87 protein-coding genes and 1 pseudogene (2 of these 88 cut by a window edge) are annotated in these 115,343 nt (G+C 72.1%); 47 read left to right on the top strand and 41 right to left on the bottom strand.

Annotated features, from left to right (window positions below; genetic code table 11):
* Positions 1 to 876, bottom strand: the 5' portion of a protein-coding gene (gene pabB, locus G4G93_RS11105; RefSeq protein WP_165084110.1) for an aminodeoxychorismate synthase component I. It extends 516 nt beyond the left edge of the window; 876 of the gene's 1,392 nt are visible here — the first part of the coding sequence; it begins with the start codon at positions 874 to 876; the stop codon falls past the left edge of the window.
* 276 nt (positions 877 to 1,152) lie between these two features.
* Between pabB and rimO the strand changes: the two genes are divergently transcribed.
* Positions 1,153 to 2,469, top strand: a complete 1,317-nt coding sequence (gene rimO / locus G4G93_RS11100) for a 30S ribosomal protein S12 methylthiotransferase RimO (RefSeq protein WP_165084108.1) — start codon at positions 1,153 to 1,155, stop codon at positions 2,467 to 2,469.
* A 101-nt stretch (positions 2,470 to 2,570) separates the two neighbouring features.
* On the opposite strand, the gene pncA is transcribed toward rimO, so the two are convergent.
* Positions 2,571 to 3,227, bottom strand: a complete 657-nt coding sequence (pncA, locus tag G4G93_RS11095) for a bifunctional nicotinamidase/pyrazinamidase (RefSeq protein ID WP_165084106.1) — start codon at positions 3,225 to 3,227, stop codon at positions 2,571 to 2,573.
* 58 nt (positions 3,228 to 3,285) lie between these two features.
* Positions 3,286 to 4,260: a quinone oxidoreductase gene (locus tag G4G93_RS11090; RefSeq protein WP_165084104.1), complete on the bottom strand. Its 975-nt coding sequence runs from the start codon at positions 4,258 to 4,260 to the stop codon at positions 3,286 to 3,288.
* Between the two features lie 132 nt (positions 4,261 to 4,392).
* Between G4G93_RS11090 and G4G93_RS11085 the strand changes: the two genes are divergently transcribed.
* Complete coding sequence (locus G4G93_RS11085; protein WP_312891887.1) at positions 4,393 to 5,604, top strand: UbiH/UbiF family hydroxylase; 1,212 nt, start codon at positions 4,393 to 4,395, stop codon at positions 5,602 to 5,604.
* A 103-nt stretch (positions 5,605 to 5,707) separates the two neighbouring features.
* Here G4G93_RS11085 and G4G93_RS11080 read toward each other — a convergent pair whose 3' ends face one another.
* Complete coding sequence (locus G4G93_RS11080; protein ID WP_165084100.1) at positions 5,708 to 6,931, bottom strand: patatin-like phospholipase family protein; 1,224 nt, start codon at positions 6,929 to 6,931, stop codon at positions 5,708 to 5,710.
* 548 nt (positions 6,932 to 7,479) lie between these two features.
* On the opposite strand from G4G93_RS11080, the gene G4G93_RS11075 reads away from it, so the two are divergent.
* From G4G93_RS11075 to G4G93_RS11065, 3 genes are all read left to right on the top strand, one after another.
* Positions 7,480 to 8,535, top strand: a complete 1,056-nt coding sequence (locus tag G4G93_RS11075; protein ID WP_165084098.1) for a CoA ester lyase — start codon at positions 7,480 to 7,482, stop codon at positions 8,533 to 8,535.
* 126 nt (positions 8,536 to 8,661) lie between these two features.
* On the top strand, positions 8,662 to 9,027 hold the full coding sequence (hspQ, locus tag G4G93_RS11070; protein ID WP_165084291.1) for a heat shock protein HspQ: 366 nt from the start codon (positions 8,662 to 8,664) through the stop codon (positions 9,025 to 9,027).
* Positions 9,028 to 9,302: 275 nt separating this feature from the next.
* Positions 9,303 to 10,112, top strand: coding sequence for a class I SAM-dependent methyltransferase (locus G4G93_RS11065; protein WP_165084096.1), 810 nt, complete (start codon positions 9,303 to 9,305; stop codon positions 10,110 to 10,112).
* A gap of 244 nt (positions 10,113 to 10,356) precedes the next feature.
* Here G4G93_RS11065 and G4G93_RS11060 read toward each other — a convergent pair whose 3' ends face one another.
* Entirely contained in the window at positions 10,357 to 11,109 is a 753-nt protein-coding gene (locus G4G93_RS11060) for an invasion associated locus B family protein (protein WP_165084094.1), read from the bottom strand.
* 333 nt (positions 11,110 to 11,442) lie between these two features.
* Between G4G93_RS11060 and G4G93_RS11055 the strand changes: the two genes are divergently transcribed.
* The 3 genes from G4G93_RS11055 (at position 11,443) to G4G93_RS11045 (ending at position 14,084) form a co-directional block, all read left to right on the top strand.
* The gene (locus tag G4G93_RS11055; RefSeq protein WP_312891885.1) at positions 11,443 to 12,762 is read left to right on the top strand and encodes an AMP-binding protein; all 1,320 of its coding nucleotides are present in this window, start codon (positions 11,443 to 11,445) and stop codon (positions 12,760 to 12,762) included.
* 198 nt (positions 12,763 to 12,960) lie between these two features.
* Positions 12,961 to 13,305 (top strand): hypothetical protein, encoded by a 345-nt coding sequence (locus G4G93_RS11050; protein WP_165084289.1) that lies wholly within the window; start codon positions 12,961 to 12,963, stop codon positions 13,303 to 13,305.
* A 104-nt stretch (positions 13,306 to 13,409) separates the two neighbouring features.
* Positions 13,410 to 14,084, top strand: a complete 675-nt coding sequence (locus G4G93_RS11045) for a S9 family peptidase (protein WP_165084090.1) — start codon at positions 13,410 to 13,412, stop codon at positions 14,082 to 14,084.
* Positions 14,085 to 14,087: 3 nt separating this feature from the next.
* On the opposite strand, the gene recG is transcribed toward G4G93_RS11045, so the two are convergent.
* Complete coding sequence (gene recG, locus G4G93_RS11040) at positions 14,088 to 16,202, bottom strand: ATP-dependent DNA helicase RecG (protein ID WP_165084088.1); 2,115 nt, start codon at positions 16,200 to 16,202, stop codon at positions 14,088 to 14,090.
* 186 nt (positions 16,203 to 16,388) lie between these two features.
* Between recG and G4G93_RS11035 the strand changes: the two genes are divergently transcribed.
* From G4G93_RS11035 to G4G93_RS11020, 4 genes are all read left to right on the top strand, one after another.
* Positions 16,389 to 16,685: a succinate dehydrogenase assembly factor 2 gene (locus G4G93_RS11035; RefSeq protein ID WP_165084086.1), complete on the top strand. Its 297-nt coding sequence runs from the start codon at positions 16,389 to 16,391 to the stop codon at positions 16,683 to 16,685.
* A 164-nt stretch (positions 16,686 to 16,849) separates the two neighbouring features.
* The gene (gene mfd, locus G4G93_RS11030) at positions 16,850 to 20,464 is read left to right on the top strand and encodes a transcription-repair coupling factor (protein WP_165084084.1); all 3,615 of its coding nucleotides are present in this window, start codon (positions 16,850 to 16,852) and stop codon (positions 20,462 to 20,464) included.
* 115 nt (positions 20,465 to 20,579) lie between these two features.
* Positions 20,580 to 20,831 carry a hypothetical protein gene (locus G4G93_RS11025; RefSeq protein ID WP_165084082.1) on the top strand — a complete coding sequence of 84 codons (252 nt, stop codon included), beginning with the start codon at positions 20,580 to 20,582 and terminating at the stop codon, positions 20,829 to 20,831.
* Positions 20,832 to 21,452 carry a Shedu anti-phage system protein SduA domain-containing protein gene (locus tag G4G93_RS11020; RefSeq protein ID WP_165084080.1) on the top strand — a complete coding sequence of 207 codons (621 nt, stop codon included), beginning with the start codon at positions 20,832 to 20,834 and terminating at the stop codon, positions 21,450 to 21,452.
* A gap of 97 nt (positions 21,453 to 21,549) precedes the next feature.
* Here G4G93_RS11020 and G4G93_RS11015 read toward each other — a convergent pair whose 3' ends face one another.
* From G4G93_RS11015 to G4G93_RS11005, 3 genes are all read right to left on the bottom strand, one after another.
* Complete coding sequence (locus tag G4G93_RS11015; RefSeq protein WP_165084078.1) at positions 21,550 to 22,047, bottom strand: DUF3617 domain-containing protein; 498 nt, start codon at positions 22,045 to 22,047, stop codon at positions 21,550 to 21,552.
* A gap of 150 nt (positions 22,048 to 22,197) precedes the next feature.
* A complete protein-coding gene (locus tag G4G93_RS11010) occupies positions 22,198 to 23,280 on the bottom strand; it encodes a fatty acid desaturase (RefSeq protein ID WP_165084076.1) in 1,083 nt (360 codons plus the stop codon).
* A 292-nt stretch (positions 23,281 to 23,572) separates the two neighbouring features.
* Positions 23,573 to 24,337 (bottom strand): DUF502 domain-containing protein, encoded by a 765-nt coding sequence (locus tag G4G93_RS11005; protein WP_165084074.1) that lies wholly within the window; start codon positions 24,335 to 24,337, stop codon positions 23,573 to 23,575.
* A gap of 87 nt (positions 24,338 to 24,424) precedes the next feature.
* Between G4G93_RS11005 and G4G93_RS11000 the strand changes: the two genes are divergently transcribed.
* Positions 24,425 to 25,312: a DUF6925 family protein gene (locus tag G4G93_RS11000; protein ID WP_246736684.1), complete on the top strand. Its 888-nt coding sequence runs from the start codon at positions 24,425 to 24,427 to the stop codon at positions 25,310 to 25,312.
* Between the two features lie 570 nt (positions 25,313 to 25,882).
* Here G4G93_RS11000 and G4G93_RS10995 read toward each other — a convergent pair.
* A complete protein-coding gene (locus G4G93_RS10995) occupies positions 25,883 to 26,035 on the bottom strand; it encodes a TFIIS helical bundle-like domain containing protein (protein WP_165084072.1) in 153 nt (50 codons plus the stop codon).
* Between the two features lie 78 nt (positions 26,036 to 26,113).
* Positions 26,114 to 27,010 (bottom strand): histone deacetylase, encoded by an 897-nt coding sequence (locus tag G4G93_RS10990; RefSeq protein WP_165084070.1) that lies wholly within the window; start codon positions 27,008 to 27,010, stop codon positions 26,114 to 26,116.
* A gap of 539 nt (positions 27,011 to 27,549) precedes the next feature.
* Here G4G93_RS10990 and G4G93_RS10985 point away from each other — a divergent pair.
* Positions 27,550 to 29,460, top strand: a complete 1,911-nt coding sequence (locus G4G93_RS10985; RefSeq protein WP_165084068.1) for an autotransporter assembly complex family protein — start codon at positions 27,550 to 27,552, stop codon at positions 29,458 to 29,460.
* Between the two features lie 9 nt (positions 29,461 to 29,469).
* A complete protein-coding gene (locus tag G4G93_RS10980) occupies positions 29,470 to 33,789 on the top strand; it encodes a translocation/assembly module TamB domain-containing protein (RefSeq protein WP_312891884.1) in 4,320 nt (1,439 codons plus the stop codon).
* A gap of 31 nt (positions 33,790 to 33,820) precedes the next feature.
* On the opposite strand, the gene G4G93_RS10975 is transcribed toward G4G93_RS10980, so the two are convergent.
* On the bottom strand, positions 33,821 to 35,200 hold the full coding sequence (locus G4G93_RS10975; RefSeq protein ID WP_165084063.1) for an MFS transporter: 1,380 nt from the start codon (positions 35,198 to 35,200) through the stop codon (positions 33,821 to 33,823).
* 90 nt (positions 35,201 to 35,290) lie between these two features.
* Between G4G93_RS10975 and G4G93_RS10970 the strand changes: the two genes are divergently transcribed.
* Positions 35,291 to 36,202 carry a LysR family transcriptional regulator gene (locus tag G4G93_RS10970; protein ID WP_165084061.1) on the top strand — a complete coding sequence of 304 codons (912 nt, stop codon included), beginning with the start codon at positions 35,291 to 35,293 and terminating at the stop codon, positions 36,200 to 36,202.
* A 4-nt stretch (positions 36,203 to 36,206) separates the two neighbouring features.
* Here G4G93_RS10970 and G4G93_RS10965 read toward each other — a convergent pair whose 3' ends face one another.
* From G4G93_RS10965 to G4G93_RS10935, 7 genes are all read right to left on the bottom strand, one after another.
* Positions 36,207 to 37,814 carry an amidase gene (locus tag G4G93_RS10965; protein ID WP_165084059.1) on the bottom strand — a complete coding sequence of 536 codons (1,608 nt, stop codon included), beginning with the start codon at positions 37,812 to 37,814 and terminating at the stop codon, positions 36,207 to 36,209.
* Positions 37,811 to 38,893 carry a pyrimidine utilization protein A gene (gene rutA, locus G4G93_RS10960; RefSeq protein WP_165084057.1) on the bottom strand — a complete coding sequence of 361 codons (1,083 nt, stop codon included), beginning with the start codon at positions 38,891 to 38,893 and terminating at the stop codon, positions 37,811 to 37,813. Before rutA ends, G4G93_RS10965 begins: the two co-directional genes overlap by 4 nt.
* Positions 38,894 to 39,170: 277 nt before the next feature.
* Positions 39,171 to 39,971, bottom strand: a complete 801-nt coding sequence (locus tag G4G93_RS10955; RefSeq protein ID WP_165084055.1) for an ABC transporter permease — start codon at positions 39,969 to 39,971, stop codon at positions 39,171 to 39,173.
* Between the two features lie 16 nt (positions 39,972 to 39,987).
* Positions 39,988 to 40,911: an ABC transporter permease gene (locus G4G93_RS10950; protein WP_165084053.1), complete on the bottom strand. Its 924-nt coding sequence runs from the start codon at positions 40,909 to 40,911 to the stop codon at positions 39,988 to 39,990.
* On the bottom strand, positions 40,908 to 42,005 hold the full coding sequence (locus tag G4G93_RS10945) for an ABC transporter ATP-binding protein (protein WP_312891883.1): 1,098 nt from the start codon (positions 42,003 to 42,005) through the stop codon (positions 40,908 to 40,910). Before G4G93_RS10945 ends, G4G93_RS10950 begins: the two co-directional genes overlap by 4 nt.
* Positions 42,006 to 42,459: 454 nt before the next feature.
* The gene (locus G4G93_RS10940) at positions 42,460 to 44,022 is read right to left on the bottom strand and encodes a DHA2 family efflux MFS transporter permease subunit (protein WP_165084049.1); all 1,563 of its coding nucleotides are present in this window, start codon (positions 44,020 to 44,022) and stop codon (positions 42,460 to 42,462) included.
* A 254-nt stretch (positions 44,023 to 44,276) separates the two neighbouring features.
* Entirely contained in the window at positions 44,277 to 45,521 is a 1,245-nt protein-coding gene (locus G4G93_RS10935; protein ID WP_165084047.1) for an HlyD family secretion protein, read from the bottom strand.
* Between the two features lie 199 nt (positions 45,522 to 45,720).
* Between G4G93_RS10935 and G4G93_RS10930 the strand changes: the two genes are divergently transcribed.
* Positions 45,721 to 46,353 (top strand): TetR/AcrR family transcriptional regulator, encoded by a 633-nt coding sequence (locus G4G93_RS10930; RefSeq protein WP_165084044.1) that lies wholly within the window; start codon positions 45,721 to 45,723, stop codon positions 46,351 to 46,353.
* A 214-nt stretch (positions 46,354 to 46,567) separates the two neighbouring features.
* A pseudogene (locus tag G4G93_RS10925) lies at positions 46,568 to 46,711 on the top strand (amidohydrolase); the annotation flags it as partial.
* Positions 46,712 to 46,757: 46 nt separating this feature from the next.
* Here the strand turns inward: G4G93_RS10925 and G4G93_RS10920 are convergent.
* Positions 46,758 to 47,648: a DMT family transporter gene (locus tag G4G93_RS10920; protein ID WP_165084042.1), complete on the bottom strand. Its 891-nt coding sequence runs from the start codon at positions 47,646 to 47,648 to the stop codon at positions 46,758 to 46,760.
* Positions 47,649 to 47,740: 92 nt separating this feature from the next.
* Between G4G93_RS10920 and G4G93_RS10915 the strand changes: the two genes are divergently transcribed.
* Positions 47,741 to 49,216, top strand: coding sequence for a PLP-dependent aminotransferase family protein (locus G4G93_RS10915; RefSeq protein ID WP_165084040.1), 1,476 nt, complete (start codon positions 47,741 to 47,743; stop codon positions 49,214 to 49,216).
* Positions 49,217 to 49,259: 43 nt separating this feature from the next.
* On the opposite strand, the gene G4G93_RS10910 is transcribed toward G4G93_RS10915, so the two are convergent.
* From G4G93_RS10910 to G4G93_RS10900, 3 genes are all read right to left on the bottom strand, one after another.
* Positions 49,260 to 49,976, bottom strand: coding sequence for a 3-keto-5-aminohexanoate cleavage protein (locus tag G4G93_RS10910; protein ID WP_165084037.1), 717 nt, complete (start codon positions 49,974 to 49,976; stop codon positions 49,260 to 49,262).
* A gap of 113 nt (positions 49,977 to 50,089) precedes the next feature.
* The gene (locus G4G93_RS10905) at positions 50,090 to 50,776 is read right to left on the bottom strand and encodes a Crp/Fnr family transcriptional regulator (protein WP_165084035.1); all 687 of its coding nucleotides are present in this window, start codon (positions 50,774 to 50,776) and stop codon (positions 50,090 to 50,092) included.
* A 127-nt stretch (positions 50,777 to 50,903) separates the two neighbouring features.
* A complete protein-coding gene (locus G4G93_RS10900; protein ID WP_165084033.1) occupies positions 50,904 to 52,235 on the bottom strand; it encodes a nucleotide sugar dehydrogenase in 1,332 nt (443 codons plus the stop codon).
* Positions 52,236 to 52,357: 122 nt separating this feature from the next.
* Here G4G93_RS10900 and G4G93_RS10895 point away from each other — a divergent pair, with 122 nt between their 5' ends.
* The 3 genes from G4G93_RS10895 to purU are packed head-to-tail and all read left to right on the top strand — an operon-like array spanning position 52,358 to position 55,764.
* A complete protein-coding gene (locus G4G93_RS10895; protein WP_165084024.1) occupies positions 52,358 to 54,226 on the top strand; it encodes an ABC-F family ATP-binding cassette domain-containing protein in 1,869 nt (622 codons plus the stop codon).
* On the top strand, positions 54,223 to 54,864 hold the full coding sequence (locus tag G4G93_RS10890; RefSeq protein ID WP_165084022.1) for a bifunctional 2-polyprenyl-6-hydroxyphenol methylase/3-demethylubiquinol 3-O-methyltransferase UbiG: 642 nt from the start codon (positions 54,223 to 54,225) through the stop codon (positions 54,862 to 54,864). The genes G4G93_RS10895 and G4G93_RS10890 overlap by 4 nt, the downstream gene beginning before the upstream one ends.
* A 36-nt stretch (positions 54,865 to 54,900) precedes the next feature.
* Positions 54,901 to 55,764: a formyltetrahydrofolate deformylase gene (purU, locus tag G4G93_RS10885; protein ID WP_165084020.1), complete on the top strand. Its 864-nt coding sequence runs from the start codon at positions 54,901 to 54,903 to the stop codon at positions 55,762 to 55,764.
* 140 nt (positions 55,765 to 55,904) lie between these two features.
* Here purU and G4G93_RS10880 read toward each other — a convergent pair whose 3' ends face one another.
* The 3 genes from G4G93_RS10880 to G4G93_RS10870 all read right to left on the bottom strand — a co-directional run bounded on the left by G4G93_RS10880 (position 55,905) and on the right by G4G93_RS10870 (position 59,378).
* Positions 55,905 to 57,167 (bottom strand): endonuclease/exonuclease/phosphatase family protein, encoded by a 1,263-nt coding sequence (locus tag G4G93_RS10880; RefSeq protein WP_165084017.1) that lies wholly within the window; start codon positions 57,165 to 57,167, stop codon positions 55,905 to 55,907.
* Positions 57,168 to 57,278: 111 nt separating this feature from the next.
* A complete protein-coding gene (locus G4G93_RS10875; protein WP_165084015.1) occupies positions 57,279 to 58,763 on the bottom strand; it encodes a hypothetical protein in 1,485 nt (494 codons plus the stop codon).
* A 138-nt stretch (positions 58,764 to 58,901) separates the two neighbouring features.
* The gene (locus G4G93_RS10870; RefSeq protein WP_165084013.1) at positions 58,902 to 59,378 is read right to left on the bottom strand and encodes a phage tail protein; all 477 of its coding nucleotides are present in this window, start codon (positions 59,376 to 59,378) and stop codon (positions 58,902 to 58,904) included.
* Positions 59,379 to 59,816: 438 nt separating this feature from the next.
* Between G4G93_RS10870 and G4G93_RS10865 the strand changes: the two genes are divergently transcribed.
* From G4G93_RS10865 to G4G93_RS10835, 7 genes are all read left to right on the top strand, one after another.
* Positions 59,817 to 60,251 carry a heme-binding protein gene (locus G4G93_RS10865; protein WP_165084011.1) on the top strand — a complete coding sequence of 145 codons (435 nt, stop codon included), beginning with the start codon at positions 59,817 to 59,819 and terminating at the stop codon, positions 60,249 to 60,251.
* An 8-nt stretch (positions 60,252 to 60,259) separates the two neighbouring features.
* Entirely contained in the window at positions 60,260 to 61,861 is a 1,602-nt protein-coding gene (locus G4G93_RS10860) for a peptide ABC transporter substrate-binding protein (RefSeq protein WP_165084009.1), read from the top strand.
* 10 nt (positions 61,862 to 61,871) lie between these two features.
* Entirely contained in the window at positions 61,872 to 62,795 is a 924-nt protein-coding gene (locus G4G93_RS10855) for an ABC transporter permease (RefSeq protein ID WP_165084007.1), read from the top strand.
* Positions 62,796 to 62,797: 2 nt separating this feature from the next.
* Positions 62,798 to 63,919, top strand: coding sequence for an ABC transporter permease (locus tag G4G93_RS10850; protein ID WP_165084005.1), 1,122 nt, complete (start codon positions 62,798 to 62,800; stop codon positions 63,917 to 63,919).
* Positions 63,916 to 65,544 carry an ABC transporter ATP-binding protein gene (locus G4G93_RS10845; protein ID WP_165084003.1) on the top strand — a complete coding sequence of 543 codons (1,629 nt, stop codon included), beginning with the start codon at positions 63,916 to 63,918 and terminating at the stop codon, positions 65,542 to 65,544. Before G4G93_RS10850 ends, G4G93_RS10845 begins: the two co-directional genes overlap by 4 nt.
* Positions 65,545 to 65,646: 102 nt before the next feature.
* Positions 65,647 to 66,135 (top strand): hypothetical protein, encoded by a 489-nt coding sequence (locus tag G4G93_RS10840; RefSeq protein WP_165084001.1) that lies wholly within the window; start codon positions 65,647 to 65,649, stop codon positions 66,133 to 66,135.
* A gap of 404 nt (positions 66,136 to 66,539) precedes the next feature.
* Complete coding sequence (locus G4G93_RS10835; RefSeq protein ID WP_206289685.1) at positions 66,540 to 67,256, top strand: ribonuclease activity regulator RraA; 717 nt, start codon at positions 66,540 to 66,542, stop codon at positions 67,254 to 67,256.
* Positions 67,257 to 67,279: 23 nt separating this feature from the next.
* On the opposite strand, the gene G4G93_RS10830 is transcribed toward G4G93_RS10835, so the two are convergent.
* Both G4G93_RS10830 and ada read right to left on the bottom strand, forming a co-directional pair.
* On the bottom strand, positions 67,280 to 67,495 hold the full coding sequence (locus tag G4G93_RS10830; RefSeq protein ID WP_165083999.1) for a hypothetical protein: 216 nt from the start codon (positions 67,493 to 67,495) through the stop codon (positions 67,280 to 67,282).
* A 139-nt stretch (positions 67,496 to 67,634) separates the two neighbouring features.
* On the bottom strand, positions 67,635 to 68,750 hold the full coding sequence (ada, locus tag G4G93_RS10825) for a bifunctional DNA-binding transcriptional regulator/O6-methylguanine-DNA methyltransferase Ada (RefSeq protein WP_165083997.1): 1,116 nt from the start codon (positions 68,748 to 68,750) through the stop codon (positions 67,635 to 67,637).
* Between the two features lie 549 nt (positions 68,751 to 69,299).
* Between ada and G4G93_RS10820 the strand changes: the two genes are divergently transcribed.
* The 3 genes from G4G93_RS10820 to G4G93_RS10810 all read left to right on the top strand — a co-directional run bounded on the left by G4G93_RS10820 (position 69,300) and on the right by G4G93_RS10810 (position 72,466).
* Positions 69,300 to 70,193: a 3'-5' exonuclease gene (locus tag G4G93_RS10820; RefSeq protein WP_165083995.1), complete on the top strand. Its 894-nt coding sequence runs from the start codon at positions 69,300 to 69,302 to the stop codon at positions 70,191 to 70,193.
* Between the two features lie 330 nt (positions 70,194 to 70,523).
* A complete protein-coding gene (locus tag G4G93_RS10815; RefSeq protein WP_165083993.1) occupies positions 70,524 to 72,047 on the top strand; it encodes a UbiA family prenyltransferase in 1,524 nt (507 codons plus the stop codon).
* Positions 72,047 to 72,466, top strand: coding sequence for a GtrA family protein (locus G4G93_RS10810; protein ID WP_165083991.1), 420 nt, complete (start codon positions 72,047 to 72,049; stop codon positions 72,464 to 72,466). Before G4G93_RS10815 ends, G4G93_RS10810 begins: the two co-directional genes overlap by 1 nt.
* A 188-nt stretch (positions 72,467 to 72,654) precedes the next feature.
* Here G4G93_RS10810 and G4G93_RS10805 read toward each other — a convergent pair whose 3' ends face one another.
* Complete coding sequence (locus tag G4G93_RS10805) at positions 72,655 to 73,893, bottom strand: hypothetical protein (protein ID WP_165083989.1); 1,239 nt, start codon at positions 73,891 to 73,893, stop codon at positions 72,655 to 72,657.
* A gap of 392 nt (positions 73,894 to 74,285) precedes the next feature.
* Between G4G93_RS10805 and G4G93_RS10800 the strand changes: the two genes are divergently transcribed.
* Positions 74,286 to 75,026 carry a phosphorylase gene (locus G4G93_RS10800; RefSeq protein ID WP_165083987.1) on the top strand — a complete coding sequence of 247 codons (741 nt, stop codon included), beginning with the start codon at positions 74,286 to 74,288 and terminating at the stop codon, positions 75,024 to 75,026.
* Here G4G93_RS10800 and hpnH read toward each other — a convergent pair.
* Both hpnH and ispH read right to left on the bottom strand, forming a co-directional pair.
* Positions 74,949 to 76,103 (bottom strand): adenosyl-hopene transferase HpnH, encoded by a 1,155-nt coding sequence (hpnH, locus tag G4G93_RS10795; protein ID WP_099954682.1) that lies wholly within the window; start codon positions 76,101 to 76,103, stop codon positions 74,949 to 74,951. The genes G4G93_RS10800 and hpnH overlap by 78 nt on opposite strands.
* Before the next feature lie 122 nt (positions 76,104 to 76,225).
* A complete protein-coding gene (gene ispH, locus G4G93_RS10790; RefSeq protein WP_312891881.1) occupies positions 76,226 to 77,176 on the bottom strand; it encodes a 4-hydroxy-3-methylbut-2-enyl diphosphate reductase in 951 nt (316 codons plus the stop codon).
* A gap of 415 nt (positions 77,177 to 77,591) precedes the next feature.
* Here ispH and G4G93_RS10785 point away from each other — a divergent pair, with 415 nt between their 5' ends.
* Complete coding sequence (locus G4G93_RS10785; protein WP_165083985.1) at positions 77,592 to 80,240, top strand: MMPL family transporter; 2,649 nt, start codon at positions 77,592 to 77,594, stop codon at positions 80,238 to 80,240.
* Positions 80,241 to 80,627: 387 nt separating this feature from the next.
* On the top strand, positions 80,628 to 82,103 hold the full coding sequence (locus G4G93_RS10780; protein ID WP_165083983.1) for a SulP family inorganic anion transporter: 1,476 nt from the start codon (positions 80,628 to 80,630) through the stop codon (positions 82,101 to 82,103).
* 3 nt (positions 82,104 to 82,106) lie between these two features.
* On the opposite strand, the gene G4G93_RS10775 is transcribed toward G4G93_RS10780, so the two are convergent.
* From G4G93_RS10775 to G4G93_RS10740, 8 genes are all read right to left on the bottom strand, one after another.
* Complete coding sequence (locus G4G93_RS10775; protein ID WP_165083981.1) at positions 82,107 to 82,748, bottom strand: TetR/AcrR family transcriptional regulator; 642 nt, start codon at positions 82,746 to 82,748, stop codon at positions 82,107 to 82,109.
* Between the two features lie 79 nt (positions 82,749 to 82,827).
* On the bottom strand, positions 82,828 to 84,189 hold the full coding sequence (locus G4G93_RS10770) for a cytochrome P450 (protein ID WP_165083979.1): 1,362 nt from the start codon (positions 84,187 to 84,189) through the stop codon (positions 82,828 to 82,830).
* A gap of 54 nt (positions 84,190 to 84,243) precedes the next feature.
* Positions 84,244 to 85,488, bottom strand: coding sequence for a phosphopentomutase (locus G4G93_RS10765; protein WP_165083977.1), 1,245 nt, complete (start codon positions 85,486 to 85,488; stop codon positions 84,244 to 84,246).
* Positions 85,485 to 87,104 (bottom strand): ABC transporter ATP-binding protein, encoded by a 1,620-nt coding sequence (locus tag G4G93_RS10760; RefSeq protein ID WP_165083975.1) that lies wholly within the window; start codon positions 87,102 to 87,104, stop codon positions 85,485 to 85,487. Before G4G93_RS10760 ends, G4G93_RS10765 begins: the two co-directional genes overlap by 4 nt.
* Positions 87,105 to 87,281: 177 nt before the next feature.
* The gene (locus tag G4G93_RS10755) at positions 87,282 to 88,718 is read right to left on the bottom strand and encodes an efflux transporter outer membrane subunit (protein ID WP_165083973.1); all 1,437 of its coding nucleotides are present in this window, start codon (positions 88,716 to 88,718) and stop codon (positions 87,282 to 87,284) included.
* Positions 88,719 to 88,981: 263 nt separating this feature from the next.
* Positions 88,982 to 92,272 carry an efflux RND transporter permease subunit gene (locus tag G4G93_RS10750; protein ID WP_165083971.1) on the bottom strand — a complete coding sequence of 1,097 codons (3,291 nt, stop codon included), beginning with the start codon at positions 92,270 to 92,272 and terminating at the stop codon, positions 88,982 to 88,984.
* Positions 92,273 to 92,429: 157 nt separating this feature from the next.
* Entirely contained in the window at positions 92,430 to 95,549 is a 3,120-nt protein-coding gene (locus tag G4G93_RS10745; RefSeq protein ID WP_165083969.1) for an MdtB/MuxB family multidrug efflux RND transporter permease subunit, read from the bottom strand.
* Positions 95,550 to 95,799: 250 nt separating this feature from the next.
* Positions 95,800 to 97,179 (bottom strand): MdtA/MuxA family multidrug efflux RND transporter periplasmic adaptor subunit, encoded by a 1,380-nt coding sequence (locus G4G93_RS10740; protein ID WP_165083966.1) that lies wholly within the window; start codon positions 97,177 to 97,179, stop codon positions 95,800 to 95,802.
* Positions 97,180 to 97,471: 292 nt separating this feature from the next.
* Between G4G93_RS10740 and G4G93_RS10735 the strand changes: the two genes are divergently transcribed.
* The 4 genes from G4G93_RS10735 to G4G93_RS10720 all read left to right on the top strand — a co-directional run bounded on the left by G4G93_RS10735 (position 97,472) and on the right by G4G93_RS10720 (position 102,964).
* Complete coding sequence (locus tag G4G93_RS10735) at positions 97,472 to 98,113, top strand: DedA family protein (protein WP_165083964.1); 642 nt, start codon at positions 97,472 to 97,474, stop codon at positions 98,111 to 98,113.
* Positions 98,114 to 98,273: 160 nt separating this feature from the next.
* The gene (locus G4G93_RS10730) at positions 98,274 to 99,134 is read left to right on the top strand and encodes an FkbM family methyltransferase (RefSeq protein WP_165083962.1); all 861 of its coding nucleotides are present in this window, start codon (positions 98,274 to 98,276) and stop codon (positions 99,132 to 99,134) included.
* Between the two features lie 387 nt (positions 99,135 to 99,521).
* Entirely contained in the window at positions 99,522 to 100,322 is an 801-nt protein-coding gene (locus G4G93_RS10725; RefSeq protein ID WP_165083960.1) for a glycosyltransferase, read from the top strand.
* 389 nt (positions 100,323 to 100,711) lie between these two features.
* Complete coding sequence (locus G4G93_RS10720) at positions 100,712 to 102,964, top strand: ATP-dependent RecD-like DNA helicase (RefSeq protein WP_165083958.1); 2,253 nt, start codon at positions 100,712 to 100,714, stop codon at positions 102,962 to 102,964.
* Positions 102,965 to 103,135: 171 nt separating this feature from the next.
* Here G4G93_RS10720 and G4G93_RS10715 read toward each other — a convergent pair whose 3' ends face one another.
* Entirely contained in the window at positions 103,136 to 103,672 is a 537-nt protein-coding gene (locus G4G93_RS10715) for a DUF2244 domain-containing protein (protein ID WP_165084281.1), read from the bottom strand.
* Positions 103,673 to 103,692: 20 nt separating this feature from the next.
* Between G4G93_RS10715 and nth the strand changes: the two genes are divergently transcribed.
* The 5 genes from nth (at position 103,693) to G4G93_RS10690 (ending at position 110,352) form a co-directional block, all read left to right on the top strand.
* Positions 103,693 to 104,433 (top strand): endonuclease III, encoded by a 741-nt coding sequence (gene nth, locus G4G93_RS10710; protein WP_165083956.1) that lies wholly within the window; start codon positions 103,693 to 103,695, stop codon positions 104,431 to 104,433.
* 50 nt (positions 104,434 to 104,483) lie between these two features.
* A complete protein-coding gene (locus G4G93_RS10705) occupies positions 104,484 to 104,918 on the top strand; it encodes a hypothetical protein (RefSeq protein ID WP_165083954.1) in 435 nt (144 codons plus the stop codon).
* 87 nt (positions 104,919 to 105,005) lie between these two features.
* Positions 105,006 to 106,793: an efflux RND transporter periplasmic adaptor subunit gene (locus G4G93_RS10700; RefSeq protein WP_165083952.1), complete on the top strand. Its 1,788-nt coding sequence runs from the start codon at positions 105,006 to 105,008 to the stop codon at positions 106,791 to 106,793.
* A gap of 13 nt (positions 106,794 to 106,806) precedes the next feature.
* Complete coding sequence (locus G4G93_RS10695) at positions 106,807 to 109,947, top strand: efflux RND transporter permease subunit (RefSeq protein WP_165083950.1); 3,141 nt, start codon at positions 106,807 to 106,809, stop codon at positions 109,945 to 109,947.
* Between the two features lie 30 nt (positions 109,948 to 109,977).
* Positions 109,978 to 110,352 carry a hypothetical protein gene (locus tag G4G93_RS10690; protein WP_246736683.1) on the top strand — a complete coding sequence of 125 codons (375 nt, stop codon included), beginning with the start codon at positions 109,978 to 109,980 and terminating at the stop codon, positions 110,350 to 110,352.
* 111 nt (positions 110,353 to 110,463) lie between these two features.
* Here the strand turns inward: G4G93_RS10690 and G4G93_RS10685 are convergent, their stop codons facing one another.
* Positions 110,464 to 110,718 (bottom strand): acyl carrier protein, encoded by a 255-nt coding sequence (locus tag G4G93_RS10685; RefSeq protein WP_165083948.1) that lies wholly within the window; start codon positions 110,716 to 110,718, stop codon positions 110,464 to 110,466.
* Positions 110,719 to 110,948: 230 nt separating this feature from the next.
* On the opposite strand from G4G93_RS10685, the gene G4G93_RS10680 reads away from it, so the two are divergent.
* The 3 genes from G4G93_RS10680 to G4G93_RS10670 all read left to right on the top strand — a co-directional run.
* The gene (locus tag G4G93_RS10680; protein WP_165083946.1) at positions 110,949 to 112,142 is read left to right on the top strand and encodes an acyltransferase; all 1,194 of its coding nucleotides are present in this window, start codon (positions 110,949 to 110,951) and stop codon (positions 112,140 to 112,142) included.
* A gap of 311 nt (positions 112,143 to 112,453) precedes the next feature.
* Positions 112,454 to 114,442, top strand: coding sequence for a GumC family protein (locus G4G93_RS10675; protein ID WP_165083944.1), 1,989 nt, complete (start codon positions 112,454 to 112,456; stop codon positions 114,440 to 114,442).
* A 10-nt stretch (positions 114,443 to 114,452) separates the two neighbouring features.
* Positions 114,453 to 115,343 carry the 5' portion of a UDP-phosphate alpha N-acetylglucosaminyltransferase gene (locus G4G93_RS10670; protein ID WP_165083942.1) on the top strand. Its footprint extends 327 nt past the window's final position, so the window shows 891 of its 1,218 coding nt (coding positions 1-891); its start codon is at positions 114,453 to 114,455; its stop codon lies off the right edge, out of view.

The following is a 115,343-nucleotide window of genomic DNA, read 5'->3' as shown; positions in this document are numbered from 1 at the left end:
GTCCTCGGCCGGGTCGGCGGAGCGCGGCGCCGTCCCCTTGATCGGCCGGGTCTCGACCCGGCGGCCGTCGAGCCGCAGGAAGCGCTCGGGCGAGGACGAGGCGATCGTGAGCCCGTCGATGTCGAGATAGGCCGCGAACGGGGCCGGGTTGCGCGCCCGCAGGCGCCGGTAGAACGCGAAGGCGTCGAAGCCCGGCGGCAGCGCCGCCTCGAAGCGCTGCGAGATGTTGGCCTGGTAGATGTCGCCGGCCCGGATGTAGTCCCGCACCCGCTCGACCGCCCGGGCATAGGTCTCGGGCGTGAAGTTCGAGCGCCAGTCGAGGGGCGGAACCGGTGCGGCCTCGCTCGCCGGCTCGGGCCCGGCCAGGGCGGCCTCCAGGGCGTCGAGGTCGGCGGCCGCCTTCGCCGCGCGGGCGGCCGGGCCGGTCTCGGGGAAGCCGGTGGCGATCAGGTGGCAGGTGCCGGCCCGGTGGTCGAAGGCGACGACCGTGGCGTAGAGGTTGACAGCGATGTCGTCGGTGAGGCCGGCCCGCCGGACAGGCGGCGCCACCCGCTCCAGGCTCGCCCCGAAATCGTACGCCACGTACCCGATCGCCCCGCCCTGGAACGGCGGCAGGTCGGGATCGGGCGCGGTGCGGTACGGCGCCAGCACCGCGCGCAGCGCGTCGAGAGGGGCGCCCGGCACCGGGGCGCCGTTCCAGGACGCCTGGGCCCCGCGCACCCGGAAGGTCCCGAACGGGTCGGCGGCGAGGTAGGAGTGGCGCCCGAGGGTGTCGTGCCGCATCGCGCTGTCGAGGAGCGCGAGGCCGGGCCATCGCCCGCGCAGGCGGGACGCGGCGGCAGCGGGATCGAGGGGGGGGACGAGGCGGCTCCACATCGCGCCGTGATAGCGGAGGCCGGGGCCGCAGCGGAAGCCGGCCGTCGGGCCAAGATGCCGGCCAAAGGACCGGCCAAGATGCCGGCCAAAGGACCGGCCGGGATGCCAGCCGGGACGGCGACGCCGTGCGGGCGGGATCGCCGCCCCGTGACGCCCGCCCTGCCCCATGCTATGGGCCTGCCCCAGCACCCTTCCCTAAATCCTTGATCCCGCTCGCGCCGGCTCGGCCGTGGGCCGGTGTCCCATCCTGCCTCCGCCGTGAAACCTGCCTTCGCCATGAACGCACCTGCTCCGAAAATCTCCTTCGTGTCGCTCGGCTGTCCCAAGGCCCTGGTCGATTCCGAGCGCATCCTCACCCACCTGCGGGCCGAGGGCTACGAGCTGGCCCGCAAGCACGACGGCGCCGACGTGGTGATCGTCAACACCTGCGGCTTCCTCGATTCGGCGAAGGCCGAGTCGCTGCAGGCGATCGGCGACGCGATGGCGGAGAACGGCCGGGTGATCGTCACCGGCTGCATGGGCGCGCAGCCGGACGAGATCCGCGAGAAGTACCCGAACCTGCTCGCGGTCACCGGGCCGCAGGCCTACGAATCGGTGGTGGCGGCGGTCCACGAGGCGGTGCCCCCGGCGCACGACCCGTTCCTCGACCTGGTCCCGCCGCAGGGCGTCAAGCTGACGCCGCGGCACTATGCCTATCTGAAGATCTCCGAGGGCTGCAACAACCGCTGCACCTTCTGCATCATCCCGCAGCTGCGCGGCGACCTCGTCAGCCGCCCGGCGGCGGACGTGCTGCGCGAGGCCGAGAAGCTGGTGAAGGCCGGCGTCAAGGAACTGCTCGTCGTCTCGCAGGATACCAGCGCCTACGGCATCGACACCCGCTACGCCACGAGCCAGTGGCGCGACCGCGAGGTGCGGGCCCGGTTCTACGACCTCGCCAAGGAACTCGGCGAGCTCGGCGCCTGGGTGCGCCTGCACTACGTCTACCCCTACCCGCATGTCGACGAGGTCATCCCGCTGATGGCCGAGGGCAAGGTGCTGCCCTACCTCGACATGCCGCTCCAGCACGCGAGCCCCACCGTGCTCAAGCGCATGCGCCGCCCGGGCAACCAGGAGAAGATGCTGGAGCGCATCCGCTCCTGGCGCACCACCTGCCCGGACCTCGCCATCCGCTCGACCTTCATCGTCGGCTTCCCCGGGGAGACCGAGGAGGAGTTCGAGGAGCTGCTGACCTGGCTCAAGGAAGCCAAGCTCGAGCGCGTCGGCTGCTTCCAGTACGAGCCGGTCCGCGGCGCCCCCGCCAACGCGGTGGCCGAGGCCGTGCCGGACGCGGTCAAGGCCGAGCGCCAGCGCCGCTTCATGGAGACGCAGCAGGCGGTCTCGCTCCGCTTGCAGAAGGCCAAGGTCGGCAAGCGCCTGCCGGTCATCATCGACGCCGCCGGCCCGACGGTCGCCAAGGGCCGCTCGAAGTATGATGCCCCCGAGATCGACGGCAACGTCCACGTCGCCTTCCGCCGCCCGGTCCGGGTCGGGGATATCGTGACGGTGAAGATCGAGTCGGCGGATGCGTACGACCTGCACGGGGTGGCGGTGTAACCGTAGTCGATCGGAACAATCGCTTCCAAATGTTCGGCGGCATCCCGGGGCTGCGAAGCGGAACCCGGGATGACTCGGAGGGCTTCAGTGGGGTCGAGACATCAGAGGGGGTCTCGTCCCCCGATCGCCCCGCTCTCCGCCCGCTCCACCCCCGCCGCCGCCATGTCGCCCCAGGCTCGCTCGAGCGAGCCGTCGAGGTCGATCGCCCGGCAGGCATCCTCGACCACCACCGCCTCGAACCCCGCCTCCCGCGCGTCGATGGCGCTCCAGCCGACGCAGTAATCGGTGGCGAGTCCGCACAGGAAGACCCGGGTGAAGCCGCGCTCGCGCAGGTAGCCGGCGAGCCCCGTCGGGGTGGTGCGGTCGGCCTCGCGGAAGGCCGAGTAGCTGTCGATCCCGGGCCGGTGGCCCTTGCGGATGATCAGCTCGGCGTGCGGCAGCTCCAGCTTCGGCGACACTTCCGCCCCGGGCGTGCCCTGGATGCAGTGCTCCGGCCACAGGACCTGCGGGCCGTAAGGAAGCGTCGTGGTCTCGAACGGCGTCTTGTCCTGATGGCTGGTGGCGAAGGAGGCATGGCCGGCCGGATGCCAGTCCTGGGTCAGGACGACGTGCTTGAATTTCCTCCCCAGCGCGTTGATCGGTGCGATCACCGCGTCGCCGTCCGGCACCGCGAGTGCGCCGCCGGGCAGGAAGTCGGCCTGGACGTCGACGACGAGGAGGCAGTCGGTCTCGGTCGCCTGCAGGGCGTAGGAGGTCATCGCGTCGGGTCTCCGCCCATCCGGGGCGAATCGCCCCGGATGCCTCTGCGTCACGCTATCAGGGATGCATCACCGTCGCACCGGTCGTCTGGCGCCCGGCGAGGTCGGCATGGACCTTCGGCGCGTCGGCGAGCTTCGCCCGCGTATGGACCGGGATCTTCACCGCGCCGCTTTGCACCACCTCGAACAGGTCGGTGGCCATCTCCTCCAGGGTCGCCCGGTCGGCGGTGTGGGTGAACAGGGTCGGCCGGGTGGCGTAGAGCGAGCCCTTCTGGCCGAGGATACTGATGTCGAAGGCCGCGACCGGGCCCGAGGCGCTGCCGAAATTCACGAAGTAGCCGAACGGCCTGAGGCAGTCGAGCGAGGCCGGGAAGGTCGCCTGGCCGACGCCGTCGTAGACGACCTGGCAGCCCTTGCCGCCGGTGATCTCCTTGACCCGGGCGGCGAAATCCTCGTCCCGGTACAGGATGACGTGGTCGCAGCCATGCTCGCGGGCGAGCGCGACCTTGTCCTGCGAGCCGACGGTGCCGATCACCGTGGCGCCGAGGTGCTTGGCCCATTGCGTCGCGATCAGCCCGACGCCGCCGGCGGCGGCGTGGAACAGGATCGTGTCGCCGGGCTGGACCTTGTAGGTCCGGCGCAGCAGGTACTGGGTGGTGAGGCCCTTGAGCATCATCGCGGCGGCGGTGTCGTCGTCGATGCCGTCGGGCACGCGCACGACGGACTTGGCGTCGATCACCACCTCCTCGGCATAGGTGCCGGCGGCCGAGCCGTAGGCGACCCGCTCGCCGGGCTTGAAGCCGGTCACGCCCTCGCCCACGGCCACCACCGTGCCGGCGCCCTCGTTGCCGGGGGTGAAGGGAAGCTGGGGCGCCTTGTACAGGCCGGAGCGGAAGTAGATGTCGATGAAGTTGACGCCGACCGCGCTCTGGCGCACCCGGATCTGGCCCGGCCCGGGATCGCCGACCGCGACCTCCTCGTAGCGCATCACCTCGGGGCCGCCGTATTCGTGAATCCGGATCGCCTTGGGCATCGTCCGCTCCCACCCTGGTCTTGGTTTGCGGCCGGGATCATAGGTGCCGGGGCGGCTGCGGCAATGGCCCGGGATGGCGGACCGGCCCCGTATGACCCAGATCTCCCGCATGCTTGTTCGAGGACCCGTGCCGTGAGCCAGACAGCCGAGCCGAATCCTGGGAGCCCCCTCTACGACGTGGCGGTGGTCGGCGCCGGCGCGGTCGGCCTCGCGGCGGCCCTGGCCCTCGCCCGCGACGGGGTGCGCACCGCCCTCGTCGGCCGCCACGCCCCCATGGCCGACGGCCGCACGGTGGCACTCCTCGACGGCTCGGTGCGACTCTTGCGGGCGCTCGGCGCCTGGGAGGCCCTGGAGCCGCTGGCCGCGCCGCTCGCCGAGATGCACCTGATCGACGACACCGGCAGCCTCTTTCGCCCGCCGCCGGCCCGCTTCGTCGCCCGCGAGATCGGCCTCGACGCCTTCGGCTGGAACATCGAGAGCGCGCGCCTGGTCGAGGCCCTGCGCGCCCGTGCCCGCGAGGTCCCGGACCTGACGCTGGTCGAGCACGATGCCGCCGGCCGCACCCTCGAGGCGGACCGGGCGGTGCTGGCGCTGGAAGGTGGTGGGAGCGTCGCGGCCCGGCTCGTCGTCGCGGCCGATGGCGGCTCCTCGCCCTTGCGCGAGGCGGCGGGGCTGACGGCGCGGCGCTGGACCTACCCGCAGAAGGCGCTGACCACGATCCTGGCCCATACCCGCGACCACCGCGAGGTCTCGACCGAGTTCCATACCCGCGAGGGGCCCTTCACCCTGGTGCCGCTGCCGGGCGGGCGCCGTTCCAGCCTGGTCTGGGTCTCGGCCGAGGCGCGGGCGGAGGCCTTGAGCGCCCTCGACGACACGGCGCTTGCCCGGGCGATCGAGCGGCAGGCGCAGTCGATGCTGGGCCAGATGCGGATCGACGGGCCGCGGGGCCTCGTGCCGATGCGCGGCCTCTCGGTGCCGCGCCCGGTCGGGCCGCGCCTGGCGCTGGTCGGCGAGGCCGCCCACGTCTTCCCGCCGATCGGCGCGCAGGGGCTGAACCTGGGTCTTCGCGACGCCGCGGCGTTGCGCGATGCGGTCGTGGGCGGGCGCGATCCCGGCGGCGACGCGGTGCTGTCGCACTTCGCCCGCGACCGGGGCCTCGACGCCCGCCTGCGCACCACCGCGGTCGATACCCTCAACCGCAGCCTGCTCACCGCCTTCCTGCCGAGCGACCTCGCCCGCGGCGTCGGCCTGCTCGCCCTCACGACCATCGCGCCGCTGCGGCGGCTCGTGATGCGCGAGGGCGTGACGCCGCGGCTGGGGACGCCGACCCTGATGCGGGGGTGACCGGGGGCGGTCTCCCTGTCCCACCCGCGGGCCTCGTCCCGAGGCTCGCACCACCGGCATCTCGGGACGAGGCCGCGGGTGGGAGGGCGGAGGTCCGGCGATGCTACGGCGCGTTGCTGGCGCTCCGCCGCGTCGAGCTGGTGACCATGGTGTCGGGCGACCAGTCGAAGGCGGTGCCGTCGCGCCCCAGCTTCTCGCCATGGGCGAAGAGGGCCCGCATGTAGCCCTGCTCGAACGGCGCCTGCGAGGTCTGGCCGAAGCGCTGGTCGATGGTGGCGACGTGGAGGGGGAGGCCGGTGCGGGCCGCGAAGGCCCTGGTCACCGCGAGGGCGCCGGCGGTCTGGGCCTTGATCATCGCCGAGAGCGAGCGGCCGAGGATGCTCAGCATCGAGCGCTGGGCGACCTGGAAGTCCGGCGCCTGCGAGGTGTTCACCACGACGTAGACCGCCGGTGCCGGCAGCCGGTCGGCCTCCGGGCTCGCGCCCTCCACCTGCTCCAGCAGGCTCCGGCCGGGGGCGACGAAGAACGGCCCGGTGGCGCCGCCATCGGCATGCATCTCCTGGAAGTGCCTGCCCCCCGGGCCGACGGCGTCGATCATCACCGGCGGGAAGATGCCGGGAATCGCCGCCGAGGCCAGCATCACCTCGCGGAACAGCTTGAGCCCGGCGGGGCCGCCGGCCGCCGCGATGGCGCCCATGTCCCACAGGGTCGGGCGCAGGGAATCGAGTTCGGTGGTGACGACGAGGAGGCGCCGGCCCTTGCGGTGCTCCGCCGCCACCGCCTCGAGCAAGGCCGGCGTGACGCTGCGCTCGATGCCGCGCTTGAGCGGCCAGGTGTCGGTCAGGCTCTCCTGGCCGCCGCCGAACTCGAACACGTCCGCCGCCGAGGTCTCGGTATAGGCCTTCTCCAGCGCCGCGTCCTGCGAGGCGCCGACGAAGGCGAAGGGGGCGATCAGCGCGCCGGTCGAGACGCCGGTGACGACCCCGAAATCCGGCCGGGTGCCCGCCCGGGTCCAGCCCTTCAGGAGGCCGGCCGCGAAGGCGCCGTTCTCGCCGCCGCCGGACAAGGCGAGCCAGGGCGCGCGCGAGGCCATCGTGGCACCGTCGAGGAAGGCCCGGAACGCCGCCGGGTCGTCGCCCGCCAGCCGGACGGTCGCGGGCAGGCCCTCCGGCCGCGCAACGGCCAGATCCGCCGCCGTGAAGCTCGCCCGCACGGTCGAGCGCTGCCGGTCCGCCACCGTGCCGGCCTGGGCCGGCACCGTCGCGCCGAGGGCGAGCGCCATCATGGCGGCGCCGGCCAGCCCGCGCCGATTCCACTCTCGGGACATCGTGATTGTCCTCCGCCGCCCGCCTCGCCCGGTGAACGTCGGGTTCGCGGCCGCGTTCCATCCCGCAGGTGCGAAATGGCACAGGTCCACAGGAGTTAACCGGTTACCCGCCAGGTCACGGCGCGGCGATCCGCGGCCGGCGGTCAATCCGGCCTCCGCACCGTCCGGGATCTGCTGTCCCGGCCCGGCCATCGGGATGATGACGCTGAAATCAAGCGCCGCAAGTCGACCATGCGGTGACTTCGGAGGGAAGCGTCAAGACAAGTCGTGGCAGGTTTCGTGTACCTCCCGGCCGGGCCGGCGGCCGGGGATACCTCGAAAGCGGGAGGCCGCGACGCCCCCCGGGGCCTGTGCTCCGGGAGCGATGCCGCAGCCCCGCCCTGCGCGGGCGATCGATGCAGGGATCGACGACCGGGCGCGGGAGCACGACCATCTGCCGAGACGCCGCCCCTTTACGGCCGCGCCGCCCCTGCTCTACCCCTCCGTCACGGCCGGGCCCTTTCGCGATTGCGGAAGGCCGGCCGCGCCGGAAGGTTGGAGAATCGCCCATGAAACTGCCGCGCCGCTTCTTCCAGCCCCTGGCCACCGGGGCGCCGGCCCCGTTCCGCGACCTGCCGGTGCGGCTCGAGCGGATGATCCACTTCGTGCCGCCGCACAACGACAAGGTCCGGGCCCGGGTGCCGGAACTGGCGGCCCAGGTCGACGTGGTGCTCGGCAACCTCGAGGACGCGGTTCCCGCCGACCAGAAGCTGAACGCCCGCAAGGGCTTCATCGCCATGGCGCGGGACACCGACTTTTCCGCCCACGGCACCGGCCTGTGGACCCGCGTCAACGCCCTCAACAGCCCCTGGCTGCTCGACGACCTGATCGAGATCGTCGCCGAGGTCGGGGACAAGCTCGACGTCGTGATGGTGCCGAAGGTCGAGGGGCCGTGGGACATCCACTACGTCGACCAGCTGCTGGCCCAGCTCGAGGCCCGGGCCGGCGTGAAGAAGCCGATCCTGGTCCACGCCATCCTGGAGACCGCCGAGGGCGTGGCCAACGTCGATGCCATCGCCTGCGCCTCGCCGCGCATGCACGGGATGAGCCTCGGCCCCGCCGACCTCGCGGCGTCCCGCGGCATGAAGACCACCCGGGTCGGCGGCGGCCACCCGGATTACAAGGTCATCGCCGATCCGACGCCCGGCTCCTCGGAGCGGGTGAGCGTGCAGCAGGACCTCTGGCACTACACCATCGCCCGGATGGTCGATGCCTGCCAGGCCAACGGCATCAAGGCGTTCTACGGCCCGTTCGGCGATTTTTCCGATGCCGCCGCCTGCGAGGTGCAGTTCCGCAACGCCTTCCTGATGGGCTGCGCCGGGGCCTGGACCCTGCATCCGAGCCAGGTCGCCGTCGCCAAGAGCGTGTTCGCGCCCGATCCGGGCGAGGTCGCCTTCGCCAGGCGCATCCTCGAGGCGATGCCCGACGGCACCGGCGCGGTGATGCTCGACGGCAAGATGCAGGACGACGCCACCTGGAAGCAGGCCAGCGTGATCGTGAACCTCGCCCGGCTGGTGGCGGCCAAGGATCCCGACCTCGCCCGGGCCTACGGCCTGGAGGGATAGGCGTCCTCCCGGTATCGTGAGACCCCGGGGGCGGGACATGCGTGGCGCGAAGGCCTCGCGCCGGTGCAAACCCGCCCTCGTCATCCTATGTTGACGCCCATGCCCCTCGGACAGACCTTCTCCGCCATGCCCGCCCCGCAGCCCGATGCCGCGCCGTCCGGCGCGGTCATCCGCCTCGCCAAGTTCAACATCGGCGACGTGGTGCGCCACCGGATCTACCCGTTCCGCGGCATCATCTTCGACGTCGACCCGGTCTTCGCCAACACCGAGGAATGGTGGCAGGCGATCCCCGAGGAGGTGCGGCCGTCCAAGGACCAGCCGTTCTACCACCTGCTCGCCGAGAACCAGGAGACCGAGTACGTCGCCTACGTGTCGGAGCAGAACCTGGTGCCCGACCGCTCCGGCGAGGCGCTGCGCCACGCCCGCATCGCCGAGATGTTCGAGCGCGACGCGGACGGGGGATACCGCATGCGGAGCGACGCGACGAATTGAGGCGGCGCGCCCGATCTCGAACGACCCTGCGACGAGGGCCGGATGGCGACATCCGGCCCTCGTCGCGTCCGGCATGTCCCTGCGCCCGGCCGCTTTGCAACCTTTGTGAACGAGGACCTGTCGCTTTGTCATAGAATGCGACCGGTCTTGCAGCCGCCATCGACCGCGCAGGATCCGGGCAAGCATCCGACTGCAAGCATCCGATTGTCAGTCCGTCATCGCGGCGACCTGTCGATCGTCGGGGTGATGCTTCCCTGTGCGAACGGGAGGTGGTCATGAGCGACGGGATCCAGCCTCACAACGTCGGGCCGGCCGGCATCTGGAACTCCGGGGGTGGCCGCTACGACGCGATCAGCCGCGGCATCGCCGACAGCATCGCGCATTGCGTGCTGCGGCTGGATCCGCGGCCGGGCGAGCGGATCCTCGACCTCGCCACCGGGACCGGCTGGACCTCGCGCCTGGTCGCGCGCAGCGGGGCGGAGGTCGTGGGCGTCGATCTCGGCGCCGACCTGATCGCCTTCGCGGCCGGGCGGGCCCGGGCCGAAGGGCTCTCCATCGCCTACCGGGTCGGCGATGCCGAGAGCCTGCCCTTCGCGGACGGCGTCTTCGACGCGGTGATCTCGACCTGCGGCGTGATGTTCGCCAGCCGTCCGGATGCGGCGGCGGCGGAGCTGGCGCGGGTCTGCCGCCGGGGCGGGCGCATCGCGCTGACCACATGGACGCCCGACGGCACGGTGTTCGAGATGTTCAAGGTGATGAAGGCCTACATGCCGCCCCCGCCCGCACCGGCCCCGCCCTCGCCCTTCGAGTGGGGCCGACCCGAACGGATCGCGGAGCTGCTGGGCCGGGACTTCGAGCTCGCCTTCGAGCCGGGCGTCTCGTTCTACCGCGAGCCGAGCGCCGAGGCGGCCTGGGAGACCTTCTCCACCGGCTACGGGCCGACCAAGACCCTGGCGGACAGGCTCGACGAGGAGCGCCGCGCCGCCCTGCGCCGCGACTTCATCGCCTTCCACGCGCGCTTCCCGACGCCGCTCGGCATCTGCGTGCCCCGCGACTACTGGGTCACGCGCGGCGTGCGGCTCTGAAGCGTTTTTCCGACGAAGCGGATGCCGGTTCGCCGCAGGCAACGCGGCGCCATCGAGGACCGAGAGCGGCGCGCGACGGCAGCGCGATCGGGCGCGGCTCTCGGGCGTCGCGAAAGACGCCCCGGCATCGACGGGCGATGCCGGGGCTTCGGGATCCCGGTCCGTCGCGTCCCCGAACCGAGGGCGCGACCGTGCCGGCAATCCCGACCGAACCTTGCTTGGCCGAACTTTACTTGGCCGAGTTTTACTTGGCCGGAGCCGCCGGGGCCGCGGCGGCGCCCTTCTGCTCGAGCTGCTTGCGCATCTCCTCCGAGCGCTTCTCGAGCTCGGCCTGGAGCTTCTTCTGCTGCTCCTCGAGCACCTTCGGGTCGATCGGGGCGCCATCGAAGGCCTTGCCGAAGCCGGCCAGCGGCACCGCGAAGGTGACCTCGCGCTGCATCTGGTTCTGCACGCTGACGTTCAGGGTCGTGCCCTTCTTCATCGCGGCGACGACGTCGTCCTTCAGGCCGGGGGCCTCGGCGAAGCAGCCGTTCGGGAAGCAGACGGCGTAGCGGCCGGGGGTCGGCTGGCCGTTGTCGACCGTGAAGCGGATGCCGGGCTGCAGCAGCAGGCCGAGGGGCATCAGGAAGCGCACGACCTTGGTGCCCTGCGGGCCCTTCATGTCGTAGACCGCCACGGCCAGCACCGCCTGGCCCTGGTCGGAGACGAAGTCGCGGGTGGTGTAGCAGACCTCGTTGCCGCTGCCCTGGTCCTTGCCGCAGACCTTGGTCCAGTCGGCCTGCGACGGCTCGGCCTTCACCTGGACGACCATCGGGCCGGTCTGCTGCTGCTGGCCCTGCGCGGCGGGGGCCGCCTGCTGGGCCGGCGCCGGTGCGGGGGCGGCGGGCTTCTTGGGCTGGGCGAGCGCCGGGGCGGCCGCGAGACCGAGCCCGAGGCCGGCCAGGGCGAAGGCGATGGCGGCCTGGTTCGGGCGCGCGGGACGATTCGCGAAGAACATCAGGAGTGGACCCCTCAAACGGCAAAAACGTCGGTGGCCGGTGGCGCAGGAACCCGCGGGGGGGCGCCGACAGCTGGCGGAACGCGGCCGAAGGGCTCCGCCCGGCCTCCGGGGCGCCTGCTTTCCCCCGGATTGAGGCGAAGGCAAGGCCTTGGGCAAGGCCTCGCCGCCGCCGACCGAGGGCCCCTTAGCCGATCCCCACGCCGACCGCGAGGGGGCCGCGGAGTTAAAACGCCCTTAACCATGCGGAGGCAGGATGCCCGGTGGGGTCAGGGCGACGGGGTAACGGCGGTGGCGGCTCAGGCGACGATGAGACGAGACGACGCGTCGCCCGTGCCGCGCGATCCGGCGCCGGCCCCCCCGGCGCAGCCCGGCGCCGGGATCCCGCCGGCCGCCGCCGGGGCCGCGATGGGGCTCGGCGCGCTGCTCGCCGCCGTCGCCGACCGCCATCCCGCCCGCATCGCCCTCATCGACCAGGCGAGCAAGCCGGCCTGGTGCGGCCGGCCCGCCATCGCCTGGACCTTCGCCGCCGCCCGCGAGATCGTCGCCCGCCTGGCCGAGGGCCTGCAACAGCTGCGGCTGCCGCCGAAGAGCCCCGTCGGCCTGTGCATGGCCGGCATGGCCGAGGCGCATCTCGCCTTCCTGGCGATCGAGCAGGCCGGCCACGTCCCCTGCCTGCTGCCGGTCACCTGGGACGAGGACAGGTTGCTCCAGGCGGTCGAGGCGGCGCAGATCCTCGCGGTCCTGACCCAGGGCGTGCTCGGCGCCGAGCGGCCGGCCGAGACCCTGTGCCGGGTCGCGATGCGCTACTTCCCCCTGCGCTTCATCGCCGCCTTCGGGCCGCACGTGCCCGACGGGGTGCTGAGCCTCGACCAGGTCGTGCTCGACCACCGGGGCGATGCTGCCGCCCTCGGCACCGGCCCGGCTGCCGGCCTCGTGACCTTCGCGCTGCCCGGGGGTGGACCGGCCCGGCCCGCCGGTCCCCCGCCCGAGCCGGAGGGCGCCCCCCTGCCGATGCGGCGCGAGGCCGAGGCGCTGACGGCGGCCGCCGCCGCCTGCCTGGTGCCGCTGCGGGTCGAGGCCGGCGACCGGATCCTCAGCCTCCTGCCGCCGAGCGACCTCAAGGGCCTCGCCACCGGGCTCACCGCCGCCCTGCTCGCTGGGGCCACCCTGGAATGCCACCCGGTCTTCGACGTCGCCGCCCTCTCGGCCTCCCTCGACCAGACCGTCCCGACCCATCTGATCGCCCCGGCCTGGATGGAGGCGGGCTTCGCCCGCACCACCGTGCCGGGCCGCCTGCGCACCCTCGCCTACGTTCACCGCGCGCCCTGCCGCCTCAGCGGCCGTCTGCCCGGGCGCGTCGGCGTGGTGGACATCGTGGCCTTCGACGAGACCGCCCTGCTCTGCGGTCGGCGCGACGCGCAGGATGTCGGCCTCGTCCTCGCCGCGCCGGAGCGGGCCACCGCCGAGCGGACCGGGCTGATCCAGCCGCGCCGCGATCCCGACGGACGCCTGAGCTTCCGCGGGCCGGCCTGCGACGCCCGCATGTTGCGCCGCGGCATCACCGCGGACGAAAATCCCCAGGGATGGATGCCGTCGCGCTTCCGGGCATCGCTCTTCGCCGGCGTCGCCACCGCCATCACGGAGATCTGACACCTCGCCGGCAAATTTTTCGTCTCGTCCGCATGTTTAAAAACTGTTGATTTTCCAGTTATTTGCCGACGATCGCGCGGCTCCCGACCCGGCTGCCCGGCCGGCTCCGGCCCTGCGGCGGCGGTGAACCTTTGTCGGCTCACGGCGTTACTGCCCCGGTGCCTTCACGAGAGGCGCGCGATCGGCTAACGCTTGAGCATGGGTGCGCTGCAAAAAGTTCTCGTCGTCGACGATGGCCACCGCGCCGTCGACCGGGCCCTCTCCGCCGAGCTGGCCGAGCTGGGCTATGCCAGCGTCACGGCCTCCCTCGAGGCGGCGGACGACGTGCTGGCGATGATGCCGCGCCCGGCGGCAGTGCTGCTGCACGTCCCGCCCCGCGACACCGGCGGCGCCTTCCGGCTCCTCTCCGAGCGCCTGCGCGAGCAGATGCGCGGGGCCGGCATCCCGGTGATCGAGGTCGACGCCGTGGGACAGCAATCCGGTGCGCCGGTCGACCTGCAGAGCCGCATCGGCACCCGGGTGCTGAACGAGCCGGAATTCTGACGGGCCTGCGCTGCCGTTGCACGACCCGCCTCGTAAGGTTCTGACCTTGGGGTCAGGTGGGTCGGGGCTTTCCATACCTGGAGCGGGTCGCCGCGCTCGTTGCGTTGAGCGCCGCCATATCCGGCTGCATGCCGGCCTTCCGCACCTACGCCTCCTACACCGTGGGATCCTTCAGCCGATCTCCGACGGCGGCGCGCGTCGTCGTCCCGGGCCTCGCCGGGGACGCGGCCGTCTTCGCCCGCTGGGTCGTCGCCCGCGACGCGGCCGCGTCCCGCCGGGCTGTGATCGGTGTGTCGGAGGGCGGTGCCAGCGCCCCATCGGTCGCCGCGCAGGTGCCGGGGCTGACCCACCTCGTCGTCGGCGGTGCGGGCGCGATCCCTGGACGGGATAGCCTGCCGCTGATCACCGAGGCTCGAGGTTGGGACGGCTACGAGGTCGACATCGCCCGCATCCTGGACGCGCCCGACGATGCGGCGCAGCTCTGGCGCGGCCACGCCTTTCGCTACTGGGCGTCCTGGCTGCGCAGCGACGCGGGTCCGGCCCTCGCCTCGCTCACGATGCCGATCCTGATGGCGCACGGCACCGCCGATGGCAGCATGCCGGTGGCCGCCGCCACGCGGGGGCGCGACCTGCTCCTCGCGCGCAATCCGCGGGCGGATCTCACCCTCGACCTGATCGAGGGCGCAGACCACGCATTGCGGACGCCCGACGCCGCCGGGCGCGGACGGTTCCTGCCCCGGCTGGACGGCTGGCCGCGCGGCCGATCCGATCCGGCTTGAGCTTTACCCCGCCTGCAGCAGCTTCACCGCCGCATCCCGCTCGAACAGGTAGAGCAGCGCCCGCAACGCCTGCCCCCGCTCCGACTTGAGCCCCGGATCGCGCTCGACGATCAGCCGGGCGTCGTCCCGCGCCGCCACGATCAGGTCGCCGTCGGCCTCCGGCCGGGCGAGGCGGAAGGCCGCGAGCCCCGATTGGCGGGTCCCCAGCACCTCGCCCTCGCCGCGCAGCCGCAGGTCTTCCTCGGCGATGCGGAAGCCGTCCTCGGTCTCGCGCATCATCTCGAGCCGGGCGCGGGAGACCTGGCCGAGCGGCCCCTTGAACAGCAGGAGGCAGGTCGAGGCGCCCGTGCCGCGCCCGACCCGCCCGCGTAGCTGGTGCAACTGCGCCAGGCCGAAGCGCTCGGCATGCTCGATCACCATCACGGTGGCCTGGGGCACGTCCACGCCGACTTCGACCACCGTGGTCGAGACCAGGATCTTGGTCGTGCCTTCGGCGAAGCGCTCCATCGCCTCGTCCTTGTCCTTGCCCGGCATCTTGCCGTGGACGAGACCGACCGCGTCGCCGAAGCGCTCGCGCAGGGCCGAAAAGCGCTCCTCGGCGGCGGCGAGGTCGACGTACTCGGATTCGGCGACGAGCGGGCAGATCCAGTAGACCCGGTCGCCCTTGGCGAGCGCCCGCTCCAGGCCGAGGGTCACCTCCTCGATCCGGTCGGTCGAGACCAGCACCGTCTTGATCGGCTGGCGCCCGGCCGGCTTCTCGTCGAGGACCGAGACCTCCATGTCGCCGAAATAGGTCAGCGCCAGGGTGCGGGGGATCGGCGTCGCCGTCATCACCAGGATGTCGACCGCCTCTCCTTTGCCCCCCAGCGCCAGGCGCTGGTGCACGCCGAAGCGGTGCTGCTCGTCCACCACCGCGAGGCCGAGATCGTGGAACGCCACGTCGTCCTGGAACAGGGCATGGGTGCCGACCACGACGTGGATCGACCCGTCGGCGAGGCCGGCCAGCGTCGCCCGCCGCTCCGCCACCCGGTCGCGGCCGGTGAGCAGCGCGAGCCGCAGGCCCGCCTCCTCCACCATCGGCCGCAGGCGCTCGGCATGCTGGCGGGCGAGGATCTCGGTCGGCGCCATCATCGCCGCCTGGCGCCCCGCCTCGATCGCCGAGGCCATGGCGAGCAAGGCCACCGCGGTCTTGCCCGAGCCGACATCGCCCTGGAGCAGGCGCAGCATCCGCCGGTCCGAGCCCATGTCGCCGCGGATCTCGGCGAGCGCCCGGGTCTGCGCGCCGGTGAGCCCGAACGGCAGGGCCGCCTCGATCCGCCGCGACAGGGCGCCGTCGCCGACATTGGTGCGGCCGGGCGGGCGGTGCATCCGGCTGCGCACCAGCGCGAGCGCCAGCTGCGAGGCGAGCAGCTCGTCGTAGGCGAGGCGCCGGCGGGCCGGGGTCTTCAGGTCCTCCTCGGTCTCGGCGGCCTCCGCCGGGCGGTGCTCGGTGCGGAGCGCATCGGCGAAGGCCGGCCAGCCCTGGCGGTCGAGGAAGGTGCGGTCCTGCCATTCGGGCAGGGTCGGCAGCCGGTCGAGGGCGGCCACCGCCAGCTTGCCGATCGCCCGCGAGGTGAGCCCCTCGGTGGCGCCGTAGATCGGCTCCACCGCCGGCAGGTCGGCCAGCCCCTTCTCGTCGAGGATGCGCGAGGGATGCACCATCTGGCGGAAGCCGTCCCACAGCTCGATCCGGCCGGAGACGTAGCGGTGGCTGCCAAGCGGCAGCATCTTCTCGATGCGGGCCCGCGGCAGGTTGAAGAACACCAGGGTGATGTCGCCGGTCTGGTCCTCGACCAGCACCCGGAACGGTTTTCGGCCGCCCGTCGCCTGCGGCGGGCGGTGGGCCACCACCGTGACCCCGAGCGTCACCGGCTCGCCGGGCGGCGCCTCGGCGATCGAGCCGCGCAGCTGCCGGGCGATGCCGCGCTGCGGCAGGTGAAACAGCAGGTCCACCACCCGGGCCGGGCGCTCCGGCGTGCCGACGAGCTTGTCGATCAGCACGGCGACCTTGGGACCGGCCCCCGGCAGCACGGTCGCGGGGGCGAACAGGGGATCGAGCAGGGAGGGACGCAGCGACATCGGGACGGGAGTGGAGGGGGGAGTCGGGGGCTCTATACAGGAGAGTGGTGGGTTTGGATGTCGCGGCGGTGGGACGCTCCCTCGTCGCCTCGGGACGCCTCACGCCCCATATCGGCGAGAAGGGTTTCGCACCCGCGCCCCGGACGGTAAAGCCGCACCGGACCAGCCCGAGGATTTGTCTTAGCGATGACCGGCACCACCCGCACCAGCGCCGACCTCGATCCGCGCCGCCGCCGCACGCTCTACCGCTCCTGGCATCGGGGCACCCGGGAGATGGACCTGATCATGGGCCGCTTTGCGGACGCCGAGATCGGGACGCTCACCGAAGCAGAGCTCGACGATTTCGAGCTCCTGATCGAGGTGCCGGACCGCGACCTCTTTCGCTGGATCACCGACGAGGCCGAGGTTCCGTCGAACTACGACACCGCGGTCTATCGCCGGATGAAGGCGTTTCATCAGCATGGGGCGCCGGTGGATCTGTGAGGCGGTCCTGACGAGAGGACGTTTCATAGTGAGACGCAGGATTTCCCCTCTCCCCGCCCGCGGGGAGAGGGGGAACCGTGCTTCATCCTGAAGCGGTATGTTCGCCGTAATCCCCTGCTGTTCCTTGCCCGCCCCGCACGCCTAAAAAGACCCGCTCAGACCCGATGGCCAAGCCCACCCCCAAAGGCTCCTCACAGCCCCCCGCCCCGCCCGCGCCGGTCAAGAAGCCCGCGGCCGCCCGCTTCGCCCTGCCGAAATCCGCGGCGCTGACCAAGGCCGTGGAGGCGCTGAAGGCCGGTGACGGCGCGACGCTGGCGCGGGTGCCGGACGGGTTCGACGCCCTGGTGGTGGCCGACCTCGCCCGGGCGCTCTCGCAGGTGGCCGAGGGGCCGGCGGTGCTGGTCCACGTCGCCCGGGACGGCACCCGCTCGGCGGCCTTCGCCAGCGCCCTGTCCTTCGTGGCGCCCGAGATCGAGGTGATGAGCGTCCCGGCCTGGGACTGCCAGCCCTACGACCGGATCTCGCCCAATCCGGCCATCGCGGCGCAGCGCATGACGGCGCTGTCGCGCCTCGCCCGCACCCGCTCCTCGGCCGAGAAGCCGCGCATCCTCACCACCACGGTCAACGCCCTGGTGCAGCGCGTGCCGCCGAAGTCGCGCATCGCCGTCGAGACCTTCTCCGCCGCCCCCGGCAACGCGCTCGACACCGACCAGATCGTCGCCTGGCTGGAGGCCAACGGCTTCCTGCGCACCGGCACCGTGCGCGACACCGGCGAATACGCGGTGCGCGGCGGCATCATCGACCTGTCGCCGCCCGGTCTGCCGAATCCGGTCCGCCTCGACTTCTTCGGCGACACCCTCGAATCGATCCGCGCCTTCGATCCCGAGACCCAGCGCACCATCGGCCAGTTGCGCTCCCTCGACCTCGTGCCGATGAGCGAGGTGCAGCTCACCACCGAGACGATCCGGCGCTTCCGCCAGGGCTACGTCACGGCCTTCGGCGCCGCGACCCGCGACGACCGGCTCTACGAGACGATCAGCGAGGGCCGGCGCTATGCCGGCCTCGAGCACTGGATGCCGCTGTTCTACGACCACCTCGACACGCTGTTCGACTACGTCGCCGGCGTGCCCCTGATCCTCGACCACCAGGCCGACGACGCGGTGGCCGAGCGCCTGTCCCAGGTGCAGGAATATTACGACGCCCGCTGCGAGGCGCTGAAGGAGCGCCAGAGCGGCACCGCGCCCTACAAGCCGTTGAAGCCCGACGCGCTCTATCTCTCGCCGAACGAGTGGGCGAAGCGCATCGAGGGCGCCACCGTCGCCCGCCTCGCCCCCTTCGACGTGCCGGAGGTCTCAGGGAGACGCCTCATCGATTGCGAGGGCGTGCCCGGCCGCAGCTTCGCGCCGGAGCGCGCCCAGGAGGGCGTCAACGTCTTCGACGCCGCGGTGAGCCACGTGCGCGACTTGCAGGCGTCGGGCCACCACGTCGTCCTGGCGGCGTGGTCGGAGGGCTCGCGCGACCGGCTCTGCGGCGTGCTGACCGAGCACGGATTGCAAAAGCCCAAGACCATTACCCGGCTCTCCGACATCCTGGCAATGAAGCGCGGCCAGGATCTCGGCGTCGCGGTCTGGGGCCTGGAGGGCGGCTTCTCCGCCGGCCAGCTCGCCGTGGTGGCGGAGGGCGACATCCTCGGCGACCGGCTGGTGCGGCCCAAGCGCAAGGCCAAGCGGCCCCAGGACGTGATCCTGGAGGTGCAGGCGCTCGCGCCCGGCGACCTCGTGGTCCATGCCGATCACGGCATCGGCCGGTTCATCGGCCTCAAGACCGTGACGGCGGCCGGCGCCCCGCACGATTGCCTGGAGATCCAGTACAGCGGCGGCCTGTTGCTGCTGCCGGTCGAGAATATCGAGCTCCTGACCCGCTACGGCTCGGAGGATGCCGACGTCGCCCTCGACAAGCTCGGCGGCGGGGCCTGGCAGGCGCGCAAGGCCAAGCTCAAGCGCCGGATCATGGAGATGGCCGGCGCCCTCATCAAGGTCGCGGCCGAGCGCTTCCTGAAATCGGCGCCCAGGATGGCGCCGCCGGAAGGCACCTACGGCGAGTTCGCCGCCCGCTTCCCCTACGAGGAGACCGAGGACCAGGAGGCGGCGATCGCCGCCACCCTCGGCGACCTCACCTCCGGACGGCCGATGGACCGGCTGGTCTGCGGCGATGTCGGCTTCGGCAAGACCGAGGTGGCGCTCCGCGCCGCCTTCGTCACGGCGCTGTCCGGCAAGCAGGTGGCGGTGGTGGTGCCCACCACCCTGCTCGCGCGCCAGCACGCCCGCACCTTCGAGGCCCGGTTCAAGGGCCTGCCGGTCAACGTGGCGCAGGCCTCCCGCTTCGTCGGCAATGCCGACCTGAAGAAGGTCCGCGAGGGGCTGGCCGACGGCTCGATCGACATCGTGGTCGGCACCCACGCGCTCTTGGCCAAGAACATCGTCTTCAAGGATCTCGGCCTCATCATCATCGACGAGGAGCAGCATTTCGGCGTCGCCCACAAGGAGCGGCTGAAGGCGCTCAAGGCGGAGGTCCACGTGCTGACGCTCTCCGCGACGCCGATCCCGCGCACGCTGCAACTCGCCATGACCGGGGTGCGCGAACTCTCGATCATCGCGACGCCGCCGGTCGATCGCCTGGCGGTGCGCACCTTCGTGATGCCGTTCGATCCGCTCTCGATCCGCGAGGCGCTCTTGCGCGAGCGCTATCGCGGCGGCCAGGCCTTCTACGTCGTGCCGCGCATCGAGCACCTGGAAGAGGTCAAGCGCTTCCTCGACCGCGAGGTGCCGGAGGCCAAGGTGGCGGTGGCCCACGGCCAGATGGCGGCGGGCCAGCTCGAGGACGTGATGACGGCCTTCTACGAGGGTCAGTACGACATCCTGCTCGCCACCACGATCGTCGAATCGGGCCTCGACATCCCGACCGCCAACACGCTGATCGTCCACCGCGCCGACATGTTCGGCCTCGCCCAGCTCTACCAGCTGCGCGGCCGCGTCGGTCGCTCCAAGGCCCGGGCCTATGCCCTGTTCACCACGCCGGAGGGCAAGACCCTGACGGTGCAGGCGGAACGGCGCCTCTCCGTGCTGCAATCCCTCGACACACTCGGGGCCGGCTTCCAGCTCGCCAGCCACGACCTCGACATCCGCGGCGCCGGCAACCTGCTCGGCGACGAGCAGTCGGGCCACGTCAAGGAGGTGGGCTACGAGCTCTACCAGCAGATGCTGGAGAGCGCGGTCGCCGCGCTCAAGTCCGGCAACGCGCTCCCGACCGACGAGCAATGGTCGCCGACCATCGCGCTCGGCGCCCCCGTCACGATGCCGGAGGAGTACGTCGCCGATCTCTCGGTGCGGCTCGGCCTCTACCGCCGCCTCGCGACCCTGGAGAACGACCGGGAACTCGAGAGCTTCGGCGCCGAGCTGATCGACCGCTTCGGCCCGATGCCTCCGGAGGTGGAACAGCTCCTGAAGATCGTGACGATCAAGATCCTGTGCCGCGAGACCAACGTCGAGAAGGTCGAGGCCGGCCCGAAGGGCATCGTCATGCACTTCCGCGATCGGTCCTTCGCCAACCCGGCGAAGCTCGCCGGCTACATCGCCGACCAGCGCTCCTTCGCCAAGGTGCGGCCGGACATGAGCGTGGTGTTCATCCGTGATCTCGCGACGGTGGCGGAGCGGTTGAAGGAGACCACCGCGATCCTGCGGGATCTGGTGAAGCTGATCACGAGGAAGAAGGCGGCGTGAGGGGGCGGCCTCAAGGCCGTCTCCCGGATCCGGTCGGGGTTGTCGCGGGCGCGCGCGGCGACTCCGTAGACTGTCGTCCCACACAGCCCCATATCCGTGCCGTGAGGACGGCATGATGAGCGCGGCCAAGTTCGACATCAGCTACTCGGCCGCCGCCCAGCTCGCCTCGCTCGCCCCGGCCGAGAAATCGGCTCTGCGGCGTCTGTTCGCGAGCGGCGAGATCGAGAATCCGGTGACGACCAGGCCAACCGACGTTGGTCGGTTCGTCTCCCGCCTCGGCACCAAGCGTGTGCTGTGGCGCAAGCCCTCGGCAGACGGCAAGCCGGAAATCCTCTCGATCGTCGACAAGTCGTTCGCGCAAGCGTAGATGAGAGCTTTCGAGTCGATCAAGCTCAACCTGAAGTCCGCTGACGCCGAATTTCTTTCGTTCAAGTCGTGGCTCGCTGCCGTGACCTTCGTCGGCGAGGCTGTCATCGTGGCCGAGATCAAGAAGCGGCGGCACATGGCCTGCCTGTTGGCATCGACGCTGGGCCTGCCGGCACCGGACATGATCAAGTTCGAGCTTGCGCTGAAGGGCATGTTCCGCACCGATCTGGTGCTGGGCAATGACGGTCAGCGACGGTTCGGGCTCATTGAGTTCGAGGATGCCGAGGCAAACAGCATCTTCAAGAGAGGCGCCGTCCAGTACCGCTCCTGGTCTCCGCGGCTCGCGCACGGCTTCAGCCAGATCCTCGACTGGGCGTGGATCCGGTCCGATCACCCGAACGACTCGGTCCCGCTCGCCGGATTCGGAGGCCCGATCGCGACCAGTGCCTATGCCGTCATCTGCGGACGCGATGCGAGCCTTGCCGACGATGTGGAGCGCAAACGGTTCAAGCACCGGCGCGACCACCTCAAGGTGGAGGGGCGGCCGGCTCTGGTGCTCACCGATGACGAGATGGTGCGAAGCATGGACGATAACCTCGCCGCCGCGAAGACTTGGTCCTGAGGACGGCACTGGCGCGGACGGCGCCTGAAATTGCCGGCCGCTTTGTGGCTCATCAGCACCGCGCCTGCCGGGGGATTGGACGTTCGTCGCCCGCCCCCTACCGCCCCACCCCCTGCGGCATCTTCACGATCTTCCCGTCCGGCAGGATAATGTCGCCCGGGCTCTGTCCCGCCTCGCAGGGCCCGAGATAGGTCGCGTCGATCACCATCTTGCGCCGGACGGGCTCCTTCATGTTGGGGATGCCGGTCAGCGTCGTGTCCACGTCCATGTGGACCTTGCTGGCAAAGTCGCCGGTGATCACGCTGGTGCCGCTGGCCGAGATCGGGCCGATCTTGCACTCGGTCTCGCCCTTGTAGCCGGTGCTCGTCTTGACGAAGTCGCGCTTCGAGCACTGCCCGGCCCCGAGGGCGCCCTGGGCCATCTGGTCCGTCTTCTCGTCGATGCACTGGCGAGCGGTCGTGTTGCCTTCCGCCGAGACGGTCTTGCTCTCCCACAGGCCGGCCTTGCGTGCCGGCAAGGTGTCGGCGGCGGCCAGCGTGCTCGCCGCGACGAGGGTGATACCGACGAATCCGCCACCGATCAGACGCACGGGCATGGAGCCTCCCTGGAGTCGCGCGGCTCCCCGGCCGCCTCGGCGTGGAGGACTAACCCAAGAGGACTAGGCACTCAAGGCTCGGGCGGTCGAGGCCGGGGCGGGGCACGCCCCGCCCGCGCGGGAGCCGGCGGGATCGCCGGCCCCACCAGATCACGCCGCCTGCCCGGCCGCGACCCTAAGCCCCGAGAACCCGATCAGCTTGCGGGCCTCCTCGTCCCACAGGGCCAGCCCGAGGCAGCGCAGGCTGTCGCGCAAGGTCAGGCGGCCGACCTCGCCGAGCGTCGCGTGGCCGTCGAGGCATTCCTGGAGGCGGTAGTTCGGGATGCGGCTGTTGAGGTGATGGATGTGGTGCAGGCCGACATTGCCGGTGAACCATTGCAGCACCCGCGGCAGGACGTAGTACGAGCTGCCGCCGAGAGCCGCGCGGTGGAAGTCCCAGGCCTCGGGGCCCTCCCAGACGGTCTCCTCGTATTGGTGCTGGACGTAGAACAGCCAGCCGCCGATCCAGGCGGCGACGCTGACGACCGGCACGAGCACCCAGAGCACAGGCCCGAGGCCGCCGGCCGCCGCGGCGAGCAGCGCCGTGCCTGCGACCAGCGCGAGGTCGAGGGTGAGCACGTCCCGCCACGCCGTGCGCCAGGGCAGGCCTACGCCGAACGGAAGCCGCTGCAGGACCAGGAAGTTCAGCGGCGAACCGAGCACGATGAGGATGAACGGATTGCGGTAGAGGCGGTAGCGGAGCCGGTTCCAGCGCGACAGGGCGAGGTATTCGCGCACGGTCAGCGTGTGGATGTCGCCCGTGCCGCGGCGGCTGAGGTCGCCGGTGGAGGCGTGGTGGAGGGCATGGGCCCGCTTCCAGGTGTCGTAGGGCGTCACCGTCAGGAGGCTCAAGGCCCGGCCGAGCCGGTCGTTGGCGGCGCGGGAGGGCAGGAACGAGCCGTGCCCGCAATCGTGCTGGATGATGAACAGCCGCACCAGCAGGCCGCCGGCCGGCACGGCGAGCGGCAGCACCCAGGGTTCATGGCCGTTCGCCGCCGCCCAGAGCATGACGGCGCAGAGGGCGAGATAGGGCAGCAGAGTGTTGGCGACCTGCCGGAGCGCGAGCCGCGGGACAGGATCCCGGTAGGCCGCGCAATGGCGGGCGACCTCGCGCGCGAGGGCCGCATGGTCGGGCCGCACGGTGCCATCCTCGGCCTGGCGGATCGCCGAGGGGTTCGATGTATCGTCGGTCACGGGTGAGGGGCGATCCTGTCTGACGGGCGATCGGTCGCGGGGGACCTCGGGGGAGGCCGCGGGCGGAGATCCGCCGGCACCGCACCGCCCGATTCCCGGTCGCACTCGTCTCCCAGTAGCACTCTTCGCGCCGGCAGGGAGGAGGCGCGCCCGCGGCACGATCGTCATTGGGGAGGGGGGGCCGGCCGGTTTCCGATCGATCGCCGTCAGGCGAAAGCGGCGCGGCCCCTCCCGCGGGCCGGCGCCTCTCCGGCGATCACGGGCGGATCGCTTGGCGATGCGAGACGCCGCATCACGCGTCCAGGCGGTCCCGCTGCTGCATCTCGATCGGCCCGACCTGCGCGGCGCGCAGGCCCGCCGCCATCGCCTGCAGGCGGGTCTGCGGGTCCTCCGGCTGGATCACGCCGGCCGACATCACCAGCTTGGCGGCGTCGTCGACGCTGATCGACAATTCGATCACCTCGGCGCGCGGCAGGTAGAAGAAGAAGCCGGTGGTCGGGTTGGGCGCGCAGGGCAGGAACACGCCGACATGGTCGTGCCCGGAGCCCAGGGCCGTCTGCACGTCGGGCCCCGCCGGGGCCGACAGGAACACGATCGACCAGGTGCCCTTCACCGGGAACTCGACCAGGCCGACGGTGCGGAACGAGGTGCCGCTGGTGGAGAACAGGGTCTCGAAGACCTGGCGCAGGCCGCGATACAGCCCCGAGATCACCGGCGTGCGGGCGAGCAGCACCTCGCCGAACTCGACCACCGAGCGGCCGACCAGGTTGGCGGTGAGAGCGCCCAGCGTCGTCAGCGCCACGAAGGCGATGACGAGGCCGAGGCCCGGCACGCTGAACGGCAGGTAATGGTCGGGCAGGTAGGCCGAGGGGACCAGCGGCTTGACCCAGCCGTCGATCAGGCTGATGCACCACCAGGTGATGTAGATCGTGATCGCCAGGGGGCCGGCGACGATGACGCCGGTGAAGAAGTAGTTGCGCAGGCGACCGCGGACGCTGACCCGCTTGCGGGTCCCCGGGGTGTCCGGATCGGGGATCAACGGCGAGGGTTCCGACACGATCTGCGTTTCTCGATCCGGGCAGGCGCCCCCTGCCGGCGAAGAGGTAGCGGTTTGCTGCGCTGCGCTCAAGGCGGGGACGCCCCTTTGCTGATCCGGCAGCCGGATCCCGGTGCTCTCCGGGCGGTCATCCGTCAGTTCCTGGCCGATCCGGACACGACGTGGAGCCTCGGCGGCTACGGCGCGGGCGCCACCTTCCGGCGCGGGCCCGGCGAGCCGGCCGCGGCGCCCTGCGGCGGGCGCCCCGGCCTCGTCACCCCCCGCGGCGCCCTGGTGCTGGCGGAGGCCCACACCCTCGTGCCGGTCGCCTACGAGACGGCCCTCGGGGACGAGACCTGGAGCCACGCGCTCGCCCTGTGCCGTCCGGTCGCCGCCCTGCCGCCCTGTCCGTCCCCCGCCGTGAGCGAAGGCGGCCCCGACGCCGAGGCGGCGCGGGCGCAGGACCGGGACGGCGTGCTGTTCTGCCTCGGCTTGCCCCTGCGCCAGGCCCGTCTCCTCGCCCGGGTCCGAGGCGAGGCCGTCTCCACCTTGCGCGCCGCCTGCGGCCGCCCGGCGGATGCCGCCCTCTGGGCCGCCCTGCCGGGGCTCGGGGCGACGCTCGTGGCGGCGCAGGGCCGCGACCGCATCGAGGTCGTTCTGCCCGATGCCCATCCGGGACCCCACGCGCAGTGGTTCGACAAGCTCCTGCGCCAGGGCCGCCTGCACGCCGCCACGGCGCCGATCCCGGTGGGCCTCGCCCCGGTCCTCCACCTGCACCCGCCGCATCCGCTGACCGAGCGAGGCTTCGAGGCCGGGCGTCACGCGGCGTTCCAGGCGCTGCTGGCGCGCTGGGGCGATCCGGCCCTGGTGGCGCTCAAGCGCCGGATCCTCGCGGGGGAGGATGCGGCGGTGCCAGACAGGCGGCCCGCGCGGGGTGCGGCGCGGGTGGCGTTTGCGCAAAGGCGGTGGCTGGGAGCGGCCGGAGGGGCGGGGTGACGCCGATCACGCCGTATCTTCCGGGGATCTCCGCGGCCTCCGGAGCCCTCCTTCGAGGGCGACCGATCTCCGATCGCCGGCATCTCAGGACGAAGGGTCAGGATGGAGGACGATGCGCTGCGCCCAAGAAAAAAGGCCGCTCTTGCGAGCGGCCCGAAGTCTAGGGAGGAAACGCCCAAAGAGGGCTGCCGGGCCGCGACGCCATCGCGACCTTGCACTGCACAAGATAAGCGCCGGGTCGCGTTTCGCAAGTGCGAAAACGCACGCACGTCGATGGTGTCCCAACCGATCGCCGGCGTCCGAAACGGCGACACCCCCGCCGGGGGCCGGCGGGGGCGTCGTCGAACCGGGATGGGAGGAGCTCCCGAGCAAACCTGCATCGGCAGGCCAACGCATCGTCCGCTCGGGCTCTTGAGCGTCTTTCCGACGAGGCGGTCCCCGGTTGGTCGAAGAAAAGGCCTCAGACCCAGAGACCTGGGGCCGCGTCCGATGGCGGCGCGATCGGGCGCCGCTCTCGTCGTGCCGCAGGTGTCTGCCGCGGTGACCGGCGGCCGCCTTCGCGAAATCCGCTCAGCGGCGCAGGATCTTGGTGACGAGCCGGCCGACGAGGTTGCCGGAATCGCCGTAGTTGGCCCGGTCGTCGTAGGGGCCGCGGCCGTCGGGGCGGATGCGGGGATCGTCGTTGCCTAGGATCTTGGTGACGATTCGGCCGATGAGGCTCATCGTATCCTCCGGATGCGTGGCGAGGGATCTTGTCCTGGGAATAACGGGCGACCGGCTCGGCCGTTCCGGCCGCCTGCCTCACTCCCGCTCCGCCATCGCCTCGAAGACCAGGGCGTGGCGCTCCGCGAGCGCCTCGACGTCGGTCGCGTAGCCGCCGCCGATCACCGCGGCGAGCGGGATGCCGCGCCGGCGGACCTCGTCGATGACGAAGGCCTCGCGCCGGCGCAGGCCCTCGTCCGTGAGGGCGAGGCGCCCGAGCCGGTCGTCGCGGTGGGGATCGACCCCGGCATTGTAGAAGACGAGGTCGGGTCGCTGCCCGTCGAGCAGGCGCGGCACGTGCTGGCGCAAGGCCGCGAGGTACGCGTCGTCGCCGAGTCCGTCGGGCAGGCCGACATCGAGGTCGCCCGGCACCTTGTCGGTCGGATAGTTCTTCTCGGCATGCATCGAGAAGGTGAACAGGTCGGGCTCGTCCTTCAGGCAGTCGGCGGTGCCGTCGCCCTGGTGCACGTCGAGGTCGATGACCAGCGCCCGGCGGATCGTGCCCTCGCGCTTGAGTGCCAGGGCCGCCACCGCGACGTCGTTGAAGACGCAGAACCCCCGGCCCCCGTCCTGTCTTGCGTGATGGCTGCCCCCCGCGGTGCTGCCGGCGAGCCCGCCCGCGAGCGCCAGCCGCGCGGCCAGCAGCGTGCCGCCGGCCGAGGCGAGGGAGCGGCGCGCCACCCCGTCGTCGACCGGCAGGCCGATCGCCCGCTCGACCGCCCGCGGCACCGTGCCGGCGACGACCTGCTCGACGTAAGAACCGACATGCGCAAGGCCGATCAGCTCCGGGCTCGCGGGCTCCGGGGTCACGAAGCCGTCGGGGACGAGGCCCCGTGCCGCGATCGCGGCGGCGAGGCGCCCGTACTTGCCCATCGGGAAGCGGTGGCCGTCCGGCAGCGCGGCCTCGTAGGCCGGATGGAACACGACCGGGACCATGGGCGAGACCCTGTGAGGAACGGGGACGACATGAGCACGCACAACGCGCCGACCCGCCCGCAGGCAGGCGCGACCGCGCGCCGCGGTCAGCCGTGATCCTGTCCCCGCCGCCAGAGGGTTAGCGCAGCGCGCCGCACAGGTTCGGCCGGCCCGTCCGGCCGGTCCAGGCTCCCGTTCCGCCGGCTTATGCTCTAGCTTGTCGCGGGAGCCGGCCTGTCCGCGGACACGGTTTGGACACGAATTCCCGCGACCCTTTGGTCAGATGTCCGAAGACGGGGTCGTCGTAGCGCGGGGTCGAGGCGCCGCACTGACGAGATCCGCCCGCAGGCGGAAGCAGGGCACGCCGGTGGCGTGAGATGAGTATCCGGCAGCGCCTGGTTGGGCGCCGCCTTGCAGCACGGCCGGGGGGCATGCGGGATCGGGTCGAAGGTCATCGGGGCGAACGTCGTCGGGGCGAATGTCCTGGCGCATCGTGGGCGCGTCCGTCAGCGGGAACGGCGGGAGTCGCGAGGGCGCTCGGTCTCGGCCTCGCGCTCGGCATGAGCGCGGCGGAGCCGGCGCGGGCCTTCGACCTGTTCGGCCTGTTCGGCTCCGAGGAGGCGCCGCCGGCCCCGAGCCCGGCCGCCCTGCCCTACGCCATCCGCTTCCAGGGTGTCGAGGACGAGGACCTGCTCCGCGCCCTCCAGGACACGTCGAGCCTCTACCGCCTGCGCAACGACGCGCCGCCCGACGGCGAGGGATTGCTGCGCCGGGCCGAGGCCGACGCGACCCGCCTCGTCGATGCGCTCTGGGGCTTCGGCTACTATGCCGGCACCGTGTCGTTCCGCATCGAGGACGTGGTGCTCGGCGGCGATGCCGCCGCCCGCGCCGCCGTGCGCGCCGCCGAGGCCGCCCGCAACCGGACCCTCGTGGCTTTGCGGATCTCCGTCGACCAGGGCCCGCTCTACCACCTGCGCCGCATCGTGGTGCTGGACCCGGCCGGCGTTCCGTTCCCGCCCGAGGCCGTGCCCGCCCGCCTCACCCGCCTCGGCGACGACGTGCCGGCGCGCTCCTCGACGGTGCTCGCCCGCGAGGCGGCGCTGATCGACCAGTTTCGCCGCGACGGCCACCCCTTCGCCAAGGTGCTGCGGCGCGAGCCGGTCGTGGACCACGCCGCGCGGGCCATGGACGTGACCTTCGTGGTCGATCCGGGGCCGAAGGCGGTGCTCGGCCCCGTCACGGTGCGGGGCACGCGCACCATCGATCCGGCGGTGGTGCGCTCGTTCATCTATGCCGAGCCGGGCGATCCCTACTCGCCGCAGGCGCTCTCCGACATCCGCCGCTCGGTCTCGCGCATCGAGGCGCTCGGCGGCGTGCGGGTGCGCGAGGGCACGGCGCTCGATCCCGATGGCGGGCTGCCGGTCTTCGTCGACGTCACCGAGCGGGCGCCGCACATCGTCGGCGTGTCGGCGCGCTACTCCACCGTCGACGGGCCGGGGGTGCGCGCCTACTGGGCCGACCGCAACCTGTTCGGCGGCGGCGAGACCCTGCGGATCGACGCCGACCTGTCCTATCTCGGCCTCGGCACCGACTATTACGCCCGCCGCCGGCGGCTCGCCGGCATCGAGACCAACGGCCTCGGCGGCCGGCTCGCCGCCACCTTCGTCAAGCCGGCCCTGTTCGGCACCCGCAACGACCTCGTCGCCACCGCCTTCATCGGCCGCGAGGTCCAGCAATCCTATCTCAGCGACGCCACCGGCGGCACGGTCGCGATCCGCCACCGCTTCGCCGACGCCTTCTCGGCCCAGATCGGGGTCGACGGCCGGGCCGGCTCGGACCGGGACGCGCTCGGCAAGGTCGATTACGGGTTGCTCGGCCTCAATGCCGGCGTCACCTACGATTCGACCGACAGCCTGCTCGACCCGACGAAAGGCGTTCGCGTCACCGCCTCGCTCACGCCCTATGCCGGCCTCGGCAACAGCCCGGACCTCCTGATCGCCAAGGCCCAAGGCTCGACCTACTATTCGTTCGACGACGACGGGCGCTACATCCTGGCGGCGCGCCTCGGCTTCGGCTCGATCAGCGGCGCGAGCCTCGCCGACATCCCGGCCTCGCTGCGCTTCTTCGCCGGCGGCGGCGGCTCGATCCGGGGCTATTCCTACCGCACCGTCGGGCCGATCGGTCCCTACCAGCTGCCGATCGGCGGGCGCTCGCTGCTCGAGGGCTCGATCGAGGGCCGGATCAAGATCACCGACACGATCGGCATCGTGCCCTTCGTCGATGCCGGCACGGCCTTCGCCGGCACCCTGCCCGACTTCGACGAGCGCATCCGCGTCGCGGCGGGCCTGGGCCTTCGCTACTATACCGGCATCGGCCCGATCCGGGTCGACCTCGCGGTGCCGCTGAACCCCGACAAGCAGCTCAAGCAGCCGCCGGTCGCCCTCTACATCAGCCTCGGTCAGGCCTTCTGAATGATGCAGATGCGGGCCTCGCGCCTCCTCACCGCCGCCGTCGCCGTCCTTCTCCTGGGGTTGGCCTGGCTCGGCCACGCCGCCACCGGCGAGGCGGCGGAGGGCGAGACCACGATCCTCGGCGACCTCCTGTCCCGCGCCCTCTCGACCCCGACCTCCCGGGTCTCGATCGGCGCCGTCGACGGCGCGCTCTCCTCGGATGCCACGATCCGCGACGTCGCCATCGCCGACCGCAACGGGGTGTGGCTGCGCCTCGACAAGGCCCGGCTGATCTGGCGCCGCACCGCGCTCCTCTCCCGGCGCCTGGAGATCGACCGGCTGGAGATCGGGCGGCTCGAAGTGCTCCGCCGCCCCCTGCCCTCGGCCACCCCGCCGTCCCAGGACAAGGAGGCGCTGCTGCCCGACCTGCCGGTCAAGGTGGTGGTCAAGGCCTTCGCGCTCGGCGACCTCGTCCTCGGCGAGCCGGTGGTCGGCGAGGCCGCCCGCATCGCCGGGGCCGGCCAGGCCACCCTCGGCGACCCGCGCGAGGGCCTCGATCTCGGCGTCGGCCTGCGCCGGCTCGACAAGCCCGGCACCGTCACGATCAAGCTCGCCTACGCGCCGGAGAGCGGGCGCCTGGAGGTGAAGCTCGCCCATGACGAGCCGGCCGGCGGCCTCGCGGCGCGGCTGATGAACCTGCCCGGCCTGCCGCCGGTCACCCTCGACCTCGACGGGCGCGGCACGCTCGACGCCTGGAACGCCACCCTGGATTTCCGGGCCGGCGAGGGCATCGGCGCCCAGGGCAAGGCCCGCATCGACCGGGCCGGCACCGAGCGCCGCATGGTGCTCGACCTCGCCTCCCAGGTCGAAGGCCTGATGCCCGGGCCGCTCGCCGCGATCTTCGCCGGCACCACCCGCCTCGACGGCTCCCTGCGCTTCGTCGACGACGGCGCGGTGCGGGTCGACCGGTTCGAGCTGACCTCGCGCACCGCCCGGCTGGCGCTGAACGGCGGCGTCGACGCCGCCCGCAACGCCGACCTGGCCCTCCAGGCCCGGGCCCTGCCGACCGAGGGCGGCGTCACCAAGGCCGGCGACGCGACCCTCGAGGCCCTGGTGCTCGATGCGACCCTCAAGGGCCCCCTCGACGCCCCGGCCGTGCGCGGAACCCTCCGGGCCGCCGGCCTCTCGGCCGCGGGCAGCCGCCTCGGCCGGGCGAGCGCGGACCTCGTCGCCGAGCCGTTGCCGCGCCCGCAAGGCGACCGGCAACCGGGCCAGTCCTTCCGCCTGGCCGCCAGCGCCGACGTGGACGGCCTCCACCTCGCCGATCCCGCCCTGCGCCGCGCCATCGGCCCGAAGGCCGCCTTCCGGCTCTCCGGCCGCATCGACCCGAACGGCGTCGCCGATCTCGACGCGGTGACCATCGAGGCACCGACCGCCAGCGCCCGCTACACCGGCCGGATCGGCCGCGACGTGGTGGCGGGCACGCTCCAGGCGGAGTTGCCCGACCTCGCGGCGTTCTCGCTCGCCGCCGGCCGGCCGCTCGGCGGCCGCATCGCCGCGAAGGCGCTGCTCTCCGGCGATCCCGGCCGGGCGGGCGTGACCGCCGACGTCGAGGCGAGCACGGAAAAGCTGTTTCTCGGCACCCCGGCCCTCGACCGGACCCTCGGCCGCGCACCGTCTTTCGCCGGCCGCCTGACCCGCCTGCCCGACGGCTACGCCGTCCAGGCCGCGCGCCTGAGCGGGCACTCGGTGACCGCGACCCTCGACGGCCGCGCCACCGAGGCCAGGGCCGACATGACCGGCCGGGTGGAGCTGGCCGACCTCGCCACGATCGACCCCGAACTCGCCGGACAGGCCGGGCTGGAGGCCCGCCTCACCGGTTCGCTGGAGCGGCCGGACGTGGCCCTGACCGCCTCGGCGCCCGAGGCCCGGGCGATGGGACGCCCGATCCGCGACCTCGCCGCCCGCGCCAGCCTCACCGACGTGACCGGCGCCCTCGACGGGACGCTGGCCCTGTCCGGCCGGATCGACGGCAAGCCGCTCGCCGGCGACGTCCACCTCGCCCGCCGCGATGCCGACTGGCTGCTCGACCGGCTCGGCGTCACCCTCGGCTCGGTGGCGCTCACGGGCCGCGCCGCTCTCGATCCAACCTCCCGCCTCGCCGAGGGCGAGGTGTCGCTGAAGGCCGGCGACCTCGACGACCTCTCGCCCCTGGCGCTGACCCGCCTCTCCGGGCGCGTCGACGCCGCCGTCACCCTGTCCCGCTCCGGCGGCCGGCAGGACGCACGGCTGCGGGCGACCGGCGAGGGCGTGCGCGGGGCCGGCGTGGCGCTCTCGCGCCTCGACGCCGACCTCGCCGGCACCGATCTCCGGCAGAGCCCCCGGGTCTCGGGGAGGCTCAACGCCGACCGGCTCGTCGCCGGCTCCGAGACGATCGAGGCGATCCGCCTCGACGCCAGGCCCGCGCCCGACGGCAGCGACCTCGTGCTCCAGGCCCGGGCCCGGGGCTTCGCCCTCGACGGTGCCGCCCGGCTGGTGCCGGCCGCGCCGCCGCGCCTCGACCTCGCGCGCCTCAGCGCCGTGCGCGGCGCCGACCGGCTGGCGCTCGCCGGACCCGCGACCCTCACGTTCCGCGACGAGGGCGTGACGGTGGCGGGCCTCGCCATCGCGGCCGGCTCGGGGAGGGCCAGCCTCGACGGGACGATCGGCCGGAATCTCGACCTGCGGCTCGGCCTGAAGAGCCTGCCGCTGGCGCTCGCCCGCATCGCCGCACCCAGCGTGAGCCTGTCGGGCACCCTCGACGGCGAGGCCTCGCTCGCCGGCCCGGCCGCGAGCCCGGAGGGCCGCTACGCGCTCAGCCTCTCGCGTCTCGTGACGCCCGAGACCCGCTCCGCCGGCCTGCCGCCGATCGACGCCCGGGCCTCGGGCCGGATCGAGGACGGCCGCGCCGGCCTCGACGGCACGGTCACGGCCGGACGCGGCGTGCAGCTCACCCTCTCCGGTTCGCTCCCGGTCGAGCCCGGCGGCGCCCTGTCTCTCCGCACCCGCGGCACCGTCGACGCCGCGCTCGCCAACACGCTGCTGGCGGCGGGCGGCCAGCGCCTGACCGGCCGGGTCGCCCTCGATGCCGGGATCGCCGGGACGCTCCAGGCCCCGCGGATCGACGGCTCGGCGGTGCTCTCCGGCGGCAGCTTCACCGACCCGCTCAACGGCGTGCGCCTCACCGACATCCAGGGCCGGGTCACCGGTCGCGGCGACACGATCGTGATCGAGCGCCTGACCGCCGCCACCCGCAACGGCGGCACCCTGCAGGCGCAAGGGCGCGTCGCGGTCGAGCCGGCGGCGGGATTTCCCGGCAACCTGACCATCCGGGCCGACCGGGCCGAGCTGGTCTCGAGCCCGCTGATGACCCTGATCTCCGGGCTCAACCTGTCGCTGACCGGGCCGCTCGCCCGCACCCCGCGGGTCACCGGCCAGGTCGACGTGGTCTCCCTCGACGTCTCGGTGCCCGACCGCCTGCCCGCCACCGTGCAGCCCCTTCCCGGCATCCGCCACGTCAACGCGCCGCCGCAGACCCGTGCCCGCCTCGCCGCGCGATCGAAGCGCGAGGCGGCGGCGCGGCGCGGCCGCAAGGCGCCGCCCTTCCTCGCCACCCTCGACCTCGCGGTGAACGCGCCGGGCCGCATCACCGTGCGCGGCCGCGGCATCGACGCCGAGCTCGGGGGATCGTTGCGCCTCACCGGCACCTCGGCGGCCCCGGTGGCGAACGGCGCCTTCGCGATGCGCCGCGGCCGGATCCAGATCGTCGGCCAGCGCCTCGACTTCACCCGCGGCCGCCTGACCTTCGCGGGCGACCTGACCGCGCCCGACCTCGACTTCCTGGCCCAGTCCCAGGCCGGCGACGTCACGGCGAAGATCGCCGTGACCGGCCCGGCCAACCAGCCCGATTTCGCCCTGACCTCCGAGCCGCCGCTGCCCCAGGACGAGGTGCTGTCGCGCCTCCTGTTCAAGAAGGCCTCGGGCGGCCTGTCGCCGTTCCAGGCGTTGCAGCTGGCGCAGGCCGTCGCCCAGCTCTCCGGCGGGTCGGGCGGGCCCGACGTGTTCGAGAGCGCCCGCAAGAGTCTGGGCCTCGACAGCCTGGACATCCAGGCCGGCGCGAAGGGCGGCGCGGCGGTCGGCCTGTCGCGGGCGCTCGGCGAGCGGGTCAATGTCGGCGTGCGCGCCGGGGCGCGGCCGGAGGACAGCGCCGCGACCATCACCTACGACGTGACCGGGCGGATCAAGGTGCAGGGCGAGGCCGGGGCGGATGGGCGGACGGCCGTGGGCGTGGGGGCGGAGTGGGAGTATTGAGCCGGACGCGCGTGCATCCGGCGTGAAGCGGTCATCGCGGCCGAGCGGAGACGCCCGGCAGCCCCCGGCAGGCCCCGAGCCCGATCAGGCCGGCGACGGCGGCGAAGGCGAAGACGGCCGCGTATCCGGGACCGCCGGGCGTCGTCGGCGCCAGCACGCCGAGGATCGCCACGCCGAGCGCGAACCCGGCCTGACGCGCCACCATCGTGAGGGCCGAGGCCATGCCCGTGGCCCCGGGTGGCGCGAGGGCCACGACGGCTCCCGTGAGCTGGGAATGGGCGAGGGCTGCCCCGGCTCCGATCGCCACCATGCCGGCGAGCGCTCCGGCCACGGCCTGGGCGCCGGCGAAGGCGGTCCCCGCCAGGACCGCGTTCCCGAGCGCGATCAGCGCGAGTGCGCCTCCGCATGCATGCCGCCAGCCGAGACGCCCGACCATGCGGCCGCCGACCGGAGGCAGCACCAGCATCGGCAGGGTCGCCGCGAGCAGCGCGAGGCCGGCCTCCTGCGCGCCCAGCCCGTGGGCCGCCATGAGAAAGGCCGGCAGGGAGACCAGGACGGCCCAGTAGCCGGCCGAGACGGCCAGTAGCAGCACGATGACGGCGCGCACGCCGCGATCCGACGCCAGGGCCGGATCGAGCAGCGGATGCGCCCGTCGGCGCTGCCTGCGCGCGAAGGCGACGGTGAGCGCGAGGCTGGCCGCGAGGCCGGCCGCGCCCGCGACCGGGGTGGCGTGCGCCTGCAGCACGCCCTCGACCGCGAGGCCGAGCGCGCCGGTCAGGACGAGCAGGCCCGGCCAGTCGATCGGCGACCCGCTCCCCGTCCGCGCCTCGCCGACGACGCGGGGCACGGCGAGCGCGATCAGCCCGCAGGGCAGGACGTTCGCCAGGAAGATCGCGCGCCATCCGAGCCAGGAGGCGAGCAGGCCGCCGAGGGTCGGTCCCAACGCCATCGCGACGCCCGACAGGATCCCGGTCAGGGCCAGGGCGCGGGCCCGCAACGCGGCATCCGGGAAGGTGGCGGCGATCGACGCGATGGCGCCGGTGATCAGGAAGGCGGCGCCGATGCCCTGGCCGGCCCGGGCCGCCCAGAGGGCGGGGGCGGTTCCGGCGAGGGCGCAGGCGACGGAGGCGGCGAGAAACAGCGCGTTCCCGAGCAGCAGCGCGCGGCGCCGGCCGTGGCGATCCGCCAGGGCCCCGGCGGCCAGCAGGGCGGCCGTGAAGGCGAGGCTGTAGGCATCGACGACCCAGGCGAGGCTCGGCGTGCCGACGGCGAGGTCGCGGCCGATCTCCGGCATGACGACGACCAGGGCCGTCACGTCGAATTGCGTCAGGAAGGCCCCCAGGCCGAGCACGCAAGCGGTGAGCCGCGCGCGCCGATCCCAGGTGACGGAGAGATGGCAGGTGCTGATCATGGCCGCGATCAGGGCGAACCGACGCCGGCGAAGCAAATGAGAGTTGAAACGGGGCGCATGAACCCGTTTCATGGGCTCACGATGAGTCCGATGCGGCGATTGCCTCCCTTCCCCGGCCTCGTGGCGTTCGACGCCGTGCTGCGGCACATGAGCGTGACGCTGGCCGCCGCCGAGCTCGGCCTCACCCAGAGCGCCGTGAGCCACCGCCTGCGCGGGCTCGAAGCGTATTTCGGCACGCCCCTGCTGGAGCGGCTCAATCCCGGCTTGCGGCCGACGCCGGCGGGCGAGCGCCTGGCGCGGGATGTCGCCCCGCTGCTCCGGACGCTGGCGGGCCTGCGGGAGGCGGTGCCGGTCGAGCAGGCCTCGCGGCCCTTCCGGATCGGCGTCAGCAGCGCCCTGCTCGCCTGGTGGCTCTCCCCGCGCCTCCCCGACCTCGCCGCCGCGTTTCCGGCGCTCACGATCGAGGTGACGACGTGGGAGAGCCGGCCTTGGGACGGCAAGCCGGGCTCGATGCCGGGCGAGGTCGATCTGGCGCTGCTGTGGATTCCCCGCGAGACGCGAGGCGGCGGCCGGTGCGAAACGCCGTTCCCCGCCGAGACCGTCTTCCCGGTCGCCGCTCCCCTGCTCCGGCGCTCCCGTCAGGACGGCGATTGGCGCCGGCTCCCGCTGCTCGCGAAGGGGCAGGCCGCCGACGGCATCGGCAACGAATGGTCCTGGGCGACGTGGCTCGGCGACGACGGGCGGCGCCCGCCCGCGTTGCGCTTTCGCGATATCGGCGTCGCCTTGCAGGCGGCGCAGGAGGGCAACGGCATCGTCCTCGCCCGCTCGCTCTTCGTTGCCGACGCGCTCCGGCGGCGTCGGCTGACCCGGCTGGTGCGGCGGGCCGAGATGCGGCCCTCCTCGAAGATCCAGGTGGCGCGCTGGAGCAGCCGGGCCGATCCGGTCGCCCCCGCGATGGCGGCGTGGCTCGTCGCGGCGGCGGAAACGACCCTCAGACGATGAGCCGTCACCCCGCCTCCGGCGGCACCCCGAGGTGATGCGCCGTCTCGCGCTGAAAAGCCGCCCCCACGCCCAGGCACAGGGCGTCGTAGGGCTTGCCCACCACCTGCGCGGCGACCGGGAGCCCGGTGCGGCCGCGCCCGGTCGGCAGCATCAGGGCGGGGAGGCCCGTGTAGTCGAACAGCATGGTGTTGCGTGGCAGCACCGCCTGGAGCGGGTGGGCCGTGCCGTCGACCTCCACCGTGAGGCTGTCGAGGGACGGCGCCTCGGCCCCGAGGCCCGGGGTCACCAGCACGTCGACACCGCCAAGCGCGTCGAGGACCTGGGCCAGCACCAGGGGCCGGCGGCGCAGGGCGCGCAGGTAGTCGGTGGCGCTGAAGTGCCGGCCCTGGTCCATCCGGGCGCGGGTGCCGGGATCGAGGGCGGCGGCGCGGTCGAGGTCGGGCTCCTGCAGGGAGGCCAGTTCCGCCATCACGATCGTGTAGCCGTCCTGGTGCGCGGTCGCGACCGGCCCGAGATCGACCGGCACGAGGCGTGCCCCGCCGCGTTCCAGCACCGTCAGCATCGCCTGCCAGGCGGCGAGGACCGCCGCATCCTGCATCGCCGTGAACCAGCCCTCCGCCACGCCGACCCGCAGGCCGGCGAGGCCCCGCGCGCGGGAGGCGTCGTAGCGGCCGGCGTCGTAGCGGCCCGCGGCGTGGGGGTCGGTGCCGTCGGGGCCGGCGATCCAGGGCATCACCCGGGCGAGGTCGTCGGCCGAGCGGGCCATCGGGCCGACATGGTCGAGGGTCCAGGACAGGGGCGCGACGCCGGTGCGCGGCACCAGCCCGCGGGTCGGCTTGAGGCCGGTGATGCCGCACCAGGCCGCCGGCACCCGGATCGAGCCGCCGGTATCGGTGCCGAGCGCCAGCGGCATCAGCCGGGCGGCGAGCGCCGCCCCGGAGCCGGTGGAGGAGCCGCCGGTCCAGCGCGCCCGGTTCCACGGATTGCCCACCGCGCCGTAGCGCGGGTTGTGGGCCGAGCCGCAGGCGAATTCGGTGGTGGCGAGCATCGCCAGGGGGATGGCGCCCGCCGCCCGCAGGCGCGCCACCACGGTCGCGTCGGTCTCGGCCACCCGGTCGCCGGTGAGGCGCGAGCCGCAGGTCACGGGCGCGCCGGCGCAGTCGACGATGTCCTTGATGCCGAAGGGGATCCCCTCGAGGGGCCGGGCCGCGCCCTCCCGGATCCGCCGGGCGCTCTCCCGTGCGGCGTTTTCCGCGCCCGGCACCGGGGCCAGCACCGCGTCGCGGCCGGAGGGGTGGCGGGCGATGCGGTCCCGGAGCGCCGCGACGACGGCCACCGGATCGGTCGCGCCCGCCGCGTAGGCGGCCTGGAGGGCGCCGATCCCGAGGCCGTGCAGCGGCCCGTCCTCGACCGGCGGCAAGGGGGGCGCACTGGGCGGCGCGATGGGCGCCGGCGCCCCGGTCGCGTCGGCGGCCTCCCGCAGGCGCCGCTCGGCCCAGGCCGGCTCGGGGGCGTCGCGCTCCCACGCCGAGGGCAGGTCCCGGGCCGGGGCGGCCTCCGCGACCGTGCCGGCCAGGATGGTGCGGGCGATGAGCGCGTCGGAGACCGTCACGCGGCGATCCCCGGACGGTCCCGCCGGCAGGCCATCAGCGGCTGGATCCGGGTGCCGAAGGCGTCGAGGCCGGTCAGAAAGTCGTCGAAGGTCAGCATGATTCCCCTCACTCCCGGCACCGTGGCCGCCTCGTCGAGCATCCGCGCCACCTTGGCGTAGGACCCGACCAGCGTGCCCATGTTGAAGTTCACCGCGCCCTCGGGAAGATTCATCCAGGTGGCGGTCGAATCGGCCGAGGCGTTCCTGTCCTGTATACTCTGGTCGAGCATCCAGGCCAGAGCCGCGACGTCGGCGCCCTGGCGGTAGGCCATCCAGCGCGCCTCCGCCGCCGCGTCGGTCTCGTCGGCGATCACCATCATCAGCACGGTGGAGCCGACGTCGCGCCCGGTCTTCGCCGTCGCCTCGATCAGCCGGGCGCAGGTCGGCGCGCAGGCCGTCGGCGTGTTGAGGCCGCTGCCGAGGACGAAGTTGTAATCGGCGCAACGCGCGGCGAATTCCATGCCGCGCCCGCTCTGGCCGGCGGCGACGATCGGGATCGGGCCGGACGGCTGCGGCTTCATCATGCAGCCCTCCATCCGGAAATGCTCGCCCTGGAAGTCGGAGCGGCCGGTCTCCCACAGCTCCTTCATCACCCGGACGTATTCGGTGGCGTAATCGTAGCGGTAGCCGAAATACTCGTCGCCGGGCCACAGGCCCATCTGGTCGTATTCCGCCTTCTGCCAGCCCGAGACGATGTTCACCCCGAAGCGGCCGGGGGCGATCGAATCGATCGTGGTCGCCATCCGGGCGACGAGGGCCGGCGGCAGGGTCAGCACCGCGGTCGAGGCGAAGAGCCTGATCCGCTCGGTCACCGCCGCGAGGCCGGACATCAGGGTGAAGGATTCGAGGTTGTAGTCCCAGAACTCGGTCTTGCCGCCGAAGCCGTGCAGCTTGATCATCGAGAGGGCGAAATCGAGCCCGTACCCCTCCGCCTTCTGCACGATCGCCTTGTTGAGGGAAAAGCTCGGCTTGTACTGCGGGGCCGTCTCCGAGATCAGCCAGCCGTTGTTGCCGATCGGGATGAACACGCCGACATCCATGCGCGAAGCTCCGGGTTCCGGTGGGCGGCGGAGGGCCGTCCGGAGGGGCTTTGCAGGATCGGGGCCGTTTTTCGGCGGGTGCGGCCGGCCTCCCGTACCGCCACGGCGATCCGGTCCCGCTCCGCCCCGGATTGCGCCGTCGCGACCGGCGGAGCGGCCCGGTCCCGGCAGGCCGGACTCGCCTCGCGACCGTCTGCGCACCGCATGGAAGCGCCCCGTTGCTTGTCTCGGCCAATCATCCCTTGACCAATCATCTCTTGGCCCGCGATCGAGTCCGTCATGGCGTCGTCTCCCGTCGCCTGACGCCCCGCCGCGCCGTCAGCACGGAGGCCGCCAGCACCGCCCCGCTCACCGCCCCGATCAGGATCGTCGAGATCGCGTTGATCTCCGGCGTCACGCCGAGGCGGACCTGGCTGTAGAGGCGCATCGGCAGGGTGGTGGCGCCCGGCCCCGAGACGAAGCTCGCGATGACGAGGTCGTCCATCGACAGGGTGAAGGCGAGGAGGAAGCCGGCGATCACCGCCGGGGCGATCAGCGGCAGGGTCACGGTGCGGAACACCGTGACCGGCGCGGCGCCGAGATCGGCGGCGGCCTCGAGCAGGGAGCGGTCGAGATCGCGCAGGCGGGCCTGCACCACCACGGCGACGAAGCAGAGCGTGAAGGTCGCGTGGGCGATCACGATGGTCCAGAAGCCGCGCGGGATCCCGAGGCCCACGAAGAGCAGCAGCAGCGACAGGCCGGTGATCACCTCCGGCATCACCATCGGGGCGTAGACCAGCCCGGTGAGGAGCGGCCGGCCGGGAACGCGCCGGCGCCCGTCCAGCGCCAGCGCCGCCAGCGTGCCGAGAACGGTCGCGAGGCCGGCCGAGGCGAGCGCGACCTTGAGGGTCACGAGGGCGGATTCGACGAGCGGGCCGTTATCGAGGAGCCCGGCATACCACCGCGTCGAGAACCCGGCCCAGACCGTGACCAGCCGCGAGGCGTTGAACGAGTAGACGACGAGCAGCAGGATCGGCCCGTACAGGAAGGCGAATCCCACGCCCAAGGCGGCCCAGGCGAGCGGATGGGCGCGGTGCATCTCGAGGGCGCTCCGTCTAGGGCCTCTCCAGGCGGCGCGCTTCCGCCTCGCGGAAGAGCACCACCGGGCCGGCGACGATCACCAGCAGCACCACCGCCACGGCAGAGGCCAGCGGCCAGTCGCGGTTGGAGAAGAACTCGCTCCACAGGACGCGCCCGAGCATCAGCGTGTCGGGCCCGCCGAGCAGGTCCGGGATGATGAACTCGCCGGTGATCGGGATGAAGCACAGCAGCGCGCCCGCGACGAGGCCGGGCAGCGACAGCGGCAGGGTCACGGTGCGGAAGGCGGTGAGCCGGCTCGCCCCGAGGTCGCGGGCGGCCTCGATCAGCCCGCGGTCGAGGCGCTCCAGCACCGCGTAGAGCGGCAGCACCATGAACGGCAGGTAGGCGTAGACCACCCCGATCATCACCGCCGCCGGGGTGTTGAGGATCTCGATCGGTCTCGATGCCAGCCCGAGCGCCAGGAGCGCCTGGTTGAGGAGCCCGTCGGCCTTCAGGATCGCGATCCAGGCATAGACCCGGATCAGGAAGCTGGTCCAGAACGGGATCACCATCAGGGCGACGAGGAGCGGCCGCCAGGCCTTCGGCGCCCGCGCCATGGCGTAGGCGATCGGGTACCCGACGAGGATCAGGAGCACGGTGGCGCCGAACGCCACCGCGAGCGAGGTCAGGCCCGCTTCGAGATAGAGCGGGTCGGCGATCAGCGTGCGGTAGTTCTCGAAGTCGAGGGCGGCGAAGACGTCGGCCCAGCCGGCGAGCCCCGCATCCCAATCGAGCACCGGGGTATAGGGCGGCAGCGCCGTCGCCGGGTCCGACAGGCTGATCTTGACGACCACCAGGAACGGCAGGCCGAAGAAGGCCAGGAGCCACAGGAGCGGCACCGCCGGGAGGGCGAGGCGCCGCACGCTCGCGCGCAGTCGCCCGCTCGTGCGCCCGCTCATGCGGCCTCCGCCGGCAGCAGCGAGGCGGTGTCGGGCGTGAAGGCGAGGTGGACCGGGGCGCCGACGCCCGGACCCGCGCCGGGGGCGGCGGCGGCGCGCAGCACCCGCCCATCCGCCATCCCGACCCGGTAGAGGATCTTGTCCCCGAGATAGGTCGCGTCGAGGAGCGTGCCCGCAAGCCCCTCGTTCCCGCCCTCCCCGGCCAGCGTCAGCCGCTCCGGCCTGAGCGCCAGGAGGCCCGGCGCCCCCGCGGGCCCGGCGCCGTGATGGTCGAAGGCGCTCAAGCGGCCGAGCGGCGTGTCGAGGCCGCGCAGGCCCCCGGCCCCGCCCTCCCCGAGCCGGCCCTCGATCAGGTTCACGTCGCCGAGGAGGCCGGCGACGTAGCGCGTCGCCGGGCGCTCGTAGAGCTCGGCCGCCGATCCGAGCTGGACCAGCCGGCCCGCCGCCATCACGCCGATCCGGTCGGCGAGCACCATCGCCTCGGCGGGATCGTGGGTGACGACCACGAAGGTGGTGCCGAGCCGGCGCTGCAGCGCCCGCAGCTCTCCTTGCGTCTCCTCGCGCAAGGCGCGGTCGAGGGCGCCGAGGGGCTCGTCGAGGAGCAGCACTCGCGGCCTCCTGGCGAGCGCCCGGGCGAGCGCCACCCGCTGGCGCTGGCCGCCGGAGAGCTGGTCGGGCCGGCGGGCGCTCAGGCGGTCGAGCTGGACCAGGCGCAGCATCTCGGCGACCCGGGCGGCGATCTCAGGCCGCCCCAAGCCCTCCCGCTCCAGCCCGTAGGCGACGTTCCCCGCCACGTCCTTGTGCGGAAACAGGGCGTAGGACTGGAACATCATGTTGACCGGCCGGCGATGCGGCGGCACCCCGCCGAGATCCCGCCCGTCGAGGAGGATCCGTCCGGTGCTCGGCTCCTCGAAGCCGGCGGTCAGGCGCAGCAGCGTGGACTTGCCGCAGCCCGACGGCCCGAGCAGGCAGAAGACCTGGCCGGGCGCGAGGTCGAGCTCGACGCCGTCGACGGCGAGGTGGCCGCCGAAGCGCTTCGACACCGCCTCGAAGCGGAGGCGGCCGGTGGCGGGAGAGGGAACGGGCGTCGTCACGTCGTCCGGGCGGCGTGGGCGGGAGGCCCGACATCTAGCCCGGGAAGGACCGCCGCGGGAAGGGGCGGCGCGGCCGGATCGACGCATCCGGTCGGGGCCGGCACGGCGTACCGCTCAAGGAAGCTTGCCGGGGAAACTTGCCGGGGAAACTCCTCAATGCAGACGGCAAGCTCGGCCGTGTAATCCGCTCGGACCAAGGTCCATGTCCCAGCAGCTTGCCGGCTTCCCGGCGGCGCGTGTAATGTAATCGACGACACGCGTTGATCCCGTCCGCTGCGTCCCGTGACCCGGACGGCGTCCGCATCTCCTCCCGAGACGTGTCGTAAACTTGGCGTCTCTCTCCGCCCGGGGAGGGGCGCCTTTGTTTATGGCGGCTGTCGCGTCCGTCCCGTCCGCCACCTCGGGATGAGGCCGCGGCGGAGAAGCAGGGACAGGAGAAGCGGGGACGGCGCCCTCAATGCGCGTCCGCCCCCGCCCCGCCCGGGCGCGGCCGGCGGATCATCGGCGTGGCGCAGGCCATCAGCAGGAACAGCACGGTCAGGATCAGGAACACGTCGGAGAAGCTCATCAGGAGCCCCTGCATCCGCACGGTGTTCATCATCGCCTTGAGCGCCATGGCGTCCGGGTTGCCGGCGAGCCCGGCAAAGCCCTTGGCCATGCTGTCGAGGCGTTCCAGCACCATCGGGTTGGTCCAGGTGAAGCGCTCGTGCAGGCGGGCGAGGTGGAGGTCCCAGCGGTCGTTGAGCGCGGTGTTGATGAGCGCGAGCCCGACCGCGCCGCCGAGGTTGCGGGTGAGGTTGTAGAGGCCCGACGCGTTCTTCATCCGGGCCGGCGGCAGGGTGCCGAGCGCGATGTTGTTGATCGGGATCATGCACAGCATCAGCGAGCAGCCGCGCAAAACCTGCGGCAGCAGCAGCTCGTGGAAATCCCAGTCCTTGGTGATGCCGGTGACGATCCAGGTGCCGGCGGCGAAGCCCGTGAATCCGATCGCCATCATGATCCGCGGATCGACCTTGGCCGAGAGGCGCCCGGCGATGGGAGCGGTCGCGAACATGCAGAGCCCTGAGACGAACATCGTCTCGCCGATCTGCAAGGCCGAGTAGCCGCGCACCCGGCCGAGATACACCGGGTAGAGGTAGGTCAGGCCGTAGAGGCCGATGCCCATGACGAAGCTGAACAGGCAGCCGCCAGCGAAGTTGCGGTCGGAGAAGGCACGCAGGTCCACGATCGGCTGCTCGGCGGTGAGCGCGCGCCAGAAGAAGCCGATGCAGGCGACCCCGCAGACGATCGCCGCGACGAAGATCGCCTCCTCCTGGAACCAGTCGTGGGTCGGGCCCTCCTCCAGCACGTATTCGAGACAGCCGAGGAATGCGGCCATCAGGCCGAGGCCGGCCCAGTCGAAACGCTTGAGCAGGTCGAGGTTCGGCTTGTCGAAATCGACCAGGAAGTAGGTCGAGACCGTGACGAAGATGCCCGGCACGATGTTGACGAGGAACAGCCAGCGCCAGTCGAACAGGTCGGTGAGGTAGCCGCCGACCGTCGGGCCGATGGTGGGGGCGAGCGTGGCGACGAGGCCGATCATCGGCGAGACGATGCTGCGCTTCGAGGCCGGGAAGATGGTGAAGGCCGAGGCGAACACCGTCGGGATCATGCCGCCGCCGATGAAGCCTTGGGCGGCGCGCCAGAGGATCATCTCGCCGATCGTCGACGAGGTGGCGCACATCAGGCTCATCAGGGTGAAGCCGCCGGCCGAGATCACGAACATCCAGCGGGTCGAGAGCACCCGCGACAGGGTGCCCGAGAGCGGGATCGAGATCACCTCGGCGATGAGGTAGCTCGTCTGCACCCACGGGATCTCGTCGGCCGAGGCCGAGAGGCCGGCCTGGATCTCGGCGAGGGAGGCCGAGACGATCTGGATGTCCAGGATCGCCATGAACATCCCGAACACCATGCAGATGAACGCCACCATGCGGCGGCGGTCGATCGGCGCGTCGGCGGGCGCGGGGGTCGCGGCCATGTCGGAAAGCCTGAGTGAGGGAAGGAAGCAGCGAATCTGCGAAGACGGTCCCACCCCGCAGGGTCATCCCGGGGCCGCGAAGCGGAGCCCGGGATCCAGAACCGCGGGTCGTAGAGATGAGGCGGAACGCCGCCCGCCTCGTCCTGACGGACTCGAGTGTCCGGATTCCGGGCTCCGCTCCGCGGCCCCGGAACACCGCGGTGGGTGTCGATCGGCGTTGCGCGGACCGAGCGGCCCGCGAGTCGGCTCGCGCCTCAGCGCCCCGCCGTGCGCACCGCAGGCGCCGTCCCCTCCGACACCGCCGAATGCGGCTCGATCGGGGCCGGCGGCTTGCTCTCGTCGAGGCCGCGGGTGTCGACCCGCACCACCACCGAGAGGCCCGGCCGCAGCAGGCCCTCGCGGGCGACCGCCTCCGGCACCCGCACCCGGACGGGCAGGCGCTGGACGATCTTGGTGAAGTTGCCGGTCGCGTTGTCGGGCGGCAGCAGGCTGAACACCGAGCCGGAGGCCGGCGACAGGCTCTCGACGGTGCCGAGGATGTCGCGGTCGGGCCAGGCATCGACCCGGACATGGACCGGCTGGCCGACCCGGACCCGGCCGAGCTGGGTCTCCTTGAAGTTGGCGTCGACCCGGGCGCTCTGGAGCGGCACCAGAGCGGCGATGCGCGAGCCCGGCCCGACATAGGCCCCGGCCTCCGTCGCCTTGTTGCCGATCACCCCGTCGAAGGGCGCGCGCAGGACGGTGAAGGACAGGTCGCGCTTCGCCCGGTCGACGGCGGTGCGCAGTTCGGCGGCCAGGTTCTCGGCCTCCTTCGTCTGCGCCTCCAGCACCGCGACGTTCGCCTTCAGGGCGATCAGGTTGGCCTCGGCGCCCTTCACGGTGGCGTCCGAGCGGTCGCGGTCGGCCCGCGACTGCTCCAGGCGCGACTTGGCGGCGAATTCGGATTGCGCCAGCTGCTGCTGGCGCTGGTAATCGGCGGCGGCGCGGACCTGATCGGCCTTGGCGGCGTCGATCTGGGCCTCGCCCTGGAGCACCTGGGCGCGGGCGGCCTCGGCCTGACGGGCGATGCGGGCGATGACGCTGCCCTGCGTCGCCAGCTTGTCCTCGGCGGCCTTGAGGGCCAGGCGATAGTCGCCGTCCTCGATCCGCGCGATGACGTCGCCGGCCTTGACCGCCTGGCCGTTCACCACCGGCACCGCCTCGAGGTAGCCCGAGACCTTGGCGGCCAGCGTCGAGATGTCGGCCTGGACGTAGGCGTCGTCGGTCGAGACGAAGAAGCGGCCGGTCGTCCACCATTCGTGGCCCGCATAGGCCCCGTAGGTGCCGCCGCCGAGGAGCAGCGCGAGCAGGATCAGGCGGCGCAAGGGGCGCTTGCGCTTGGCGGGCGCAGCCGCGACCGCCGGCGGGGTGGCCGACGCGGTTGCGGCCGCCTGGGGTGCGGCCTTGGCGGCCGCCTCGCCGGCGGGCCGGCCCTGCGCGTAATCGTCTCGGAACGCCATCGTCTGTCACCCGTCCTCGGGGATCGCCCCGCCACCATCCCGCGGATCGGTTGACGGCTCTCGAACGACCGCGATACTACGTTGACCGAACCGTTCGGTCAATCAGCGCTGTGTGCGGTGCACAAGGCCGGATGCAGATCCGATTGATCGCCGCCGTGGTACCCCCCACATTGGTTCCCGACCCCTCCTGGCCCCGACGATGAGCGACGCACCCGTAAGCCCTCCTCCCGCCGACACCGAGAAGCGCCGCCAGATCCTCGACGGGGCGCGCGAGGTCTTCCTCGCCAGCGGCTTCGACGGCGCCAGCATGGGGGCGATCGCCAAGGCGGCGGGCGTCTCGAAGGGCACGCTCTACGTCTATTTCGAGAGCAAGGAGGCCCTGTTCGAGGCGCTGACGATCGAGGAGAAGCGGACGCTCGCCGAGAGCATCTGCCGCCTCGACCACGACGACCCCGACATCGCCGCCGTCCTGCGCCGCCTCGGCACCAGCCTGATGGAGGCGATGGTGCGGCCCGACCACATCGCCTCGGTCCGGATGGTCATCGGCGCGGCGGAGAAGTTCCCGCGCTTCGGCCGGGCCTTCTACGAGGCGGGACCGCTGCTCGGCCGGGCCCGCCTGCGCGCCTATCTCGACGCCCAGGTCGCCGCCGGGCGCCTGCGCCCGATGGATACCGACCTCGCCGCTCGCCACTTCTTCGACCTCTGCGCCGCCACCACGATGCGCCGGCTGCTCTTCGCCGTCGGCGACCCGCCGACCGAGGCCGAGACGACCTACTGGGTGACGGAGGCCGTGCGGGTGTTCCTGGCGGCCTATGGGCCGGAGGGACGCTAATCTCGCTCGGCCCTCACCGGTTCTCGACGGTTGCTCCACCCTCGGCGGTCCCTGGATGACGTAGAGAGCGGCAGGATCGACGATCAGGCCGGCTCGTCGTGGAACGCCGCGCGGGTGAAGGCCTCGTCTCCGCCATGCCGGGCAGGCGCAGCTCGAGCACGACACCGGCCCCGCCGGTGATCGTACCACGCCCCGGACCTCCGGCCGCTCGCGTCATGCCTGCGGCCGTGACGGCCACTCGGCGATGCTGCTCGCCGCCGAGGGCGGGTTCGGCGGGACGGTCCGCTTCGTGATCCAGGCCGCCGAGGAATGGGGCCGCGGCGCCCTCGCGATGCGCGACGGCGGGTTGATGGAGCAGCGTGGTGCGGACCTTGGGCGGCGCCTGATCCGGAGGGCCGGCGGGCTCACCGCGCCCGCGACAGCCCGCTGACGACGAGCCCCGCCACGATCAGCCCGGCGGCGGCCGCCAGCGCCGGATCGATGCGCTCGCCGAGGAGCAGGGCCGCGCAGGCGATGCCGACCAGCGGCGTGGCGGTGAGGCCGAGGGCGGTGGTGACGGCCGGCAGGCTCCGGTTGACGATCCCCATCGCCCAGTACCCGAGGACGGTGCCGACGAGGCTGCTGAGGAGCAGCAGCATCACGGTCTCGCCGGTCCAGGCGAAGCGGGGCGGCCCGTCGCGCCACAGGGCGAGCCCGGTCAGGACCAGGGCTGCCACCAGGGCCTGCCAGACCAGGAGCTGGAGCGGGCCGGCGCTCCAGGGCCGCGACCGGATCAGCACGATGTTGGCCGCCCAAGCCAGGGACGCCGCCAGCACCAGGGCGCAGCCGGTCACCGTGTCGGCCCGGCCCCAGTCGAAGGCGGCCGGGTTGAGCAGGACCGCGAGACCGACCAGCCCCAGCCCGACCCCCGCGAGGCCGCTCGGCCCCAGCCGCTCGCCGAGGATCGGCGGCGCCATCAGGGCGACCCAGAACGGGGTGGTGTAGCCGAGCACGATCGCCTGGCTCGCCGGCAGGACGGCGAGGCCCGCCCCCGTCAGGGCCGAGAAGGCGACCATGTGCAGGAGCCCGGTCCCGGCGATGGCCGGAAGGTCGCCGCGGGGCGGGCGGACCAGCCGGCCCGAGGCGGAGAGAGCCGCCAGCACGGCCGCGAAGGCGATCCAGCAGCGCAGGGCGGTGGTCCAGAGCGGCGGCACCGACGCCACCAGGAGCTTGGTGAAGGACCAGTTGCAGCCCCAGGCGATGACGACGACGGCGAGGACGGCGAGGGCCTTGCAGGTCGGGAGGGGCGGGGCCATGCCGTGGGTCCTTGATCCGGGTTCCCGCTCGGCATAGGGCCTCGCTGGACCTCGTCCGAGATCCGCTTTCGCCATTTTCGAAGGACCAGCGGATGGTGGCCGTCCTCGCCGATCTGGTCGCGCTCGATCCGCGCCGCGGACCCGGCCTGTCGGCCGATCTCACCGCGCAACTGCGCGCGCTGATCGTCCGGGGCCGGCTGGCGCCCGGCGCGATGCTGCCGTCCAGCCGGCGCTTCGCGCAGGATCTCGGCGTCTCGCGCAACACCGTCATGGCGGCGTGGGACCAGCTGGCGGCGGAAGGCTACCTCGTGGTGCGGCAGGGCTGCCGCCCGGTCGTGGCGGCGCAGGACGGGCCCGCGCCAGGGTCGGTCAAGGGCGGCGTGGACCTGCCGGAAAGTCCCTCGCTCCCGCTCGCCCTCTCGACCTGGGCCGCCGCCCTGCCGGCCGCGCCGCCGGAGGCCGGGCTGCTGCCGTTCCGCACCGGATTTTCCGATGCGCGGGAATTCCCGCACGCCGCCTGGGCCCGCTGCCTGCGCGAGGCCGGCCGCCTCCCCCCGACCGACCCGCCCTTCGTCGCCAACAGCCCCGCCCTCCAGGCGGCGTTGCTCGATCATCTCGCCGCCGCCCGCGGCGTGCGGGCGGCGGCCGATCAGGTCGTGATCCTGCCGACCGCCCGCGCCGCCCTGGCGCTGGTCGCCGCGATCCTGCTCGATCCGGGCGACGAGGCCTGGATCGAGGATCCGGGCTATCCGGGATCCCGGGCCGCGCTCCGGGCGGTCCGGGCCCGCATCCGCCCGGTCCCGGTCGATGCGGGCGGCCTCACGCTCCCGGAGGACGGGGCGCGCCCGAAGCTCGTCGTCACGACCCCCTCGCACCAGTTCCCGACCGGCAGCCTGATGCCGCTCTCCCGGCGGCGCGGGCTCCTGCGCCTCGCGGCGGCGGCGGGCGCGGTTGTCGTCGAGGACGATTACGACGGGGAGTTCCACTTCGACGGCGCGCCGGTCCCCGCCCTCCAGGCCCTCGACGAGGCCGGGTGCGTCGTCTACGCGGGGACCTTCTCCAAGGCGACGCTGCCGGCGATCCGAATCGGCACCATGGTGGTGCCGCGGCCCCTCCTCGCCCCCGTGCTCGCCGCCCAGCGGCAGGTCGGCCTGTTCGCCGCCTCGCCCGTCCAGGACGCGCTCGCCCTGTTCCTCCGGCGCGGGCATTATCGCGCCCATGTGCGCCGGATGCGCCGGCTCTACCGCGAGCGGCGCGACCGGCTCGTCGCCGCCCTCCGCGAGCATTGCGCCGACCGGCTGGACGTCGCGGCCCCGGCGGGCGGGCTGCAACTCCTCGCGACCCTGCGCGACGGGAGCGACGACGTTGCGGTGGCGGCCCGCGCCACCCGATGCGGCCTCGACGTGCTGCCCCTGTCCCGGCTCTACGCAGGACCGGCCGACCGGACCGGCCTGCTCCTCGGCTTCGCGTCCTGCCGCCCGCAGGAGCTTGCCGCGGCGGCGGTGCGGCTCGCGGAGGCTTTGGGGGCGGAGGATGAGGATCTGGGTCCGGGCGGTACCGCCCTGTGAAGGGCATCCACCGCTCTCGAGCCGATACGCCGTTCGATGCGGATCAGGATCGGCGAAGCATCCGGACGGCCGAGGCGACGAGCGCCACGTTGTCCGGCGCCACGGATCCATCGGGACAATGCCGGCCATCCTCGAGCCCGACGCGCGTCGACCAGCGCCGCGCGAAGGCAAGCTCCGCGAGGGGCCAGACGGTCGCGTCGAAGCCGTGGAGCAGGATCGGACGGCGCGCATCGCCCCGCGCCAGGATCGATGCGATGTCCTCGACCATTGCGTGAGCCGCCCGGAGGTCCTGCTCGTCGATCTCGATCAGGAGGCGAAGCACGCGGTGGCGCCCCGGCAGGGTCAGGAACCGGCGGGCATCCGCAGCCGTCGCCAGGCCGGCCTCGACCCGGACGCCGATGCGGTCCAGCGCGTCCATCACCGCGGGGGCATCCCGCTCCGAGAGGTTGACCGAGGCGTAATCGGGACGCTCCCGCCACGTCGCGATGCAGCGGCGGGTCTCGTCCTCCGACCCCTCGATCCACGCTCCGGTCGACACTCCGACGAGCGTCCCGGGGCAGGCGAGGCGCAGGGCCGCGATGGTTTCGTCGACGGCCGCGAGGCTCTCGCGACCGTCGGCCGCGCGGGGATGGACGTGCAACTCGGCGGCGCCCGCGGCGACGCAGGCGGCCCCCTGCCGCGCCATGTCGTCCGGCGTGACGGGAAGTCCCGGATGGTAGCTCCGGGGCCGCGCACCGTTCAGGCAGGCCTGCACGATCATGCCCCTCTCCGCCGCGAGGCGCCTGCCCGATCCCGATTCAGGTCTGCAGCGGGTCTGGCGAGCATCATCGCCGTGAGCTTTTCCTCAGGTCAAGCCGACCGGTCCGCGGCGCCTCACGAATCCTCCCGCAGCGCCTCCGCCACCCTGGCCTCCAGAATGTCCGGCCGGCGCAGGATCAGCGCGCCGCGGGTGCGGTCGACCAGGCCTTCCTGGGCCATCACGGTGAATTCCCGCGTCACCTGCTCGCGGCGGCAGCCGATGCGGGCGGCGAGCACGTGGTGGTAGGGCGGCGGGCTCACGGCGCGCTCGCCCTCGGTGCCGGGCCGCGGCGCCGAGAGGCGCAAGAGCTCGGCGTAGAGGCGGTGGCGCAGGTCGAGGACCGCGTGCTCCATCAGCCGGGCGTTGAGCATCCGCACCCGCTTGGCGAGCAGCCGCAGCAGCCGGTCGGCGATCGGGGGGGCAGCGAAGACGATCCCGCGGAAGACGGCGGCCGGCACCACGCAGAGCTCGCCGCGGGTCAGCGCCGTGACGTTGGCCGAGCGGCTGACCCCGTCGATGGCGGCCAGCTCGCCGAAGAACTCGCCGGCCCGCATCTCGCCCAGGATCACCTCCTTGCCGGATTGCGTCCGGTTGAGGATTCGCACCTCGCCGGAGGCGAGCAGGTAGACGTCGGTCGAGGCGTCGTCGAAATCGACCAGGATCTCGTTGGCGTCGAACCGGCGCCAGATGCAGCGCGATTCGTAGGAGGTCAGGTCGACGCCCGCATCCTTGAAGAAGGGAAACCCTGCGAGCCGACCCATCTGCTGCCCTCGACCCCCGCGCGCGCGGCGTTGCCCCGCGTTCTTAGCCCGGCGCGGCCGCGCTCGCCAAGGCACGGACGGGCTTGCATCGGGGTCATGTACCGGAAAGCCCGCGGTTTTTCCGGCTTTACGCCTTCACGATCGTCGCACCCGTTAGTCCATGCCGCGCCATGACGTTGCGGGTGTCGACGACGAGCCGGGCTTCGCGCGCCACCAGCCCGTAATCGACGCCGTCGTGATCGGTGGCGATCAGCACCGCGTCGACGGCGCGCAGGGTCTCGGCCGTCAGGGGCTCCGAGCGCCGCCCGGCCAGCTCCGGATGCTCGCGGGTCGCCGGCAGCACCGGCACCAGGGGGTCGTGGTAGAGCGCCCTCGCCCCCCGCGCCTCGATCAGCCGGATCAGCTTGAGGGCCGGGCTCTCGCGGGTATCCTCGACGTTGCGCTTGTAGGCCAGCCCCAGGACCAGCACCGTCGCGCCCGAGAAGGCCCGGCCCGTGCGGTCCACCGCCGCCGCCAGGCGCTCGACCACGTGGTAGGGCATCCGCGTATTGACCTCGCCGGCCAGCTCCACGAACCGGGCCGGCACGTCGAATTCCCGCGCCTTCCAGGCGAGGTAGAACGGATCGATCGGGATGCAGTGGCCCCCGAGACCCGGCCCGGGCTGGAACGGCATGAAGCCGAAGGGCTTGGTGGCCGCCGCCTGGATCACCTCCCAGACGTCGATCCCCATCGCGTCGTAGACGAGCTTCAGTTCGTTCACGAGGGCGATGTTGACCGACCGGAAGATGTTCTCCGTGAGCTTCACGGCCTCCGCCGCGGCCGCCGACGAGACCGGGACGGTGCGCACCACCAGGGCACCGTAGAGCGCCTCCGCCAGCGCGCGGGCGGCGTCGTCGTCCGCCCCCACCACCTTGGGGATGCGGGCGGTGTCGAACTGGTCGTTGCCCGGATCCTCGCGCTCCGGCGAGTAGGCGAGGAAGAAATCGGTGCCCGAGCGCAGGCCGCCGGCTTCGAGGATCGGCCGCATCACCTCGTCGGTGGTGCCCGGATAGGTGGTCGATTCGAGCACCACGAGCTGGCCCGGCCGCAGCACGGCCGCGATGGCGCGCGCCGTCGCCTCGACGTAGGACAGGTCGGGCTCGCGGTGGCGGGTGAGCGGCGTCGGCACGCAGATCAGCACCGCGTCGGGCTCGGACAAGCGCGCCATGTCGCCGGTGGCCGCGAAGGTGCCGGCCGCGAGCGCGTCGCTCAAGGGCTCGCCCGGGATGTGGTGGAACGTCCCCTCGCCCCGGTTGAGCGCCGCGACGCGGCCCGGATCGACGTCGAAGCCGAGCACCGGGAATCCGGCCCGGAGCGCGGCCAGCGCCAGCGGCAACCCGACATAGCCGAGGCCGACGATGCCGATCAGGGCGCGGCGCCCGGAGAGGAGCGCGCTCAAGGTCTCGGAGGGGAGCGTCATCGCGGGTCCGGGCTCGGGCATCATGGTTTCGCTTACACGGTGCGGGGGGCGGCGCTGTCAACACGGGCGCCGCTTGCCTTTCCGCCCTTGCCTCCGGTGCCCGCCGCCCCCACAACGCCGCCATGCTCCGCGTGAACGACCTCACCTACCGGATCGGCGACCGCCTGATCCTCGACCAAGCCGGCTTCGCCCTGCCCGAGCGGGCGCGGGTCGGGATCGTCGGGCGCAACGGCGCCGGCAAGACCACCCTGTTCCGGATCATCCAGGGCGAGATCCCCACGGAGGGCGGCACGATCGGCCTGCCGAAGGGCACGCGGATCGGCGGCGTGGCGCAGGAGGCGCCGGCCGGCCCCGAGACCCTGCACGCGGTGGTGCTCGCCGCCGACACCGAGCGCACGCGCCTCATGGAGGAGGCCGAGACCGCCGACGGCTTGCGCCGGGCCGAGATCGAGACGCGGCTCGTCGACATCGACGCCCATTCGGCCCCCGCCCGGGCCGCCGCGATCCTGCACGGCCTCGGCTTCGACGCGGAGGCGCAGGGGAGGCCCTGCTCCGACTTCTCCGGCGGCTGGCGGATGCGGGTGGCCCTCGCCGCCGTGCTGTTCTCCGAGCCGGACCTGCTGCTGCTCGACGAGCCGACCAACTACCTCGACATCGAGGGCACGCTCTGGCTCTACGACTATCTGGAGCGCTATCCCCGCACCGCGCTGATCATCAGCCACGACCGGGATCTCCTCGACACCTCGGTCGACCACATCCTCCACCTCGATCGCGGCAAGACCACGCTCTACCGCGGCGGCTACACCTCGTTTGCCCGCCAGCTCGCCGAGAAGCGCATGCTCCAGGCCAAGGCGCGGGTGAAGCAGGAGGCCGAGCGCGCCCATCTCCAGAGCTTCGTCGACCGCTTCAAGGCCAAGGCGACCAAGGCGCGCCAGGCCCAGTCGCGGATGAAGCGGCTGGCCAAGATGGAGCCGATCGCGGCCTTGATCGAGGACGACGTGCCGGTGATCCACCTGCCGAGCCCGGAGCGCGCCCTCTCCCCGCCGCTGGTCGCGATGGAGCGGGTCCAGGCCGGCTATCCCGACCGCACGGTGCTGACGGGCCTCAACCTGACGCTCGCCCCCGACGACCGGGTGGCGCTGCTCGGCGCCAACGGCAACGGCAAGTCGACCTTCTGCAAGCTCATCGGCGGGCGGCTGGAGCCTCTCTCCGGCGAGGTGCGGCGCTGGGGCAAGATGAACGTCGCCTATTTCGCCCAGCACCAGCTCGACGAGCTGCGCCCGGCCGAGAGCGCCTACGCCCATGTCCGCGAGCTGATGCCGGACGTGCCCGAAGCCAAGGCCCGCGCGGCGGCGGCCCGCCTCGGATTCCCCGGCCACAAGGCCGATACGCCGGTCTCGCAGCTTTCCGGCGGCGAGAAGGCACGGCTCCTGATGGGGCTCGCCGCCTTCAACGGCCCCCACCTCCTGATCCTCGACGAGCCGACCAACCACCTCGACATCGAGAGCCGCCAGGCCCTCGTCGAGGCGATCAACGACTACGAGGGCGCGGTGATCCTGGTGAGCCACGACCGCTTCCTGGTCGAGGCCTGCGCCGACCGGCTCTGGCTCGTGCGCAACGGCACCGTGAAGCCCTTCGACGGCGACATGGACGATTACCGCCGCCTGGTGCTGGCCGGCCCGGAGACGGACACCGCGAAGACGCCGGAATCGACCGGCGGCGCGAAGGCGGTGGAGCGCCGCTCCAATGCCGAGCGCCGGGCGGCCCTGGCGCCGTTGCGCCGCAAGCTCGAGGCGGTCGAGGCGCGGATGGCGAAGCTCTCCGCCGCCATCGCCAAGATCGACGCCGCGCTCGCCGACGGCACCGCCTTCCGCACCGACGCCGCCAAGGCCGGCGAGCTCGCCCGCATGCGGGCCGAGGCCGCCTCGGCTCTGGGAACCGCCGAGGAGGAGTGGCTGGAGGTGAGCGGGGAACTGGAGGCGGAGGCGTGACGGACGGCAGCCCTCTCCCCGGCACCGCCGGCTACGCCGCCGAGGCCGAGGCGCTGGTCTCGCGCTACGAGAGCATCGCCTTCTCGGACATCCATGCGGCGATCCTGCCGCTGCTGCCGGCACCGCCGGCCCATGTCCTCGATATCGGCGCCGGGACCGGGCGCGACGCGGCCGGCTTCGCCGCCCTCGGCTACCGGGTGACGGCCGTCGAGCCGACACCCGAGCTGCGCCGGCAGGCGGCCGTCCTGCACCCGTCCCCGCTGATCGCGTGGCTGGATGACGGCCTGCCGGACCTCGCCGCCCTCGCCGACGCCTTCGACGTCGTGATGCTCACCGCCGTCTGGATGCATCTCGACGAGGCCGAGCGGCGGCGTGCCATGTCGCGCCTCGCCGCCCTGGTGCGGATCGGGGGCGTGATGGCGCTGTCGCTGCGCCACGGCCCGGTGCCGCCGGGGCGCCGGATGTTCGACGTGTCCGCGTCCGAGACGATCGACCTCGCCCGCGAGCACGGCCTGCGCTGCCTCCTGTGCCGGACGGACGAGGATGCCCAGCTCCGCCGGCCCGGCGTGACCTGGGACCGGGTCGCCTTCGTCAGGGACGAGGCGCAGGGGCTTCACGCGCCCGGGACGATCGCATAGGGCGGAGCCCTGTCTTCGTTTCGGCACCGAGCCCCCATGACCACCCCCTCCTACGTCCTCTCCCTCTCCTGCACCAACGTCCCGGGGATCGTGGCCGGCGTGTCGGCCTACCTGTTCGCGGCCGGCTGCAACATCCTCGACGCGCAGCAATTCGACGACGTCGAGACCGGCCGCTTCTTCATGCGCATCGTGTTCAACCCGGTCCGGGGCGAGCCGGGGCGGGACGCGCTGGCCGAGGGCTTCTCCGGCGTGGCGCAGCGCTTCGGCATGGACTGGACCTTGCGCGACCGGGCCGAGCGGCGGCGCGTGATGCTGCTGGTCTCGCGCTTCGACCACTGCCTCAACGACCTCATCTACCGCTGGCGCATCGGCGAATTGCCGATGGAGGTCTGCGCCGTGGTGTCGAACTACCCGCGCGAGATCTACGGCGCGGCCGACCTCGCCGGGGTGCCGTTCCACCACCTGCCGATCACGCCCGACACCAAGCCGCAGCAGGAAGCCGCCCTGTGGCGCCTCGTCGAGGAGACCGGCGCCGAGCTGGTCGTGCTCGCCCGCTACATGCAGATCCTGTCGGACGACCTGTCGCAGAAGCTCGCGGGCCGCTGCATCAACATCCACCACTCGTTCCTGCCCGGCTTCAAGGGCGCCCGGCCCTACCACCAGGCGCATGAGCGCGGCGTGAAGCTGATCGGCGCCACCTCGCACCTCGTCACCGGCGACCTCGACGAGGGGCCGATCATCGAGCAGGACGTCGAGCGCATCTCGCACCGCGACACCCCCGACGACCTCGTGCGCAAGGGCCGCGACATCGAGCGCCGGGTGCTGGCCCGTGCCGTCCGCTACGTCCTGGAGGACCGGGTGATCGCCAACGGCCGCAAGACGGTGGTGTTCACGGATTGAGGCGGCGGGAGGCCTCGCGCCCGACGGCTTCGCATAGTCTCCTGTCGTGTACCGTGGATCCGAGATCATGCGATGCTTCAGGTCGTTGATGTCGCCGCCTGTCCTGCGACGAACCAGTCTCCGCGGCGTCGGACGACGCTCTACAAGCCCGTATCCATGCGGGCAAAGAGGCTCTGGCTCTCCCCGCGCATCGTGGTTTCCGGCGGCCTGAAGACGTTTCTCGGGGCGGCGAATTCCTCGCCGTTCCTGCCGAACGGCTCGAAGATGTTCAGCTTGGGCCGGGATTGATCGAAGATCGCGGCTTCGTCGCGCGCGCCGGCGACGCTCCGGTTGCCGATCGGAGGGAGATCCTCGATATCGATCGCCTGCGGTCGTGATCCGAGGGCGCCCGAGGTCTCGGCACGGGTCTCGGCATGGACGGGCATCGCCTCCGGCAGCGAGCCGGTGAGAGCGGAATCGACCAGTGAGGCGGGCGCGTGCCACAGATCCTCGAAATAGGTGCTGATCGCGCCGTGATCCGAGACGCGCCCGCCGCCGGGCAGCTCCTCGGCGGCCGTCACCACGGTTTGCTTCGGTTTGTTGGTGAGGGCCTCATCGACCAGCACGCGATCCCACCGGTGTGAGCCGAAGGTCGAGCTGCTCGTCTTCCTGAGTGTCGTGCCGCCGCCTCCCGCAAGCGGGATGTCGACATACCCGCCCTCGCCGATCGACCCGCGATAATTCAGGTCTCCGATGATGAAGTCGGCTCTCTTCGCGCGCGACGATCTGATCGTCGCATTCAGTATCCTTTTGTTTTTGCTGATTGCAGGACCCGGGCTGTGGAAGCTTGCGATCCGGAGTTCTCGCCCGGATTTATCCAGGGGGCGAACTTTGAAAAGCTTTCCCTTCCTGAACCAGCTCGATGTTTTATCGATTGTTCTGTAATGCTCTTTTCGGGCGACGAGGGGCGACAGTCCGGCGTCCCGTGCCTTCCGGCTCGGAATCTTCTGGCGCTTGCTGATCTTCTTGCTGTCCAGGTGAAGTCCGAGCTTTTTCTCGGCGTTCTCATCGTCGTCGCGTATCTCATCGGAGATATGAGCGTGAAAATCGACGTCTTCCGCCTCGATGTCGAGCCCGATGGAAAATGTGACGACGTGCTCGTTGCGGACGCCGCCCAGCGGGTCGGATCGAAACCGCGCGTTCCCGAGGCCTTCGGCTGCGAATTCCCGCTGCAGACCGGCGGCGATCGATCCGGCCTCGGCCTCGGTGCCGATGATCTCGAGAAACTGGCCGACGACCAGGGCGGACGGGTCATCGTGGCCTTCGATCACGCGTTTGACCGTCTTGGCGACGGTCGTTGCCATGGACAGCTTCTTCGTGCTGAAGTTCTCGAGGTTCCACGACAAGGCAATGAGGCCGGGCATCGCAACGTCCTGAGGGAAGGCGGGGGCGGAAGGGGGCGAGGCGCCCGGCCCGGGCCGATCGGCATGGGCTGGGCGCGGAGCGAGGCCGGCGTTGCCGGTACGCGCGGATCGCTACCCGACCGCCATCGCCATGATCTGGTAGCCAGCCTTCGACTGGCCGCCGACCGGGGTCGCCGTGATGGTCACGGTGTTCAGGCCCATCTGGAGGTAGTCGCAATAGTCGTTGGAGCTGAAATCCTTGTTGCGCAGCGTGATCGCCGAGACGTTGTCGCCGCCGGATCCCATTTCCTGGGCGTCGACGAACCGGGTCAGGGGCATCGCGGTGTCGCCGTTGACGACGAGGCTCAGCTGGATCGGCGTGCCGGCGGTGATCCAGTGCCGGAGCGAGAGCGTCACGGTCCGCGACGGGTCCACGACCTTGAAGGAGACGGTCATCTCGACGGGGCCGGTCGAGAAATCCGTGCTCAGGACCCCGTTGAAGCCTTGGCCGCGCACCAGGAGGTCGTTGGAATCGGCCGTGATCGCGAAGGCCGCGCCGGTCGAGGTCGGCGCCACGTCGAATTGCGGCGCGATGAAGCCGAGGACCGCCGGGCCGGCCCCGGGCGCCTGGATCGGATCGAGGGCCAGGAGCGGCAGGTCGAGCGGGTCCGACGTGTAGAGGATCGGCTGGTAGGTCGTGAGATCGGCCGTCAGCTGCCCGCCGCTGACCTTGTGCGAGGCCGCCCCGTAGATGAGGGTGTGCTTGAAGACCGGACCGATGGCGTCGCCATGCCCCTTGACCGGGGTCACCAGCCAGGAGGCGCGGGCGACGAAGTCCAGGCCGAAATTCGACAGCTCCGACGGCGGGTAGACGACGCTGCCGTCATACAGGCGCGCGGCGACGAAGGCCGGCAGGACGATGTTCGCGTTCGCGTCCGTGCCTTTGAACTGCATGACGTTCCAGGGATATTCCTGACCCCAGACCCAGGTCGGGCTCTGCGTCGCCGTGTTGATCGACGCGTAGCTCCCCCAGTCCTTGATCGCCATCGAGCTGGAGTTCGACAGCTGCGAGCCGTGGTCGACCGCGGAGCCGGTGCTGAGCGAGCTGGACTGCTCGTTCGTCGTGGAGAACTGCGCGTTGGACGACACGTCGCCGACGGGGGCGTCGCCGAAGAATCCGAGCGATGCGGAAAAGCCGTAGCTGTTGGTCTGCGCCGTCGAGGATCCAGTCGTCGATTGACGCGACGTGGATGAGTTTTGGCTCTGGGCGATGTTCTGGCTCGTGTTGACCGTCGTGTTTAGCGTTCTTGGTGAATATTCGACGATATTGACGGTCGATATTTGCTTGTTCGGATCCAGCAGGTCGATGGAATTCTTGAGGATCGCCGGATAGTTGAGAAAGCTCGTCGTCGCGCCGGCGGCGGGATTGTAGGCGGCCGGGTTGGGCAGGACCAGCCTCTGGGTGCAGGTGATCAGGTAGGACTTGGCGGTGCCGAGGTTCCTGACGTCGTTATAGGCTCGGACTTCGTACTGGATGATCGTTTCGCCGAGCGTCGTCTGGGACGACACGATCGGCTGGGTGACGAAGTGCGTGTACAGGTCGCGGGCGATCAGCATCGGCGGTTCCCGGTGGCGGCATGGGCACGGATGGGGGGAGCGCTCCGAGCCGCGTCCCGCGGACGTCGGCTCGCTTGCGCACGGTGCGATACGGTCGATCGAAGGAAGCGCCCGATCTCGGCGAGACCGGGCGCCGGATCAGCAGGCGATGATGAAGTGAACGGACGCGTTCACGGGCCTCGTTTCGGTGCTGACCTGGAACTGGGCGGGGTCGGCCAGGGCGGTGACCGCCGGGCCGGCCTGCCAGTAATCGCCACTGGCGATGTCGCCGCTCGAGTTGGGGAAGATCGTGTAGGCGTGATTGTGGTTCTGGAAGGCGTGCGACTGGACCGAGCCCACCGACGGGGACTTGATCGCGGAGTTCTGCATGTCGGTCCGGCTTCCGACGTCGGGGTCCCGCTGTGCGCCGTCATCGGCGCCGCGGACGAACCGACCGCGCAGGTCGGGCAAGTAGAACTGTCCCTGCGGAGGGTTTGCGCCGAAGTTGAAACCGATTGCGTTGAAAAGCGACGGGTATTGACTCTGGCTGACGAGCGTACCGTCACACAATAAATATCCGGCAGGAATGGTCGAAACCGAGCCGCCCCACGCAAAAATGATTCCGGTATCAGCCATAAGCATCTCCTTGGGCGGCTAGTGATTCGAATCGCCCTCGCTTTTAGTAGGTCATATCGAGACAAAAAAATACGTCTCTTGCGTAGGAAGTAAATCTTCAAGGAAAACACATTTCCAAAATCTACAGGATTGCGGAGAAGATCGGATTTCGTCGTTTGTCGCCGCGTCGTCATGCCGGTGACATGATCGATGATCGGTCCCGGGCGAGGCGCGCGGTGGGGTCTTCGGGCGACGCCGACCGTCCGGGCGCGGCACGCGGCCCCCTTGCCCCCTCATGCCGAAGCAGGCCGCCGCTTGATCCAGGGCAGGCCGCCGCTTGGCTCGGCGCAGGCCGCCGCTTGGCGCTGCTCCCCTGGCGGGTTAAGGCCCGGTGCGCCAGAGTTCCTGACGGCGGCCCGGGCGGGAAACCGTCCGCGCGACCACCCGGAGTGACCAGAGATGTCCGACCTCACCCTCGACGCCGCCTCGACCGTCGTGACCGCCGCCCTCAAGGCCGGCCGCGAACTCGGGCTCAAGCCCCTGGCGGTGGTGGTGCTCGACGCCCGCGGCGCCCTCAAGGCGGCGGGCGTGGAGGACGGCACCAGCCTCAAGCGCTCCGAGATCGCCGCCGGCAAGGCCAACGGGGCGCTGGCGCTCGGCATCGGCTCGCGGGCCATCGCCAAGCGGGCCGAGGAGCAGGCCTATTTCATCGCGGCCGTCAGCCACGTCGCCGGTCCCGCCGGGCTGATCCCGGTCCCGGGCGGCGTGCTGATCAAGCGCGACGGCAAGCTCGTCGGCGCCGTCGGCATCTCGGGCGACACCTCCGACAACGACGAGAAGGCGGCGCTCGCCGGGATCGCGGCGGCCGGGCTCCAGGCCGAGACCGGCGCCTGAGCCGCGCCATGCGGCGCCGGGATTTCCTCGCGGCCTCGGGCGCCGCGGCCGTGGCTGCGGCGGCCCCCGCCCGGGCCGCCGGGCCCCGAGACCGTCCTCACGCCTACCGGCGGGGCAACGGCGCCGATCCCGAGACCCTGGACCCGCACAAGACCTCGACGGTCCCGGAGGCGACGATCCTCCTCGACCTCTACGAGGGATTGAGCGCCTACGGCCCCGACGGCAACCTGGTGCCGGGGGCGGCCTCCGGCTGGACCACCTCCGCCGACGGCCTGACCTGGACCTTCTCCCTGCGCCCCGACGGGCGCTGGTCGAACGGCGATCCGGTCGTCGCCGAGGACTTCGTGCACGGCTTCCGGCGCATGCTCGATCCGGCGACGGGGGCGAAATACGCCAGCGTGCTGGCGCCGATCCGCAACGCCGACGCCGTCAATCGCGGGGCGATGCCGGTGGACTCCGTCGGCGTCTCCGCCCCCGACCCGCTGACGGTGGTGATTGCGCTGGAGCAGGCGACCCCGTACTTCGTCGAGCTGATGGCCCACCAGGCGAGCACGCCGGTCCACCGGCCCTCCCTCGCCCGGTACGGCGACGCCTTCACCCGGCCCGGCAACCTGGTGTCGAACGGCGCCTACCGCCTCCAGGATTTCTCGCCGAACGACCGCATCACGGCGGTCCGCAGCCCGCATTACCGCGAGGCGGCCAGGGTCGCGATTCCCCAGGTCGAGTACATCCCGACCCCCGACCTCGCCGCCGCGGTGCGCCGCTTCGCCGCCGGGGAGATCGATTCCCTCGAGGACCTGCCGGCCGACCAGGTGCGGGCGCTCAGATCCCGCTTCGGCGAGGGCGTGATCCTCAACCCCGCCCTCGGCGTGCTCGCCCTGATGGTGAACGTGCGCAAGCGCCCCCTCGACGATGCGCGGGTGCGCCGCGCCCTGTCGCTCGCCCTCGACCGCGAGTTCCTGGCCGAGGCGGTGTGGGGCGAGACGATGCTGCCGGCCTATTCCCTCACCCCCGCCGGGCTCGACAACGCGCTGCCGCCGCCCGTGATGCCGGGCCGGGACCTCTCGCCGCTGGAGCGCGAGGATGCGGCGGTCGCGCTCCTCCGCGAGGCCGGCTACGGCCCGGGGGGAAGGCCGCTCTCGGTCGAGCTGCGCTACTCCATCACCGACAACAACCGGAACACCATGGTGGCGGTCGCCGACATGTGGCGGCCGCTCGCCGTGACGACCTCCTTCGCCGCCACCGACGCCAAGACCCACTACGCCTACCTGCGCGACGGCGGCCCGTTCGACATCGCCCGGATGAGCTGGCTCGCCGACTATGCCGACCCGCAGAACTTCCTGTTCCTGGTCGAGAGCGGCAATGACGGCTTCAATTCGGGCCGCTACGCCAACCCGGCCTACGACGCCCTGATGCGCGAGGCCGCCCGGGAGACCGACCTCGCGGCCCGGGCCCGGATCCTCTACCGGGCGGAAGAGCTCTTTCTCGCCGACCTGCCCTGGATCCCGCTGCTGCATTACCGGCACAAGCACCTGATCGGCCCGCGCCTGCGCGGCTTCACGCCCAACCTGCGCGGCGTCTCGCCGACCCGCTGGCTGTCTCTCGCGTGAGTCCCTGCTCATGACGCCGTACATCCTGCGCCGCCTCGCCCAGGGCGTCCCGACGCTGTTCCTCGTCGTCACCCTGTCGTTCTTCCTGGTGCGGCTCGCGCCGGGCGGGCCGTTCGACTTGGAGCGGCCGCTGCCGGCCGCCGCGATGGAGAACCTGCGCCGGGTCTACGGCCTCGACCAGCCGCTGCCGGTCCAGTACGGCCGCTACCTCGCGGCGCTGGCGCGGGGGGATCTCGGGCCGTCCTTCTCGGTGCGCGACCTCTCGGTGGCGGAGCTGTTCGCCCGCGGCCTGCCGGTCTCGATGACGCTCGGCGGCCTCGCCCTCCTGGTCGCGCTCGGCCTCGGTACGGCGCTCGGCGCGCTCTCGGCGCTGCGGCGGGGCTCCTGGCTGGACCACGCCGTGACCACCCTCGGCACCTTCGCGCTGACCGTGCCGGGCTTCGTGGTGGCGCCGCTGCTCCAGATCGCCTTCGGGCTGTCCCTGCGCTGGCTGCCCGTCGGCGGCTGGGACGACGGAAATCCGAAGAACCTCGTCCTGCCGGTCGTCACCCTGGCGCTGCCGCAGGTGGCGGTGATCGCCCGCCTCGCCCGGGCCGGCCTCGTCGAGGTGTTCGACCGGCCGCATTGGCGCACCCTGCGGGCCCTCGGCCTGCCGCCCCGGATCCTGGCGCTCCACGCCCTGCGCGGCGCGGCCCTGCCGGTCGTGTCCTATCTCGGGCCCGCCGCGGCCGGTCTCCTCACCGGGTCGGTGGTGGTCGAGACGGTGTTCGGCCTGCCCGGCGTCGGGCGCTACTTCGTCGACGGCGCCGTCAACCGCGATTACACGCTGGTCCTCGGCACCGTGGTGCTGATCGCGGTGTTCGTCCTCGTGCTCAACCTCGTCGCCGATCTCGCCTGCGCCCTCATCGACCCGCGATTGAGGGATGTCGGGTGAGCATGTCCGCGGCAAGCGCTCCGGCCGCCTTCGCCGAGGCCTCGCTCCTCGCCCGCGCCCGCCGGCGCCTCGCCGGCGACCGCGTCGCGCGGGCCTGCGCGGCGATCCTGGCCCTCGTCACCCTCGCCTGCCTTCTCGGCCCCTTCGTCACCGGCCACCCCTACGACCGGCTCTACTACGACTACCCCGGCACGCCGCCCTCGCTCGCGCTCTACCCGAGGCCGGATGCGGTCCGTCCCGCCCTCGACCGGCTCGCCTTCCGGATGCGGGTGCGGGCCGAGGATGTGAGCGTGACCGGCGACGCGGTCCGCCTGACGCTCGCCGCCGACAAGCCCGTCGACCCGCGGGTGCTGACGTTCTTCTCCCGCTCCGACATCTTCGGCGAGGCGCAGATCCTCGGGCGGTCGGAGGACGGGCGGCGCCTCGCCGTCGAGGCGCCGTTGCGCCGGCTTCGCTTCCTCGCCGGCACCGACGCGCTCGGGCGCGACCTCCTCACCCGCACCCTCGTCGCCGGGCGGCTGTCGCTGGCGCTCGGCCTGATGGCGACCGCGGTGGCGCTCGGCATCGGGGTCGCCTACGGGGCGCTCGCCGGCACCCTCGGCGGGCGGGTCGACGCGGCGATGATGCGCCTCGTCGACATCCTGTACTCCCTGCCCTTCGTGTTCTTCGTCATCATGCTGGTGGTGTTCTTCGGCCGCTCGGTGGCGCTGATCTTCGTCGCGGTCGGCGCGGTGGAGTGGCTCGACATGGCCCGCATCGTCCGGTCGGAGGCGCAGGGAATCCGCCGGCGCGACTACGTCCGGGCGGCCGAGGCGCTGGGGCTCACCACCGCGGCGATCCTGCGCCGGCACGTCGTGCCGAACCTGCTCGGGCCGGTCGTCGCCTTCGCGGCCCTGATGGTGCCCCGGGTGATCCTGCTCGAGAGTTTTCTGTCGTTCCTGGGCCTCGGCGTGCAGGAGCCGGCGACGAGCTGGGGCGTGCTGATCGCCGACGGCGCCCGCAGCCTCGAGACCGCGCCCTGGATGCTGGTCGTGCCGGCCGCCTTCCTGGTCGCCACCCTGCTCGCCCTGACGCTGCTGGGCGAGCGCCTGCGCGACGCCCTCGATCCGCGGGAGGGAGCATGAATCCGGGGAGCACGCACCCGCAGAGCCCGAGCCTCCTGTCCCTCCGCGGGCTCACGGTGCGCTACCCGGATGCCGGGGTGACGGCCCTCGACGGCCTCGACCTCGACCTCGCCCGCGGCGAGACCCTGGCCCTCGTCGGCGAATCGGGCTCGGGCAAGAGCCAGGTGGCGCTGGCCACGCTCGGCCTGCTGCCGCCCCAGGCGCGCGTCTCGGGCAGCGTGCGCTTCGACGGCACCGTGCTGACCGGGCTCGCGCGCCCCGCCCTCGACCGGATCCGCGGCGCCCGCATCGGCCTGGTGTTCCAGGAGCCGATGACCGCCCTCGATCCGCTCTTCGCGGTCGGCCACCAGATCGCCCTGCCGCTCCGCGCCCATCGCGGCATGAGCCGGCGCCAGGCCCGGGCGCGGGCCCGCGACCTGCTGGGTCTCGTCGGGATCCGCGACGCGGCGTCGCGCCTCTCCGCCTATCCCCACGAATTGTCGGGCGGCGAGCGCCAGCGGGTGATGATCGCGATGGCGCTCGCCTGCGAGCCCGACCTGCTGATCGCCGACGAGCCGACGACGGCCCTCGACGTCACCGTCCAGGCCCAGATCCTGGCGCTGCTCGCCGACCTGAAGGCGCGCCTCGGCCTCGCGCTCCTGTTCATCACCCACGACCTCAGGCTGGTGCGGCGCATCGCCGAGCGCACGGCGGTGCTGAGTTCCGGCCGCCTCGTCGAGGCGGGCCCGACCGAGCGGCTGTTCCGAGACCCGCGGGCGCCCGAGACCCGCGACCTGCTGGCCGCCGAGCCCGCCGGGCGCAAGGGTCCGGTGCCCGAGGGGGCGTCGGTGGTGCTGGAGGCGCGGGGCGTCTCGGTCGCCTATCCGGGGCCGCGGCGCTGGTGGCGGGCCGGCCCGCCGCGCCGCGCGGTCGAGGGGATCGACCTCACCCTGCGGGCCGGCCAGACCCTCGGGGTCGTCGGCGAATCGGGCTCGGGCAAGTCGAGCCTCGGCCGGGCGCTCCTGCGCCTCGAACCCGCCGCCCACGGCCTGGTGCGGTTCGAGGACCGCGACCTCACCCGCCTGGACCGCGCCTCCCTGAGGTCCCTGCGCCGCGGCTTCCAGCCGGTGTTCCAGGACCCGATGGGCTCGCTCTCGCCCCGCCTCACCGCCGGCGAGATCGTCGCCGAGGGGTTGCGGGTCCACGAGCCTCACCTGAGCGCCGCGGCCCGCGACGCGCGGGCGGCGGAGGCTTTTCGCGAGGTGCGCCTCGATCCCTCCTCGCGTCACCGCTTCCCGCACGCCTTCTCGGGCGGCCAGCGCCAGCGCATCGCCATCGCCCGTGCGCTGGCCTTGCGCCCCCGCCTCGTCGTCCTCGACGAGCCGACCTCCGCCCTCGACCGCACGGTGCAGCGCGACATCGTCGCCCTGCTGCGCGACCTCCAGGCGGCGCACGGCCTCGCCTACCTCTTCATCTCCCACGACCTCGCGGTGGTGCGGGCCTTGGCCGACACCGTGCTGGTCCTGCGGAACGGCCGCGAGGTCGAGCGCGGCCCGACCGACCGGGTGCTGGAGCGCCCGCGCGAGGCCTATACCCGGGCGCTGGTGGCGGCGGCCGGGCTCGACGACGGTCTCGCGCAGGCGTGAGCCGTTCCGATCCCCGCCGGCCCTTGCCGGCCCTTGACCCCCCGGCGGGCGGGCGCCACTTCGCGCCTTCCGATGCGGCATCATTCCTGGAGATCGAGACAGATGCGCTCCGCGCTCGCCCTCACGCTGCTCGCGCTCGCGGCCGCCGTGCCGACCCTCGGGCCGGCCGCCGCCCAGCCGGCCCCGAAGGGCCCGAAGGCCCCGCCGCCCCCGCCCAAGGAGGCGCCGCCGCCCGACCCGACCGCTGCGATGCTGTTCCCCTGCCGCACGCCGGAGGAGACCTGCTACGTCGGCGTGGTGAAGGACGGCAAGGTCACGGTTCTGTTCACCAACGACCGCAAGGCCGACGAGATCGCCGGCCAGCCGATGGCCGTCTCCGGCGAGGGCCTGGATCTCGCCAAGACCGAGAACCGGACCGTGATGCTGGTCGGCAGCTACGATCCGAAGGACGGGCTGACCAAGGCCGAGGTGGTCGACGTGGCGAGCCCCCTCGTGGCCTTCGCGCTGAAGTCGACGATCGGCGGCGGCGAGCCCGACGAGGGCGGCGACGAGCCCCCGGCCCCGCCGCCGCCGGCCCCGCGCAAGAAGTAGGGCTCGGCGCGCCCCGGATGAGGCGCGCTGCGAACCCTCCCCCCGTCTGCGGGGGAGGGTGCCCCACGGAGTGGGGCCAAAGAGGGGAGCCACGTTTCCGGAGAGGTCGCGCCCGCCATGAAGGGCACCCCCCGGATCAAGGTCGTGCTGCCCCTCTCGACGGGACTTCGTCCCGCTCGCCACCCTCCCCCGCAGAGGCGGGAGGGTTCGGGCCGCGCGCCGAGCCGCGATATCCCGGTTGATGTACTAAAACATTAGTGCTTCAATGCGCGCGTCACAGGCCGCCGCGGGCGGCCGCGGAGCGGCGAAGCCGTCCGGTGCGGCGGGGAGGAGTCGGGTCGGGCGGCGCGGCCCCTGGTCGTTCCCCGGCCTCCCCGGTCCTCGCCCCCGACCGGAGAGCCCCGATGCCCCTGAGCCCCGAGACCCGCGCGACGCTGAAGACCGTCAGCATCGCCACCCTGGCCACCGCCCTGTTCAAGCGCGGCCTGCGCAACCAGGTCATCCAGGACGTGCGCCCCCTCAACCCGCAGGCCGGGACGATGGTCGGCGAGGCCTACACCCTGCGCTACATCCCGGCCCGGGAGGACCTGAACACGCTGGCGGTCTTCCGCGATCCCACCCATCCCCAGCGCGTCGCCGTCGACCAGTGCCCGGAGGGGGCGGTGCTGGTGATGGACAGCCGCAAGAACCCGCGTGCGGCCTCCGCCGGGGGAATCCTGGTGACCCGCCTCATGAAGCGCGGCGCGGCCGGGGTCGTCACCGATGGCGGCTTTCGCGATTCGCCCGAGATCGGCGCCCTGCCCTTCCCGGCCTATCACAACCGCCCGTCGGCCCCGACCAACCTGACCCTGCACCAGGCCCTCGACATCAACGTGCCGATCGGCTGCGGCGACGTCGCGGTGTTCCCGGGCGACGTGGTGGTGGGCGATGCCGAGGGGGTGATCGTGATCCCGGCGGCGATCGCCGACGAGGTCGCCGCGGAAGCGGCCGAGATGACGGTGTTCGAGGATTTCGTGCTGGAGGAGGTCCGGAACGGCCGCGCCGTGGTCGGCCTCTACCCGCTCGTCGACGCGCAGGCCAAGGCCGACTTCGCGGCCTGGCGCGCGAAGACCGGACGCTGAGGACGACCGGGCCCCGAGCCTCGCTACAGCATCAACCCGACCATCAGCACCGCCACCAGGGTGGCGGTGGCGCCGAGGGCCGCGGCCCACAGCCCGGCCTCGGCGGTGGCGCCGGGGCGGGTGTTGTCGTTGGCCGCCTGCGGCAGGGTGCTGGGGAACCGGCGCCACTTGCGTAGGTGCGACGGCGCCGTCGCGATCAGGTGCGGCAGGGGAGCGACGGCGTTGTGGCGGCACGACATGGAACTGCGCTCCTGGGGGAGGCCCGCGCTCGACGTGTTACGTCAGGGTCCTGCCGCGAAACCTTTGCGGCAGGGCCAGAGAAGAACGTCGATCCCTGCCCAACGATCCGTGCCGGTCGCAAATTCCGCGACCCGGCATCTAGCGGCCGTCCGCCGGGTCCCGCTCCCGGTCGAGGAGCGCCCGCTTGCGCGCCACGCCCCAGCGGTAGCCCGACAGGCTGCCGTCGCCGCGCACCACCCGGTGGCACGGCACCGCCACGGCGATCGGGTTGGCGCCGCAGGCGAGCGCCACGGCGCGGGCCGCCGACGGCGCGCCGATCGCCCGCGCGACCTCGGCATAGGTCGCGGTGCGCCCCGGCGGGATCGACCGCAGCGCCTGCCACACCCGCTGCTGGAAGGCGGTGCCGCCGATGTCGAGGGGCAGGCTCGCGGCCGTGCCCGGCGCCTCGACGAGGGCGATCACCTGTCCCACCACCGCGTCGAAATCCGCGTCGCCCCCGGTCAGCGCCGCCTTCGGGAAGCGGTCCTGGAGGTCGCGCAGCAGGGCGTCGGGATCGTCGCCGAGCAGGATCGCGCAGACGCCTGTCTCGGTTGCCGCCACCAGGACATGGCCGAGGGAGCAGGCGCCGACGGCGAAGCGGATCGCCGCGCCCGCCCCGCCGTTGCGGTAGGCCGTCGGCGTCATGCCGAGGCGGCCCGGTGCCGCGGCGTAAAACCGGCTCGCCGCGCCGTAGCCGGCCTCGTAGAGCGCCTCCGTGACGCTCCCGGCCCGCCGCAATTCCTCCGCGGCGCGTGCGGCCCGCAGGCTCTCGCCGTAGGCCCGCGGCGTCACGCCGGTGACCTGCTTGAACACCCGGTGGAAGTGGTGCGGGCTCAACCCCGCCGATGCCGCGAGGTCGGCCAAGGCCGGCGGGGTCTCGGCCGCCTCGATCCGGCGGCAGGCCCGCGCCACCGCCTCGGCCTGGCGCTCGTGGAGGCTCGCCTCGTTCGGCCGGCAGCGCCGGCAGGGCCGGAACCCCTCGGCTTCCGCCGCCGCGCAGGTCGGATGGAAGCTGACATTCTCGGGACGGGCCGGCCGGGCGGCGCAGCTCGGCCGGCAATACACCCCGGTCGTGCGCACCGCGTAGACGAACAGGCCGTCCGCCGCCCGGTCGCGGCGGGCCACGGCCGCGACGCGGGCGGCGGCGTCGAGCGACGGGGCGCCGTTCGCGGCCGGAGGGGTCGGGCTTGCGAGGTCGGGATCGGGGTTGCGCATGGTCGTCCTTGCCTCCCTGTCCGGGCGATGCGCCATCCTGGCCCCGCTCCGTCAGCCCCGCATCCCGGCGCTTGCGGCCGAATTCGATCGCCCGCCCCATCCAGGTCTACTCCGGACGACGCTCCGGCGCCGCCCCCCCGAAACCGGGGTAGCGGTGGACGGTTGGCCGCGTGTCGGATGGCCCGGGAGCCGCCCGGCGTGCCCGCCGGCCCTGATCGCCCCCGGCCGGTGCCGGGCTCGTCTCTCGGATCCCCTCCACTCCCCCGCCGCCGATGAGTCTCGGGCGTCGGTCCTCGGAAGCGTCGGCGGCGGGGTCTTTCGTGCGTGGCGGCCCCCGGGCCGCGAGGGACCGGATCCGGCCGGCACCCTCGCACGGGATCTTGGGCACTTCGCGGTTCAAGGAGAGACCTCGGCGCTCCTTCGCCGGCCCGCGAATGCGGTGGAGCGTGGCGCCGCGGCTCTTGGCCCGGCGGCCGGGCCGGGTCTATGCCGGGCCACAAGCAACGACACGCGCCGCCCCCGCGGCCGCCTGCCAGGGTGACACGCCGCTTGACCGACGCGCTCGACGACATCGCCGCCATCCTGGAGCGCACCGGCGACTACCGGGTGCTGCGCCGGTTGAGCCCCTTCGTGCCCCCGCCCGAGGAGCCCGCCGAGCCGACCTTCGTCGGGCTGATCCTCGACACCGAGACGACCGGCATCGACGTGACCGCCGACGAGGTGATCGAGCTCGGCATCGTCAAGTTCGAGTACGGCGCCAGCGGCCGGATCTACCGGGTGCTGGAGCGCTTCAACCAGCTCCACCAGCCCTCCGGCCCGATCCCCGAGGCGGTGGTGCGCCTCACCGGCATCACCGATGCCGACGTCGCCGGCCAGCGCATCGACGACGCGGCGGTCGAGGCGCTCGCCGCCGAGGCCCGGGTCGTCATCGCCCACAATGCCCGCTTCGACCGGCAGATGTGCGAGCGCCGCTGGCCGATCTTCGTGTCGCGCAACTGGGCCTGCTCGTGCCACCAGATCCCCTGGCGGTCCGAGGGGCACGAGGGCATGCGGCTGGGCCACCTGCTCGCCGATCACGGCCATTTCCACAACGGCCACCGGGCGATCGACGATTGCGAGGCGCTGCTCGCCATCCTCGCCCGCCCGCTGCGGCTCTCGGGGCGGCTGGCGCTGGCCGCCCTTCTCGACGCGGCGCGGCGGCCGACCGTGCGGCTCTGGGCCTCCGACGCCCCGATCGCCCTCAAGGACCGGCTCAAGGACCGCAACTACCGCTGGTCGCCCCGGCGCCGCTGCTGGTACGTCGACCTCGACGAAGAGCAGATCGAGATCGAGCGCACCTTCCTCTCGCGCGAGATCTACCGCGGCAGCCTGCCCCTCGGCCTGCCCGCCGACCGCTTCACCGCCCGCGACCGGTTCTCGACGCGGGCGGATCCGGAGGCGTAGGGCCGCGAAGCGGCTCCGCCTCCCGCACCGTTGCGGACGCTTCGCGACTTTTCGTGCTCGATCCCGGATCGCCGTCCGCTTCGTTTCGCCCGTCCGGGACAAGACCGGAGAGGACGATGTCGAAGGCCCGGGCTCACCGGGGCGCCGGCTGCCGCCGCCAGCCGCGATGGTGAACGCGATCTTGCCGCGTTCCCCCGAAATATCGATACGCGCATCAACCGGACGATCATCCTGACATGCGAAGGATCGGGTGTCTCAAGTCCGATTAAGACTTGAGCCGCCTGCCGCATCGTAGCCTGCGCCGAGAACACAGCAGCACAGGCCGAGACGATGTCCCTGGCGAGCCCCCTCCCCATCCATTCCGGCCCACCCCGGCGCGACGACGCGGCCGCCATCCCGGGGCGGGACGAGGGCCCGCTGGTGCCCCTCGTGGTCGATCTCGACGGCACGCTCCTGCGCACCGACCTGCTGCTCGAGGGCGTGGTGGCGATCCTGCGCCGCAACGTCCTGATGCTGTTTTCGATGCTGGCCTGGCTGCCGCGCGGCCGGGCGACCTTCAAGCGACGGGTCGCCGAGCACGCCGCCCTCGACTTCGCCACCCTGCCGGCGAACGAGGAGCTGCTCGCCTATATCGGGCTGCAGAAGACCCTCGGGCGCGAGATCGTGCTCGCCACCGCCGCCGACGAATTGATGGCCCGCGGCATCGTCGAGCGGTTCCCGCTGTTCGACCGGGCGGTGTCGAGCGACGGGCTCGTCAATCTCAAGGGCGAGGTCAAGGCGCAGCGCCTCGCCGCCCTGTTTCCGCGCGGGTTCGACTATGCCGGCAACGCGGCGGTCGACCTGCCGATCTGGGCCCGGGCGCAGAGGGTGATCCTGGTCGAGACCCCGGCGAGCGTCGCCCGCGCGGCGCGGGCCGGCGGGCGCCCGATCGAGGAATTCGCCGCCGCCCCGCGCCTGCGGGCGCTCGCCAAGGCTGCGCGGCTGCACCAATGGGCCAAGAACGGCCTCGTCTTCGTGCCGATGATGCTCGGCGGCCTCGCCGGCAGCGCCGGCGCCTGGGCCGAGGCGGTTCTCGCCTTCGTCGCCCTCGGCCTCGTCGCCTCGGCGAGCTACCTCCTCAACGACCTGTGGGACCTGCCGCACGACCGGGCGCATTGGTCGAAGCGCCACCGGCCGCTGGCGAGCGGGCGGCTGCCCCTCGCCACCGGCCTCGCGGCGACGATCGGCGGGCTCGGCCTGGGCTTGAGCCTCGCGGCCTTCGCCGGCCCGGCGGTCCTCGCCGCGGTGGCGGCCTACCTCGCCGTCACCCTCGCCTACTCGTTCTCGCTGAAGCGGGTGCCGATGCTCGACGCGCTGATCCTCGGCAGCCTGTTCACCTTGCGGCTCGTCATCGGGGTCGCGGCGGTGGGCGTGGCCTGGTCGCCCTGGCTCCTCACCTTCTCGATGTTCCTGTTCACCTCGCTCTCCTTCGCCAAGCGCCACACCGAGCTGCGCGGGGCGGCGAAGCGCGGGCGCACCGGCCAGCTCTCGGGCCGCGGTTACCGCCCGGCCGACGAGCCGGTGGTGCTCGCCTTCGGGATCGCCGCGGGGCTCGCCAGCATCGTGATCTTCATCCTCTACCTCGCCAACGAGGCGTTCCGGCACGCGGTGCTCTCGGCGCCGCTGGCGCTCTGGACCTTCCCGGCCGTGCTGGTGCTGTTCATGGGCCGGATCTGGCTGCTCGCCGGCCGCGACGAGCTCAACGACGATCCCGTCGCCTTCGCGGTCAAGGACCGGCCGAGCCTCGCCCTCGCGGCGGTCGCCGGCCTCTCCTTCGCGGTCGCGGCCTTCGGGCTGCCGGGCTGGGGTCTCTGATGGCGCCGGAGGTCGTCCGCTTCCTGGTCGCCGGCGGCTCGGCCGCCGCGATCAACTGGCTGTCCCGCATCGCCCTGTCGTGGGTCCTGCCATACGTCGCGTCCATGCTGGTCGCCTACGGGATCGGCATGGCGGCGGGGTTCTGGCTCTACCGGACCTTCGTGTTCCGGGGCGCCAGCACCGGCCCGCTCCCGCGCCAGGCCGCGGTCTTCGTCGCCGTCAACGCCGTCGGTGCCGGGCTCGTGCTGGCGGTGAGCGCCGGGCTCCTCGCCGCGTCGACGTCCCTGGTGCCGGCCCTGCCGCTGCCGGTGGCCGAGGCGCTCGGCCACGGCGCCGGCATCGCGGCCGGCGCGGTGTCGAACTATTTCGGCCACCAGATCCTGACCTTCGGGATGCGCCGCGCACCGGTCGAAGCCTAGAGCATGTTCCGACGAGGTTGGGCGCCGGCTCGTCTCAGGGAATGTGGTAAAATCAAGGATCCTGAGCGTGTTGTGAGCCTTTAATCACAGTACACGATACAGGAGGTTGCGGGGGCGCGGTGGCCGCTGCTCTGTCCCCCGCAACCTCCCGTGTCGTGGACCGTGTGGCCTGTCAACGCAAAGCCTGCTCAGATCTTGTAGAGGCTGGTGAGCAGCGTCACCGCCGCGTTGGCGAGGATACCCCAGGTGACCAGAAGCGGCAGCGCCGCGAAGGCTCGGGGACGTTCGCCACGGACCATCAGCACGATCAGGATCGGCAGCCAGTCGAGGGTGTAGCGCTGGGTGGCGGTCTGGTCGGCGCCGTTCGAGTGATAGAACAACGTGATGCCGGCGATGATCGCGATCACCGCCGCGCCCGCCGCGAAGGCCCGGTCGAGGCGGGCGTAGAAGGCCAGCAGCAGCCACGGGCACATCACCAGCAGGGCGGAGCCCGAGCGGTCGATGCCGGTGAGCTGCGTCAGGTACGGCCCGCCGAACTCGAAATGGATGCCCTGCAGGAAGAGATAGAGGGTGTTGAACAGGAGGTAGTCGCGCGAGAACAGCCCGACCTCGGAGATGCGCCGCCAGATGAAGCCGGCGCTGCCGGGATTGTGGATGAAGGCGTAGCCGGTCTCGGTCGGGCTGCCGAAGCGGAGATAATTATAGAGAAAGTAGGCAACGAGCGCGATCGCGACGGGAACCCCCGCGAGCAGCACCGGACGGACGAGGTCCCGCGCCGTCTCGCGCCACTCCCCGCGCCAGCCTTCGTGCCGCGGCAGCGCCAGGACCAGCAGGACCAGCGGATAGAAGATCGCCATCTGCCGGCACAGGAAGGCGAGCGCCACGAACAGCCCGGCGAGCGGCAGCGAGCGCCGGCAGACCACCGCCCACAGGCTCAAGGTGGTCATCAGGAAACCGACCGACTGGGCGAAGAACCATACTCCTTCCGAGCGCAGGGTGACCTGGAACAGGGGGCTCGCGAAGGCGATCGCCGCCAGGATCCAGAGCGCGTCCGCGTCCTCCACGTCGAGCGCCCGCAGGATCCGGTGCCAGGCCCACAGGCTGATCGCCCCGAGTGCCGCCGCCAGCAGCACGAAGCCCTTGAAGCCCGGAAACCCGAACACGGCGACGAAGGGCAAGGCCACGAGCGCCGGCAGCGGCGGGAAGATCACGTAGGTGCGGCCCTGGAACAGGGCGCAGTCGATCTCCGGGCAGCTCTCGATCCACAGCCGCCCGTGCAGGAACGCATCCGCCAGGGCGCCGTGCGAGTTGAGGCCCGGATCGCGAAAGACCCCGCGCAGGACCAGGAGGGCGAGGAGCGCCAGGGCGCCGAGCCCGGCGAGGACGGCGAGCGCCCGGTTTCGGTTGTCCTCGGAACTGCGGGGCATGGGGGGCCTTGCGGGGCGTGAGGTGGGACCGTGCCGGGACCGGCTCCCCTTTCTTCACGGTCGAGCTTAACCGGGTCTTGCGTGGTCGAGCATGGCCGGCATGGGACCGCTCGGATCGTCGCGCCTTCGGAGGCCGGTGAACGTCGTGCCCGACGGGCTCTCGACGCCGACCCGTGAAACCTCCTCCGTATGGACACGCGAAGGTTGATTTCATTCCACTTGCGACTTCAGGATGAAATCGCGGATGGCGGTGCCGTCGAGGGCCGGTCGCCCCAGGGCTCCGGGGAGGCGTCGGTCGCCCGTGTCGCCGGCGCCACACGCCTGCCGCACACGCTCTGGTATGAGGGGGGATCCACTACATCCCTCCCATCGAGACTCCGCCGAGCCCCCGCATGATCGTCGTCGAGGACACCACCGGTCCGAACGGGCCCCATCCCGTGCTGGCCGTGACCGGCCTGGCCCGCGAGGCGCGGCTCGCCGCCGGGCCGGGTGTGGCGACGGTGGGGGCCGGGGGCAATCCGGAGCGGCTGCGGGACGTGCTGAAGGGGCGCAGCGGCCCGGGCTGCCGGGCGGTGATGAGCATCGGCATCGCCGGCGGGCTCGATCCCGATCTGGTGCCGGGCGACGTCGTGGTGGCGACCGGGGTGAGCGCCGGCGGCGTCCGGCACCCGGCGCACAGCCAGGTCGTGGCCGCCCTCGCCCGCCGGCTGACGGATGCGCCGGTGCGGGTGGTCCTGGCCGACGTGGCGGGGGTCGAGGCGGCGGTTCTGTCGCCGCACGCCAAGGCATCCTTGCGGGCCGCGACCGGCGCCGCGGCGGTCGACATGGAATCCCACGTCGCGGCCGCCTTCGCGGAGGCGCACGGCCTGCCGTTCTGTGCCGTGCGGGTGGTGTGCGACCCGGCCGACCGCGCCTTGCCGGCGGCGATCGCCAAGGCCCTCAAGCCGGACGGCGAGCCCGATATCCTCGCCGTCCTGGCGGCTCTGGCGCGCCGCTCGGCGAGCGTGGGCGGGCTCGTTCGCCTCGCCCGCGACTCGTCGGCGGCCTTCGCCTCGTTAGGCCGCTGTCGCGCGCTTCTTGGCGTCGGCCTTGGCGTCCCGGATCTCGGAGAGCTTCTGCGCGACGTTGCGTGAGAACACGAACTCGGCCGGGCGCTGGTTCTCGAGGGAGATCTCGGGAGCCATCTCGCCCTCGGTCTTGATGCCGCGCATGGCGTAGACCAGCGGCTTCCACGGCTTCTTCACCGAATCGACCACCGACGAGGCCTCGTAGCCCGAATGCACCATGCAGTCGGCGCACTTCTCGTAGTTGCCGGTGCCGTAGGCGTCCCAGTCCGTGGTCTCCATCAGCTCCTTGAAGGTCTTGGCGTAGCCCTCGCCGAGCAGGTAGCACGGCTTCTGCCAGCCGAAGACCGTCCGGGTCGGGTTGCCCCACGGCGTGCAGTGGTAGGTCTGGTTGCCGGCCAGGAAGTCGAGGAACAGGCCCGACTGCTGGAAGGTCCACTTCTCGCGGCCCTTCTCCTTGCCGAGGCGGAACACGCCGCGGAACAGGTCCTTGGTCGCCCGGCGGTTGAGGAAGTGCTGCTGGTCGGGGGCGCGCTCGTAGGCGTAGCCGGGGGAGACGGTGATGCCGTCGATGCCCATCCGGGTCACGCTGTCGAAGAAGTCGGCGATCTTGTCGGCCGAGGAGTTGTTGAAGAAGGTGCAGTTGATGGTGACCCGGAAGCCCATCTCCTTGGCCTTCTGGATCGCCGCCACCGCCTTGTCGTAGACGCCGCGCTGGCACACCGACTGGTCGTGCATCTCCTTGTCGCCATCGAGATGGATCGACCAGGTGAAGTACGGGCTCGGCTTGTACTGCGCGATCTTCTTCTCGAGGAGAAGCGCGTTGGTGCAGACGATCGCGAATTTCTTCTGGGCGATGATGCCCTCGACGATCTGCGGCAGGTCCTTGTGCAGCAGCGGCTCGCCGCCCGCAATGACCACCACGGGTGCGCCGCACTCACGGACCGACTCGAGTGCTTCGTCGACCGGGAGGCGCTTGTTGAGGATCTCGTCCGGATAGTCGATCTTGCCGCAGCCCGCGCAGGCTAGATTGCACCGGAACAACGGCTCCATCATCATGACAAGCGGGTAGCGCTTGCGGCCGGTGAGGTGCTGCTTGAGGATGTAGCCGCCGATCTTCGCGACGTACCGGAGAGGAATGCCCAAGACCCAGGCTCCTTGTGTCGTGGTTCGTGTCGAGTGCTGTGCCAAGCGGGCTGATTAGCCCGAAAAGTGGCGGATTTCCAGCAAGCTAGGTTCGAAAGGGTCCAAGCCGGGTGCGGAAGGGACTAAGTGTGGCCCAAACTCGACGGGAGCGGGAAGCTCGCGCTCTCGACAACGCCCGGAAGCGTCGAAATCCGCAGGGGGGTGCGACGCTGCAGCGCAGCAATCACCTCCGCGATCACCGCCTCGGGTGTCGAGGCGCCGGCGGTCAGGCCGAGGGTCCGCACGCCGTCGAGACCGATTCGGTCCAGATCCTCCGCGCCCTCGACGAGGTGGCTCGGCCGGCCGGCCTCGGCGGCGATCTCGCGCAGCCGGTTGCAGTTCGAGGAGTTCCTCGCGCCCACCACCAGGATCAGGTCGGCGATCTCGGCCAGCGCCCGCAAGGCGGCCTGGCGGTTCTGCGTCGCGTAGCAGATGTCCCGGGTCTCGGGCCCGACGAGGTCGGGGAAGCGCCGCTGCAGGACCGCGATGATCGCCCGCGTGTCGTCGACGCTCAGCGTCGTCTGGGTGACGTAGGCGAGCCTCGCGTCGGCGGGCAGGTCGAGGGCTTCGGCTTCCGCCACGCTGCCGACGAGGTGGACCTCGCCGTCGATCCGGCCGAGCGTCCCCTCGACCTCGGCGTGGCCGGCATGTCCCACCAGGATGACCGTGCGCCCTTGCGCCGCGTAAAGCTGCCCTTGCTTGTGCACCTTGGCGACGAGCGGGCAGGTCGCGTCGATGACGGGCAGGCCCCGTCGCGCGGCCTCCGCCTCGACCGCCCGCGACACCCCGTGGGCCGAGAAGATCGTGGTGGCGCCGTCCGGGACGGCGTCGAGGCTCTCGACGAAGCGGGCGCCCTTGGCCTTCAGGTCGGCGACGACGCGGCCGTTATGGACGATCTCGTGGCGGACATAGACCGGGCCGTCGCCGCGCGCGAGCGCCCGCTCGACGATGTCGACCGCCCGCACCACCCCGGCGCAGAAGCCTCTCGGCTGGGCCAGCACGAGGGCGATCCCGTTCTCCCGCGTCTGCGTCACCGGCCCTCCGTCGCGCCAGACCACAAAAGCCCCGCCCGGCTGAAAAGCCCTCGCCGGCCGAAGCCCTTCCGCCTGCGACGTTTACGGTGGGGATCGCCGGCCGGTAAAGCCGCGCTCAGGCCGCGCGGGGCGGCCCGGACCGGCGTCCGGCCCGGGGATCCGTTTGCCGCCAATGCGTTGCAATCGGGCCTGCGGGTCATTACCTAGCGCGCCACGGAGGCGGTCCTCGCGAGCGTGTCCGTGGCCACGGCGCGTCGCCGGGACGTGGTTACCCGCCGTGACCATGGGCGCGGCTGCGCCGCGCGCTATAACGGTGCTCGCGCCGGCGCCGGGACCTCGCCGTCCCGGCGGGCCGATCCACAGGGACTTCACCGGGCCGCCCCGTGGCCCGCGAGCTAGAGGCAGGCTTCGCATCGTGATCGAACGGCTCGTGGCGTTTTCCGTACACCGGCGCTGGCTCGTCCTCGTGGCCGCGCTGCTGCTCACCGTCGCGAGCGCCGTCACGGCGGCGCATCTCTTCCGCATCAACACCGACGTCGAGCGCCTGATCACCTCGGACGTGCCCTGGCGCCAGGACGAGATCCAGTTCGAGAAGATTTTTCCGCAGCGCAGCAACCTGCTCGTCATGGTGATCGACGGGCAGACGCCGGAACAGGCCGAGGAGGCGGCGGGCCGCCTGACCCAGGCCCTGTCCACCCACAAGGACCTGCTGCCGATCGTCTACCGCCCCGATGGCGGGCCGTTCTTCGAGAAGAACGGCCTGCTGCTGATGCCCCAGAAGGAACTGGACCAGACCACCGAGCGGCTGATCCAGCAGCAGGGCCTGCTCGGGCCGCTCGCTGCCGACCCGTCCTTGCGCGGCATCATGCAGGCCATGGTGATGGGCGCTCAAGGGGTGAAGGCCGGCCAGGCCAAGCCCGAGGACCTCGTCGGCCCGATGGGCCAGATGAAGGAAGTCTTCGATCGTGTGCTGAAGGGCGAGCGGGCGCAGCTCTCGTGGCAGCTCCTGCTCTCCGGCGGCAAGGCGGAGCCGAGCGACCTGCGCCGCTTCGTCATCGCCCAGCCGGTCCTCGACTACGACGCCCTCCAGCCCGGCGAGAAGGCGACCCAGCTGATCCGCGAGACCGCCCGCAGCCTCGGCCTGACCGAGGCCAACGGGATACGGGTGCGCCTCACCGGCCAGGTGGCGGTGGCCGACGACGAGTTCGCGACGCTGGCCGAGGATGCCGGGCTGAACTACTCGGTCACCGGCGGCGCCATCGTGCTGTTCCTGTGGCTGGCGCTCCGCTCGGGCAGCCTCGTCGTCGCGGTGCTCGTCACCACCGTCGCGGGCCTCATCGTCACCGCCGCCCTCGGCCTGCTGATGGTCGGCGAGCTGAACCCGATCTCGGTCGCCTTCGCGGCCCTGTTCGTCGGCCTCGGCATCGATTTCGGCATCCAGTTCGCCGTGCGCTACCGCGCCGACCGTTTCACCGAGGGGGACCTGGAACGGGCGATCCGCTCGGCCGCCCGCGGGGTCGGCTGGTCGCTGACGCTCGCGGCCGTCTCGCTCCTCGCCGGCTTCTTCTCGTTCCTGCCGACCGACTTCCGCGGCGTGTCCGAGCTCGGCCTGATCGCCGGCGTCGGCATGATCGTCGCCTACCTCTTCGCCCTCACCCTGCTGCCGGCCCTGATCGCCGTGCTGCGGCCGCCGGGCGAGAAGCAGGAGGTCGGCACCGCCAGCATGGCCTCGGTCGACCACTGGATCCTCGAGCACCGCAAGCTGGTCCTCGTGCTCACCGGCCTCGTCACGGTGGCGGGGCTGCCCCTGCTCTACTGGTTGCCCTTCGATTCGAACCCGATGCACCTGCGCAGCGCGAAGGTGGAATCGGTCGCGACCTATCTCGACCTCGCCAAGGACCCCAAGACCAGCCCCAACTCGATCGACGTGGTGGTGCCGAACCGCGACGCCATCGCGCCGATGGTCAAGAAGCTCCTGGCCCTGCCGGCCGTCGCCGGGGTGGTCGACATCAACACCTTCGTGCCCGCCGACCAGGACCAGAAGCTCGCGACCATCGAGGACGCCGCGCAGGTGCTCGGGCCCGTGCTCAACCCGCCCCGCGTCGCCCCGCCGCCGACCGACCGCGAGGTGGTGACGGCGATCCGCAACGCCGTGACGGCGCTCCGCGGCATCGTGCAGGGAGCGAAGGAGCGGGGCGGGACCGATTCCGGGCCGTTCGCCACCATCCAGGGCTTCACCGACACCCTCGAGCGCCTGGCCAATGCCGAGCCGCCGGTGCGCGAGGCGGCCGCCGCCGCGGTGGTGCCGAACCTCAAGCTCCTGCTCACCCGCCTGCGCGATCTCCTGTCGCCGGAGAAGATCACGCTGGAGAACCTGCCCAAGCAGATCCGCTCCGAGTGGATCGCCGCCGACGGCAAGGCCCGGATCGAGGTGCAGCCGAAGGGCAATTCGAACGACAACCTGGTGCAGCGGCGCTTCGCCAAGGAAGTCCTGAGCGTCGCGCCCCACGCCACCGGTGCGCCGGTCGCCACCACCCTGTCGAGCCACACGATCCTCGGCGCCTTCATCGAGGCGGGCCTGCTGGCGCTGCTCTCGATCTTCATCATCCTGTCGGTCGCCCTGCGCCGGCCCTGGGACGTTGCCATGGCGCTGGGCCCCCTGGTGCTCGCCACCCTGTGGACGCTGGAGGCGCTCTACCTCATCGGCATGCCGCTGAACTTCGCCAACATCATCGCGCTGCCGCTGATGCTGGCGGTGGGCGTGGCCTTCCACATCTACTACGTGATCGCCTGGCGGGCCGGTGTCGCCGACATGCTGGCCTCCAGCCTGACCCGGGCGATCTTCTTCTCGGCGCTCACCACCGGCACCGCCTTCGGCTCGCTGGTGCTGTCGAGCCACCCGGGCACCGCCAGCATGGGCAAGCTGCTCGCCCTGTCGCTGTTCTTCACCCTGATCGCCGCCTTCTTCATCGTCCCGGCCTTCCTTGGGCCCCCGCCGAAGCAGAAGGCCAAGGACGGGGTGCCGGAGAATGCGACACGGCGGGATCCGCTGATCCCGGCCTGACGGCCGGACGATCCTCCGCAACGACAAGGCTCGTCCCTTCACAAAGGGACGGGCCTTTTTCATGAAGGGCGCGGGTTTTCCCCTCCCCCTCTGTGGGGGAGAGGGAAAAACCCGCGCTCGTCTCGTCTCGTCTCGGTTGTCTCCCCGAATCAAGCTGCGCCCAGCATTCGGGACTTTCATCCCGCCGCCCGGTTGCGTCGCAGCAAAGGCTCGTGCTAGGCACGACCCATGATGCAGGATCGAGCCCTTCCGGTCTCGCGGCCCACGCCGCCGTAGCGCCCGCTCTCCCGCGTCCTCTCTCCACGCCTGTCCTTCGTGCCGGTCCGCCTCGCGCGGCCGGTCGCCCTCGCGCGCGCCGTCGCGCCTCTCTCCGAAAGCTCAGATTCCATGAACCTCGTCCGCCTGCGGCGCGAATGGGCGCCCGACGTCACGCGCGAGATCCTGGCCGGCACCGTCGTGGCCCTCGCGCTCATCCCGGAGGCGATCGCCTTCTCGATCATCGCCGGGGTCGACCCGAAGGTCGGGCTCTACGCCTCGTTCTGCATCGCGGTCGTCACGGCGATCGCCGGCGGGCGGCCGGCGATGATCTCGGCCGCCACCGGCGCGATGGCGCTGGTGATGACGACGCTCGTCAAGGATCACGGCCTCGGCTACCTCTTCGCCGCGACGATCCTGACCGGCCTGATCCAGCTCGCCGCCGGCGCCTTGCGGCTCGGCAACCTGATGCGCTTCGTCTCGCGCTCGGTCGTCACCGGCTTCGTCAACGCGCTGGCGATCCTGATCTTCCTCGCCCAGATGCCGGAGCTGATCGGCCGCGGCCCGGTCGTCTACGCCATGACCGCCGCCGGCCTCGCGCTGATCTACGGCCTGCCCTACCTGACCAAGGCCGTGCCCTCGGCGCTGGTGACGATCGTGCTGTTCACCGCCCTGTCGATGAGCCTCGGCCTCGGCATCCGCACCGTCGGCGACATGGGGGCGCTGCCGAGCGAATTGCCGAGCTTCGCCCTGCCCCAGGTGCCGCTGACCCTCGAGACGCTTCGCATCATCCTGCCCTATGCGCTCACCCTCGCGATGGTCGGCCTGCTCGAGAGCCTGATGACCGCCGCGATCGTCGACGAGCGCACCGACACCACCTCGAACAAGAACCGCGAATGCGCCGGCCAGGGCCTCGCCAACGTCACCGCCGGCCTGTTCGGCGGCATGGCTGGCTGCGCGATGATCGGCCAGTCGGTCATCAACGTCTCGTCGGGTGGCCGCGGCCGGCTCTCGACCCTGTGGGCCGGCGCCTTCCTGCTGTTCCTGATCGTGGTGCTCGGGCCTTACGTCGCGCAGATCCCGATGGCGGCCCTCGTCGCCGTGATGATCATGGTGTCGATCAACACCTTCCAGTGGCGCTCGATCCGCACGCTGGTCACCCATCCGACCACGTCGAGCATCGTGATGCTCGGCACCGTCGCGGTGGTGGTCGCGACCCACGACCTCGCCAAGGGCGTGCTGTTCGGCGTGGTGTTGAGCGGGCTGTTCTTCGCCCACAAGGTCACCCGGTTCTTCGCCGTCGCCTCGTCGCGCGAGGGCCGGACCCGCACCTACCGGGTCACGGGCCAGATCTTCTTCGCCACGGCCGAGGCCTTCCATGCCGGCTTCGACTTCCGCGAGGAGGAGCTGGAGCGCGTGGTGATCGACCTGACGGACGCCCATTTCTGGGACCTGACCGCCGTCAACGCCCTCGACCGGGTGGTCCTGAAGTTCCGCCACCATGGGGTGCCGGTGGACGTCGCCGGCCTCAACGCGGCCTCGGCGACGCTGGTCGAGAGGCTCGGCACCCACGACAAGCCGGGGGCGGCGCTCGCTTCGGGGCATTGAGCCCTATCCGGGAGCCCGCGCCGTCGCCCCGTGCACCATGGCGAGCACGCCGGCCCGCAGGAGGTCGTACTTGGTCGGCAAGCCGGGGCCGGTCGGCAGCCGGCCGGCGGCAGCCAGCGTCGCGATGCCGTGCGAGAGCGCCCAGACCTCCAGGGCGACGAAGCGCGGATCGACGCTCCCTAAGAACCCGTCCGGGAAGGTGCTCCGCAGGGCCTCGACGAGAAGGCCGAAGGCGTCGCGGTCGCGCGGGCCTTGCGCGGGGGCGCATCCGTCCGGGCCGAGGGGCCGGGCCTCGAAGATCGCCGCGTAGTAGCCCGGTTCCTCCTCGGCGAAGGTCAGGTAGGCCTCGCCCATGCGGGTGAAGCGCTCGAGCGGCGTGCCGGGACCGCGCAGGGCCCGCGCCAGCCGCGCCGCGAGCTCGGTGAAGCCGCGCTCGGCCACCTCCTCGAGCAGGGCCTCGCGGCCGCGGAAATGGCGGTAGAGCGCCGCCGGCGAGACGCCGACGAGGCGCGCCGCGTCGACCAGGGTGAAGCCGCCGATCCCCCGCTCCGCGATGAAGCGGCGCGCGGCCTCGATCAGCGCCTCCTTGAGGTTGCCGTGATGGTAGCCGCGCCGGTCGGACGGGCCGCTGCGCCAGGGTCGCACCGTGTGTTTCTGTCTCTTCGCGGGGCCGGGCCGGCCGCTTCCCGCAAGCCCATAGAGCATTTTCGCGCCGGCGGCAGGCTCAACCGGCGCGGCGGGCCAGATGGAAGCGCGGCACGTGGTCCGGCCGCATCACGGTGGTCGCCACCGGCAGGACCGGCCGGTCGCCGGCGAGCGAGAGCCGGAACCCGCGCATCAGCCGCGCCAGGACCAGGATCGCCTCGGCCTGCGCCAGCTGCGCGCCGATGCAGATCCGCGGGCCGGCGCCGAAGGGCAGGTAGACGAAACGGTCCGGCTCCGGGCCGTCGAGGAAGCGCCCCGGATCGAAGGTCTCCGGCCGGTCCCACCAGCGCGGGTTGCGGTGGAGCACCCAGGTCGGGATCATCACGATGCTGCCGGCCGGGATCGCGGTGCCCTCGACCGTGCTCGCCCGCGCGGCGCGGCGGGCGATGACGTAGACCGGGGGATAGAGCCGCAGGGTCTCCTGGGTCACCGCCCTGGCGAGCCTCAGGCGCGGCAGGGACGCGCTGGCGCCCTCCTCCGACAGGTCGAGCCCGGCGGCCTCCGCGGCGAGCGCGTCCTGCAGGCCCGGCTCGCGGGCGAGCAGCGTGCAGGCCCAGAACAGGGTCGAGGCGGTGGTCTCGTGGCCGGCGACGATCAGCGTGCCGACCTCGTCGGCCAGCAGCCCGCCGGGCGAATCGCCATGGGCCTCGATCAGGAGGTCGAACAGGTCCCGCGCCGCGCTCCCTGAGCCCTGTTCCCGCCGCGCCGCCAGCACCGCCCGCACGACGGCGAGCCAGCGGCGGCGAAACAGCGCCCGGCGCGGGCTCGACGGGGTCGGCCAGCCCGGCGGCAGCAGGAAATCGGCCACGGTCGGCCGGCCGAGCCGGTCGAGATAGCCGGAGACCAGCGACCGGATCTCCGCCCCGAGGGGGCCGGTCTCGAGGGAGAACATCGAGGTGGTCGCGATGTCGAGGGCGGTCCTTTGCATCTCGGAGCGCAGGTCCGCCGGGGCGCCGAGGCCCCCCTCCAGCCGGCGGCAGGATTCCTCGGCGCTGCGGGCGACGAAGCGCAGCATCAAGGGCAGGGTGCGGGGCGTGAAGGCGGGGGCCAGCACCCGGCGCTGGTGGCGCCAGGCCTCGCCGTCGGCGAGCACCAGGCCGTTCCCGGCGATCGGCCCGATCGCCCGCCGGCCGGCGGGCAGGCGCGTGAAATCCTCGGTGGCCGAGAGCAGGACGTGGCGGGCGCCGGCCGGCGTCGCGAGCAGCACGATCCGGCCGCCCCCGGGCAGCGGGATCGTCACCGCCGGCTCGTCGAGGCAGGCGCGGGGGAACGCCTCCAGGGTGTTGCGCCGGAACGCGCCGAGGAGCTTGAGCCAGCCGACCCGCTCGGCGAGGGCCGGCACCGGCGGCGCGTGGCGGGCGAGCGTCCCGGAGGCCGTCATGGACGAGGGGCTTTGGACAAGGGAGGTCCGTCTCCGGTGCGCGTCCCCGGATGTTTAAGCGACCGGTCCGGGTCCGGCCAAGGTCCCGGCCAAGGTCTCCGCGACGGTCTCTTCCAGCCCGAGATGGCGCGCCACCATCGCGCCGATCGCCGGGAAGCCGATCCGTCCGAGCGGCCCGGGGGCGATTCCCGGCCCGAAGGCCAGCACCGGCACCTGCTCGCGGGTATGGTCGGTGCCGGTCCAGGTCGGATCGTTGCCGTGATCGGCGGTGACGAGGCAGAGATCGCCGGCACGAAGCGCCGCCCGGATCTCCGGCACCCGCGCATCGAAGCGCTCCAGGGCGGCGGCGTAGCCCGGCACGTCGCGGCGGTGGCCGTACTCGGTGTCGAACTCGACGAGGTTGGCGAAGACGAGGCCGCCCGCGGGCAGGTCGGCGAGGGCATCGAGCGCCGCCGTGAGACAGGCGTCGTTGCCGCCGGGCTTGATCTCGCGGCCGGTCGAGCGGTGGGCGAAGATGTCGCCGATCTTGCCGACGCTCACCACCGGCCGGCCGGCGGCGGCGAGGCGGTCGAGCAACGTGTCGCCGGGCGGCGGCACGGCGTAGTCCCGCCGGTGGGCGGTGCGGGTGAAGCCGGAGGTCGCGTCGCCGAGGAAGGGCCGGGCGATGACCCGGCCGATGCGGTAGGGGTCGCAGAGCCGGCGGGCGATGGTGCAGAGGGCGTAGAGCCGGTCGAGCCCGAACGCCTCCTCGTGGGCGGCGATCTGAAACACGCTGTCGACGGAGGTGTAGCAGATCGGCCTGCCCGTCCGGACGTGCTCCGCCCCCAGCTCCTCGATGATCGCGGTGCCGGAGGCGTGGCAATCGCCGAGGATGCCCGGCAGCCCGGCTTCCTCGACGAGGGCGCGGGTGAGGTCGGGCGGGAAGGCCGGCCGGGTCGCCGGGAAGCGGCCCCAGGAAAACCCCACCGGCACCCCGGCGATCTCCCAGTGGCCCGACACCGTGTCCTTGCCCTGCGCGCTCTCGACCGCGTGGCCGAAGGCGCCCTCGACCGGCCCCGCGGGGGCGAGGCCGGGCGGCATCCGCCCGGTCGCCCCTTCCGCCGCGAGCCCGAGGCCGAGGCCGGCGAGGTGGGGCAGGTGCAGGGGGCCGGCGCGCAGGGACGCCCGGTCGCCGGCCCCGCGGGCGCAGGCCTCGGCGATGTGGCCGAGGGTGTCGGCGCCCGCGTCGCCGAATTCCACGGCGTCGGGCGCGCCGCCGATGCCGACGGAATCGAGGACGATGAGGAGCGCCCGGGTCATTCGCTCACCGCCCCGGTCGGGGCCGCCGCGAGGTCGAAGGCGGCGGCGAACAGGGCGCGGGTGTAGGCGGTGCGGGGCCGGGCGAAGATCTCGTCCGCCGCGCCCTCCTCCACCACCTGCCCGCCCTGCATCACCATCACCCGGTTGGCCAGCGCCCGCACCACCTTGAGGTCGTGGCTGATGAACAGGTAGCCGAGGCCGCGCCGGCGCTGCAATTCGCGCAGGAGTTCGACGATCTGGGCCTGGACCGACATGTCGAGGGCCGAGGTCGGCTCGTCGAGGACGACGAAGCGCGGATCGAGGGCCATGGCGCGGGCGATGGCGATGCGCTGGCGCTGGCCGCCGGAGAATTCGTGCGGATAGCGGTCCATGGCCGCCGGATCGAGCCCGACATCGGTCAGCGCCCGGGCGACGATCTCCCGGCGCTCGGCGTCGCTGCGTCCCTTGCCCTGCACCTCCAGCCCCTCGGCGACGATCTCGGCCACCGACATCCGCGGCGAGAGCGAGCCGTAGGGATCCTGGAACACCACCTGCATCTCGCGCCGCAGGGGACGCATGGCGCTGGCCGACAGCCCGTCGATGCGCCGGCCGAGATAGACCACCGGCCCCTCCGAGGCGGTGAGGCGCAGGATGGCCAAGCCCAGCGTGGTCTTGCCCGAGCCCGATTCGCCCACCACCCCGACGGTCTCGCCCTCGCGCACGCTCAAGGCGACGCCGTCCACCGCCTTGACGTGGCCGGTGGTGCGCCGGAGGAGGCCGGTCTTGATCGGGAAATGCACCCGGATCGGCCCGGCCTCGACCAGGATCGGCGCGCCGTCCGGGACCGGGTTGCCGCGGCCCCTCGGCTCGGCAGCGAGCAGGCGGCGGGTGTACTCGTGCTGCGGGTTGGCGAACACCTCGGCGACCGGGCCGGTCTCGACGATCCGGCCCTGGAGCATCACGCAGACCCGGTCGGCGATCCGGCGCACGATGCCGAGATCGTGGGTGATGAACAGCATCGCCATGCCGAGCCGCGCCTTCAGGTCGGCCAGCAGCGCCAGGATCTGGGCCTGGACGGTGACGTCGAGGGCCGTCGTCGGCTCGTCGGCGACGAGCAGGTCGGGCTCGCAGGCGAGGGCCATCGCGATCATCACCCGCTGGCGCTGCCCGCCGGACAATTCGTGCGGGTAGGCACCGAGCCGCCGCTCGGCGTCGCGGATGCCGACGAGGTTCAGGAGCTCCAGGGTGCGGGCGCGGGCCGCCTCGCCGCTCATCCCCTTGTGCAGCCGCAACACCTCGGCGACCTGATCGGCGATGCGGTGCAGCGGGTTCAAGGAGGTCATCGGCTCCTGGAACACCATGGTGATGTCGGCGCCGCGGATCCCGCGCATCTGCGTCTCGGAGAGCGCCAGCAGGTCACTGCCCTTGAACCGGATCCGCCCCTCCGGCACCGCGCCGTCGACCAGGCGCAGGATCGAGAGCGCCGTCACCGACTTGCCGGAGCCCGATTCGCCGACGAGGGCCAGCGTCTCCCCCGGCGCGATGGCGAAGGAGACGCGATCGACGGCACGGGTCTCGCGCCCGCCCTGGCGGAAGGCGACGGAGAGATCTTCGACGGAGAGGAGCGGGTCGGTCATCGGCTCACGGGTCGGGCGGCGCGGCGCCGGTGACCCCGATGTAGGCCATTCCCCGGCGGGCGGGAACCGGGGTGGTGGGGTGGGCGTATTGGCGCGGGTTTCCTCCTCTCCCCGCGGGCGGGGAGAGGGGAAAACCCGCGCTTGACTGGTCTCGACACAGATCGGGCGGATACCACCTCACTCGTCCACCCGCGGTGCCTGGCCGCGATCGATCGGCAGCGGCGTGAATTGCTTCAGCGCCTCGCCGCTCGGCAGGCTGCTGGTGTCCCAGCCGCCGCCGATCGCGCCGATCAGCGACACCGCGTTGGTGAAGCGGTTGAGCCGGACCTGGAGCGCCGAGACCTCGTTGTTGAGCTCCAGCGCCTGGGCGGTCACGACCGTGGTGTAGTTCTGGGTGCCGGCCCGGTACTCGTTGAGGGCGATCTCCACCGCCCGGCGCGAGGATTGCACGGCGAGTTCCTGCGCGCCCTGCTGGCGGGCGAGGATGCGCTGGCCGGCCAGGCCGTTCTCGACCTGCTGGAAGGCGGTGAGCACGGTCTGGCGGTAATTGGCGACGGCCCCGTCATAGGCCGCCTCGACCGCCTGGAGCGCCGCCGTGCGCGCGCCGCCGTCGAACAGCACCTGGCTGCCGGAGGCCGCCACCGACCAGAACGTGTTCGCGGCGGAGAAGAAGTTGCGAGCCGGATCGCCCGCGATGCCGCCGCTCGCCGACAGGGTGACGGTCGGGTAGAACGCCGCGACGGCGACGCCGATCTGGGCGCTCTGGGACTGCACGGTCCGCTCGGCGAGCGCGATGTCGGGCCGGCGCTCCAGGAGATCGGAGGGCAGGCTGACCGGCACGGCGGGCGGGCGCGCCGGCAGGCTGCCGCGGGCCAGCGACACCTCGGCGGGCGGGCGGCCGATCAGCGTCGCGATGGCGTGCTCCAGGTTCGCCCGCTGCAGCCCGACCGCGATGGCGTTGGCCTGCGTGGTCTGGAGCTGGGTCTGGGCGGTGATGACGTCGGAACGGGCGGCGACGCCGGCATTGTACTGGTTCTGGGTGATCTCGAGCGAGCGCTGATAGGCCTGGACGGTGCGCTCCAGCAGGCTCTGCAGCGATTCCTGGTAGCGCAGCTGGTAATAGGCGATGGCTGCTTGCGTCTGCAGCGCGAGCCGCACCGAGGCGAGGTCGGCGGCGCTGGCCTGGGCGGCGGCGACGTCGCTCTCGATCAGGCGGCGGACGCGGCCGAACAGGTCGGGCTCCCAGGTCGCGGAGCCCTGGAGCGTGACGGTGGTGCGCTCGACGCCGCCGGTGCTGGCGCGGCTGATCGACGGGGCGCCCAGCGCGGTCGGGAACAGCTGGGCGCGGGCCTCCTGCACCAGGGCGCGGGCCTGCCGGTAGGCGGCGACCTGGGCGCGCAGGGTCTGGTTGTCGACGTCGATCAGGCGGATGAGCCGGTCGAGGGCCGGATCGCGAAACACCCGCCACCAGTCGCCCCGCTCCGCCTCGTCGAGGGGCCGCACCGGCCGCCAGTGGCGCGGCGGCATCGGCCGGGCGCCGCCCTCCTTGAAGGCGGCGGGCGTCTCGACGGTGGGGCGGGAGTAATCGGGGCCGACGAGGCAGCCGGCGAGCATCAGCGGGACGGCTGCCGTCGCGGCGAGGCGGAACGGCGCCCACCCGACCCTCCCCCCTCGGCGGGGGAGGGCCGCCCGGCCGTGAGGCCGGGTCGGGAGAGGGGACGCCGCTTCCGGAGCGGTCGCGCGCGCGATGAAGGGCGCCACCTGAAGCAGCGTCGCGGTTCCCTCTCCCGCCCGGCTCCGCCGGGCACCCTCCCCCGCAGAGGGGGGAGGGGTCGGCGCTGCGGGATCGGTCGGGACGATGAAATCGGTGGAAACGGTCATTCGGCCGGCAGCGCCCGCGTGGCGGAATCCCCGCGCCGGCGGCGCCCGACCCAGAGCCGGAAGCGGTCGAGGTACAGGTAGACGACGGGGGTGGTGTAGAGAGTCAGGACCTGGCTCACGATGAGGCCGCCGACGATGGCGATGCCGAGGGGACGGCGCAGCTCGGAGCCCTCGCCGCCGTCGAGAATCAGCGGCAGCGCGCCCAGCAATGCGGCCAAGGTTGTCATCATGATCGGGCGGAAGCGCAAGAGGCAGGCTTCGCGGATCGACTCCCGCGGGCTCAGGGAGCGGGTGCGCTCGGCGTCGAGCGCGAAGTCGATCATCATGATGGCGTTCTTCTTCACGATGCCGATCAGCAGGATCACGGCGATCAGCGCGATCACCCCGAATTCCTCGCCGGCCAGCATCAGGGCCAGGATCGCCCCGATACCCGCCGACGGCAGGGTGGAGAGGATGGTGAGCGGGTGGACCCAGCTCTCGTAGAGGATGCCGAGCACGGCGTAGACCGCGAGCAAAGCCGCCAGGATCAGCAGCGGCTGGCGCGAGGACGAGGACTGGAAGCTCTTGGCCGCACCGGCGAATTCGCCGTGGATGGTGGCCGGCAGGCGCAGGTCGCGCATGTGGCCGTCGATCGCCGCGGTGGCGTCGCTCAGGCTCTTGCCGGGGGCGAGGTTGAACGACAGCGTGGTGGCGACGAACAGGCCCTGGTGGCTGACCTGGACCGGGGTCGAGCCGGTCTCGAAGCTGGCGAAGGCCGAGAGCGGGACCATCGTCTCCTTGGCGCTGCTGACCGCGGCACTCGACGAGGCGCTGGAGCGTCCGGCCGCCGCGATGGAATTGGTGGCGGCGTTGCGGGCCGAATCGGTCGCGACCGCGGTCGCGGCGTTGCTCGCGTCGGGGGCCGCCGTGGCGGCGCTCGCCACCGTGCCGGCGACCGCGTTGGTGGTGGCCGAGCCGCGGGCGCGCGCCCCGGAGGTCGAGACGTAGATCAGCTTCAGCGTCTCGGGGTTGTCGAGGTAGCGCGGCGCGATTTCCATCACGACGTGGTACTGGTTCAGCGGGTTGTAGATCGTCGAGACCTGGCGCTGGCCGAAGGCGTCGTAGAGGGTGTTGTCGATCTGGTCCGGGGTCAGGCCGTAGCGGAAGGCGGTCGGCCGGTCGATGACGAGGCGCGTCTCCAGGCCGCCCTGCTGCTGGTCGGAGGTGACGTCGGTGAAGGTCGGGTCCTTCTGCAAAGCCTCCAGCAGCTTCGGGGTCCAGGTGTAGAGGTCCTCGCTGGTGTCGCCTTGCAGCGTGTACTGGTACTGCGAGAAGCTCTGGCGCCCGCCGACGGAAAAGTCCTGGCGCGGGAACAGGTAGAGCCGGGCGCCGGGAATCGCGGCGAGCTTCGGCCGCAGGCGGGTCATCACCTCGCCGATCGGGTCGCGCGTCCCCAAGGGTTTGAGGCCGACGAAGACGTTGGCGGAGTTGGTGCCGCGCCCGCCGGTGAAGCCGACGACGCTCTCCACCGCCGGATCGGCCTGGACGATGGCGGTGGCGCGCCGCAGCTTGGCGCTCATCGCCTGGAACGAGATGCGCTGGTCGGCCTGGATGCCGCCGATCATCTGGCCGGTATCCTGCTGGGGAAAGAACCCCTTCGGCACGATGACGTAGAGATAGACGTTGAGCACCACCGCCGCGAGCAGCACCAGCATCACGGTCACGCCGTGGCGCAGCGCCCAGTCGAGGGTGACGCGGTAGCCCGACAGCAGCCCCTCGAATGCCGCCTCCAGCACCCGCGCCACCGGGCCCGGCCGGGCGCCGTGCGCCTCGGGCTTGAGGAACCGGGCGCACATCATCGGCGTGGTGGTGAGCGAGACGACGAGCGAGATCAGGATCGCCAGGGACAGCACGACGGCGAATTCCTGGAAGAACCGCCCGATGATGCCGCCAGCGAGCAGGATCGGCAGGAACACCGCGATCAGCGACAGGCTCATCGACAGGACCGTGAACCCGACCTCGCGGGCGCCCAGCAGCGCCGCCTCGACCCGGGAGCGGCCGTCCTCGATGTGGCGCTGGATATTTTCCAGCACCACGATCGCGTCGTCGACCACGAAGCCGGCCGCGATGATGAGGGCCATCAGCGAGATGTTGTCGAGGCTGTAGTCGCACAGCCACATGGCGGCGAAGGTGCCGACCAGCGAGATCGGCACCGCCACCGCCGGGATCAGCGTCGCGCGGGCGGAGCGCAGGAAGCCGAACACCACCAGGATCACCAGCCCGACCGAGATCAGCAGCGTGCGCTCGGCCTCCGCCAGCGACGCCCGGATGGTCAGCGAGCGGTCGCCGGTGACGACGAGTTCGGTGTCGCCCGGCAGCGCCGCCTTAAGCTGCGGCAGCGCCGCCTTCAGGCGGTCGATCGTCTCGACGACGTTGCCGCCGGGCTGCTTGTAGACGATCAGCAGCACGCCGCGCTGGCCGTTGACGAGGCCGAGGTTGCGCCGGTCCTCGACGCCGTCCACCACCTGGCCGACATCGCGCAGGCGCACCCCCGCCCCGTTGCGGTAGGCGACGACGATGTCCCGGTAGTCGGCGGCCTGGCGGCCCTGGTCGTTGGCGTAGAGCTGGTAGCGCCGCGCGCCGGCCTCGATCGCGCCCTTCGGCGAGTTGGCGTTGGCGCTGGCGAGCGCGGCGCGGATGCCTTCCAGGCCGATGCCGTAATGGAACAGGGCGTTCGGATCGAGCTCGACCCGCACCGCCGGCAGCGACGAGCCGCCGATATCGACGTTGCCGATGCCCTCGAGCTGCGACAGCTTCTGGGCGAGCACCGTCGCGGCGGAATCGTAGAGCGCGCCGGGGCTCAGCGTCTTCGAGGTGAGGCCAAGGATCAGGATCGGCGCGTCGGCCGGGTTGAACTTGCGGTAGGTCGGGTTGGTGCGGAGCGCCGTCGGCAGATCGGCGCGGGCGGCGTTGATCGCCGCCTGCACGTCGCGCGCGGCGCCGTTGATGTCGCGGTCGAGCCCGAATTGCAGCACGATCCGGGTCTGCCCGACGGAACTCGTCGAGGTCATCTGGTCGACGTCGGCGATCTGGCCGAGGCGCCGTTCCAGGGGGGCGGCGACGGTGGTCGCCATGGTGTCGGGGCTGGCGCCGGGCATCGAGGCCTGGACCAGGATGGTCGGGAAGTCGATCTGCGGCAGCGGCGCCACCGGCAGCCGCACGAAGGCGAACAGCCCGGCGAGCAGCACGCCGAGGGTGAGGAGCGTGGTCGCGACCGGGCGCAGGATGAAGGGGGCGGAGAGGTTCACCGGGCGGCCCCGAGCGCGCCGCCGTTGACCCTCCCCCCTCTGCGGGGGAGAGCGATCATGCCCTGTCGAATGAGGCGCGAGATCCCTCCTCTCCCCGCGGGCGGGGAGAGGGGATGCGCACGACCGGAAGTTGACATCCGCGCAACTCCCGCGACCCTCACGGCACCGCCTCCCCGGGCGCCAGCCCGCTGCGGCGGCGCCCGCTGAGCCTGCGCCCGAGCCGGTCGAAGGCGAGGTAGATCACCGGCGTCGTGTAGAGCGTCAGGATCTGGCTCACGATCAATCCGCCGGCGATCGAGATGCCGAGCGGCTGGCGCAGCTCCGAGCCCGTTCCGGTCCCGAGGATCAGCGGGATCGCGGCGAAGAGCGCCGCGAAGGTCGTCATCAGGATCGGGCGGAAGCGCAGGATGCAGGCCTCGTAGATCGCGTCCCGCGGGGTCATGCCCTCCTCGCGCTCGGCCTGGAGCGCGAAGTCGATCATCATGATGGCGTTCTTCTTCACGATGCCGATCAGCAGCACGATGCCGATGATGCCGATGATGTCGAGGTCGTGCCCGAACAGCATCAGGCCGGCCAGCGCCCCGATGCCGGCCGAGGGCAGGGTCGACAGAATCGTGATCGGGTGGACGAAGCTCTCGTAGAGCACGCCGAGCACGATGTAGACCGTGACGATCGCGGCGAGCACCAGGAACAGGGTGTTGTCGAGCGAGGCCTGGAAGGCGAGCGCCGAGCCCTGGAAGATCAGCCGGAAGCTGTCGGGCATGCCGAGTTCCGCTTCCGCCGCCCGGATCGCCGCCACCGCGGGACCGAGGGAAGCGCCGGGCGCGAGGTTGAACGAGATCGTGGTCGCCGGGAACTGCCCGAGATGGCTGATGAGGAGCGGGGCGCGGCGCTCGCTCACCTGGGCGATGGCGGTGAGCGGCACCTGGCCGTTGGTGGCGGTGGAGGACGGCAGGTAGATCCGCGACAGCGATTCCAGCGTCCGGTGCAGCTCCGGATCGGCCTCCAGGATCACCCGGTACTGGTTCGACTGGGTGAAGATCGTCGAGATGATGCGCTGGCCGAAGGCGTCGTAGAGGGCGTTGTCGACGGAGGCCGGGGTGATGCCGTAGCGGCCGGCCGTGGCGCGGTCGATGGTGATGTAGGCGGCCAAGCCGCTCGCCTGCCGGTCGCTCGCCACGTCGGCGAGGTCGGGGATCGCCTTGAGCCGATCGACGAGGCGCGGCACCCAGGTGTCGAAGGCGCTCGGATCCGGGTTCTCCAGGATGAACTGGTACTGGGTGGCGCTCACCGCCGTGTCGATGGTGAGGTCCTGCACCGGCTGCATGAACAGCGCGATGCCCGGCACGTCGGCGACCCGGGCGGAGATCCGCCGGATGATCGCGCTGGCATTCTCCGTCCGCTCCTCCCGCGGGCGCAGGTTGATGAGGAAGCGGCCGGAATTCAGCGTCACGTTCTGGCCGTCGACGCCGATGAACGACGACAGGCTGACCACGTCCGGATCCTTCAGGATCGCCTCCGCCAGGCGCTGCTGGCGCTCGGCCATGGCGCCGTAGGAGACGGTCTGGTCGGCCTGGGTGATGCCCTGGATCAGCCCGGTATCCTGGACCGGGAAGAAGCCCTTCGGGATCACGACGTACAGGTAGACGGTCAGCACGAGGGTGCCGACGGCGACCAGCAGCGTCAGCCACTGGTGGGCGAGCACGCCGCGCAAGGTCCGGCCGTAGAAGGCGATGCCGCCCTCCATCAGCCGGCGCCCGGCATTCGACAGGCGCCCGGCGGCGCGGGCCTGGGCCGGCTGATGGTGCAGGAGGCGTGCGCACAGCATCGGCACCAGGGTCAGGGAGACCACGCCGGAGATCACGATGGTGGCGGCGAGCGTGATGGCGAATTCGTGGAACAGGCGCCCCACCACCTCGCCCATGAACAGCAGCGGGATCAGCACCGCCAGCAGCGAGACGGTGAGCGAGATGATGGTGAAGCCGATCTCGCGCGAGCCCTTGAGGGCCGCCTCCATCGGGCTGTCGCCCTCCTCGACGTGGCGGGCGATGTTCTCGATCACCACGATCGCGTCGTCGACGACGAAGCCGGTCGCGATGGTGAGCGCCATCAGCGACAGGTTGTCGAGGGAGAAGCCCCACAGGTCCATCACCGCCAGCGCGCCGACCAGCGACAGCGGCACCGACAGGCTCGGGATCAGGGTCGCGGGCAGCGAGCGGAGAAAGAGGAAGATCACCAGCACCACGAGGGCGATGGCGAGCAAGAGTTCGAACTGCACGTCCTCGACCGAGGCGCGGATCGTCACCGTGCGGTCGGTGAGCGGGGTCACCTGGATCGCCGCCGGCAGCGTCGCCTGGAGCTGCGGCAGCAGCGCCTTGATCCGGTCCACCACCGCGATGACGTTGGCGCCGGGCTGGCGCTGGATGTTGAGGATCACCGCCGGGGTGGTGTCCATCCAGGCGCCGAGCTGGGTGTTCTCAGGCCCCTCCACCACCTCGGCCACCGCCGAGAGCCGCACCGGCGCCCCGTTGCGATAGGCGATCACCGCGTCGCGATAGGCGCTCGGGTCCCGGATCTGGTCGTTGGCGTTGATGGTGAAGGACTGGGTCGGCCCGTCGATCGAGCCCTTGGGCGTGTTGACGTTGAGGTTGTTGATGGTGGTGCGCAGGTCGTCGATGTTGAGGCCGTAGGCCGCCAGCGCCGCCGCGTTGAACCGCACCCGCACGGCGGGCCGCTGCCCGCCCGCCATCGAGACGAGGCCGACGCCCGAGACCTGGCTGATCTTCTGGGCCAGCCGCGTCTCGGCGAGGTCGCGCACCTGGGTCAGCGCCAGGGTCTTGGAGGTGAGCGCCAGCGTCAGGATCGGCGCGTCGGCCGGGTTGACCTTGGCGTAGACGGGAGGCGCCGGCAGGTCGCCCGGCAGCAGGTTGCCGGCGGCGTTGATGGCGGCCTGGACCTCCTGGGTGGCGATGTCGATGCCGAGATCCAGGTTGAACTGGAGCGTGATGACGGAGGCCCCGGCCGAGGATTGCGACGTCATCTGGTTGAGGTTGGCGAGCTGGCCGAACTGCCGTTCGAGCGGCGCCGTCACCGCCGAGGTCATCACCTCGGGGCTGGCGCCGGGATAGAAGGTCTGGACCTGGATCGTCGGGTAATCGACCGAGGGCAGCGCCGAGAGCGGCAGGTTGAAATACGAGATCAGGCCGACGAGCAGGATCGCCAGCATGAGCAGGGTGGTGGCGACCGGGCGCAGGATGAACAGGCGGGAGGGGTTCATCGGAATGCCCGATCATTTTTCATGACCGGACGTGCGCGCCCAACCCTCCCCCGTCTGCGGGGGAGGGTGGCGAGCGGAGCGAGCCGGGAGAGGGGAACCACGCTTCCGGGTGAGGCGGAGCCGTTCTGAAGGGCGTGCGCTGGATCAGCGTCGCGCTGCCCCTCTCGGCGGGACTGCGTCCCGCTGCGCCTGCTCCGCAGGCCACCCTCCCCCGCAGAGGGGGGAGGGTTGATGCTGGTGCGCCGGATCATCACGGATTCTGGCTCTGCTGCCGGCGGCGATGGGGGCGCTCGCCCTCGGGACGCTGGCCTTCCTGACGCTGGCCTTCCTGGCGAGCCGATGCAGCAGCGCCCTCCCCGTCCGCCGGCGGTGCCGGCTTCGCTGCCTCCGGTCCGGCCGTCGTTTCCGGCCGCCCGCCGGTCACCCGCACCGCGGCCCCGTCCTTCAGCCGGTCCGTCCCGTCGACCACCACCCGGTCGCCGACCGAAAGCCCCTTGGTGACGACGGTCCGCACGCCGTCGCTCTCGCCGATCTCGATCGGGCGCACGGCGACCTTGTCCTCTCCGGTCAGGAGATAGACGTAGGTGCCGGGCGTGCCGCGCAGAACGGCGGCGGCCGGCACGAGCGCGGCGTCGCGCACCGTATCGACGTCGAGGCGGGCATTGACGAACTGGTTGGGAAACAACCGGTCGTCCTTGTTCGGAAAAAGGGCGCGCAGCTTCACCGTGCCGGTGGTGACGTCGATCTGGTTGTCGACGGTGTCGAGACTGCCCCTGGCGATCTCGGTGGTGTCCGAGCGGTCGAAGACCCGCACCGGCAGGGTGGCGCCGGCCCGGAGCCGATCCATCACCCGCGACAGCACGGTCTCCGGCAGGGTGAACAGCACCGAGATCGGGTGGAGCTGCGTCACGACGACGATGCCGGTCGAGGCGGCGGTGACGTAGTTGCCCTGGTCGATCTGGCGCAGGCCCACCCGGCCCTCGACCGGCGAGGTGATGCGGCCGTAGCTGATGTTGAGCTTCTGCTGGTCGATCTGCGCCTGGTCGGAGGCGACCACGCCCTCGTACTGCTTGACCGTGGCGGCCTGCGTATCGACGTTCTGCTTCGAGATCGAGTCCTGGCGGTTCAGGGTCTGGTAGCGGGCGAGATCCAGGCGGGCGTTCTGCAACAGCGCCTGGTCGCGCAGGAGCTGGCCCTGGTACTGGGCGAGCAGGGCCTCGTAGGGCCGCACGTCGATCTGGGCCAGGAAGTCGCCGGCCTTGACGGTCTGGCCCTCGCGGAATCCGACCTGGGTCAGGTAGCCGCTCACCTGCGAGCGAATCGTCACGGTGGCGAGCGGGGTCACGGTGCCGAGGCCCGAGAGCACCACCGGCATGTCGCCCTTCTGCACGGTGGCGACGCCGACCGCCTGCGGCCCCTCCCCGCCCGCGCCGCGGCGCCCGCCGCCCCGGCGGCCGGTAGCCTGCTGCGTCTCGGAGCGCTTGAACCCGTCCGGGAGATAGGTGCGGTACGCCCAGTAGCCGCCGCCGGCGAGCGCCAGCAGCACCAGGAGCCAGGCCAGGCCGCGGCCGCGCCGGCGGGGCGGCGCCCCGACCGCGTCGTCGGTCCGGATGGGAGACAATTCGTTCATCGCTCTGGACAACCCGGACCCGACACCACCAATCCCGCCCCCGCGACGCCTCTCATGTCGTGCCGGCGGCGCGGAGTTGCGCCTGCGGCACGTCGCCTTCGCGGCGGACCCCCCGCGAAGCCCGATGGCCATTCCGCACGGCAATGCGTCGCCAGTACGACGACGATGTTGCCTCACGATTGCTGAACGGCGCCCGAGCGTTGCCCTGGAAGAGCCACGATCGGACCCCTTATCTCATGTCCAGAGGCGCGACACGGCGCCGCCATGCAGAGCCATCGTCCGCGGGACCTTCATGCACTTCCTCCACGACCTGCCGGTCGCCGACCTGATCTCGCATTACGGCTACTGGGCGATCTTCTTCGTCATCACCCTGGAGAGCGCCGGCGTGCCGATGCCGGGCGAGACCGCGCTGATCTCGGCGGCGGTCTATGCCGGCTCGACCGGCCAGCTGCGCATCGGCCTCGTGGTGCTGGCCGCGGCGCTCGCCGCCATCATTGGAGACAATTTCGGCTACTGGGTCGGCCGGCGCTGGGGCATGCCGCTGCTGCTCAAGCACGGGGCCAAGATCGCCCTCGACCATCGCCGGCTCAAACTCGGCCAGTATCTCTTCCGGCGCCACGGCGGCAAGATCGTGTTCTTCGGCCGCTTCACCGCGATGCTGCGCGCCTATGCGGCCCTGCTCGCCGGGGTGAACCAGTTCGACGCCCGCCGCTTCTTCCTGTTCAACGCCGCCGGCGGCATCGCCTGGGCCTCGCTGATGGGCTTCGGCGCCTATCTGTGCGGCCGCTCGATCGAGCACGTGGTCGGGCCGATCGGCCTGGGGCTGCTCGCCGTCGTGGTGTTCGGCGGCATCGCCCTGTGGCTGTTCGTGCGCCGGCACGAGGCGCGGCTGACCCACGAGGCCGAGCAGGCGATCCCGGGCCCGCTGGCCTGAAGCCGAACCAAGCCCGCTGGCCTGAGGCCGAGCCCGCCAGTCCCGGGCGATGCGGATTGCCGCCCGCCCGCCCGGGTGGCATGAGGCGCGCGAGACTCCCCCACCCGCTCCGCCTCCGTGCGGGGCGGCCGCGCTACGCCGCGGCCCGCACACCGGCACGATGACACAGGCATCCCACCCCTTCGGCACCTACGCGCCCGCCGGGCTCGTGCGCTGGATCCTCGCGCGCACCGAGCGCCTGCCCCACGAGAACTGGGGCGCGCGGCGCCTCGCCCTGCTCCTGCGCCGCACCGCCATCCGCATGCTGCGCGGCCGGCCCCTCGACGTGGAGCGCTACGGCGCGCGCATGCGCCTGCACCCCTACAACAACAACTGCGAGAAGAAGGTGCTCTTCACCCCGCAGTTCTTCGATCCAGTGGAGCGCAGGATCCTGGCCGATCGGGTCGGGCCGGACTGCGTCTTCCTCGACATCGGGGCGAATGTCGGCGCCTACGCGCTGTTCGTGGCGGCTTCGTCCGGGCGCGGCGCGCGGATCCTGGCGGTCGAGCCGCAGCCCGACATCTTCGACAAGCTCGCCTTCAACATCGCCCAGAATCCGTTCGGCAGCGTCAAGGCGGTGGCCTGCGCGGTGGCCGACAAGGCCGGCGAGATGACCTTGTTCGTCGATCCCCGCAACCGCGGCGAATCGAGCCTGAAGGTGGTCGGCACCAGCGAGGGCGCGGCGATCCGGGTGCCGGCGGTGTCGCTCCTCGATCTCGTCCGCGGCGAGGGCCTGACCCGGATCGACGCGATCAAGCTCGACGTCGAGGGCGCCGAGGACCTGATCCTCGAACCGTTCCTGCGCCAGGCGCCGCCCGCCCTGCACCCGCGCCTCCTCGTCATCGAGGACGGCACCGACCTGTGGCAGACCGACCTCGCCGCCCTTCTCACCCGCCACGGCTATCGCCGCATCGCCCAGACGCGGTTGAACCTGATCTTCGAGCGGGAAGGTTCGCGCCCTCGCGGCGACGACGGGCCGTGATCCCGAGAGGGCAGGCAGGCGCGGACCATGGTGCCCGCATGCCGGCCGCGCCCGGGACGCGAACACATCCTCCGACGATGCGAAGACCGGTTCGTCGTCGACGATGCGCCGGGATCGGAGGCCTGGAGGTGCGCGCCCGGTGACACCGGGCTCGGACGCGGCGCCAGGCGGCCCGGCCGACGCGGCGGCGAGGGCCGGCGCTGCGGCGGGAACGTCGTACCCTCCGGCTGTTCACCCCGGAGACTTTTTTGTTTACGCAGCGTCATCACAGCGGATTCGCCGCTGGTGTTTCCCGGCCGGGGATGCGCGAGCGGGGATGGGCGGGAGAGGCCGAGCCCGCACGTCCGCCACGAAACCCGCACCTCCCGACCGGACGGAGGTGGCTGGATGAAATGGTATTTCGCCGTCAACGAAACCGGCCTCAGGCACGCCTGGGATCAGCTCGGGATCGCGGTCGACTCGGCACGCCGCACCACGCAGCTGAAACCCGTCTGTCTCGTCGATCCGGGCGAGCGAAGTCCCGAGGTGAGCGCCCGCATCGCTGCGCTGGCGCATGCCGGCGTCGAGATCATCGAGCACAGGGCTTCGCTGTTCCCGATCGTGAAGGAGCGGCACCGGCTGGACTCGGACATGTTCAGCGGCCACTGGCTGCGCTGCGACATCCCGATGCTCGAACGGAGCGACGAGATCGTCCTCTACACCGACATCGACGTGATGTTCCGCCGCGACCCCGAGCCGTCGCTGCGGGTGCCCGCCTTCCTCTCTTGTGCTCCCGAGCATGGGCAGGACGATTGGAGCTATTTCAACTCCGGCGTCATGCTGATGAACCTCCCTCGCTTGCGCGCGACACGCGACGAGCTGGTGCGGTACGTCGAGGCCCATATCGGCCATATGGCGCCGCACGACGATCAGGGCGCCTTGAACGCGGTCTATCGTGATCGCTGGGATCGTCTCGACCGTCGCTGCAACTGGAAGCCGTACTGGGGCTTCGACGCCGCCGCCAGGATCCTGCACTTCCACGGACCCAAGCCCGGCAACGTGCGCGACTACCAGAGAGACGACGCCTACGTGTCGCGTCTCGAGCCGGGGGGCTATGCCGATCACCAGCGCGCACTCCACGCGATCTACCGGCGAAATCCGGAGGGGTACGCGGCCTACATGACCGAGGCCGACACCTACCGGATCTGAGCAGATCCCGCAAAAGCGGTTGGCGGATCTGCGACAAAAATCTGCGATAAAACAAGGAGCCAAGCGGACGAGACGTTGTCCTGCCGATGCAGGTCCGCCGAGAATCGGAGGTCGTTGCCGGCGACCTCCGGCTCCGCTCGCGAAGCTGCCGCGAGGCGCCGAGGTTCGAAGGTCCAGGCCCCCGGACTTCCGGGCCCGGCATCGAGCCTTCACGGCCGGGCGACGGCCCCACCGATCGCGGGCTTGTCCGCGGTCGGCGTCGACGCGCCGGCCTCGCGGGCCGGCCTTCATCGCCCCGCCGGCCGGAGGGAGCCGACGCGGCCGCGGCCACGGGCGAATCGTCTCGCCCTTGCGCCGGTTCGGCCCTCTCCCGATCTTGCAGGGCGCCGATGGCCGCCTTCGCCGCCCCTCCCCGCTCCCGCTCCCCCGACGCCCTCGCCGGATCGATCGAGCGCGTCACCTTCCACAATGCCGAGAGCGGGTTCTGCGTCCTGAAGGTCAAGGCGCGGGGCCGGCGCGACCTCGTGGCGGTGATCGGCCACGCGCCCGCCGTGGCGGCGGGCGAATGGGTGACCGCCACGGGCGCCTGGGTCAGCGACCGCGAGCACGGCCTGCAGTTCCGCGCCGACACCCTGGCGGCGACGCCGCCCACGGGTGTCGAGGGCATCGCCCGCTACCTCGCCTCGGGCCAGATGCGCGGCATCGGGCCGGAGATGGCCAAGCGCATCGTCAAGGCCTTCGGGGCCGACACCTTCGCGGTGATCGAGGCGGCGCCGGAGCGCCTGACCGAGGTGACGGGGATCGGCCCGACCCGCGCCGCGCGGATCACAGCGGCCTGGGCCGAGCACAAGGCGGTGCGGGAGATCATGGTGTTCCTGCACGCCCACGGCGTCGGCACCGCCCGGGCGGTGCGGATCTTCAAGACCTACGGCACCGACGCGGTCCGGGTGATGACCGAGGATCCCTACCGCCTCGCCCGCGACGTGCGCGGCATCGGCTTTCGCACGGCGGACGCCATCGCGGAAAAGCTCGGCCTGGCCCCGACGGCGCCCGAGCGCCTGCGCGCCGGCCTCGCCTACGCGCTCCAGGCGGCGATGGATGACGGCCATTGCGCCCTGCCGGTGCCGGACCTGATCGCCCGCGCGGCCGCGCTGCTGGCGGTCGATGCGAGCCTGCTCCGCACCGCCCTCGTCGAGGAGATCGGCGGCGATGCGGTGGTGATGGACACGATCGGCGACGTGCCGCACCTGTTCCTGCGCGGCCTGCACGCGGCGGAAGCTGCGATCGCCGAGCGGCTGATCGCCCTCGACGAGGCGCCCCTGCCCTGGGACGAGATCGATACGGGCGCCGCCCTGGCGCGGGTGGAGGCCGAGACCGGCCGGCCGCTCTCGCCCTCGCAGGCCGCGGCGGCCGCGACGCTGTCGAACGCCAAGGTCGCGGTGATGACCGGCGGGCCCGGCGTCGGCAAGACCAGCACGCTGGACGCGCTGCTGCGGATGCTCGACGGGGCGGGGGCCGCGGTGCTGCTCGCCGCACCGACGGGACGGGCCGCCAAGCGGATGAGCGAGCAGACCGGCCGCGAGGCGAAGACCATCCACCGCCTGCTCGAGATCGACCCGCGCCACGGCGGCTTCCAGCGCAACGAGCACAGCCCGCTGCCGTGCGACCTGCTGGTGCTGGACGAGGCCTCGATGATCGACGTCCCACTGATGAACGCCCTCACCCGGGCCCTGCCGCGCCACGCCGCGCTCTGGCTCGTCGGCGACGTCGACCAGCTGCCCTCCGTCGGCCCGGGCCGGGTGCTCGCCGACGTGATCGACTCGGGCCGCGTCGCGGTGGCGCGCCTCACCGAGGTCTTCCGGCAGGCCGCCGAGAGCCGGATCGTCACGGGCGCCCACCGGATCAATGCCGGGCAGATGCCCGAGGGCGCCGGCACGCCGGACGGCGACTTCTTCGTGGTCGGGATCGACGATCCCGAGATCGGCGCCGACAAGCTCGTCGAGATCGTCACGCGCCGCATCCCGCGCCGCTTCGGCCTCGATCCGGTCCGGGACGTGCAGGTGCTCTGCCCGATGACCCGCGGGGCGCTCGGGAGCCGACACCTCAACCAGGCGCTCCAGCGGGTGCTGAACCCGAACCCGGCCGTCTCGGTCGAGCGCTTCGGCTGGGTCTTCGCCCCCGGCGACCGGGTGATGGTGGGCCAGAACGACTACGACCGCGAGGTGTTCAACGGCGATCTCGGCGTGGTGCTGCGGGTCGATCCCGAGGAGGGATTGCTGGTTGCGGGCTTCGACGGGCGCGAGGTCGTCTGGCCGTTCGAGGAGCTGGACGCCTTGAGCCCGGCCTACGCCATCACCATCCACAAGTCGCAAGGCTCGGAATATCCCGCCGTGGTGATCCCGGTGGCCATGCAGCATTACACGATGCTGGCCCGCAACCTGCTCTATACGGGCGTGACCCGGGGCAAGCGGCTGGTGGTGCTGGTGGCGCAGACCCGCGCGGTGGCGATCGCGGTGCGGGGCGGGGCGAAGCCGCGGTTCACGAAGCTGGCGGAGTGGTTGCGGCAGCCCGCGAAGACGCGGGCCGGGGGGCCCCGGCGCACCTCCTCCCTCCCAACGCCCTCCCCTTTCCCGGACGATTGAGGCGAAGCGGAAGGAGATCCGGGCACCAGCAGAAGAAGCGTCGCAAAGCGGCTCTGCATGCCGCACCGTTGCAGACAGGCGGACGCTTCGCGAGTTCTTGTGCCGGATCCCGGATCTCCTTCCGCTGACGCTTCAGTCGTCCGGGAAAGGGGAGCGCGTCATGACGAGGCGCTAATACCCCTTCTTCACCTCCGCCAAGGCCCGCGTCAGCCCGTCGGCCACCACCTGCCGTTCCGTCGGCGAGGCGTCGCGGGCGACGAGCACCCGCTGCCCGCGCGACACGAAGGCCAGCGACATCAGCCCGTATTCCTCGTCCTCGACCTTGTGCAGCCGGGTCCAGAGCGGGTTGAAGCGCCACTCGGCCCGCTCGCCGCGGTGGCTGACCCGGGCGACCAGCACCTCGATCTGGCTGATCACCACCTCCTCGAAGGAGCGGCCGCGGCGGGCGTTGAGGGTCAGCGCCAGCCACAGGGCGGCGATGTCGAGGCCGAAGAAGCCGGTGACCGGCCACATCCCCATCTGCAGGAAGGCGATGCCGGTGACGAGCGCGACGCCGCCGCAGGCCGCCATCACGACCCGGAAGCCGAGGCGCGACAGCGAGCAATGCGGCCGGATGGTCGCCGAGAAGACCGGGCGCTCGATCGCGTCCGGGTCGCGGCCGTAGGGGTGCCGTTCGGTCGCGTGGTCCGGTGTCTTGCCGCTCGCCATGCGCCCAATATAAGGCACGCATGACTCGCCGGAAGCAGGCCGCCCCCGACAAAATCACCGCACCTGCCACGGCGGGATTGGTGAAGCCCCTCACCGCCCGTGCGAAGACCCCGGAGCCGGTCGACGCCGCGACGCTGCGAGAGATCTTCGCTCGCCTGAGCGCCGCCAACCCGGAGCCGCGCTCCGACCTCGAATACCGCAACCCCTACACGCTGCTCGTCGCGGTGGTGCTGTCGGCCCAGGCGACCGACAGAAGCGTCAACCTCGCCACCGCGCCGCTCTTCGCCAAGGCCGACCACCCGGCGGCGATGCTGGCCCTCGGCGAGGAGACGGTGCGGCACCACATCCGTACGATCGGGCTGTTCAACACCAAGGCCAAGAACGTCATTGCGCTCTCGCGCATCCTGATCGAGGAGCATGGCGGCGAGGTGCCCCGCGCCCGCGAGCACCTGGAGGTGCTGCCCGGCGTCGGCAAGAAGACCGCCAGCGTGGTGCTCAACGTCGCCTTCGGCGAGCCGACCATCGCCGTCGACACCCACATCTTCCGCGTCTCGAACCGTGTGCCCCTGGCGCCCGGCAGCACCACCGACAAGGTCCAGGCGGGGCTGGAGGCGATCGTGCCCGAGCCCTACCGCCTCAACGCCCATCACTGGCTGATCCTGCACGGCCGCTACGTCTGCAAGGCGAGAAAGCCCGAATGCTGGCGCTGCCCGATCGCCGACCTGTGCCGGTACCCGGACAAGACGCCCGGGCCGGGCTGAGGCGCGAAGCCCCCGCTTCCCTCGCGGCCCGAATCTGATACCCTGAGAGCATGACCCTGTCCCGTCCCCTCGCGCGCCTCGTGGCCGCGGTGATCGTGCTGATCGCCGCGTGCGTCGGCGCGTCGGTGACCGGGGTGTCGTCGGCCCAAGCCCATCAAGGGCATGCGCATCAGGGTCACGCCCACCACGCGCCGTCCCTGCACGGTCCCGCCGTGACCGGGCCGACCCTGGCCGAGGCGCGCGTCGCCGCGCAAGGCCCGCGCCTGACCGCCGCCGATCCGGACGAGGCACCCGCCTCCGCCCGGTCCTGCAACGGGCTGTGCTGCCTGATGGGCGCCTCCTGCTGCGTGCCCGGCCTGCTGCCGGACGGCCTGGCGGCGTTCCCGAGCCCGCGGCCGGCCCGCCGCCTGGCGGCGGCCGAGGACGCGGTGCCTGCTGGCATCGTCCCCGATTCCCCCGCGAGACCGCCGAGACCCTTCGCCTGACGCCCGCGTCCCGCATCGGCGCGCCGCCCTGACGGGTGGCCGCCCGCGGGCGCCCCTCGCCGTCCGCCCGCGAAGGTTCACTCACCCATGTCCCCGTTCCGGTTGCCGGCCGCCTCGCGTGCGCCGGCCGCGGCGCTCGCCCTGCTGGCGCTGCCGTTCCTTCCCGCCCGCGCCCATGAGGGCCACGACCACGGCGCCCCGCAACCGCCGGTCTCGAAGACCATCGCCCCGCGGGGCGAGGCGGCCTCCGCCGCCTTCGAGCTGGTGGCGATCCCCCGCGGCGATGCGCTGGTGCTCTACCTCGACCGCTTCGCTACGGCCGAGCCGATCACCGACGCCACCCTGGAGGTCGAGACGCCGGACGGCCCCGCCCGGGCCGAGGCGAGCCCGGACGGCAGCTACCGCCTGCCGGCGCCCTGGCTCGCGACGCGCGCGTCCAAGGACGATCACCTCGACCTCGTCGTCACCGTGACGGCCGGCACCGACCTGGACGTGCTGCCGCTGACGGTCGCCCTGCCCAAGGCCGCCGAACCCAAAGGGGCCGAGCCCAAAGGGGCCGAGCCCAAGGGCGCCGAGCTCAAGGGCGCCGAGTCCGCCCGGGCCGGACATGAGGCGGGGCATGCGGGCGAGGGCTGGCTGCACCGGCTCGCCGAGGGCCTGACCGGGCGGCTCTCCGCGCGGGACCCCGGCGCCGGCCTCGCCGCGGCCGGCGGCTTCGTGCTGGGGCTGGCCGCCATGGGGCTGATGCGGGCCGGCCGCCGGGCGCCCGTCCTCGCCGTGCTGGTGCTGGCCGCGACCCTGGTGCTCGGCGCCACCGCCTTCGCGCATGACGGCGACCCTCCGGAGACCCGCGCGGCCTTCGTGCCCCCGCCCACGGATCTCGCCCAGCGCCTCGCCGACGGGGCGGTGTTCGTGCCGAAACCCACCCAGCGCCTGCTCTCCCTGCGCACGCAGGTCGCGGCCGAGGCCGCCTTCCGCCGCACCGTGTCGCTGCCGGGGCGCATCATCCCGGACCCGAATGCCAGCGGCGTGGTGCAATCCTCCGTCGGCGGGCGCCTGGCGCCGCCGCCCTCGGGCGCCTTCCCGCGCCTCGGCACGAAGGTCCGGGCCGGTGAGGTGCTGGCGCTGGTCGCGCCGCCGGTGCAGCGGGTGGACCTGTCGGACATGCGCCAGCGCCAGGGCGAGCTCGACCAGCAGATCGCCATCGTGCAGCGCCGGGTCGACCGCTACCAGAAGCTCAGCCCCAGCGGCGCGGTCTCGCAGGTGCAGCTCGACGAGGCGCAGGACGAGCTGAAGGGCCTCAAGGACCGCCGCACCGCCCTCGACCGTATCCGCCAGGAGCCCGAGGTGCTGACCGCCCCCGTCGGCGGCGTCATCGCCGAGGCCGCCGCCATCGCCGGCCAGATGGCCGCCCCCGGCCAGATGGTGTTCCAGATCGTCGATCCGGGAAAGCTCTGGGTCGAGGCCCTGAGCTTCGATGTCCTGACGCCGGCCGCCGACGCCACCGCGCGCCTCGCCGACGGGCGCAGCCTGCCTCTCGCCTACCAGGGCGCCGGCCTCGCCGACCGCAACCAGGCGATTCCGGTCCAGTTCGCGATCCAGGGCGGATCCGGGGGGCTGCGGGTCGGCCAGTTCGTCACCGTGCTCGCCGCCACCGATGCCGAGCAGAGCGGCCTCGCCCTGCCGCGGGCGAGCGTGGTGCGCACCGCCAACGGCCAGGACGTGGTCTACGCCCACACGGCCGCCGAACGCTACGAGGCGAAGCCCGTGCGGGTCGCGCCCCTCGACGGCACGCGGGTGCTGGTCGAGGCCGGCCTCCAGCCCGGTACCCGCGTGGTGGTCCAGGGCGCCGAGCTCCTGGACCAGGTCCGGTAAGGGAGACGCAAGGATGTTCTCCTTCCTGGTCACGCAGTCCCTACGCAACCGCCTGCTCGTCCTGGCTCTGGCCCTCGTGCTGGTGCTCTACGGCGCGTTCAGCCTCACGCGGTTGCCGGTCGACGTCTTCCCCGACCTCAACCGCCCGACCGTCACCATCATGACCGAGGCCGAGGGCTACGCCCCCCCGGAGGTCGAGCAGATGGTGACCTATCCGATCGAGACCCGGCTCAACGGCCTGCCGGGCGTGACCCGGCTGCGCTCGGTCTCGGGCGTCGGCCTGTCGGTGGTCTATGTCGAGTTCGCCTGGGGCACCGACATCTACCGCAACCGCCAGCAGGTCGCCGAGCGGCTGGCCCTGGTCCAGGACCAGCTGCCCCGCGGGGTGACGCCCCAGATGGGGCCGGTCTCCTCGATCATGGGCCAGGTGCTGCTGATCGCCGTGACCGGCGAAGCGCTCTCGCCGATGGAGCTGCGCGAGACCGCGGATTTCGTGCTCCGCCCGCGGCTCCTCACCGTGCCGGGCGTGGCCCAGGTCATCCCGATCGGCGGCGAGGTGCGCCAGTTCCGCGTCGCCCCGAACCCGGCGGCGATGCGGGCGCTCGGGGTCACCAACGCCCAGCTCGACGCAGCCCTCCAGCAATTCGGCACCAATGCCGGCGGCGGCTTCACCGACCAGTATTCGCGCGAGTACCTGATCCGGAACATCGCCCGCACGATGAGCCTGGAGGACCTGCGCGACCTCGTGGTGGGAACCGCCGGCAACGCCCCGGTGCGCCTGCGGCAGGTGGCCGAGGTCTCCTTCGCCGCCAAGGCCAAGCGCGGCGAGGGCGGCTACCAGGGCAAGCCGGCGGTGATCGTCTCGGTCGAGAAGCAGCCGGACGTCGATACGGTCGCGCTGACCCGCTCGATCGAGGCGGCGCTCAAGGACATCGCGCCCTCGCTGCCCGCCGGCATCTCGGCCGACAAGATCCTCTTTCGCCAGGCCGACTTCATCGAGACCTCGATCGCCAACGTCGAGCGGGTGCTGGTCGAGGCGATCCTCGTCGTCGCCGTGGTGCTGTTCTGTTTCCTCCTGAACGTCCGCACCACCCTGATCTCGCTGACCGCCATCCCCGTCTCGATCCTGACGACCGCATTGGTGTTCCACCTCCTCGGCCTGTCGATCAACACCATGACGCTCGGGGGGCTCGCCATCGCGATCGGCGAACTCGTCGACGACGCGGTGGTCGACGTCGAGAACATCTTTCGCCGGCTGCGCGAGAACCGCGCCGCCGGCAATCCCCGCTCGGTCTTCGAGGTGGTGGTGTCGGCCTCGAACGAGGTGCGGTCGGGCATCGTCTACGCCACGGCGATCATCGTCCTGGTCTTCGTGCCGCTCTTCGCCCTGTCGGGCATCGAGGGACGGCTCTTCGCGCCGCTCGGCCAGGCCTACATCGTGTCGATCCTGGCGAGCCTCGTCGTCTCGATCACCCTGACGCCGGTCCTCGCCTCGTGGCTGCTGCCCGGCATGAAGAGCCTGGAGGAGCACGAGAGCCGGTTCATCCGCGGGCTCAAGCACGTCAACGCCGCCGCCCTGCGGGTGGCGTTCCGCCACCCGCGCCTGCTCGTCGGCACCGTCGCGGCCCTGGTGGTGGGCGCCGGATTCGCCGCCGCGCACCTGCCGCGGGCCTTCCTGCCGCCGTTCAACGAGGGCTCCTTCACCGTCACCATGGCCTTCACCCCGGGCATCTCGCTTCCCGAGAGCAGCCGGGTGGGTGCCATCGCCGAGCGGCTGCTGATGGAGATCCCCGAGGTGGCGGCGGTCGGCCGGCGCACCGGCCGGGCCGAGCTCGACGAGCATGCCGAGGGCGTCCACTCCTCCGACCTGGAGGTGGCGCTCAAAGGGGGCGGCCGGCCGAAGGCCGAGCTGGTGGCCGAGATCCGCCGGCGGCTGGCGGTCCTGCCGGTCTCGGTCAATGTCGGCCAGCCGATCTCGCACCGGCTCGACCACATGCTGTCCGGCGTCCGGGCCGAGATCGCGTTGAAGATCTTCGGCGAGGATCTCGATGCCTTGCGCCGCGTGGCGGCCTCGCTCCAGGACCGGATGCGGGCGCTTCCCGGCCTCGCCGACCTGCAGATCGAGAAGCAGACCCGCATCCCGCAGCTCGAGATCCGGGTCGATTACGGCCGCGCGGCGCTCTACGGCGTGCAGCCGGCGGCCCTCGTCGAGCAGATCAGCCGGCTCTCCAACGGGCGCCTGGTCTCGACGGTGGTCGACGGCTACCGCCGCTTCGACGTGGTGCTGCGGCTGCCCGAGACGCAGCGCACCACCGCGACCTTGAGCGACCTCCTGGTCGAGACGCCGTCCGGCTGGGTGCCGGCGCGCCAGCTCGCCGACATCCGCGAGACCGACGGCCCGAACCAGATCCTGCGCGAGAACGGCCGGCGCCGCCTCGTCGTGATGGCGAACACGACGGCCGAGGCCGACATGGCCGGGATCGTCGCCGGCATCCGCAAGGCGGTGGCGGCCGAGACCTTGCCGCCGGGGGTGTTCACCAGCCTGGAGGGCACCTTCCAGGCGCAGGAGGAGGCGAGCCGGACCATCGGCGCCCTCTCCCTCGTGTCGCTGGGGCTGATCTTCGCGCTGCTCGCCAGCCGCTACCGCTCGGGCGGGCTGGCGCTCATCATCATGGGCAGCGTGCCGCTCGCCCTCGTCGGCTCGGTGGCGGCCCTGTGGCTCGCCGGCCAGCCGCTCTCGGTCGCCTCGATGATCGGCTTCATCACGCTCACCGGCATCGCGGCCCGCAACGGCATCCTCAAGGTCAGCCACATCCTCAACCTCGCCCTGCACGAGGGCGTGCCGTTCGGGCCGGACCTCGTGGTGCGCGGCAGCCTGGAGCGGCTGACCCCGGTGCTGATGACCGCCCTGTCGGCGGGCGTCGCCCTGGTGCCGCTGCTCACCGACGCCGCCAGCCCCGGCAAGGAGATCCTGCACCCGGTCGCGGTGACGATCTTCGGCGGCCTCATCAGCGCCACCCTCCTCGACGCGGTGCTGACGCCGGTGCTGATCCTGCGCTTCGGCCGCCGCCCGCTGGAGCGCCTGGCGGCGATGCGCGACGCCGCCCGGGCCGATGCCTCCCATGCCGCGCCCGCATCCGCGGACGCGTTCTGATCCAGATCGAGACATCCGGAGAAACGGACGATGCTTCAGCGATTCCTCACCGCCGGCGCCCTGGCGATCGCCCTGCCGTTCTGCGCCCACCAGGCCTGCGCCCACGAGGGGAACGGGGACAAGGGCGGCCGCATCGTCGATGCCGGTCCCTACCACATCGAACTCGTGACCAAGGACCGCCGGGTCGAGGTCTGGGTCTACGACGCCAAGGAGAAGGCGGTGTCCCCCGCCGGCTTCAAGGGCACGGCGATCCTCGTCGTCGGCGGCAAGCCGGCCCGGGTCGTCCTGACGCCGGCCGAGGCGCGGCTCACCGGCGAGGCCGAGGTGTCGCTCGGCGCGAACCCGAAGGGCGTCGTGCAGATCACCGGGCCGGACGGCGCGGCGGCGAGCGGGAAGTTCAACTGAGGGACGGACCCGTCGATGCCGCGCCTGCCGGTGTCGGGTACCGTGCCGCAAGGCGATCGGGTTGTGCCGCGGCTCCGGGGCGGCGATAATGGGTCGCCCCGCCGGCCAAACTCACGCCGCCTTCCGCGCCAGTTGTTCTAACACGAGATCCCGGATGCTGCTCACGGTCGAAAACGTGTCGCGGTTGAGAAGGTGTTCCGGGAATTCGATCTCGAAATGCTCTTCCAGATCCATCATCACCTGGACCGCGCCGAACGAGTCGAGGCCGTTGTCGAACAGGCACGCATCGTCCGAGAGTTGGCCGATCGTGTTGGCAAGAGTGCCGTGGCGCGCCAGAATCGTGCGAATTTCTTGAGCATTAATCATCAACTAACCTCAATCTAGTTGTCGCACCCTAAGCAGTTATACGCAGGTAAATCAAACTTATTTTCGCGGACTGGTCAATCGCCTCGTCGTCCGCTCCCCTCCGCCCGACCCTCCTGCCCGTCCTTCTGGTCGTTTCCAGGCGGCATCGATCCTGCGGATCCACCCGGGACGCACGGCCCGGCATCCCCGGACCGGACAGAGTTGTTCGAGAACGGCACGGGTGGCGCACGATGCACGGGCGTGACGGAACAGACCGGTTCGAGGTGCTGGATGCGGGGCGGGGCGTGTGCGCCCTCGCGGTGGCGTTCTTCCACATGCCGCTGGCCCACCCGCTGCAGCAGCAGGCGTGGTTCCCGAACCTGCAATTCTGCGTCGACCTCTTCTTCGTCCTGTCGGGCTTCGTGCTGCTGCACGCCTATGGCGACCGGCTGGCGACGGGCCGGCAGGTCCTGAGCTTCTGGTGGATGCGCTTCGGCCGGCTCTGGCCGCTCCACGCCGCCACGCTCGCCCTGATGATCCTGATCGAGCTGGTGCGCCTCGCCTATCTGTCGCACCATGCCGGCACGCCGGTGGCGACGCCGCCCTTCGGGGCCGGCCATCGACCCATCGAGATCCTCACCCACCTGCTGTTCCTGCAGAACTTCCGCACCTTCGGCGATTACAGCTGGAACTTCCCGTCCTGGAGCATCGCGGTCGAGTTCTGGGCCTCGATGGTGCTGGCCCTCACCGTGATGGCGGCGGGTCCCCGGGCGCGCCTCGTCTTCGCGGGCCTCGCCGCCGCCAGCGCGCTGGCGCTGTGGTGGGTGAGCCCGCGCACGCTGTTCGTGATCCAGAACTGGGGCATCGTGCGCTGCCTGTTCGACCTGTTCATCGGCTGCCTCGCCTACACCCTGCGCGACGCGCTGCGGTTCGGGCGGGCGGGCGCGACGGCGGCCGAGGCCGCGTCTCTCCTCGCCCTGGTGGCGGTGGTGGCATTGGTGCCGCAGGATTTCGGCGCCTGCGCGGCGAGCCTCGTCTTCGGGGTCGCGATCGCGCTGTTCTCGCACGGGCGGGGCGCCCTGTCGGATCTCGCCCGCGCGCGGCCGGCCCAGAGCCTCGGCCTGTGGTCGTTCTCGATCTATCTCCTGCACCTGCCGGTGATCCAGGTCTTCACGACGGCGATGCACTACGTCGCGCAGCGCACCGGTCTGCCGCGGACGGTGATCCTCGGTCACGACCGCTACCTCGATTTCGGCTCCGGTGCCGCCAACCTGGCGGTCGCCGCCCTGCTGGTCGCCGTGACCGTGCCCCTCGCCGCCCTCACCTGCCGCCTCGTCGAGCGCCCGGCCCTCGCCTGGTTCAGGCGCAACGGCCCCCGGCTGCCGGCCGGGACCACGCCGTCGCGGCGCGCCCCGGCGGGCGGCGCGGCCCTGATGCCGCGCTGAACCCGAGGCGCGCCGGCCTGTCCCGGTTTGGGATGGGCCGGCGCCGGAAACGGCTGGGGGATCGGTAACCGAACCGCGACTAAGTTCCTGCCGGTGCCCTGCAGGTTCAGGGATGGTCGAAGAACGCGCTCCGCCGGGGGATGACTGTCGCGAGACGCAGGTCATCGGCCGGTGCGGCGCAGGAGCGGAGACGACGTCCGCGTTGCGCCGCCGTCGATCGGAGGTCGCAACCGGGCATCGCAACCGGACTTGGCAACTGGACCTGGCAACCGGACTTGGCAACCGAACTTGGCATGAGGCAGGGGCACGAGATGTCGACGGCAGATCCCGCCGCGGCCACCACCCGCGGGACCGGCGGTACGCTCGCGGATCTGTGGGGCTCGGCCCGCCGGCGCAGCCTGTGGATCGTCGCGAGTGCCGGCGTCATGGCTTCGCTCGGCGGGCTCTATGCGTGTCGCCAGGTTCCGACCTATCGCGCCACCGTCGAGCTCCTGATCGACCCGCAGGCGCTCCAGATCGTCGGCCGCGGCCTGTCGCGCCAGGACGCGCCGGCCCAGCTCGACTTCGCCAACCTGGAGAGCCAGGGGCTGATCCTGCTCTCGGCCAAGCTCCTCGATCCCGTCGTGGCGCAGCTCGGCCTCGCCGAGGACCCGGTCCTGACCCGCGGCGCGCCCCCCGGCGCCGACCCGGCGGTGGTGGCGCTCGAGGCCCTGCGCAAGCGCACCGTGGTGCGCCGGGTCGAGAACTCGTTCAACTTCCAGCTCACCGTCGCCTATCCGGATGCGCGGCGCGCGGCCGAGATCGCCAACACCATCGCCGCCCAGTTCTTCGAGGTCGGCGCCCGGGACCGGGTCTCGGCGGTGCGCCGCGCCAACGAGGCGCTGCTGACCCAGGCCGGCGACCTGCGCGCCCAGCTCAACCGGGCCGACGTCGCGGTCGAGCGCTACCGGGCCGAGAAGGGCCTGATCGGCTCCGGCGATGCCGGCCTGCTCGTGTCGCAGCAGCTGAAGGACCTCTACACCCAGATCACCGCCGCCGAGACCAACCTCGCCCGGCTCTCGGCCCGGCGCGAGCAGGTGCGCCAGCTTCGCGCCCCCGACGGCCAGGTCCAGGCGGTGCCGGAGGCCGACACCTCGCAGGTGATGGTGTCCCTGCGCACCCAGTACGCCCAGACCCTGCAGGAGATCGCCCAGCTCTCCCGCAGCCTCGGGCCGAGCCACCCGCAGATGATCGCGCTGGCCGCCCAGCGGGCCGCGACCGCCCGGCTGATCGCCGCCGAGGCCGACCGGATCCGCCGCACCATCGAGGAGGACCTGCGCCGCGGCGAGGAGAGCCTGCGCCAGCTGCGCGGCCGGGCCGAGCGGCTGATCGCGACCCAGACCAGCAGCAACCAGGAGGGCATCCGCCTGCGCCAGCTCGAGAGCGAGGCAGAGGCGATCCGGCGCACCTACAACCTCGTCCTCGACCGCACCAAGGACCTCGAGCAGCAGCAATCGATCAACCCGAGCAACTCGCAGATCGTCTCGCGCGCCACCCCGCCGCTCAAGCCCTCGGACACCCCGGCGCCGATCGTGATCGTCGCCGCCGGCCTGTTCGGCGCGGTGCTCGGGCTGATCCTCGGTTTCCTGTACGATCTCTGGCGCGGCAACATCACGACGGTCGCCGGCCTCGGCTCCGCCGGTGCGCCGGTCTGGGCCCGGCTGCGGCGACCGGGCCGTCGCGGCCGCGGCGGCAGCGCCGAGGAGGCGCTCGTCACCGCGGCGCGCGAGTTGCGGACCCGGCTCGCCGGCCGCAGCCAGGCGGTGGTCGTCACCGTGGCCTCGGACGGGCTGGGGCCGGAGCGCCTGCGCGCGGCGGAAGTGCTCACCGACCTCCTGCTCCGCCTCGGCGAGCCGGCCCTTCTGGTGCCCGAGCAGGCCCATGCCCGGCTCGGCTTCGGCGACGGCCCGCGCTCCGACGCGCCGGTCCGCGGCCGGCTCGCCGTCATCGAGCCCGGCCGCGGGCCCGAGCGGATGATGCGGCCCGAGATCATCGTGGCGGAGCGCGACGTCGGGCGCGGCGACGGCTGGCTGTCGATCCCGGAGACCTCCGACGCGATCCTCCTCGTCGTCGCCCCCGGCCGGATGACCCGCACCCGCCTCGAGCGCCTGCTCGACACCCTCGACGGCGCCGGCCGCTTCCGGGCGCAGGGGCTGTTCGGCCTCGTCGCGGTCGAGGGCCGGCGCGCCTTCGCCCCGCGCCGGCCGGCGGCCGAGCCCGCGCCTGCCGCGCCCGTGCCCGGCCGCGTGCGGGCGGCGTGAGGAGAAGGGGATGAACCTGGCCGCCGCCCTGCCGGCCGCCGACCGGCGCGCGCCCTACCAGGCGCGGGCCGCCTTCCTCGTGCTGATCGCGGCCCTCGTCTTCAACGCGGGCCTGTGCTTCCTCAACACCGCCGGGTTCCCGGTCTCGGGCGGCACCGTGATCGGCGCCGAGGTGGCGATCATCGCGCTCACCCTGGGCTTTGCCCTCGACGAGCGGCCCGGGCCGTGGCTGATCCTCGCCGGGCTCGTCTCCTACGGGCTCCTGCTCCTGGCGCTTCGCGGCTCGACCGACGTCAAGGGCGTGCGCGACTTCCTGATCCCGGTCGTGTTCTACAATCTCGGGATGCGCTCGCCCGACCTGCGCGACGCCGACCGGGCGGTGCTGGCCTCCGGCATCGTGGTGGTGGTGATGGGGCTGTTCGAGTACGGTCTGTTCGACACCTACCAGCAATACTTCAACATCGTGCGCTACTACGTGGCCCGCGGCAGCATGTCGGCGTCGGAGATCAACGAGCTGACCGGCTCGCTGTTCACCAGCGGCATCCGGCCGGATTCGCGCACCATCCTGCCGTTCCTCGGGCCGCACCGGGTCTCGTCGGTCTTCCTCGAGCCGGTCTCGGCCGGCAATTTCGGCGCCGTCCTGTTCGCCTGGGCGCTCTACCGCCGCACCATGCGGGGCCGGGCCTGGCTGTTCCTCTGCGCGGCGCTCACCGTCATCCTGGCCGATGCCCGCTTCGGTGCCTACGTCTGCGTCGCGATCACCGGGGCGATGCTGGTGGGCTGGCGCCTGCCGCGCCTGCTCTGGTTCGCCCTGCCCTTCACGATCCTGCTGGCGCTGACAATCTACGGCTACGAGAGCATGCAGGTGACCTGGCAGAACGACATCGCCGGGCGCCTGCTC

This window comes from Methylobacterium sp. DB0501 (assembly GCF_011043735.1).
Classification (GTDB): Bacteria; Pseudomonadota; Alphaproteobacteria; order Rhizobiales; family Beijerinckiaceae; genus Methylobacterium; species Methylobacterium alsaeris.
This window is presented reverse-complemented; position numbering and strand designations above follow the sequence as displayed.

What these genes read in the sequence shown, in the direction of transcription:
- G4G93_RS11015 (WP_165084078.1), bottom strand. Translation starts at nt 22,047, where the DNA reads ATGCCCGTGCGTCTGATCGGTGGCGGATTCGTCGGTATCACCCTCGTC.
- G4G93_RS10995 (WP_165084072.1), bottom strand. Translation starts at nt 26,035, where the DNA reads ATGAGCCTCATCGGCCGAATCGTCACCAAGATCCTAGGCAACGACGAT.
- G4G93_RS10940 (WP_165084049.1), bottom strand. Translation starts at nt 44,022, where the DNA reads ATGGCCGCGACCCCCGCGCCCGCCGACGCGCCGATCGACCGCCGCCGC.
- G4G93_RS10915 (WP_165084040.1), top strand. Translation starts at nt 47,741, where the DNA reads ATGGTGGCCGTCCTCGCCGATCTGGTCGCGCTCGATCCGCGCCGCGGA.
- G4G93_RS10685 (WP_165083948.1), bottom strand. Translation starts at nt 110,718, where the DNA reads ATGATTAATGCTCAAGAAATTCGCACGATTCTGGCGCGCCACGGCACT.
- G4G93_RS10680 (WP_165083946.1), top strand. Translation starts at nt 110,949, where the DNA reads ATGCACGGGCGTGACGGAACAGACCGGTTCGAGGTGCTGGATGCGGGG.
- G4G93_RS10875 (WP_165084015.1), bottom strand. Translation starts at nt 58,763, where the DNA reads ATGCTGATCGCCCGCGACCTGTACACGCACTTCGTCACCCAGCCGATC.
- rutA (WP_165084057.1), bottom strand. Translation starts at nt 38,893, where the DNA reads ATGGATGTCGGCGTGTTCATCCCGATCGGCAACAACGGCTGGCTGATC.
- G4G93_RS10980 (WP_312891884.1), top strand. Translation starts at nt 29,470, where the DNA reads ATGCGGGCCTCGCGCCTCCTCACCGCCGCCGTCGCCGTCCTTCTCCTG.
- G4G93_RS10700 (WP_165083952.1), top strand. Translation starts at nt 105,006, where the DNA reads ATGTCCCCGTTCCGGTTGCCGGCCGCCTCGCGTGCGCCGGCCGCGGCG.
- G4G93_RS10770 (WP_165083979.1), bottom strand. Translation starts at nt 84,189, where the DNA reads ATGACGGCCTCCGGGACGCTCGCCCGCCACGCGCCGCCGGTGCCGGCC.
- G4G93_RS10745 (WP_165083969.1), bottom strand. Translation starts at nt 95,549, where the DNA reads ATGAACCCCTCCCGCCTGTTCATCCTGCGCCCGGTCGCCACCACCCTG.
- G4G93_RS10760 (WP_165083975.1), bottom strand. Translation starts at nt 87,104, where the DNA reads ATGACCGACCCGCTCCTCTCCGTCGAAGATCTCTCCGTCGCCTTCCGC.
- G4G93_RS10805 (WP_165083989.1), bottom strand. Translation starts at nt 73,893, where the DNA reads ATGCCCCGCAGTTCCGAGGACAACCGAAACCGGGCGCTCGCCGTCCTC.
- G4G93_RS10675 (WP_165083944.1), top strand. Translation starts at nt 112,454, where the DNA reads ATGTCGACGGCAGATCCCGCCGCGGCCACCACCCGCGGGACCGGCGGT.
- G4G93_RS10910 (WP_165084037.1), bottom strand. Translation starts at nt 49,976, where the DNA reads ATGATCGTGCAGGCCTGCCTGAACGGTGCGCGGCCCCGGAGCTACCAT.
- G4G93_RS10725 (WP_165083960.1), top strand. Translation starts at nt 99,522, where the DNA reads ATGAAATGGTATTTCGCCGTCAACGAAACCGGCCTCAGGCACGCCTGG.
- G4G93_RS10845 (WP_165084003.1), top strand. Translation starts at nt 63,916, where the DNA reads ATGAATCCGGGGAGCACGCACCCGCAGAGCCCGAGCCTCCTGTCCCTC.
- G4G93_RS10870 (WP_165084013.1), bottom strand. Translation starts at nt 59,378, where the DNA reads ATGGCTGATACCGGAATCATTTTTGCGTGGGGCGGCTCGGTTTCGACC.
- G4G93_RS10730 (WP_165083962.1), top strand. Translation starts at nt 98,274, where the DNA reads ATGACACAGGCATCCCACCCCTTCGGCACCTACGCGCCCGCCGGGCTC.
- ada (WP_165083997.1), bottom strand. Translation starts at nt 68,750, where the DNA reads ATGCGCAACCCCGATCCCGACCTCGCAAGCCCGACCCCTCCGGCCGCG.
- G4G93_RS10690 (WP_246736683.1), top strand. Translation starts at nt 109,978, where the DNA reads ATGCTTCAGCGATTCCTCACCGCCGGCGCCCTGGCGATCGCCCTGCCG.
- G4G93_RS10930 (WP_165084044.1), top strand. Translation starts at nt 45,721, where the DNA reads ATGAGCGACGCACCCGTAAGCCCTCCTCCCGCCGACACCGAGAAGCGC.
- G4G93_RS11075 (WP_165084098.1), top strand. Translation starts at nt 7,480, where the DNA reads ATGAAACTGCCGCGCCGCTTCTTCCAGCCCCTGGCCACCGGGGCGCCG.
- G4G93_RS10985 (WP_165084068.1), top strand. Translation starts at nt 27,550, where the DNA reads ATGAGCGCGGCGGAGCCGGCGCGGGCCTTCGACCTGTTCGGCCTGTTC.
- G4G93_RS10755 (WP_165083973.1), bottom strand. Translation starts at nt 88,718, where the DNA reads ATGCTCGCCGGCTGCCTCGTCGGCCCCGATTACTCCCGCCCCACCGTC.
- G4G93_RS10900 (WP_165084033.1), bottom strand. Translation starts at nt 52,235, where the DNA reads ATGACGCTCCCCTCCGAGACCTTGAGCGCGCTCCTCTCCGGGCGCCGC.
- G4G93_RS10705 (WP_165083954.1), top strand. Translation starts at nt 104,484, where the DNA reads ATGACCCTGTCCCGTCCCCTCGCGCGCCTCGTGGCCGCGGTGATCGTG.
- G4G93_RS10905 (WP_165084035.1), bottom strand. Translation starts at nt 50,776, where the DNA reads ATGGGTCGGCTCGCAGGGTTTCCCTTCTTCAAGGATGCGGGCGTCGAC.
- G4G93_RS10920 (WP_165084042.1), bottom strand. Translation starts at nt 47,648, where the DNA reads ATGGCCCCGCCCCTCCCGACCTGCAAGGCCCTCGCCGTCCTCGCCGTC.
- G4G93_RS10850 (WP_165084005.1), top strand. Translation starts at nt 62,798, where the DNA reads ATGTCCGCGGCAAGCGCTCCGGCCGCCTTCGCCGAGGCCTCGCTCCTC.
- G4G93_RS10950 (WP_165084053.1), bottom strand. Translation starts at nt 40,911, where the DNA reads ATGAGCGGGCGCACGAGCGGGCGACTGCGCGCGAGCGTGCGGCGCCTC.
- G4G93_RS10860 (WP_165084009.1), top strand. Translation starts at nt 60,260, where the DNA reads ATGCGGCGCCGGGATTTCCTCGCGGCCTCGGGCGCCGCGGCCGTGGCT.
- G4G93_RS11060 (WP_165084094.1), bottom strand. Translation starts at nt 11,109, where the DNA reads ATGTTCTTCGCGAATCGTCCCGCGCGCCCGAACCAGGCCGCCATCGCC.
- purU (WP_165084020.1), top strand. Translation starts at nt 54,901, where the DNA reads ATGACCACCCCCTCCTACGTCCTCTCCCTCTCCTGCACCAACGTCCCG.
- G4G93_RS11065 (WP_165084096.1), top strand. Translation starts at nt 9,303, where the DNA reads ATGAGCGACGGGATCCAGCCTCACAACGTCGGGCCGGCCGGCATCTGG.
- G4G93_RS10800 (WP_165083987.1), top strand. Translation starts at nt 74,286, where the DNA reads ATGATCGTCGTCGAGGACACCACCGGTCCGAACGGGCCCCATCCCGTG.
- G4G93_RS11090 (WP_165084104.1), bottom strand. Translation starts at nt 4,260, where the DNA reads ATGCCCAAGGCGATCCGGATTCACGAATACGGCGGCCCCGAGGTGATG.
- G4G93_RS10855 (WP_165084007.1), top strand. Translation starts at nt 61,872, where the DNA reads ATGACGCCGTACATCCTGCGCCGCCTCGCCCAGGGCGTCCCGACGCTG.
- rimO (WP_165084108.1), top strand. Translation starts at nt 1,153, where the DNA reads ATGAACGCACCTGCTCCGAAAATCTCCTTCGTGTCGCTCGGCTGTCCC.
- G4G93_RS11050 (WP_165084289.1), top strand. Translation starts at nt 12,961, where the DNA reads ATGGGTGCGCTGCAAAAAGTTCTCGTCGTCGACGATGGCCACCGCGCC.
- G4G93_RS10815 (WP_165083993.1), top strand. Translation starts at nt 70,524, where the DNA reads ATGTCCCTGGCGAGCCCCCTCCCCATCCATTCCGGCCCACCCCGGCGC.
- G4G93_RS10840 (WP_165084001.1), top strand. Translation starts at nt 65,647, where the DNA reads ATGCGCTCCGCGCTCGCCCTCACGCTGCTCGCGCTCGCGGCCGCCGTG.
- G4G93_RS11035 (WP_165084086.1), top strand. Translation starts at nt 16,389, where the DNA reads ATGACCGGCACCACCCGCACCAGCGCCGACCTCGATCCGCGCCGCCGC.
- G4G93_RS11020 (WP_165084080.1), top strand. Translation starts at nt 20,832, where the DNA reads ATGAGAGCTTTCGAGTCGATCAAGCTCAACCTGAAGTCCGCTGACGCC.
- G4G93_RS10975 (WP_165084063.1), bottom strand. Translation starts at nt 35,200, where the DNA reads ATGATCAGCACCTGCCATCTCTCCGTCACCTGGGATCGGCGCGCGCGG.
- G4G93_RS10720 (WP_165083958.1), top strand. Translation starts at nt 100,712, where the DNA reads ATGGCCGCCTTCGCCGCCCCTCCCCGCTCCCGCTCCCCCGACGCCCTC.
- G4G93_RS10970 (WP_165084061.1), top strand. Translation starts at nt 35,291, where the DNA reads ATGCGGCGATTGCCTCCCTTCCCCGGCCTCGTGGCGTTCGACGCCGTG.
- G4G93_RS10830 (WP_165083999.1), bottom strand. Translation starts at nt 67,495, where the DNA reads ATGTCGTGCCGCCACAACGCCGTCGCTCCCCTGCCGCACCTGATCGCG.
- G4G93_RS10780 (WP_165083983.1), top strand. Translation starts at nt 80,628, where the DNA reads ATGAACCTCGTCCGCCTGCGGCGCGAATGGGCGCCCGACGTCACGCGC.
- G4G93_RS10735 (WP_165083964.1), top strand. Translation starts at nt 97,472, where the DNA reads ATGCACTTCCTCCACGACCTGCCGGTCGCCGACCTGATCTCGCATTAC.
- G4G93_RS10990 (WP_165084070.1), bottom strand. Translation starts at nt 27,010, where the DNA reads ATGGTCCCGGTCGTGTTCCATCCGGCCTACGAGGCCGCGCTGCCGGAC.
- G4G93_RS10895 (WP_165084024.1), top strand. Translation starts at nt 52,358, where the DNA reads ATGCTCCGCGTGAACGACCTCACCTACCGGATCGGCGACCGCCTGATC.
- G4G93_RS10740 (WP_165083966.1), bottom strand. Translation starts at nt 97,179, where the DNA reads ATGAACGAATTGTCTCCCATCCGGACCGACGACGCGGTCGGGGCGCCG.
- G4G93_RS10810 (WP_165083991.1), top strand. Translation starts at nt 72,047, where the DNA reads ATGGCGCCGGAGGTCGTCCGCTTCCTGGTCGCCGGCGGCTCGGCCGCC.
- G4G93_RS11080 (WP_165084100.1), bottom strand. Translation starts at nt 6,931, where the DNA reads ATGTCCCGAGAGTGGAATCGGCGCGGGCTGGCCGGCGCCGCCATGATG.
- G4G93_RS10695 (WP_165083950.1), top strand. Translation starts at nt 106,807, where the DNA reads ATGTTCTCCTTCCTGGTCACGCAGTCCCTACGCAACCGCCTGCTCGTC.
- recG (WP_165084088.1), bottom strand. Translation starts at nt 16,202, where the DNA reads ATGTCGCTGCGTCCCTCCCTGCTCGATCCCCTGTTCGCCCCCGCGACC.
- pncA (WP_165084106.1), bottom strand. Translation starts at nt 3,227, where the DNA reads ATGACCTCCTACGCCCTGCAGGCGACCGAGACCGACTGCCTCCTCGTC.
- G4G93_RS10955 (WP_165084055.1), bottom strand. Translation starts at nt 39,971, where the DNA reads ATGCACCGCGCCCATCCGCTCGCCTGGGCCGCCTTGGGCGTGGGATTC.
- G4G93_RS10935 (WP_165084047.1), bottom strand. Translation starts at nt 45,521, where the DNA reads ATGGCGTTCCGAGACGATTACGCGCAGGGCCGGCCCGCCGGCGAGGCG.
- G4G93_RS10880 (WP_165084017.1), bottom strand. Translation starts at nt 57,167, where the DNA reads ATGCCCGGCCTCATTGCCTTGTCGTGGAACCTCGAGAACTTCAGCACG.
- G4G93_RS10765 (WP_165083977.1), bottom strand. Translation starts at nt 85,488, where the DNA reads ATGACCCGGGCGCTCCTCATCGTCCTCGATTCCGTCGGCATCGGCGGC.
- mfd (WP_165084084.1), top strand. Translation starts at nt 16,850, where the DNA reads ATGGCCAAGCCCACCCCCAAAGGCTCCTCACAGCCCCCCGCCCCGCCC.
- hspQ (WP_165084291.1), top strand. Translation starts at nt 8,662, where the DNA reads ATGCCCGCCCCGCAGCCCGATGCCGCGCCGTCCGGCGCGGTCATCCGC.
- G4G93_RS10715 (WP_165084281.1), bottom strand. Translation starts at nt 103,672, where the DNA reads ATGGCGAGCGGCAAGACACCGGACCACGCGACCGAACGGCACCCCTAC.
- G4G93_RS11025 (WP_165084082.1), top strand. Translation starts at nt 20,580, where the DNA reads ATGAGCGCGGCCAAGTTCGACATCAGCTACTCGGCCGCCGCCCAGCTC.
- G4G93_RS10835 (WP_206289685.1), top strand. Translation starts at nt 66,540, where the DNA reads ATGCCCCTGAGCCCCGAGACCCGCGCGACGCTGAAGACCGTCAGCATC.
- G4G93_RS10865 (WP_165084011.1), top strand. Translation starts at nt 59,817, where the DNA reads ATGTCCGACCTCACCCTCGACGCCGCCTCGACCGTCGTGACCGCCGCC.
- nth (WP_165083956.1), top strand. Translation starts at nt 103,693, where the DNA reads ATGACTCGCCGGAAGCAGGCCGCCCCCGACAAAATCACCGCACCTGCC.